The organism is Mesorhizobium xinjiangense (assembly GCF_009749525.1).
GTDB classification, from domain to species: domain Bacteria; phylum Pseudomonadota; class Alphaproteobacteria; order Rhizobiales; family Rhizobiaceae; genus Mangrovimarina; species Mangrovimarina xinjiangensis.
This window is the reverse complement of the sequence record NZ_WOAC01000014.1, coordinates 1-110,670: the sequence shown is the minus strand read 5'-3', so window position 1 is coordinate 110,670 and position 110,670 is coordinate 1. Positions and strand designations below refer to the sequence as shown.

Here is a 110,670-nt window from a genome sequence, read left to right as displayed (position 1 = left end):
CCGCGCGGACCGAAATCATAGGCGAGATAGCGCACGCTCGCTTCGAGCGCGGCCTTGGCGACACCCATGACGTTGTAGTTCGGCATGATGCGTTCCGAGCCGGCATAGGTGAGGGTGAGCATGGACGAACCCTCGCCCATCATTGCGGCCGCCCGGCGCGCCACTTCCGTGAACGAGAAGCAGGAGATGACCATCGTGCGCACGAAATTGTCGCGCGTCGTGTCGGCATAAAGGCCCTTGAGCTCGTTCTTGTCGGAAAAGCCGATTGCGTGAACGATGAAATCGAGGCCGCCCCACTCGTTGCCGAGCGTTTCGAAGACCGAATCGATCGATGCGCCATCCTCGACGTCACACGGCAGGATCAGCTTCGCGCCGACCTTGTCGGCAAGCGGCTTGACGCGCCGGCCGAATGCCTCGCCCTGATAGGTGAAGGCAAGGTCGGCGCCGTGCCCGGCAAGCGCCTTGGCGATCCCCCAGGCAATAGAATGGTCGTTGGCGACACCCATAACCAGGCCGCGCTTGCCCTGCATAATCGCTGTCATGGCCGGGGTTCCTAGGCAGAATATCTCTGGAAGACGAGCGTGGCGTTGGTACCGCCAAAGCCGAAGGAGTTCGACAGGACCGTGTCGATCTTCGCATCGTCGATGCGCTGGCGCACGATCGGGGCGCCTTCGAATTCGGGGTCCAGCTTCTCGATATGAGCGCTTTCACCGATGAAGCCAGCCTGCATCATCAGGATCGAGTAGATCGATTCCTGCACCCCGGCACCGCCCAGCGAGTGGCCGGTGAGCGATTTGGTCGAGGCGATATGCGGCATGTCCTCGCCGAAGACTTCACGGATCGCGGCAATTTCGCGCGAATCGCCGACGGGCGTCGACGTGCCGTGCGTGTTGACGTAGTCGACCTTGCCCTCGACGTTGGAGAGCGCCTGGCGCATGCAGCGCACCGCGCCTTCGCCCGAAGGCTGCACCATGTCGAAACCATCCGATGTCGCGCCGTAGCCGGTGATCTCGGCATAGATCTTGGCGCCGCGTGCCTTGGCGTGCTCCAGTTCCTCGAGCACCAGAACGCCGGCGCCGCCGGCGATCACGAACCCGTCACGGTCGACGTCATAGGCGCGCGAAGCCACGCTCGCCCGGTCGTTGTACTTGGACGACATGGCGCCCATGGCGTCGAACAGGTTCGACATCGTCCAGTCGAGATCCTCATGGCCGCCGGCAAAGACCATGTCCTGCTTGCCCCACTGGATCATCTCCGCCGCATTGCCGATGCAGTGCGCCGACGTCGAGCAGGCCGACGAGATGGAATAGTTGACGCCATGGATCTTGAACCAGGTGGCGAGCGTCGCCGATGCGGTCGAGGACATGGCCTTGGGCACAGCGAACGGCCCGATGCGCTTGGGGCTCTTGTTCTTGATGGTCGTTTCGGCGGCTTCCACGATGGTGCGGGTGGACGGGCCGCCCGAACCCATGATGATGCCGGTGCGTTCGTTGGTGACGTCGCTCTGCTCGAGGCCGGCATCGGCGATCGCCTGCTCCATGGCGATGTGGTTCCAGGCGCCTCCCTTCGACAGAAAGCGCAGCGCGCGCCGGTCGACATGCTCGGCCGGGTCGAGCGTCGGCGCGCCCCAGACCTGGCAGCGGAAGCCGTGTTCGGCGAATTCCTCGGAGAAAGTGATGCCGGATTTGGCTTCGCGCAGCGAAGCCTCGACTTCATCGGCATTGTTGCCGATCGAGGACACGATACCCAGTCCGGTGACGACGACGCGTCTCATGTGGCTCTCCTTGGAGGCTGGAGGCAGGATGCCCGTATGTGAATCCGGTTCATGCTTCCTGTTTGGACAAACCGACCTTCAGGTCGGTGGCCTGATAGATGGGTTCTCCGTCGGCCTTCAACCAGCCGTCGGCGATCCCCAGCACGAGCCGCCCGCGCATGATGCGCTTGAAATCGACGCCGTATTCGACCTTCTTGACGTCCGGCGTGACCATGCCCTTGAACTTGACCTCGCCCGTCGACAGCGCCATGCCCTTGCCGGGCAGGCCGAGCCAGCCGAGGAAGAAGCCTGTCATCTGCCACAGCGCATCAAGCCCGAGACAGCCGGGCATGACCGGATTGCCGATGAAATGGCAGGGGAAGAACCAGAGATCCGGCTTGATGTCGAATTCGGCCCGGATGAAGCCCTTGCCGAATTCTCCGCCTTCCTCGCTCACCTCGGTGATGCGGTCGAACATCAGCATTGGCGGGGCCGGCAATTGGGCATTGCCGGGGCCGAACAGGTCTCCCCTGGCGCATGCGAGAAGCTCTTCATACCCGAAGCTGGATTTTCTGTCCGACATTGAATCCTTCCCGCTCGTCCCCGTCGGCACTCTGCCGATCTTTGTCGATTGCATCACTAGCACGGACGGCTGGCAGCCGAAAACCGATGCCTGCGCTTATCGTGATGCGGGGCACGGGTCAATGTGGTGCTATTGATCTGCAATTGCCGACGGAATATATGCTGTGGAGGGGATTGCTGCATCGGCGTTGATATGCACCGCGATGTGCGTGCGCCCATCGGATATTGGAACGGGACCATATGCAGGAACGGATCGACGAAACGGAAGTGACCGCCAAGGTGCGGTCGGCCGGCTTGCGTCCGACGCGGCAGCGCGTGGCGCTGGCCGGCCTGCTGTTTGCCAAGGGCGACCGTCATCTCGCGGCAGAAGAACTGCACGAAGAGGCACTGGCGGCCGGCTTCCCGGTTTCGCTCGCCACCGTTTACAACACGCTGCACCAGTTCACCGAAGCGGGCATGCTGCGCATTGTCGCGGTGGAGGGTGCCAAGACCTATTTCGACACCAACACGTCGGACCATCACCATTTCTATATCGAGAGTGACAACACCCTGCTCGATATCGCCGGCGGACCGGTCACGGTGACCAACCTCCCGGAACCGCCGGAAGGCATGGAAATCGCCAATATCGACATCGTGGTGCGGCTGCGGCACAAGCGCGGCTGAAACATGCGGCCGCGGCGGATCAGTCGGTGATCCGCTCATCCGGATAGGCGCCCCAGATCTGTGTCTGGCCGATCCAGCCCTCATGGCCGTCGAAGCGCATCTCGCACCAACTCCCGTTGCAGGCACTGATCGTGCCCAGCGTGCCGGGTTGCAGCACCGCCACGACGCGCGCTCCCTCGTCGGGTTCTTGGAGCAGATTGATCACCGTATCCTTGTCGCGGTTCCAGGGTGTGACGAGGCCGGTCCGCCGGCCCGATAGCAGCGACTGGTTGATCCACCCTTCGGTGCCTTCCGAATCGCGCACCCGGCGCCAGTTGCCGTATTCCTGGATGATCTCCATCGGCAGGCCGGACTTCATATACATCCAGTCCACCGAATAGGAGCGGCCCGGACCGACGCGCAGGTTGGCCCGGCTCGCCTTGAGGCTGACGAATCGTGGCAGCGGCAGGCCGCTCGGTCCACGCGTAACCGTCTGCGCCACGGCTTTGCCGTCGAAGCCGGAAAGTGTGGGCAGCGTGGCGACGGCAAGCCCCACGAGCGCGGCGCTGACAATCAGGCGAAGCGACACGTAGCGAGACAATTGCATTCCTCTTTCCATGAGGCGCGCCCGGGAAGGGACTGGCGCGCAGACCTGTTTTTCTTTGTCATTGCCCGGACCTGTTGGTACACAGGAGCCGGGCTGATACGGCTTTCGACTATCGCCTGTCTTGGTTAAAGAGGTCTCAACAGGACCCGGACGCGAGGAAACGATGGCGGGCAGAAAAAAACCTTTGGTGGTCATCACGCGGAAGCTGCCGGATCCCGTCGAAACCCGCATGCGCGAGCTTTTCGACACCCGGCTGAACATCGACGACAAGCCGCTGACCCAGCCCGAGCTTGTTGCTTCGGTCAAGGAGGCCGAGGTTCTCGTGCCGACCATCACCGACCGCATAGATGCCGCGCTGATCGCCCAGGCCGGTCCGCAGCTCAAGCTGATCGCCAATTTCGGCAACGGGGTCGACCATATCGACGTCGAGGCCGCTTCCGAGAAGGGAATAGCCGTCACCAATACGCCGAACGTCCTGACCGAGGACACGGCCGACATGACGATGGGCCTTATCCTGACCGTCCCGCGCCGCCTCATAGAGGGCGCCAACATACTGGGCGCCGACGGCAAGTGGAACGGCTGGTCGCCGACTTGGATGCTCGGGCACCGCATCTGGGGCAAGCGTCTCGGGATTGTCGGCATGGGGCGCATCGGCACGGCCGTGGCCCGCCGCGCCAAGGCCTTCGGCTTGTCGATCCACTATCACAACCGCAACCGCGTCATGCCGGACATCGAAGACGAGTTGGAGGCGACCTATTGGGAAAGCCTCGACCAGATGCTCGCCCGCATGGACATCATCTCGGTCAACTGTCCCTCGACGCCGGCCACGTTCCATCTGCTTTCGGCGCGCCGTCTCGCGCTGATGCAGCCGACGTCCTACATCGTCAATACTGCGCGCGGCGAGATCATCGACGAGAAGGCGCTGATCGAGATGGTCGAGGCGGGCAAGCTGGCCGGCGCCGGGCTCGATGTCTTCGAGCACGAACCGGCCGTCAATCCGAAGCTGGTGAAGCTCGCCGCCAAGGGAAAGATCGTGCTCCTGCCCCATATGGGCTCGGCCACCATCGAGGGCCGCATCGACATGGGCGACAAGGTGCTCATCAACATTCGCACCTTCTTCGACGGGCACCGCCCGCCCGACCGCGTGTTGCCGAACAGGCTGTAACCGGCCTCAGATAGCGTCTGCCAGGATTTCGAAGGAACGCAGGCGCTTGGCGTGATCGAATATCTGCGCCGTCACCATCAGCTCGTCGGCCCCGGTGCGCGCGGCAAATGCCTCGACGCCGCGCCGCACCGTCTCGGGCGATCCGACCACGGCGCAGGACAGCGCCTGGTCGAGCACTGCCTTGGCCATCGGCTCCAGCCCCGCCTCGAAATTCTCCACCGGCGCGGGCAGTTTGCCGGGCCGGCCGCTGCGCAAATTTACAAAAGCCTGTTGCAGGGACGAGAAGAGATAGCGTGCCTCTTCGTCCGTTTCCGCCGCAATGACGTTGAGGCCGAGCATCACATAGGGCTTGTCGAGATGTTCCGACGGTTCGAACCGTTCGCGGTAGATGCGCACGGCGTTCTCCAGTTCGCCCGGCGCGAAATGCGAGGCGAAGGCGTAGGGCAGACCGAGCGCTGCGGCCAGTTGCGCCCCGAACAGGCTCGACCCGAGCATCCACACCGGAACGTCCAGGCCGGCGCCCGGCACCGCGCGCACGCGCTGGCCTTCCTGCGGTTCGCGGAAATAGGACATCAGCTCCACGACGTCCTGCGGAAAGGAATCGACGTCCGAATTCATGTTGCGGCGCAGGGCGCGGGCCGTCGCCATGTCGGTTCCGGGCGCCCGGCCAAGCCCGAGGTCGATGCGGCCGGGATGGAGCGCCGCCAGCGTGCCGAAGGCTTCGGCCACCATCAGGGGCGCGTGATTGGGCAGCATGATGCCGCCCGCGCCGACGCGGATCGTCGAAGTGCCGCCGGCCACGTGGCCGATGACGACCGCGGTGGCGGCGCTGGCGATGCCGGGCATGTTGTGGTGTTCGGCCAGCCAGTAGCGCCTGTAGCCCCAGCGCTCGGCATGCTGCGCCAGATCAAGCGTGTTCTTCAACGACTGGGCGACATCGGTGCCTTCGGCAACGGGCGAAAGATCGAGGACTGAAATCGGTATCATCGCCGCCATGTAGGTTCAGCTTTTGCGAGAGCCAAGGCAGGGATACTTCAAAAGAATTGAAGATGACGCCGCGCCAGCCTCAGAACGGCAGCTTGAATCCGGGTGGGATCGGCAGGCCGGCCGTCAGGTCCTTGCTCTTTTCCTGCATCAGCGCCTCGATCTTGGCCTTGGCGTCGTTGTGCGCGGCGAGGATCAAGTCCTCGAGAATCTCGATTTCCTCTTCCTTGAAAAGCGACGGGTCGACCTTCAAGGACTTCATCTCGCCCTTGCCCGACAGCGTCACGCTGACCAGCCCGCCGCCGGCCTGACCGGTGGCCTCGAGACTGGCGACCTCTTCCTGCATGGCCTCGAACTTGGCCTGCATTTCCTTGGCCTTTCCCATCAGGCCCATCAGATCTTTCATCTCGCTATCCTCGCGGTCTGTTCAAAGTTCGTCGTCATCATCGTCAATGTCGCCGTCGTCGGCAATGTCCGCCGGGTTCAACTCATCCTCGGCCTCGAAGATGCGCACATCGGTAATGCGGGCGCCTGGAAAGCGCGCCAGCACCGCCGCCACCGTCGGATCGGCCTTGGCGTCGACGATGGCGCTCTCGCGCCGGTTATCCTCGATCTCGGCCAGGGTCTCGCCGCCCGGTTCGCGCGACAGGGATACGAACCAGTTGCGCCCGCTCCAGCTCTTCAGCCGCGTCGTCAGATCGTTGAGCAGCGTCTTCGGCGCGTCCTCGGTAAGGCTCACCTCGAGCAATCCGGGCTCGATGCGCACCAGGCGCACGCAACGCTTGAGCTGGACCTTGAAGGCCATGTCGCGATTGGCGTCGGCAAGGGCTGCGACGTCCTCCAGCGAGGCGATCGGCACTTGTGGCTCTTCCGGCTGCGGCGGCGGTTCCGGCGCGGCGACCGGCGACGGCGCGGCGGCCGGCGACGGCTCGACCAGACGCATGGCCGGGGCATTGCCGTTGCCCGAGGATACGACGTGCCGGTTCGCCACCGCGGTCGCACCTGCGCCGCCGCCAGCGCCGCCATTGCCTGGCGCGCCGACCGGAGCGGGGTCCGGCCGCGGGACGTCGGCAGCCACCCGGTCGCCGCTTTCGAGCGATTTCAGCGCCTCGTCGAGCGTCGGCAGATCGGCCGCATGCGCGATGCGGATAAGCACCATCTCGCCGGCGCTCACCGGCCGGTGTGCGTTCTGGACCTCCGAAATGCCCTTGAGCAGCATCTGCCAGGCGCGCGAGAGCACGCGCACGGAGAGCTTGCCGGCGAATTCCTCGCCGCGTCGGCGTTCCTCCTCGGTCAGGGAAGCGTCGTGCGCGGCATCGGGAACGAAGCGGATGCGGGTGACGAGGTGGTTGAATTCGGCAAGGTCGGTCAGCACGACCGCCGGATCGGCGCCGGCGTCGTATTGCGAGCGGTATTCGGCCAGCGCGGCAGCGACATTGCCGCTCATGAGATGCTCGAACAGGTCGACCACGCGCGCGCGGTCGGCAAGCCCGAGCATGGAGCGCACCGTTTCGGCGGTGACCTTGCCGGCGCTGTGGGCGATCGCCTGGTCGAAGATCGACTGCGCATCGCGCATCGAGCCTTCGGCCGCCCGGGCCACCATGGCGAGCGCTTCGTCCTCGGCCGCGATGTTTTCCAGGCCGGCGATGCGCTTGAGATCCTCGGCAATCACGGTCGCATCGATGCGGCGAAGGTCGAAACGCTGGCAGCGCGACAGGATGGTGATAGGCACCTTGCGGATCTCGGTCGTGGCGAAGATGAACTTCACATGCGGCGGCGGTTCTTCCAGCGTCTTCAACATGGCGTTGAAGGCGCCGCCGGACAGCATGTGCACCTCGTCGATGATGTAGACCTTGTAGCGCGCCGCAACCGGCGCATAGCGCACCTGCTCGAGCAGTTCGCGCATATTGTCGACGCCGGTATGCGAGGCGGCGTCCATCTCGATCACGTCGACATGGCGGCCTTCCATGATCGCCCGGCAGTGCTCGCCCTCCACGGTGAGGTCGATCGTCGGCTGGTCGATCTCCGCCGTCCTGTAATTCAAAGCTCGTGCGAGAATGCGGGCCGTGGTCGTCTTGCCGACGCCGCGCACGCCGGTGAGCATCCAGGCCTGGGCGATCCGTCCGGCGGCAAACGCATTAGTCAGCGTGCGCACCATCGGCTCCTGGCCGATGAGTTCGGAGAAATTGGTCGGCCGGTACTTGCGCGCCAGAACGCGATAGGCGCCGTCCGTTTTCGACCTGTCGGCTGTGCCGGCCTCGCTCATGGCTCGAATGTCGCTCCGTCTTGCAAGACTCGTTTCCACAGAGCCGGAACTCTTGCGCGGGGAACGCCGGCCGTCAATGCGGGGGCGGGGAAAGAGGTGGGAGGCTGGCACGATGACCCGTGCCGTGGCTCGTTAGGGCTGCTTCCTTCCGGATCTGACCCGGTTGGCGAGTGGCTCGTCCACCACCAACCTCCCGATCCCCATATCGTCAATTGGCGCGGCAAATGCAAGAGCCGTTGCGGGATTCGGCTGCGCGCGGCGATCACGTCCTCGCGCGCCGCAGCACGAAAGTCTTGCGGCGACAGGCGCCTCAATCTAGCTTCTCATTACGAACGGGAACACGTGCATGCTCAAAGGGCAGAAAAGAGGCTTCGAGCTCGACAAGGTCCTGCATGCCGACAGCATGCCGGTCATGTGGCTCGGCTTGTGCGAGCTCAGGGTCATGGACGATTGCCGCTGGCCCTGGCTGCTGCTTGTCCCGCAACGCCCGGGCGTGGAGGAAATGCACGAACTCACCCCGCTCGATCAGACCATGCTGACTTTCGAGAGCACAATGGTCGCCCAGGCGTTGAAGCAGGTCACCGGCTGCACCAAGATCAACATCGGCGCGCTGGGCAACATGGTCCGCCAGCTCCATGTGCATGTGATCGCGCGTTCGGAAGGCGATCCGAACTGGCCGGGCCCGGTCTGGGGGCATGGCGTGCGCCGGCCCTATCGCCGCGAAGATATCCATCAGTTTGCCGAAGCCGTGCGTCAGGCGATGTAGGCAATATTCATCCGGGAGAATTCATGCCGTTTCGCCTTTTCGACGCGCCGCCGCGCGAGCCGAGCCAATTCGTCGGGTTTGCCGGCAACGAGATCGAGAGCCTGTCGGAGAAGCGCGAAGACGACGGTGTGACAAAGGCGCTCGCCGATCCCGCGGCGCGGCTGATGCTCATGCGTGGCGGCCGCGCCTATCTCAGGCACGGCACGGACGGTTTGCAGCCGTGGCACGACATCGCGCAGGCGAAGGAATTGTCGGCAAAGCTGAAACATGCCGTGCTTATGGGCTGGAATGCGGCGGGCGCGCCGGTGCTGGGCGCGCCAGCCGGCATCGAACCGGAGGCTCTGCCCGATACGATCAAGGCGATCGACTACCGCTCGGTCTTTATCCAGGGCCTGTTGTCGGTGGCCGATCTCGGCGCGCTGGCGCAGGCCGCATCGCTTCTCGCCTGGCACTCCAGCCACCGCTTCTGTTCGCGCTGCGGCAATCCGAGCGAGATGCGCGCCGCCGGCTGCAAGCGCGTCTGCCCGAACTGCCAGGCCCAGCACTTCCCGCGCACCGATCCCGTGGCGATCATGCTGGCGGTGCGTGCCGATGCCTGCGTTCTCGGCCGCAGCCCGCATTTCCAGCCGAACATGTATTCCTGTCTCGCCGGCTTCATCGAGCCCGGCGAGACGATCGAGAACGCGGTCAGGCGCGAGACTTTCGAGGAGTCCGGCCTGCGCATTGGCCGCGTCGTCTACCATGCCAGCCAGCCCTGGCCGTTCCCGCATTCGCTGATGATCGGCTGCTTCGGCGAGGCGCTCGACCGCGACATACGACGCGACGAGGATGAGTTGGAGGATTGCCGCTGGTTCCCCCGCGAGGAGGTTCGCGCCATGCTGTCGGGGACGCATCGCGACGGCCTTGCCGTCCCCCCGCCGGGGGCCATCGCGCACCACCTGATCAAGGCCTGGGCCGAAAGCGATTCGTGAGACGGCCGCGGCGATTCAGGTCGTTGCGGGGGATTGGAGTGGCAGCGAATAGAGGCTGACCGGCTCGGACTTGCCGCGCAGTTCGAACGTCCGCGGCCGGCAGTCGGGATAGGCGTCTGCGACCGCCTCAAAGGCGGAGGGGCTGACGAGGATTTCGCCGGACGCCGCGAGCGCCTGGATGCGGTCGGCTCTGTTGACAGGATCGCCGAGCACGGTGAAATCGATGAAATCCTCGCCGCCGACATTGCCGACAAAGGCGACGCCGGCGTCGATCCCGACACCGACCGGCAGCAACGGCTCGCCGTTGCCATAGCCCAGCTTCTCGAGCAGGCGTATTCCGCCCCGGATGGCGGCCTGCTTGAAATCGGGGCCGGCAAAGCCTGGGATGAAGAAGGCCATCACCTCGTCGCCTATCAGCTTGTCGACCGTCGCATCATGGCGGACCAGCACGTCGGTCGCCGTGGCGTAAAAGCGGTTGAGTGCCTCCGCATAGGCGGTCGGTCCCAGCCTTTCGGCAAGAGCGGTGGAGTTGCGGATATCGGCGAAAAGGATCGCGGTCTCGATCTCGGCGCCGCCCAGCGGCATGTCCTCGCAGCATGCGGCGCAGATGCGCGGGTTCTTCCTTGACGGGCGAAATCCCGCCATGCGGCAAACATAACCGCCGGCACCGCCGAAGGGATTGTTGCAGATCTTGCAGCGCGGCGGGCCGGGCAGGTGCCGCATGCAGCGCTGGAGGAACTTCAGGCGCGGGTGGCCCTTCGTCAGGACTTCGCGCCACTGCTCCTGCGTATCCGCATTTGCTCCCGGGGGCTTATTCATGGCCGCTACCTTGGCCGAAGCGTAGCACAACGGGACGCGGGTGTCCCTTTTTGAAGCGATCGGTCAGCCTTGGCCGGCGAAGGGGCCATCGGCGGCCGGCCGGTGCGGCATGGATGCGGCAACCCGCTCGCGGTAGATGACATAAAGCCCCGCGCCCATCGTGATCGCGATGCCGAGCGCGGCCAGGCCGTCGGGCAGGTCGTGGAAGATCAGCCATCCGAAAAAGGTGGCAAAGGGAATTTCGAGATACTGCATCGGCGCCAGCGTCGCCGAGGGCGCGAAGCGCAGCGACCAGGTCATGAGCAGGTGGGCGAAGGTTCCCATGATGCCGATCGCTGCCAGGAGAAAGGCGTCGCGCGGCTGCGGCCGGATCATCCCGAGGGCCGGTATGTCGCTGCCGAACGTCAAGATAGCCAGGGCGGCAAGGCCGGCCGTCGCCATCATGCCGCTGATCGTCTGCAGCACCATCGGCTCGCATTCCTTGGCCACCTGCCGGCTGACGAGCATGTAGAAGGCGAAGGAAAGCGCGACGAGCAGGGGCAGCAGCGCCGGCCAGCCGACTTCGACGAAGCTCGGCTGAATGACCAGAAGGGTGCCGATGAAGCCGACCGCGCAGGCTGCCAGGCGACGGGGCCCGACCTCCTCTTGCAGCACGAAATGCCCCAGAAGCAGCATGATGAAGGGCATGACGAAGGCGATCGCCGTGGCATCGGCGAGCGGCAGATAACGCAGCGCGGCGAAGAGCGAGCCGATGCCGGCAATGTGCAGCAGCGTGCGGATCGCCGTCAGCTTGAGCACGCGCGGCGTCACCCGCAGGCTATGGCCGCCCCACCGGATGAACGGCAGAAGAAGGACCGACTGCGCGGCAAAGCGCACGAGCAGAAGCTGCAGCAACGGAATCGTGTCGCCAAGGATCTTGGCAATGGAATCGCCCAGCGGCGCCATCGCGCAGAACCCAACCATGAGGAGAATGCCGAGAAGCGGGCGGTCGGCCGTCATGTGGCTTTGGTCCGGTCCAAATCAGTCTTCTTCCTCGCTCTGCGTCTCGCGGAAGGGATGCTGCTCGTAGACGCCGAGAATGCGCACCTCGCGCGAGAAGAACTGCAGCTCTTCGAGCGCCAGCGCGACATTGCGGTCTTCCGGGTGACCCTCGACATCGGCGTAAAACAGCGAGGAGAAGAACTTGCCGCCGAGCTGGTAGCTTTCCAGCTTGGTCATGTTGACGCCGGTCGTGGCGAAGCCGCCCATGGCCTTGTAGAGAGCGGCCGGCACGTTGCGCACGCGGAAGATGAAGGTCGTCATCATCTTCTTGTCGGGATCATGGCGTGGCGCCCATTGCTTCGTCTTCGACAAGACCACGAAGCGGGTCACGTTGTTGTCGGTGTCCTCGACATTCTCGGCGACGATATCCAGGCCGTAAAGCTTGGCCGCCAGCCGTGGCGCAAGCGCTGCGTTGGCCGGTTCGCCGTCCTCGGCGACGAGGCGCGCCGCGCCCGCCGTGTCGCCGGCGACCATCGGCTTCCAGCGGTGGCGGCGGATGACCTTGCGGCACTGGCCGAGCGCGTGGATGTGGCTGTAGACGGCCTTGATGTCGTCAAGCTCGGTGCCGGGCAGCACCATCAGCTGAAAATGGATCGGCAGGAAATATTCGCCGACGATGTGCAGGCGCGATTCGGGAAGCAGATGGTGGATATCGGCGACGCGACCGGCGATGGTGTTCTCGATCGGGATCATCGCCAGATCGGCCTTGCCGGTTTCCACGGCATTGAACGCATCCTCGAAGGTCGGGCAGGGCAGGGGCTCCATGTCGGGAAACATGTCGCGGCAGGCCGTGTCGGAATTGGCTCCCGGCTCGCCCTGAAAGGCAATCTTGTTGGTCCCTGATGTCATGTCTGCTCAGCCATTTTCGGTGGATGCGATGATTTGGCGCGCGCGCTCGAGGTCTTCCGCCGTGTCGACGCCGAGCGGCGCGGTGCGCACCAGTTGCACGTCGATGCGCATGCCCGCTTCGAGCGCACGCAACTGTTCCAGCCGCTCGCGCAGTTCCAGCGGCGACGGCTTGAGCGCAACGAAACGCTTCAGCGCGGCTCGGCGATAGGCATAAAGCCCGATGTGGTGGTAAAGCGGGCCATCGCCCCAGGGCGCGGTGGCGCGGGTGAAATAGAGCGCCCGCAGACGGCCGGGGCCGATCGGCGAGCCGACGATCTTGACCACGTTGGGATTGGTCTTTTCCTCCTCGCGCTCGATCTCGACACCCAGTGTCGCAATGTCGGTGGAGGGATCGTCGAACGGTTCCAGCGCGGCGGCGATCAATTGCGGGTCGATCGTCGGCAGATCGCCCTGAACATTGACCACGACATCGGCCTGGCCTTCCGGATCGACAAGCTCCAGCGCCTCGTGGATGCGGTCGGACCCCGACTGATGGTCGTCGCGCGTCATGATCGCCTCGTGACCCGCCGCGGTGACGGCGTCGTGTACCTCGGCGCTGTCTGTGGCCACCACGACGCGCCCCAGCCCACTCGCCGCCGCGCGGTCGGCGACATGCACGATCATCGGTTTGCCGGCGATATCGGCCAATGGCTTGCCCGGCAGGCGCTGCGAGGCCATGCGGGCCGGAATGAGGATCAGATTGGACATGGGCCGTCGTAAATCGAGGTCGGGCAGGTGGCAAAAGGTCTCACTAGGAAAGGCCCTTATATGTGTTGCAACCCAGAAGCAAAAGACCTAGCTTCCGCGCGATTTTACCGGCCGCGGCCGGCGGGACCACAGGCATGCCGGAGGGGCCGGCAGTCTTCAGGAGCTATCGGAGCAAATGGATTCCTTCGAACTGAACAAGCTGCTCGGCGGGCTGCTCGGCGCGGCCTTCGTCGTCTTCTCGATCGGCATCGTGTCGGACTCGATATTCGCCAGCCCGGCGCCCGAAAAGCCGGGCTTCGAGGTCGTCGCCGCCGAGCCGGAGGAAGGTGGCGCCGCGGATGAGGGGCCGTCGGTCGAACCCATTGCGGTTCGTCTGGCCTCGGCCGACGCGTCGGCCGGCGAAGCCGTGTTCAAGAAATGCGTGGCCTGTCACACCGCCGAAAATGGCGGCGCCAACAAGGTCGGCCCCAATCTGTGGAATATCGTCAACCGCCCGATCGCCTCGCATGAAGGGTTTTCCTATTCCGGGGGGATGACGGAGTTCTCCGAAGACCATTCCGTGCACTGGGATTACGAGCATCTCGACCATTTCCTGGAAGGCCCGAGGAATTATGTGAAGGGCACGGCGATGGCCTTTGCCGGCGTCAAGCGGCCCGAGGAACGGGCCAATCTGATCGCCTATCTGCGCACGCTCTCCGACGACCCCGCGCCGTTGCCTGAGGTCGAGGAGCCGGAGGCGGCCGAGGCGGCCACCGGGGAAGACCCGGCCGCGGCCCAGGAAGCGGCACCAGAGGGCGAACAGCCTGCCGCCGAAGAGCCGGCGGCGAACGGAGATGACGCATCGACCGATGCGCCCGCCGAGACGCAGGAAACGGCGCCCGAGGCCGAAGAGCCCGCCGCTCAGTGACGAAATTGTAATCTGTTCTCCACGAAAAAGCCGGGTTCAGCCCGGCTTTTTCTTGTTAGGGTCACGAGTGGCACAGCGATTCTGACTTTTGTCCTCCCAATTTCCCGGACAATTGTCACATTCGCTCCAATGGGAAAGCCTCACAGGGTTTTCAGCCGTCATTCGCGGGCTACATTGGAAATGAGAACGAAGGGGAGCAATAATGGACGTGCACATGGCGGCTCGCGCGGTGCGCCTGACGATGGCGGCGCTGCTTTTGTCCTGCTCCGCTGCGGCGGCGGAAGAGTGGCGCTCCACAAGCTCGCTGATCGGCGAGTCCAGGTACGGCGACGATTTCCAGCATTACGACTACGTCAAACCCGATGCGCCGAAGGGCGGAACGCTCAATTCGGTCTCTTCGGGCACCTTCGACAGTTTCAATCCCTTCATCGTGCGCGGTACGGCGGCTGCCGGTCTCAACTTCTTCGGCGGCTTCCTCTGGGACACGCTGATGCAGCAATCGACCGACGAGCCCGGCACCAGCCACCCGCTGATTGCCGAGGCCTTCACCCATCCCGACGACTATTCCTCCGCGACATACCGCCTCAATTCCAAGGCGCGCTGGCATGACGGCGAGCCGATTTCGGCCGAAGACGTCGTGTGGTCCTTCGATGTGCTCAAGGAGACCAGCCCCAACTTCAACCGCTATTTCTCCAGCGTCACCGAGGCCAAGGCGATTTCGCAGCGCGAGATCCTGTTCACGTTCGACCAGACCGGCAACCGCGAGCTGCCGCATATCATCGGCGACTTGCCGGTCCTGCCGAAGCATTGGTGGACGGGCACGGACGCAAATGGCAAGACGCGCGACATCACCCGGCCGACGCTTGAAAAGCCGCTCGGCTCGGGCCCCTACCGCATTGCCAGCTTCCGGCCCGGCTCGGAGATCGTCTGGGAACGGGTGGAGGATTATTGGGCGGCCGACCTGCCGGTCAATGTCGGGCGTTACAATTTCGATCGGCGCAAATACATCTACATCCAGGACGAGAACGCCGAATGGCAGGCCTTCACCAAGGGTGGGCTGGAAGACATCCGCCCGGAGAACAGCTCGCGGCGATGGTCGGTCGAGTACGACTTCCCGGCCTTCGAGGAAGGCGACGTCGTCAAGCGCGAATTCCCGACCGAATCGGGCGAACCGATGCAGGCTTTCGTCCTCAATCTGCGCCGCCCGCAGTTCCAGGACCGCAAGGTGCGCCAGGCGCTGACCGTGGCGTTCGACTTCGAGAGCATGAATCGCAATCTGTTCTATGGTCAGAACACGCGCACGGACAGCTATTTCGAGGGCGGCGAGCTTGCCTCCTCCGGCCTGCCGCAGGGCAAGGAACTGGAGATCCTGGAGCAATATCGCGACCAGTTGCCGCCGGAAATGTTCACGGAAGAGTTCAAGCTGCCGGTCTACGATTCGCCGCAGACCGAGCGCCAACATCTGCGCCGCGCGGTGAAACTGTTCGCCGAGGCCGGCTGGGTCATCAAGAATGGCCGGATGGTCAATGAGGAGACGGGCAAGCAGTTTGCCTTCACCATTCTCGGACGCGGACCGACCGACGAGACGATCTCTGGGGCCTTCATCGCCACGCTGCGCAAGCTCGGCATCGATGCGTCGCTGCGCATCGTCGACACCTCGCAATATATCAACCGCGTGCGCGGCTTCGAGTTCGACGTGATCACCGGCCAGTTCGCCCAGTCGGCGTCGCCGGGCAACGAGCAGCGCGAGTTCTGGGGCTCGCAGGCCGCCGACGTGCAGGGTTCGCGCAATCTCGCCGGCATCAAGAACCCGGTCGTCGACGCGCTTGTCGAACGCGTCATCTATGCCGAGGATCGCGACGACCTGATCGCCGCCACCCGGGCGATCGATCGGGTGCTGTTGTGGAATTTCTATGTCGTGCCCCAGTGGCACCGCTCGGAGCTGTGGCTTGCCTACTGGAACAAGTTCGGCTTACCGGAAAAGCAGCCCGCCTATGTCGGCGTGGACATCGATTCCTGGTGGATCGACCCGGAAAGGGAGGCCGCGCTTGCGGCCAAATACAGGAGCCAGAACTGACCTTGCTTCGATCGACGATCAATGGTCTCACGCGCCGGCGGTTCCTGGCCCTTTTCGGCGGTGCGCTCGCCGCTTCTGTCGTGCCCGCGAGGGGGTTCGCCGGCGTTGAAACAGGCAAGCCCCTGCACGGTCTGTCCGCCTTCGGCGACCTGAAATACGGCCCCGACTTCACTCATTTCGACTATGCCAGCCCGGAGGCGCCGAAGGGCGGGACATTCAACTTCATGCCGCCGAACTGGGTCTTCAACCAGAACCCGCTGACCTTCAACACGCTCAACACCTTTGCCCGGCGCGGCGACGCGCCGCAGCGCATGGAAATGTGCTTCGACAGCCTGATGGTCCGGGCGATTGACGAACCCGACGCCATTTACGGGCTGCTCGCCGAGAGCGTGACGATCGGTGACGACGGCAAGAGCTATGTCTTCCGCTTGCGATCCGAGGCGCGTTTCCACGACGGCACGCCGGTGACGGCCGCCGACGTCGCCTTCACCTATCTGACCTTCAAGGACAAAGGCCATGCCAGCCTCGTGATCGCCCTGCGCGAGCTCGAGGATGCCGTGGCGCAGGACGAACGGAACGTGCGGCTCGTCTTCACGGGCGAGCATTCGCAACGCTCCATTCTCAGCGTTGCGACGCTGCCGATCGTGTCGAAGGCGTTCTATTCCGAGCATCCCTTCGACAGCTCGCAGCTCGAGCCGCCGCTCGGCTCCGGACCCTACAAGGTCGGGCGCTTCGCGGCAGGGCGCTACATCGAGTATGACCGGGTCGAGGATTATTGGGCCCGCGACCTTCCGGTCAATCGCGGACTTTACAATTTCGGGCGCATCCGCATCGAATTCTATCGCGAACGCCAGGCCGCCTTCGAAGCCTTCAAGAAGGGCAATGTTCTCTATCGCCAGGAATTCACCTCGCGGGTCTGGGCGACCGGATACGACTTCCCGGCGATCCGGGACGGCAAGGTGGTCAAGCGCGAATTTCCGGCCGAGAAGAGCCCGATCATGCAGGCCTGGGCGCTCAATCAGCGCCGTTCGCGCTTCGCCGATTCCCGCGTGCGGCACGCGATCAGCCTGTGCTTCGACTTCGAATGGACCCGGCAGAATCTTTTCTACGGCGCCTATGAGCGCTCGCAATCGACCTTCGAGCGTTCGCCTTACATGGCCGAGGGTATGCCGTCGCCCGAGGAACTGGCGCTCCTGGAAAAATTCCGCGGCCGAATCCCCGACGAAGCGTTCGGCGAAGCCGTCACCATGGAGGTCTCGGACGGCTCCGGCCGTGACCGCAAGCTGCTCGGCAAGGCGGCCCGCCTTTTGACGGAAGCCGGCTGGACGCGCCGGGACGGCCTGCTGCGCAACGAAGCCGGCGAGGTCATGGCGGTGGAGATCCTGGTTCAGGACCAGGTTTTCGTGCGCGCCAACACGCCCTTTGTCGAGAATATGCGGGCCATCGGCATCGACGCCTCGATCCGGCTTGTCGATGCGGCACAATTCCAGGCGCGCCAGCTTGATTTCGACTTCGACATGGTCGGGATGGCGGCGGCCTTTGCCGCCACGCCGACCGGCGAATCGCTGTCCAATCTGTTTCATTCGCGCGCCGCCGAGATTTCCGGCTCGCGCAACTTTCCCGGAACCAGCGACCCGGCCGTCGACGCGCTGATCGAGATTGCCGCCCAGGCCGGAGACCGCTCCACATTCACCACCGCCATGCGGGCGCTCGACCGGGTCTTGCGCGCGCGGCGCGACTGGATTCCAAATTGGCATGCGGCGAATCACCGGGCCGCTTTCTGGGACATGTTCGGCTTCAAGGAACCGAAGCCGGATTACGGCTTTCCGGTGGAAGCGCTTTGGTGGGCCGATCTTGAGAAGGCGAAGGCAATTGGCAAGGGTTGAGAACGCCACGACCGGGGCCTTCATCTGATGGGCGCCTATATCCTCAGACGCCTGTTGTTGATGATCCCGACGCTGTTCGGCATCATGGCGATCTCTTTTGCCGTGATTCAGTTCGCGCCGGGCGGTCCGGTCGAGCAGGTGATCGCCAAGGTCACCGGCCAGGCCGGAGACGCCACCGACCGCATTTCCGGAGCCGGCGGGGACGTCGGCAACCAGAGCTTCGATACGGGCGGGGAGTACTCGTCCAAATATCGCGGGGCGCAGGGTCTCGACCCCGAATTCATCAAACAACTCGAGGAGCAGTTCGGCTTCGACAAGCCGCCGCTCGAGCGCTTCTTCAAGATGATCTGGGACTATGCCCGGTTCGATTTCGGCGAGAGCTTCTTCCGCGACATCTCGGTCGTCGACCTGATCGTTGAAAAGATGCCGGTGTCGATCTCTCTCGGCCTGTGGATTACATTTCTTTCCTACCTGATCTCGATCCCGCTCGGCATTCGCAAGGCGGTCAAGGACGGATCGGCCTTCGACATCTGGACGAGCGGCATCGTCATCGTCGGCTATGCGATTCCGGGATTCCTATTCGCCATCCTGTTGATGGTGCTGTTTGCCGGCGGCTCGTTCTACGACTGGTTCCCGTTGCGCGGCCTGGTCTCCGACAACTGGCACGAACTGTCCTGGCCCGCGAGGATCGTCGACTATCTGTGGCACATAACGCTGCCCCTGACTGCCATGGTGATGTCGGCCTTTGCCACGACGACGCTCTTGACCAAGAACTCCTTCCTCGACGAGATCCGCAAGCAATATGTGACGACCGCGCGGGCCAAGGGGCTGACCGAGCGGCAGGTGCTCTACGGTCACGTGTTCCGCAACGCGATGCTGATCATCATCGCCGGCTTTCCCGGTGCCTTCATCTCGGCCTTCTTCACCGGCTCGCTGCTGATCGAGAACATCTTCTCGCTCGACGGGCTCGGCCTGCTCGGCTTCCGCTCGGTGCTTGATCGCGACTATCCCGTGGTCTTCGCCAATCTCTATATATTCTCGCTGATCGGCCTGTTCGTCAGCCTTCTCGCCGACCTCACCTATACCTGGATCGACCCGCGCATCGACTTCGAACGGAGGGACGTGTGATGGAACGGGTCGCCGCCCCAACCGTTCCGCAGGCCGGAGCGCGGCCACGCCGGCCGTGGATCTCACCGCTGAACCAGCGACGCTGGCAGAACTTCAAGGCCAACCGGCGCGGCTACTGGTCGCTCTGGATCTTCCTGGTGCTCTTCGTCCTGTCGCTCGGTGCCGAGTTCATCGCCAACGACAAGCCGATCATCGCCTCCTACAAGGGCGAGATCCTGTTTCCGGTGCTGGTCGACTATCCGGAAGAAAAGTTCGGCGGCTTCCTCGCCGTCACCGATTACCGCGATCCGGTGATCCACGAGGAGATCGAAGCCAATGGTTGGCTGGTCTGGCCGCCGATCCGCTACTCCTACCGCACCGTCAACAACGAGATTCCCGAGGCCGCGCCCGCCAGGCCGTCATGGATGTATGACCGCGAGACGCGCTGCAACCGCTATCCCCTTGGCGTCGAGGATCCCGGCTGCACGCTCGGCAATTGGAACTGGCTGGGTACGGACGACCAGACGCGCGACGTGGCTGCCCGCGTCATCTACGGCTTCCGCATATCGGTGCTGTTCGGCCTGGCGCTGACCCTCTTTTCCGCCATCATCGGCGTGGCGGCCGGCGCGGTGCAGGGCTATTTCGGCGGCTGGACCGATCTCCTCTTCCAGCGCTTCATCGAGATCTGGTCGTCCATTCCCGTGCTCTACCTGATCCTGATCATTGCCGCCGTTCTGCCGCCCGGATTCTGGATCCTGCTTGGCATCATGCTGCTGTTTTCCTGGGTCGCCTTTGTCGGCGTGGTGCGGGCGGAGTTCCTGCGCGCACGCAATTTCGAATATGTCAACGCCGCCCGGGCGCTCGGCGTATCGAACCTGACGATCATGTTCCGCCACCTCCTGCCCAACGCCATGGTGGCCACGCTCACCTTCCTGCCTTTCATCTTGAACGGGTCGATCACGACACTGACGTCGCTCGATTTCCTCGGCTTCGGCCTGCCGCCGGGTTCCGCGTCGCTGGGCGAACTCCTGAGGCAGGGCCAGCAGAACCTGAATGCGCCGTGGCTCGGCATCTCCGGCTTCATTGTCATCTCGCTCATGCTGTCGCTGCTGATCTTCATCGGCGAGGCCACGCGCGACGCCTTCGATCCGCGGAAGACGTTCCGGTGAGCTTGCACAAATGGTATAATATGGCCAAGTTTCTACCATGGAGGTTGTCATGGGCATGAACATCAAGAACCCCAGGGTCGAACAGTTGGCCAAGGATCTGGCGGCTGAAACGGGTGAGACAATGACCTCGGCGATCCAGGGCGCTTTGGAGGAGAAGATCGAGCGGTTGAGGCGTGAGCGGGACGTGGCCGAAAAGATGAGGCAGGTCGATGAAATACTCGCCAGGATACCGCCACCGCCACCAGGTGTAACAAGCGATCATTCCGACCTGTACGACGAATGGGGACTGCCAAAGTGATCGTCGACGCATCGGCTCTGCTGGCCATTTTGTTGGACGAACCGGAGCGCAAGCATTTCCGGGCGGTGATCGCACGATCATCGCCAGTGGAGATATCGCCGGTGAACTACCTCGAAGTGTGTCTGCGCATAGACCGCGGCTCCATGCCGGAAGCTTCCGAAATGCTTGAGCCGTTGATGGGCAAGCTCGGGATGGGAATCGCAACTGTGGGCCCGGAGCAGGCCCAGCTCGCCCGCGGGGCGTTCAAGAAGTTCGGCAAGGGCAACCACAAGGCCAGGCTCAATCTCGGCGATTGCTTCGCCTATGCGCTGGCCAAGGCGCGTGGCGAGCCGCTCCTGTTCAAGGGCGACGATTTCCGCCACACCGATGTCGAGGCTGCGCTTTGAAGTGGCGCGTGGAAATGTCTACTATGCAGGAAGCATCGGAACCGCAGGTTCGAGACCATGAACAAGATCGTCCTTGAGCACTACCCCGCTTCGAAGCTGCCGGAAGAACTGCGTGGCGACATAGCGTCGGATGCGTCGGTGAAGATCACCATCGAGGAAGAAGCGCTGCGCCCTCCGATGACCCGCGAAGAGCTTCTGAAGTCCCTGCGTGATGCGCGCGCCAATGCGCGCGGCGTGACGATGGAAGAAGCGGTCGATCGCATACGCGAGTTGCGCGACGAGTGGGATTATTGATGGGGTCCATTCGACGCCTTTACCTGGATACCAACATATTCATTGAGCTTGGCGAAGGCCGGAATGAACGGCAGCGGCATGCTGCCGCAACCGCGGCGAATCTGAAAACTATGGCTCCTACAACCGATATGCTTGAAGCAATCCTGGAAAGTCGGCCCTAATGGAAGCCCCTCTCCTATCCGTACGCGATCTGTCCGTCGCCTTTACCCAAGGCGGGGCGGAGAACCTTGCCGTCGACCGCGTCTCCTTCGACATCGCCCCGGGCGAGACGGTGGCGCTCGTCGGCGAGTCGGGCTCCGGCAAGTCGGTCACCGCGCTTTCGGTGCTCAAGCTTCTCTCCTATCCGTCGGCCAGCCATCCCTCCGGTGAGATCCTGTTTAACGGGCACGACCTTCTTGCCGCCGGCGAGGCCGAGCTCAGGCGCGTGCGCGGCAGCAAGATCACCATGATCTTCCAGGAGCCGATGACGTCGCTCAATCCGCTGCACACGATCGAGCAGCAGATCGGCGAGATCCTGAAGGTGCATCAGGGCATGGGCGAAGCCCGGGCGCGCGAGCGCACGCTTGAACTGCTCGAAGAGGTCGGAATCCGCGATGCCGAAAAGAGGCTCGGCGCCTATCCGCACCAATTGTCCGGCGGCCAGCGCCAGCGTGTCATGATCGCCATGGCGCTGGCCAACGAGCCGTCGCTGCTGATCGCCGACGAGCCGACCACGGCGCTCGACGTCACGGTGCAGGCGCAGATCCTGGAACTGCTCGACCGGCTCAAGGCCAGGAACGACATGTCGGTGCTCTTCATCACCCACGATCTGGGCATCGTGCGGCGCATTGCCGACCGTGTCTGCGTGATGACGAAGGGCAAGATCGTCGAGCACGGCCCGACGGGCGAAATATTCGACAATCCGCAGCACGACTACACGCGCCACCTGCTCGCCGCCGAACCGAAAGGCCAGCCGCCGGCAGCCGACCCGGATGCCGAGAGCGTCATGACCGGCAGCGACGTCAAGGTCTGGTTCCCGATCAAGAAGGGCTTCTTTCGCCGTGTGGTGGACCACGTCAAGGCCGTCGACGGGATCGACGCGACGGTGCGGGCAGGGCAGACGCTGGGTATCGTCGGCGAGTCGGGATCGGGCAAGACGACGCTCGGCCTGGCGCTCTGCCGCATGATCGCCTCGAAAGGCCAGATCGATTTCCGCGGCCAATCCATCGACCGTCTCTCCCTTTCCCAGATGCGTCCCTTGCGCCGCGAGATCCAGATCGTCTTCCAGGACCCGTTCGGCTCGCTCAGCCCCCGCATGTCGGTGACCGAGATCATCGAGGAAGGCTTGCGCATTCACGAGCCGAAGCTGTCGCCAGACGAGCGTGACGACCGCGTTGTCGCAGTGTTGCAGGAAGTCGGCCTCGATCCCGAGACACGGTACCGCTATCCGCACGAATTTTCCGGCGGCCAGCGCCAGCGCATCGCGATTGCCCGGGCCATGGTGCTCAAGCCGAAATTCGTCATGCTCGACGAGCCCACCTCGGCATTGGACATGAGCGTGCAGGCGCAGGTGGTCGACCTGCTGCGTGATCTGCAAAAAAAGCACAATCTGGCCTATCTGTTCATCAGCCATGACTTGAAGGTAGTGCGCGCGCTTGCCAACGAGGTCGTCGTCATGCGCAATGGCAAGGTGATGGAATTCGGTCCCTGCCAGCAGATCTTCGAAGAGCCGCGGACCGACTATACCAGGGCGCTCATTGCCGCGGCGTTCGACATCGAGGCGGCGCCGGCGGGCGTCGTCAGCCAATAGAATTGAGACCGGGGGGAAAAGCCGAAGCCATGACCGACAAGCCCAAGGGACGCATTCTGCTTTCCATCACCGGCTTCAATCCGCGCCGCTGGCACGAATTGCTGTCGGCGCGGCGCGACGTCGTGCTCGAGCCGGACGGTCCGGCCGACCCGTCGATCGAATATGCGGTGGTGTGGAAGCAGCGGCCGAACCTGCTGGCGACGCTGCCCAATCTGAAGGCGATCTTCTCGATCGGCGCCGGTGTCGATCACCTGTTCGCCGATCCGGGCTTGCCGGACGTTCCCATCGTCAGGGTCGTGGCCGAGAACCTGACGCAGTACATGGTGGAATATGTCTGCTGGCGGGTGCTCGACCATCACCGGCAGGGCGCACTCTATCGCGCGCAGCAGAAGCGCAAGGTTTGGCATGAGCCGCCCCAGGCGCCTGCCGATCAGGTCTCGGTCGGGATCATGGGCCTCGGCCAGCTCGGCGGCGCGGCGGCAAATGCGCTGATCGCCCTTGGTTATCGGGTCAATGGCTGGACGCGCACCCCGAAGACGGTGGATGGCGTCACCACCTTCAGCGGCAATGACGGCCTTTCAGACTTCCTGGCTGCGACGGACATTCTCGTCGTGCTCCTGCCGCTGACCCCGGGCACGACCGGCATCGTCGACTATGCGCTCCTGTCGAAGCTCAGGCGCGACAATGCGATCGGCGGCGCTGTGCTGATCAATGCCGGGCGCGGCAAGCTGCAAAAGGATGCCGACATCGTGCGCGCGCTCGACGACGGAATGTTGAAGGAAGCGAGCCTCGACGTCTTCGAGACCGAGCCTTTGCCCAGGACCAGCGCGATCTGGACGCATCCCAAGGTGTTCGTCACGCCGCATGCCGCGGCGACGTCCGATCCCGCCCATCTGGCCCCGCCGATGCTCGACCAGATGGACGCCTTCGACCGTGGCGAGCCGCTGCGCAATCTCGTCGACCGCAAGGCCGGCTATTGAGCGAATTCACGGCCGGCGGAATCCTGTCGGTTCCGCGTAGACGCGCCTGATCCGCGCGACGGCTTCGGCCAGCGGTTCCTTCACCACCATCATCTGGTGGCCCGAGGCGTGGATCATCTGCCCCGGCGCGCAGACGATGCCGACATGGCCCTTCCAGAAGACGAGATCGCCGCGCCGCAGGCCGGCATGATCGCCGCCCGGCTCGACCGGCGTGCCGATCGTTTCGGCCTGCATGTCGGAATCACGCAGCACCACGCGTCCGGCCATGCGCATGGCAAGCTGGATCAGGCCGGAGCAATCGAGCCCGAAACCGCTCGTGCCGCCCCACAGATAGGGCGTGTGCCCGAACATCTCCGCCACCGTCACGAAATCGGGCAACCACTCATCGATCGCCAGCAGGTGCGCTGCGATCAGCGCTTCGCCCGAGGCAAGCAGCGCATAATGCGTGCCGCGCGTTTCGGCATGGCCGACAACACGAACGCGCGAGCCCATCGACAAGGTCCGCGTCGCCGGCGCCTTCAACTCGGGACCGGGATAGGCGAATGTACGCGGCACGACCACATGATGGGTCGGCCCGGCGTCCGGTTCGGCCAGGTCGGAGGACCGGACATAACCGACATAATCGTCTTCGACCGCTTGTACCCAAGCAGTGTCCCCGCCCGTCTCGAACAGCAGAACCGGATCACCGAACACGAGCTGGCTGTTGACCCCGGAGTCCGCCGCCGGCCCGGCCCTCATGTCGGCGGCCGGTACGGCAATGCGCATCGGACGGCCTTCCACGAAGCGCCCGGCTTCCACCCGGCGCTGCAGGCGGATATCGGCAAGGTCCGGCCGGTAGGCGTGCAATCTGGGATCCAGGGATGTCAAAGCGGCAGGCCTCTTGCTTTCTCCACAATCGCATCGCCGAAACGTTCCACAAAGAGGGCCCCTTCGACGGTGCGTCTGACAAGAACATTGCGCTTGTCGCGCTGATCGCGATGGCGCGAAACCAGCTTCATCGCTCCCATCGTGTCGAGCGCGCGGGTGATGACCGGCTTGGTGACGTTCAACCGCGCGGCCAGACCACGCACCGTATGAGGCGGCGGATCCAGATAGATCGTCAGAAGGATCGCCGCCTGGCGCATTGTGAGGTCCGGGCGCTGGTCGTTGATTTCGGCCAGGGCCACATTCTGCCACAGCCGCAGGGCCTGGACGGGACGCAGTGTGATCGACATGATCGCCATCCCCGGCAATGGTCGTTTCGGTCCCGTATCATTCAATCGCGAAACGTCTTGCCTGGCAAGCCGGTCAGCCGGCAAAGCGCTCGGCGATCAGGCGTTCGAGCGCCCGGATGCCCTGCGCCTCTCCGCCGGTGAGCGCGTGCGCACGGTCCGCAGGGTTCCAGCCATAGATGTCGAAATGGACCCACGCGGCGGTCCGCTCGACGAAGCGCTGCAGGAACAGGGCGGCCGTCACCGAGCCGGCGAAGCCGTCGGCGGTGACGTTGTTGAGATCGGCCACCTTGGAGGAAAGCCTGGCATCGTAGGGCTTCCATAGCGGCATGCGCCACAGAGGGTCGGCCTGCGAGCCCGATGCCGTCATGATCTTGGCGGCGAGCGCCTCGTCGTCGGTGTAAAAAGGCGACACATCGGGCCCCAGCGCCACGCGGGCCGCGCCGGTCAGCGTCGCCATGTCGATCAGCAATTGCGGCGCCTCCTCGTCGGCCAGGGCCAGCGCGTCGGCGAGCACGAGCCGGCCCTCGGCATCGGTATTGCCCACCTCGACCGTAAGCCCCTTGCGGCTTTGCAGCACGTCGCCGGGCCGGAAAGCGTTGCCGGCAATGGCGTTCTCGACCGCGGGGATAAGAACCCGCAGGCGCAGTTTGAGCCCGGCCGCCATGATCATCGAGGCAAGCCCGAGGACGTTTGCCGCCCCGCCCATATCCTTCTTCATCAACAGCATGCCGCTGGCCGGCTTGATGTCGAGCCCGCCGGTATCGAAGCACACGCCCTTGCCGACGAGCGTGACCCTGGGCGCATCGGCCGGGCCCCATGTCAGGTCGATCAGCCGTGGCGCCTCGGTACCGGCCCGCCCGACGGCATGGATCATAGGAAAATTCTGTTGCAGAAGCTGATCGCCCGAAACGACGTTCACCTCGGCCCCATGCGCGTCGGCGAGGTCGCGCACGGCCTGTTCGAGCGCGGCCGGCCCGAGATCGTTGGTCGGAGTGTTGATGAGATCGCGCGTCAGATAAACGCCGTCGGCGACGCGGCCGACGCGGGCGAGGTCGGCACCGTCCGGCAAGGCGAAGCGCAGGCCCTTTGCGCCATTCTTCTTGTAGTGGTCGAAGCGGTAGGCGCCCATCAGAAGGCCGAGCGCGGCAAGATGCGGATTGTCCGGCGCGTCGGCGAAATGCCAGTCGCCCTCCGGCAGCGACCGCGCCAGCGCGCCGGTTGCCAGCGGCGCGAAGCCCTCTGCACCCTCGATGCCGAAGAGCACGCCGCCGAGGCGCCCCGATTGGTCCGGATAGACAAGCGTCTCGCCGGCCCTGCCTGAAAAGCCGTTGTCCTGCGCCCAGGCGAGAATCTCGGGTGGTAGGCCCTTTTCCGCCAGCGTTCCCTTCTCGACCAGATGGACGGGGCGCGAGCCCTCGGCCTCCGTGGCGGTCAGTTCGATCGGCTTTGTCGGCACTTTCAACTCCTGGTGTCGAAACCTTGCGGACTTAACGGTCCGTTAGGGTTAACGGATTATTTCTCCAAACCGGCGGTAATCCAAATCAGGCACGTTGCACTGGCGGAGAAGGGGCATGTTGACCAATCGGGGGATGAACGCAACCGGCAAACGGTTGGCGACGACGGCGATCGCCATGGCGTTGGCGGCGGCGATATCGGGCTGCGCCAAGGACAGGATGACGACGGGGTCGATCAGCCGGTCCAGCCCCATGCAACTGGATCAGATGTCGAGCCGGGAACTCGACAGGGCGGCCGACAAGCTCGGACACCGATACACCAGAGATCCTTCGAACAAGCCGGTTGCGCTCAGCTATGCCAACGTGCTGCAGATGAACGGGCGCACCGACCAGTCGCTGGCCGTCATGCGAAAGCTTGCGATCGACCATCCCAAGGACCGGGAAGTGCTGGCCGCCTACGGCAAGGCGCTGGCGGCATCCGGCGAACTCGAGCCGGCGCTCGATTCGATCCGCCGCGCCCAGACGCCGGAATATCCCGACTGGAAACTGATGTCGGCGGAGGCGGCGATCCTCGACCAGATCGGCGAGGCGGCCGAGGCGCGCGACCTCTACCGCCGGGCGCTCGAATTGAAACCCGACGAGCCCTCGATCCTGTCCAATCTGGGCATGTCCTATCTCCTCGAAGGCGATCTGAAGACGGCCGAGACCCATATGCGCAAGGCGGCCGCGCTGCCCGGCGCCGACAGCCGGGTGCGCCAGAACCTGGCGCTCGTCGTCGGCCTGCAAGGCCGCTTCGACGAGGCCGAGCGTATCGCGACGAAAGAGCTTCCACCCGACCAGGCCAAGGCGAATGTCGCCTATCTGCGCTCCATGCTCGCTCAGCAAAACAGCTGGAACCAGCTCAAGGACGAAGACAAGCGGAAGAACAAGGGGGGCTGAAGCGGCCTCCCGAATGGGGCCTATCGAGCGGCTTCACCTGCGGGCGTATTTGCGAAAATTGCCACGGCGGCGGCCACCAGTGCCGTGTTGTCGGGCGCCACGGCTCCATCAGCCAGATGCTTGCCATCTTCCAGGCCGACCCGCGTCGACCAGCGCCGCTCACGCGCCAATTCGACGAAGGGCCAAACGGTCGCGTCGAAACCGTGCAGCAGGACCGGCCGGCGCATGCCGGCGCGCTCGAGAACGGCAGCAATCCCGTCAGTGATCTCGTAGGCTGGCTCGAGCGCCTGCTCTTCGATCTCGATCAGGATGCGCAGCACCCGGTCACGATCGTCCAGCTTCACGAGGCGCTCGGCATCCGCGACCGACGCCAGGCCGGCCTCGATGCCCACGCCACGTTGGCGCAGAACGTTCATCACGCCGGGCGCGTCGGGTTCGGCGAGGTTGACGGAGGCGTAGTCGGGCAGCTCACGCCACCCGGCTATGGCCTCGCGGGTCCGCGCCTCGTCCGCCTCGATCCATGCTCCGGTCGACACGCCGATCAGGGTTCCCGGACAGGCCCGACGCAGGGCCGGCATCGTTTCGTCGACGGCCGCCAGGCTTTCTCTGCCGTCGGAAGCGCGGGGATGAAGGTGCAATTCGGCCGCGCCGGCTGCGACACAGGCTGCGCCGTCGCGCGCCAGATCGGCGACGGTCAATGGAAGCTGCGGGTGAAAACCGCGCTGACGCGCGCCGTTCAAACAGGCCTGGACAATCATGTGTGCTCCCAACCGTGTTGACCGCCGGCTACACTACGCGCACTTGTCCGATGCGCAACCGGCCGCAATTGGGTGGGAGGCCATGGGTCCGCTCTCGAGCCATCCGTCGTCTAAAGCAGACGCGAATTTTTGCGCGGGCACAAACCACCATCGTCGTTACGCACCGAGGCGTGGCAACCAACATACAGGTCGCCATGCCCTACTCCATATCGAACGGCTGATTTTCAGTCGCGGATGTCGAAGCGCGAGACCTTGCCATCCTGCAGGCGGAAGATGTGTGTGATCGTCTTGTCCTTCAGTCCGTGCGTTTGACCTTCGAGGGACCTGCCTTCGAGATCTCGGACGGACTGTTGAACCTCTGCGAGAATTGAGCCGTCCGCTGCCTTGCTGAAACTCACCGGCTCGACATGCGGACTGACGATCGTCCATTGACGCGTCCAGTACTCCCTGACTGCCTCGCAGCCATGAACATGGCCGCCATCCATGCCGTTTGCCCAAGCCACGTCATCAGTGAGAACAGCCACAACGCCGTCAATGTCCCGCGCGTTAAAGCAGTCATACATGCGCTTCACGAGCGCGATTTCGCTGTCCATTACAGTTCGTCCTTTCAGCATTTTCAGGAACGCGGCTTGCTGCCGTTGCGAGCCGCGGCCCCGCGTTGTATTGTCACCTATGTATCAATATAGGCACCTATGCAAGAGGAATGGGATGGAACTGGACGTGTTGTCGACGCCGGGGCACCTGATCAGCCTGGCCGCGCGAGGCTTTGCGCGCCTGAGCGAAGCAAGGCTCAAACCCTTGGGCTTTGGTGTCGGCTACCTGCCGGCTCTGATGGCGCTGAAGAACGGTCGGGCGGAGACGCAACGGGACCTGGCCCGGTTCGTCAGGATCGAGCAGCCCTCCATGGCGCAGATGATGGTTCGGATGGAGAGAGACGGGCTGATCCGGCGATCCACCGATCCGGCGGATGGCCGCAGCAGCCGCATTTCCTTGACGGACGTTGCGCTTGCACGTCTGCCCGATGCTTGTGCCGCCTTGTTCCAAGGCAACCGCGAAGCACTCGACGGTTTCTCGGACGAGGAGGCGACGCAATTCGTCGCCTTGCTCGATCGCCTGATTGCAAATCTCGATCGGCTCGGAGGCGCAGGATCGGCGGTGAAAAATCAGGATTCAATCCGCCTTGGCAACGTGAGCGGAATGTAAGTCAACGTCAGCTTTTTGGCGGGCGCATCGTGCGCTTCTATGGCTTGATCGAAGGTCGGATATCGCCGCTCCTGCTGGACCGCGCGGAGATGGTTACGGCGTGTCGGTGCCGAAGGCGGGTCAGGCGCGCCGCAGCGCCAGCCATGTCCACCAGACGCCCGCCGCGCGGTTCGCCGCCTGGACGGAATCGGTTTCCATCCGGCGCACGAGATCGAAGCCCGCGTTCGCGGCAAGTCCGATCGTGTCGTCCGCCTGCAGCGGATAGGCCGGCCGGTCCTTTGCGCCCGGGCCATGACGCAGGGACATGACGAGCAGGCCGCCGCGTCGGGTAGTCGAAGCGACAGCGGCCATTGCAATGTGGCGCTCCTCCTCTTCCAGGTGGTGCCAGACGCCGTTCAGCAAGACGACGTCGAACGGGCCGCGAGGGCGCAGCCGCGAGAGCGCGGGCAGACGATCGTCCAGCCATTCGATCCCCGGCTCGGGATGCAGGTCCATGCCGGCCCGGCGCAATTCTGCCACCGGCTCCACCGCCACCACTTGGTGGCCCTGCTGCGCCAGCCATGCTGCATCGCGCCCGGTTCCGGCGCCGATGTCGGCAATCCACGATGGCCGGTCGGGCAGGAGATCGCTCACATGGCGCAGGAGCTCGGCCGATGAAAAGCGCTCGAAGCGCGGGATCAATTCGCCGCACGAGGCCGCATAGCCGCTCAGCACCTCATCCTGCATGCCGGCCTCCGCTCAGCGCAGTGTCATCGCAGTATGGCGGCCAGCTTTTGAGATTCCGCGGGCGGAAACAAGGGAGCAGCCATTAGCGCGCCGTGCGTCCATTTGGACGCACAATGGACGCTCTAACTCTTTGAATCTATGCATGATGGGCAAGGAGGGCGTGCATTGGCAGTTCGTCAGAACAGGCCTTTCTGGGAGACCGAAATGATCGCCGGTCCCATGATGACGCCAAACAGCACGGGCAGGAAGAACACGATCATCGGCACGGTGAGCTTGGGCGGCAGGGCGGCCGCCTTCTTTTCCGCCTCGTTCATGCGCATGTCCCGGCTTTCCTGGGCCAGAACGCGCAATGCGTGGGCGATCGGCGTGCCGTAACGTTCGGCCTGGATCAGCGCCTGGGTGATGCTCTTGACCGATTCCAGCCCCGTGCGGTTGGCCAGGTTCTCGTAGGCCTGGCGGCGTTCCTGCAGGAAGGCGAGCTCGGCATTGGTCAATACCAGTTCCTCGGCCAGTTCAACCGATTGCGTTCCGATCTCGTCGGCGACGCGGCGAAAGGCGGCTTCGATGGACATCCCCGATTCGACGCAGATCAGCGTCAGGTCGAGGGCGTCCGGCCATGCCCGCTGGATCGACTGCTTGCGCTTGCTCGCCCGGTTGGAAACGTAGAAGATCGGCGCGTAGAAGCCGGCATAGGCGCAGATGACGCAGGCGAAGATCTGCAGAAAGAGCGGCCGGTCGGCCAGACCGCCCAGGACGAAGATGTAGACCGCGCCGCCGGCAAAGCCGACCACCGGCAGAAGCAGTCGGAAAAACAGGAAGCGCGTCAGCGGGTTCTGGCCGCGAAAGCCGGCCATGCGCAGCTTGGCCATCGTCGCCTCGTCGGCCAGCGCGCGGCGCAGGTCGAGCTTGTCGACGATGTTGCGCATCCTGCCCGCATCCTGATGACGCAGGCCCTTGCGCTTGTTGGCCTCGGCGGCGAGACGGACGCGCTGCCTGGCGCGCAGTTCCTCGCGTTCCAGCGCCACCGACCTCATGCGCGCCTTCAACTCGTTGCCGCTCAGCGCCGGCATAAGGGTGAACGCCGTCGCGAAGACCGCGACAGCCACGAGTATGGCGATCAGGAAAGCGGGATCGAACAGCGCCTTGACGATCTGGTCGGTCATGAGTTCCGGTCCCGTTTCCCGTCAGATTTCGAAATTGATCATGTTGCGCATCACGAAGATGCCGACGCACATCCAGATGGCCGACACGCCCAGGATGATGTGGCCGGTGCTCGTGGTGAACAGCGGCACGAGATAGTTCGGGCTGGTGACAGAGACGAGCACGGCGACGATGAAGGGCAGAGCGCCGATGATCGCCGCCGAGGACTTGGCCTCCATCGAGATCGCCTGGATCTTCGCCTTCATTTTCCGGCGGTCGCGCAGCACGCGCGAGAGATTGCCAAGCGCCTCGGAGAGATTGCCGCCGGCCTGCGACTGGATCTGGATGACGATGCCGAAGAAGCCGGCCTCTGGACACGGCGTCGTCTCCTGCATGCGCATGCAGGCCTCCGGGATCGAGATGCCGAGCTGCTGGCTCTCGACGATGCGGCGGAACTCGCCGCGCACCGGCTCGCGCGCCTCGCTGGCGATCAGGCGCACGCTGTCATTGAGCGGCAGGCCCGACTTCACCGAACGCACGATGACATCGAGCGCGTTGGGCAGTTCATCCAGAAATGCGGTGATCCGGCGCTTGCGCAGGAAGATGACGGTCCAGCGCGGCAGGCCGAGCCCGCCGACCACCAGGGCCCCCGGAACGGCCCAGAGCGGCGCACCGGCAATCAGGGCGACGACCGCCAGCGCAAGTCCGCAGATCGCCGAGTAGAGATAGAAGCGGCCGACGGTCACGGACAATCCGGCCTGTTTGAGCATCAGCTTCAACGGTGGCTTCCGGATGTGCTGGTCCTTGGATTTCTGGCGCTCGTCTAGTTCCTTGAGCGAATCCTGCACGGCCTTGCGGCGCTTGGCGACCTCGGTGACGCGATCGCGCGCGGCCTTGACCACCGTGCGGTCCGTCTCCGCCTTCTTGATGCTGTCGAGGCGCCGGTCGGTGGTTCGTTCGTCCTCGATGCGATTGAACATGACGGCGTAGGCCGCCGCCCCGGCGCTGACGCCGGCAAGCACGAAGATGAGGATGATGGTCGGATCGATCCCGAACATGCGACTTAGCCCTCCCGATCAGCCGGCCTGCCGTTCCATCGTTTCAAGCGCGTTGGCCAGCCGGGCCTCCTCGCCATAGTAGCGCGCACGGTCCCAGAAGGCCGGGCGGCCGATGCCCGTCGACACGTGTTCGCCGATGATCTTGCCGCCCTGGTCCTCGCCCTGCATGTTGTAGACGACGAGATCCTGCGTCACGATAACATCGCCTTCCATGCCGATGACCTCGGTAACGTGGGTGATGCGGCGCGTGCCGTCGCGCAGGCGCGCCGCCTGGATGATGACGTCGATGGATCCGACAATGATCTCGCGCACCGTCTTCTGCGGCAGCTGGAAGCCGCCCATGGCAATCATCGATTCCATGCGGTTCAGGCATTCGCGCGGGCTGTTGGAGTGGATCGTTCCCATCGAGCCGTCATGGCCGGTGTTCATCGCCTGCAAGAGGTCGAAGACCTCGGGGCCACGCACCTCGCCGACGATGATGCGTTCGGGACGCATGCGCAGACAGTTCTTGACCAGGTCGCGCATGGTGATTTCGCCTTCGCCCTCAAGGTTGGGCGGGCGCGTCTCCAGCCGCACCACATGCGGCTGCTGCAGTTGCAGCTCGGCGGAGTCCTCGCAGGTGATGACGCGCTCGTCGCGGTCGATATAGTTCGTCAGGCAGTTGAGCAGCGTCGTCTTGCCGGAGCCGGTGCCGCCGGAGATGACGACGTTGCAGCGCACGCGGCCGATGATCTTCAGGACTTCCGCGCCGGCCGGCGAGATGGACCCATATTTGACGAGCTGATCGAGCGTCAGCTTGTCCTTTTTGAACTTGCGGATGGTGAGCGCCGTGCCGTCGATGGCGAGCGGCGGCGCGATGACGTTGACGCGCGATCCGTCAGGCAGGCGCGCGTCGCAGATCGGGCTCGATTCATCGACACGGCGACCGACCTGGGAGACGATGCGCTGGCAGATGTTCAAGAGCTGCTGGTTGTCGCGGAATCGAACGGCGGTGTTCTCGACCTTGCCGTCGACCTCGATATAGACCTTCCTGGCGCCATTGACCATGATGTCGGCGATCTCGTCGCGCGCCAGAAGCGGCTCCAGCGGACCGTAGCCCAGCACGTCGTTGCAGATGTCCTCGAGCAGTTCCTCCTGCTCGGAGATCGACATGACGAGATTCTTGATCGCGATGATATCGTTGACGATATCGCGGATTTCCTCGCGTGCGCTGTCCGGCTCGAGCTTGGCCAGCTGCGACAGGTCGATGCTGTCGATGAGCGCGGTGAAGACCTGGCTTTTGGTGTCGTAATAGCTGTCGCCGCGCTCACGCGTGCTTTTCCTGGGCTCGGCCGCCAGCGGCGGCGCATCGACGCTGGGGCGCATCACGGGCGCATCCGACGGCCCGGCCGGAGCGGAAGCGCCAGACATGACGGCCGGCTCCGCCGACGACGCGCCGGGCGTGGGCGCCGGCGCGGCTGCGAGGTCGGAACCGTCGCTGCCGTTCCTGGCAATTGTTTCGCTGCCTCTTCGTCCAAACATGTTTCACGCCTCGGTCGTTCGTTGCCGCCGCCGCTCGAAGCGGGGCTATCCCTTGCGTTGCAGCTTGCCGAGCAGGCCGGCCAGGCCCGGCTTCGCCTTGGGCTTGATCTCGCTGCGACCCGTCAGGATGTGCGCGATGTCGCTCACCGTCCTGGTGATCGCGTGCTGGGCGTCCATCTCGCCGAGCATGCGCCCGTTGTTGGATGCGTTGCCGAACAATTGCGGTTCGAAGGGAATGACCGCGATCGGATCGAGCCCCAGCGGCTCGGCAAATTCTTCCGGCGAGATTTCGGGACGTTTCGGCACGCCTGCCTGGTTGATGACGAGCCGCGGCGCGGCGTCATTGGGGCGCAGCTTGGCGAGCGTGTCGAGCAGGTTCTTGGTGTTGCGCAGATTGGCCAGCTCGGGCGTCGCGGTGATGATGATCTCGTCGGCCTGGGTCAGCGTGCTGCGCGTCCAGCCATTCCACAGGTGCGGAATGTCGAGCACCAGCAAAGGCGCGGTGCGCTGCACCGTCTCGATGATCTGGCCGAAAGCGTCGGCATCGAAATCATAAGTTCGCTCGAGCGTCGAGGGTGCCGCCAGCAGCGACAGCCGTTCGGCGCATTGCGCGAGCAGCCTGTCGAGATAGACCTCGTCGAGGCGTTCCGGCGAATAGACCGCTTCGGCGATGCCTTGCGCCGGGTCCTGGTCGAAATTGATGTTGGCGGTGCCGAACGGCAGATCGAGATCGGCCATGACGACCTCGGATTCGAAGGCACAGGACATCGCCCAGGCGACATTGTGCGCCAGGGTGGACGACCCCACGCCGCCCTTGGCGCCGATGAAGGCGAAGGACCGGCCGAGCGGTTCGGCGCCTGGATCAACGAAAATCTGCGCGACGGTGCCTACCACGTCGGCCAGCGAAACCGGTGCCACGACATATTCGGACACGCCCGATTTCACGAGCTCGCGGTAGAGCCAGACGTCGTTGTAATGCCCGATGACGACGACCTTGGTGGATGGGTCGCAGACATTGGCCAGCCGGTCGAGCGCGTCGAGCAACCGCTTTGGCTCGGCGCGCGATTCCAGCACGATGAGATTGGGCGTGGGCGCCTGGCCGTAATAGTCGAGCGCCGCCTCGATGCCGCCCAACTGCACCTTCAGATGCGTCTTGGCCATGCGCCGGTCGCCGCCCGCCCGCTCGATCAGCTTGGCCACCGCCTCAGTCTCGCAAAAGGCCTGGATGGAGATGCGCGGGATCGGCCGGATGTCGTTCAACTCCACATCGCGGGCCGGCGCCATCTCCTGCGCCGGCATTTCGTGCTCCGGCAGTTCCGTGTCATAGGCAAGATTGCTCATGTCATTCCTCTCCGGCGATCAGAAATCGACTTCGCGGTTGCCGCGGACATAGTCGGCAACTCCGCGTTCTTCATATTCGCGGATTGCGTCGACGCGGTTGGCGGCGTCGATTTCCGTTTGTTCACGCGGGCCGATGAGATCGGCCGGGTTGGCGATCTGCGCGGCCAGGTTGTTCTGGTAGGAACAGCCGAAATTGGCGTAGTGCTTGTTTTCGCCATTGCCGAGAATGTCGTCGGGCCAACGCCCGCACGGTCCCGTCGTGGCCTGCATGCGGCCATAGGCGACGCGGATCGGTGCTTCGGCCTGCGGCGACCCCGCCTTGTAGGCCAGCGTGACGATGCGGCCGCCGGGAACGCCCTTGACCTGCATGCGCGCCGCGAGGTCGCGGGCAACGCGGCTGGCGGCAGCGGAATTGGCCGTGTCGCTCGGCACCATGATGCGGACCAGCGATCCCGAGCGCCTGTCATAATTGGCCATGAAACCGTCGAGCGCCACCTTCTGCACCGGCGTCATCGTGTGGTCGCTCGATGCAACCGGCAGGTCGATGACCTCATCCTTTTCGGTGATGACGATCGGATGGTTGGTGCGATAGTCGTCGGGCACCGCCCCGACGACGACGGAATCGGTCCGCGTGCATCCGGCCATGACGGCGAATGCCATGATTGCCGTGGCGGTTCCGCCGATGCGCAGACCCGCGGCCCAGGCGTGGCGACCCTGAAACAAAGCTTTGCTCATAACCCCCGCTCCCAAGCTCACTTGTAGATGAAGCCGACGACGCCGTGATAGCGGCCCTTCGGCAGATCGGTTTTCATGGTGCCGTAAACGCGGTTGACGCGGCCGAGGAACATGCCCGCGCCGTCGCTGGCGGCGTTGAAATTGTCATCTGGCTTGGCAAGCCGGTTGCGCGCCACCGGCCGTGACAGATAGGGCGTCACGATGATGACCAGCTCGGTCTCGTTGCGCACGAAGTCGCGGCTGCGGAACAGCGTGCCGAGCACCGGCAGCTTTCGCAGGCCGGGAAAGCCGTTGATGACCTGGCGGACATCGTCGCGCACCAGGCCGGCGATCATCATCGAGCCGCCCGATGGCAGCTCGACCGTCGTGTCGGCGAGCCGCTTGCGGATGGACAATGCATTCATGCCCGGCGTGCGCACACCCGTCGACAAGGAAACCGAAGCCTCATTGGTCGGCTCGGAGACTTGCGTCCTGATTTTCAGACTTATGCGCCCGGGAGAAAGAACCACCGGCTGGAACTCCAGCCCGATGCCGTATTCGAGCTTCTCGACCTCGTAGACCAGTTGATCGCTCTGGCCCTTGGTCACGTCGCCCTGCTCGACCGTTTGCCCGGTGACGAGATTGAACTCGCCGCCAACCTTGAAGGTCGCCTTCTCGCCGGAAACGGCGGTCAGGTTGGGTTCGGCGAGCGTCTTCATGACACCGGCCTGCTCCATGGCGTTGAGGTAGCCATCGAGAGCCGACGTCCCGAGCGAAAGCGCAGAAGCCGACATCGGCTTGCCGAGACCCATGACGTTGTCGCTTATGGCGCCCCAGCTTATGCCGTTATTGTCGCCGCCGGCGATCAGGTTGACGCCGAGCTGCTTCATGACGTTGCGGCTGACCTCGGCGACCGTCACCTTGAGCGTGACCTGGTCCTCGCCGATGATCTTGAGCAGATTGATGATGGCGCTCTTCTGGCGCGCGCCGTCCGGATTGTTGATGGCGACCTCGCCACCCCAGCCGCCGGCGCCGCCTGGTGAGGCCGCCGTGATCGCGTATTGGCCGGTCGTGGCCTCGCCGCCTGTGACGAATGCCTCGGCGAGCTGTCCCGCCCGCATCGCGTCGAGCGGCGTCTCGGCCGTGCCTGTGAGGACGACATTGTCGTTCAACAGCTCGACCTGGATGTCGGAATTCGGCACGAAGCGTTCCAGATAGTCCTCGAGCCCGGCCACGTCGCGCTCGATCTGCAGGTCGAGGCTCGCGATCTGCTCGCCATTCGGACCGAAGACGAAGACATTGGTCTCGCCGACCTGCTTTCCGAAAAGGTAGATGCGCCGTGCGGTTCGTGTCACGGCGTCGGCCACGGCCGGGTTCGCCACGAGAATGTCGTAGGCGTCCTGCGGCAGATCGACGACGATCGACTTGTTGAGCCCGAGCTTGATGCGCTGGCTGCCGGCCGTGGCGGCATCGACCGTCAGGTCGCTGGCCCGTGCCGGCCCGTGGGTCAGGCAGGTGTCGATCACGGTCGTGAATGCCGTTGCCGCCAGAAGCGTTGCGGCCAGTCGCGACAGATGCACGGAGCGCGCGGGCGCCCCGTCCTTTTTGTAATGCGGATTCATTTGCGCGCTCCCACCTCTGAGACTTCGCCGAACTTGATGAGGCGGACCGTTCCCGGCCGCCCGGCGCCGCTCACCAGATAGTCGGCGCCGACACCGACGACTTCCTGGGCATCGTTGACCGAGCGCAGAGCGAGCGTGAGCCGGTCGGCCATCTCCTGCGCAACGGTGATGATTTCTCCCTGCCGGGGCGTCAGCTCCAGGGTGGCGGTCTGGCCGACTTTCACCTTCTGGCCGTTCTCGTCTTCCTGAATCGTCTGGTCGATCGCCAGAACCTTGATGTTCTTCAGGATCGTTTCGGTGACGAAACCGTTTCCGCCTTCCGTATCGTCGCGCCGTGTCATGACGACGTCGACGAAATCGTTGGGAAGAATGAAGCCGCCAGCGGATGTGTCGGCCGATATCCTTGTCGCGACGGCTCGTTTGCCGGCCGGCAGAACGGAGGACATGAAGCTCTGTCCTTCGCCGACCAGCTTGGAGCGGCGCAGCGGCTCGCCCTTGTACATGGCGTAGCGCGCGACCGAGTGGCCGAGCAGTTCCTTGGCTTCGGGCTCCATGTCCCGTGTGATGAAGCCATTGCTCACCGCGTCGCGCGGCCATGCCTGCCAGCGCAGTTGCCCGTCGATCGGGCTTCCGATCGGAACATCCTGCCAGACGACGAGCACGTCGGCCGTTTCGATTGCCGGTTCGCTCGGTCCGACCGACGCGACGACGGTCGGGGTGGATACCATGTTCTTGGCGACGAGACCTGCGCCTATCGCCGCGGCGGCTGCCACGCCCAATACAATTAGCCGTGAGGTGTTCATAGAAAGTGCCCCATGCCCTGTCCCAATCACTTGCCCGGGTTGAAGATGGAGCGGCAATCGTCAAATTAAGGTTAACGCGATACTTATCGTCGTACTTAATCTTTAGTTGAATATCGCGCGGCCCCTCAGACAGCCGTCAGCCGCTCCATCGCCCAGCCCATCAGCGGGGAGGCCGGGAAGGCCAGCAGACCGCCGGCGCCAAGCGCGATGCCGTAGGGAATGCCGACGGACGCGTCGGCCAGATGCTGGGTAAAGATCGAGCGTCCGGCAAAGATGGCCAGCGGGGAGTTGCGAAACAGCAAGAGCCCCAGCGTCAGCGCTCCACCCAGCATCGTTGCCGTGAACAGGTAGTCCACAAGGGCCATTCCCGGTCCCATCCACAGCGCCGAGGCGGCCATCAGCTTGGCATCGCCGCCGCCCATGACGTTCAGCGCAAACAGCGTGAAGGTGAAGGCGAGGACGGCCGCCATAACGAGGAAATGCAGCCCGTAAGCCTCCCATGGCATCCCGGTCATGGGGGCGATCAGCGCAAAACCCGCCACCAGAAGCAGGGATACGCGATTCTGGATCGTCATCGACATGAGATCCGAGACGGCCGCAAAGACCATGCAGAACGGAAAGATGACGAAAATGGCTGCCTCGATCATAATTCCCCCTTCGGGGTCGGGCCCCGCTACCTTGTCGGCCCGCCCGCCGGAACGTCCCGCGCAATGCTGCCGAATGAACGAAGTCTAGCGGGGGGCACTTTCGGCGGGCTTAATATAAAGCCTTACCCATTTGATAACGGGCATTGCGGGAGCGCCGCAGTTGCGCGTCCCCCGCCTGGCTGCCGGCGTTCCCTTGCCTTAACCGAAGATTCACCATTGCGCTGCATCGTCGCGACCGGGTTCAAAGCGGGGGTCGGAAATGGCATATCGGCACATCGGCATTCTCAAACAGGCGGGACTTGCGGCCTTGGCCGCATCGGTTATGGCGTTTCATTCGCTGCCGGCATCCGCCGAGGCCGGCATCAAGCTGATGATGAACGAGGCCAAGATCGTCAAGCTTGCCCGACCGGCCGATACGGTGGTCGTCGGCAATCCCGAGATCGCCGACGCCGCGGTGCAGGATGCCAGCACCATCGTGCTCACCGGCAAGGGTTTCGGCGCAACCAATCTCGTGGTGCTTGATATCGACGGTCAGCCGGTGGTCGACGAGCAGGTCTTCGTCGCCCGCCAGGACGCTCGCTCGGTGCGCATCTACCGGCGCGACATGGTGCAGACACTGTCGTGCACGCCCTATTGCGAAAGCTCCTACAAGAGCGAAGCCGAGCGGCTGTCCGAAGCGGAATTGAACGCTCGATAGGCATTTGCACGCGGTGTGGTCCGCCCGGCCGCCCTCATCGGTTCGGTTGCGGCACAGTTAACGCCACCGCCTCGATTTGAGCCGTTTTCGCAACCGGACTTCAAACTCCGCCGGCTATCGTCGCCGCGTCAAAACATTGGGGGTTTGGCGCGATGGTCATGATGGCCAGTAAGAATACCGGCATCGAAGAAGCCGCCGGCGGCCGCCACCGGCGCCGTCGCGGCTTCCTGCGCAATCGCGACGGCGTGGTGGCGATCGAGTTTGCCGTGCTCGTCCTACCTTTTTCGTTGCTGATCTTTGCCGTCCTGGAAAGCTGCATATCCTTCGTCGGTCAGCAGATCCTGACGAACGCCACCGACGAGGTAGCGCGTTTCGTGCGCACCGGGCAGGTGCGGGCCGAGGATCTGGACCAGGACGTGTTGGAGAAGCTCATCTGCGACCGGCTCGATCTTCTGGTGGCGAGCGGCTGCGATGGGCTGGATGTCGATCTGCGCACGCATGCGAGTTACGCGGCCGCGGCCGCCACGGGTTACAAGATCGACAACGGTGAGATCGTTCTGACAATCAACGGCAATGTCGACCCCGAAGGCTTCAAGGTCGAGGCCGGCGATTCCGAAGATCGCAACATGCTGCGGGTCTTTTATCGCTGGCCGGTCATGACCGATTTTCTGCGCGAAACCATGTCGAATCTGAGTGACGGCAAGACGCTGCATTTCGCCACCGTCACCTGGAAGAACGAAAGGTTCGAAAATTGACCGGCCGGGGCGCTAGAGCAATTCCAGGAGAAGTGGAAGCCGGTTCTCCGCCCGGAATTGCGTCAAATCAAAAGGTCAGGTCGGTTCATCGATTCAGTGAAGCGATGGACCGATCCGGGAGGGGGAACGCCGTCATGGCGACGATGCGATCTTGGGCCGGGGGGATGCGCATGCGACTGCACGGCGCGATCAACGACAGGCGCGGTGTGGCGGCGGTCGAGTTCGCGCTCCTGCTGCCGGTCATGCTGGTGCTCTACTTCGGCACCATGGAATTTTCGCAGGCGATCGAAACCCACAAGAAGGCATCGCGCGTCGGCGCAATGGTGTCCGATCTCGTCGGTCAGCTGAACAAGGCCACAAGGGGTGAGCTCGATGCGATCATGGAAATCGGCGAAGTGACGTTGCTGCCCTATAACAGGTCGCGCCCATCGATCTATATCACGGCGATCGACATCTCCGACGACGACATGCCCAAGGCCACCGTCGCCTGGTCGCGCAAGATGGAGGACGGCGCAACGTCCCGCTACCTGCCGGAAGACCAGGAAATCACCGACGTGCCCGCGGCATTGAACGTGCGCAATTCCTTCCTCATCCGCGTCGAATCCGACCTGACCTACCAGCCGATCCTGACCTGGAACGAAGGCTCTCCAGAGTCGATCGGCCTGACGTCCCTCTTCGACAGCATCGAGATGCACGAGGACTATCACGTCAGGCCGCGCATGACGCAGCGCATCATGTGCGAGGACTGCTGACCCGGAATCCGTTCATACGGTGAATTGCCAACCGCGCCGCCGCGGCCTATGTGTGGGCGAAATGGTCTGAATGGGGCGGCGGAAGCTTCGCATGGCGCGCGCATTTCTCTTCGTGCTCGATTCCCTTGGCGTCGGCGGTGCGCCGGACGCGCCCAGTTTTGGCGACGCGGGCTCGGATACGCTTGGCCACATCGCTGCCGCTGTGGCCCGCGGCGCGGCGGACCGGCCCGGACTGCGCGCCGGCCCGCTCGATCTTCCCAACATGATGCGTCTCGGGCTTGGCGAGGCCGCCGCCCTGGCGACGGGACGACACCCGGAGGCGATGGAGCGCGTGAAACCCGTCGGTTTCTTCGGCGCAGCCCAGGAGGTCTCCAGCGGCAAGGACACGCCGTCGGGCCATTGGGAGATCGCCGGCGTTCCGGCCACGTTCGATTGGGGCTATTTCCCCGACACCGTGCCGACCTTTCCCACCGAACTCACGCAAGCGATCATCCGCGAGGCGAAACTGCCGGGCATCCTGGGCGACCGCCACGCTTCCGGCACCGACATCATTCGCGAACTGGGCGAGGAGCACGTGCTGACCGGCAAGCCGATCTGCTACACCTCGGCGGACTCGGTGTTCCAGATCGCCGCGCATGAAGAGCATTTCGGCTTGGAGCGGCTTTACGATCTTTGCGCGATCGTTCGCCGCCTGATCGACCCGCTCAACATCGGGCGCGTCATCGCGCGGCCCTTCGTCGGCGCGACGTCGGCCGATTTCGAGCGCACCGCCAATCGCAGGGACTACGCCGTTCCTCCGGTGGAGCCGACCGTGCTCGACCGTCTGGTGGCGGCCGGCGGCAAGGTGATCGGGATCGGCAAGATCGGCGATATATTCGCCCATCAGGGCATCAGCGAGGTGCGCAAGGCGGCCGGCAACATGGCGCTGTTCGACGCCGCGCTCGGCGCCATGGACGATGTGGGCGACAATACGCTGGTCTTCGCCAATTTCGTCGATTTCGACACGCTCTACGGACATCGCCGGGACGTGGCGGGCTATGCCGCCGCTCTGGAAGCTTTCGACCGGCGCCTGCCGGAAGCGCTTTCGCGGCTGCGCGAAGGCGACATGATCGTTCTGACGGCCGATCACGGATGCGATCCCACCTGGAGGGGAACCGACCATACGCGCGAGCAGGTGCCGGTCATCGGCACGGGGCCGGGGCTTGCCGCAGGGCCGATCGGCGTGAGGACGACATACGCCGATATCGGCGAGACGGTCGCGCAGCATCTCGGGCTGGCGCCGGGCCGGCACGGCACGTCGTTTCTGGGCCGGGTTGTCGCCGATGCCTGAACTGCCGGAAGTGGAAACTGTCCGGCGCGGCCTGCAGCCGGTCCTCGAGGGCGCCAGGATCGTGTCGGTCGATCAGCGGCGGCCAGATCTGCGTTTTCCCTTTCCGCCGGATTTCGCCGCCCGGCTCGCCGGCCGCACGGTGACCAGCCTGTCGCGCCGGGCCAAATATCTCGTCGTCCATCTCGACGACGATCAGGCCCTGATCAGCCATCTCGGCATGTCCGGTTCATGGCGCATCGAGCGCGACGATGAAGCCGCAACACCCGGCTCGTTTCACCATGAGCGCTCGAAGGCGGCTGCACACGACCATGTGGTGCTGCATCTGCTGCATCCAGCGAGCGGCGCGGCCAGCATCGTCTACAACGACCCGCGCCGCTTCGGCTTCATGCTCCTGGCCGGTCCGGGCGAGCTTGCCGAGCATCCGCTGATGCGCCGGCTCGGCATAGAGCCGACCGGCAACGCGCTCGACGGTCCGCTCCTGTCCGGGATGCTCGCCGGACGGCGCGGACCGCTCAAGGGCGCACTTCTCGACCAGAAACTGATCGCCGGCCTCGGCAATATCTATGTCTGCGAGGCCCTGTGGCGGGCCGGCCTTTCGCCGGCGCGCAAGGCGGGCACGCTTTCGGGACGGCGCGGCAAGGCGCCGGCGCGCGCGGCGGCCCTGGCCGGCGCGATCCGCGACGTCATTGCCGAAGCGGTCGAGGCGGGCGGCTCCTCGCTGCGCGACTATATGCAGGCCGACGGTTCGCTGGGCTATTTCCAGCACCGCTTCAGCGTTTACGATCGCGAGAATGAACCATGCGCCGCACCGGGCTGCACCGGTATCGTCAGGCGCATCGTCCAATCGGGACGGTCCACTTTCTATTGCCCCTTCTGTCAGGGGTAGGTTAATGCGGGTCGGCACACGAACGCACCCCGCCGGAGGAGATATTCATGGCCTATGAAACCATCATCGTCGAAACCCGCGGCAAGGTCGGCCTGGTGACGCTCAATCGTCCCAAGGCGCTCAACGCGCTCAACACGACTGTCATGAAGGAAGTCGTGGCGGCGATGGAGGCTTTTGGCGCCGACGCGGCGATCGGCGCCATCGTGCTGACAGGCTCCGAAAAGGCTTTTGCCGCCGGCGCCGACATCAAGCAGATGCAGCCGCTCACCTATAGCGACGCCTTCATGACCGACTTCTTCGCCGGCTGGGAAGCCATGACCCGGGTGCGCAAGCCGATCATCGCCGCGGTTGCCGGTTACGCGCTCGGCGGCGGATGCGAGTTGGCGATGATGTGCGATTTCATCATCGCCGCCGACAATGCGAAATTCGGCCAGCCGGAGATCACGCTCGGCGTCATGCCCGGCATGGGCGGGTCGCAGCGCCTGACCCGCTTCGTCGGCAAGTCCAAGGCCATGGACATGTGCCTGACCGGCCGCATGATGGACGCCGAGGAAGCCGAGCGCTGCGGGCTGGTATCGCGCGTCGTGCCGCTCGACGACCTTATCGAGGAAACGTTGAAGGCGGCGTCCAAGATCGCAGGGTTCTCGCTGCCGGCGGTGATGATGGCCAAGGAGGCCGTCAACCGGTCCTACGAGACCACCCTTTCCGAGGGTCTGCGTTTCGAGCGCCGCGTGTTTCACTCCATGTTCGCCCTCGACGACCAGAAGGAAGGCATGACCGCCTTCGTCGAGAAGCGCTCGCCCAATTTCCGCAATCGCTGAGCCCTTTGGCGGTCGTCGCGGAATTGGAACGCAAATGGCGCGGATACCGTGCGATTCCGGCGTTGACGCGGCCGAAAAGCTGCACTATAAGCCGCACCGACTGAGGCGGCCCAATTCGGCCGCCCGATTGTTTTCGTGCCCGCCGGTCTCCGGAGAGTGGCACCGATAGTCTGGACAACGAGAGAGGCATCATGGCCAACACCCGCTCGGCCAAAAAGGCTACGCGTAAAATCGCCCGTCGTACGGCGGTCAACAAGAACCGCCGCTCACGCGTGCGCACCTTCGTCCGTAAGGTCGAAGAAGCGTTGGCCGTTGGCGACAAGGCCGCTGCGGAGACCGCCCTGCGCGATGCGCAGCCCGAATTGATGCGCGCGGCCTCCAAGGGCGTTCTTCACAAGAACACCGCATCGCGCAAGGTTTCGCGCCTCGCACAGCGCGTGAAGACCCTGAGCGCCTGAACGACCTCTCTTCGGCGGCGGCTCGCTGCCGTTTACACATGTTAACGAACCCGGCGCTCCGCCGGGTTTTTTGTTTGCCTCCAAAGGGTTGCCGCAGGTGCTAAAAACGCACCCTTTGATTGTTTGCCGGCGATCGGAATACGGCCGCGCAGCTGCCTTGTACAACAATGTCTGCGCATAAATGCACCGTGCCGAAAAGCCCATTTGTTTCAGTCTGTTGCAAAACCTTATCCACAGCCAGTCCCCAGACGGGGCGGGCCCGTAGTGGGCAAGGTCTGTCAAGCAGTTTTTTTTGATTTTTTTATATAGCCGGGCACTGAAACGCACCTTTCGCGAAAAGGGTTTGAATCAAAACAGTTTACCGCGCGGGAAGAGCCTCATTAACCAAGTCTTAACGATCCCGTGGGCCTTCGACATTAAGATTCTCTTACGTACGGGCCTTGCTCTTTGCTCCCCGATTTTTGTAGTCTCCAACCGTCGGAAGGGACTGGGCCTCACGGCCTTTATACCGAGAAAATGTGAGCCGTCTGCAACGCGGAGCGATTCCGTGGGCGCACTTTCTTTGCCTTTCGATGACGGCGGGTCACCGCTGTGTTCAAGGTCGAAAACGTTGGGGGTATGCGTCGTCGTTTAGCCGGTGCGTAACGTTTTTGACCGATGTGCGATAGCGTTCGGGTCCGCCCTGGACCTTGTTTGGGGGCTTGCCGGCCGGTTGGGTCGGGACAAAGGGCGGGTATTGTTTAAATCGGCAGTGATGCCGCAACACAAAGATAGGGCGCTCGCGGCGTGCATAGCGGCGGGTGACAGGAAATATTTGTCATGAAGAGGAAGGCAGAGATGCACGGCGGCGTAGATGCAGATACCGGCAAGGAACTCGTTTTCGTTCATGGCGATAGCGCCGGCATTGAGCCGTCGGACGCTGTTGGGACCGGTGCAGTTTTCGAGCGCGTCAAGGTGCAGCTCAAGGCCCGCCTCGGCAGCGACGTCTATTCGAGCTGGTTCGGGCGCATGAAGCTCGCCGAGGCGTCGAAGGGCGTCGTTCGGCTTTCCGTGCCCACTGCCTTCCTGCGTTCGTGGATCAACAGCCACTATCTCGATCTCATCGGCGAGATGTGGCGCAACGAGGATCCTGGGCTTCTCAAGCTCGAGGTCATCTTCCGCAGCGCCACCCGGAACCACCGCGCCCACAGCGCGGCCGAGGAGCCCGTGCAGCGTCCGGCGGTGCGCGTCACGCAGTCTGCCCTTTCCTCCTCCACCGCCGGGGCCCGCAAGGCGCATGCGCCGCGCGCGCCCTCCCACCAGGTCGACGGGGCCGCCCGCCAATGCGTGCTCGGCTCGCCGCTCGATCCGCGCTACACCTTCGATTCCTTCATCGAGGGCGCGTCGAACCGTGTCGCCTTTGCCGCCGCGCGCACGGTTGCCGAAAGCGCTTCGACGTCGGTGCGCTTCAATCCGCTTTACATCCATGCTTCCGTTGGCTTGGGAAAAACCCATCTGCTGCAGGCCATCGCCGCGGAATCGCTGCGCCACAAGCCAGGCTCGCGCGTGGTCTATCTGACGGCCGAATATTTTATGTGGCGTTTCGCCACCGCCATCCGCGACAACAGCGCCCTGACACTGAAGGAGCAGCTGCGCGACATCGATCTTCTCGTCATCGACGATATGCAGTTCCTGCAGGGAAAGACGATCCAGAACGAGTTCTGCCACCTGATCAACATGCTGCTCGACAGCGCCAAGCAGGTTGTGGTCGCGGCCGATCGGCCGGCCGGAGAACTGGAATCGCTGGAACCGCGCGTGCGTTCGCGCCTGCAGGGCGGGGTTTCGCTGGAAATGGTGGCGCCGGACTATTCCATGCGGCTCGGCATGCTCGAGCAGCGCCTTGTCTCGGCGCGCCAGGAAGACCAATCGCTGACCATCCCGCAGGAAATCCTGGAACACGTCGCGCAAACGGTCACCGGCAGCGGCCGCGAGTTGGAAGGCGCCTTCAACCAGCTCCTGTTCCGCCAGTCCTTCGAGCCGCAGATTTCGATCGAGCGCATCGACGAGCTTCTCGGCCATATGTACAAGGCCGGCGAGCCCAAGCGCGTGCGCATCGAGGACATCCAGCGCGTGGTGGCACGTCACTACAATGTGTCCAAGACCGAGCTCTTGTCGAACCGGCGCACCCGCACCATCGTCAAGCCGCGCCAGGTGGCGATGTATCTGTCAAAAATCATGACGCCGCGCTCGCTGCCGGAGATCGGTCGCCGTTTCGGCGGGCGCGACCACACCACCGTGCTCCATGCCGTGCGCAAGATCGAGGATCTCTCCACCAACGACAACACCCTGGCCCAGGAAATCGAGCTTCTGCGCCGCCTGATCAACGACCAGGCCTGAGGCGGAGGGCCGTGCGGCCGGCATCGGCCGCACTTATCCCCGAAGAAAGCCCGCCCATGGCCGTTCGACCAGTGCGCGGGCTTGCCTTCGGCTCCATTTTCCTGTCATTTTGAAACATTCCCGGCCCGCCATCGGGCCGTTGTCGTCTGTGCTTCTTCCGCGAAGCAATCCAATGAATGAGACCTCAAACGTCATGCGCGTCACCCTCAAACGATCCAATCTCCTGAAGTCGCTCAATCACGTGCATCGTGTCGTTGAACGGCGCAACACGATCCCGATCCTGTCCAACGTGCTGTTGAAGGCCGAAGGGGCGGTGTTGGAACTGAAAGCGACCGATCTCGACCTGGAGGTGACGGAGGCGGCGGCCGCACAGATCGAGCAGGCCGGCGCAACGACCGTGCCGGCGCATCTGCTCTACGAGATTGTGCGCAAGCTGCCCGACGGGGCGGAGGTGATGCTGAAGATGGACGAGGACGGCAACGCGGTGTCGGTCATTTCGGGCCGCTCCAGTTTCCGCCTGCAGTGCCTGCCGCAATCCGATTTCCCGGAACTGTCGGCCGGCTCCTTCTCGCATATGTTCCGCCTCGACGCCGAGGCGCTGAAAGGGTTGATCGACAAGACGCAGTTCGCGATCTCCACCGAAGAGACGCGCTATTATCTCAACGGCATCTACCTGCACACGATCGAAGGAGATGGCGATCTGAAGCTGCGCTCGGTGGCGACCGACGGGCACCGCCTGGCGCGCGCCGAAGTCGAGGCCCCGGCCGGCTCGGAGGGCATGCCCGGCATCATCGTTCCGCGCAAGACGGTCAACGAACTGCAAAAGCTGGTCGACCAGCCCGACATCAAGGTCGCGGTGGAACTGTCCGACACCAAGATACGCTTTACCGTCGGCAGTGTCGTTTTGACCTCGAAGCTGATCGACGGCACCTTCCCCGACTATCAGCGCGTGATCCCGACCGGCAACGACAAGAAGCTCATCATCGACCGGCAGAGCTTTGCCGCCGCGGTCGATCGCGTCTCCACCATCTCGTCCGAGCGCGGGCGCGCGGTCAAGCTTTCGATCGCCGAAGGACAGGTGACGCTGACTGTCAACAATCCGGATTCGGGCAGCGCGGTGGAGGAAATTCCCGCCGACTACGAGGCCGACCCGATCGAGATCGGCTTCAACGCCAAATATCTGCTCGACGTTTCGAGCCAGCTTTCCGGCTCCGAGGCCCGCTTCATGTTGGCCGATGCGGGTTCGCCGACCCTGATCTACGACATGGCGGATGAAAACGCGCTCTATGTCCTCATGCCGATGCGTGTCTGAGCGAGGTGGCTGACGGAGGATCGGCAGGCAATGCAATGTCTCCGCCGCAGGTATCGATAAGCAAGCTCACGCTGACGGGTTTTCGCAATTACGCCCATCTTTCGTCGGAACTCCTGCCGGGCCTGGTGGTGCTGACCGGCGAGAATGGCGCCGGCAAGACCAATCTCCTGGAGGCGATCTCCTTCCTGACGCCGGGCCGCGGCCTGCGCCGCGCCGCCTATGGCGAGGTCGCCAAGGAGGGCACGGCCGGCGGCTTCGCCGTCCATGCGAGGATCGAGACCCCCGACGGTGAACACGAGATCGGCAGCGGGGCCGGCGGTTCGCCGGGCGGCGAGGCCGACAGCGGCCGCAAGGTGCGCATCGACGGCACGAGCGCGCGTTCGGCCGAGGAACTGCTCGACTATCTGCGTGTCATGTGGCTGACGCCGGCGATGGACGGGCTGTTCACCGGCCCGGCAGCCGATCGCCGACGCTTTCTGGATCGTCTGGTGCTGACCATCGACCCGGCGCATGGGCGCCGCTCGCTCGATTTCGAACGGACCATGCGAAGCCGTAATCGAATGCTGACCGACAATGTGCGCGATGACAACTGGTTCGCCGCCATCGAGACCCAGATGGCCGAAACCGGCGCGGCCGTTGCCGCGGCGCGCCGCGAGATGGTGCGCCTGCTCGGCGCCAAGATCGAGCTCATCGCGGACGACGCGCCCTTTCCAAAGGCCGATATCGCGATGTCGGGCTTTCTGGAGGATATGATCTGCCAACAGCCGGCGGTCGAGGTGGAAGAGTTCTATCGCTCCCACCTGGCGCGAAATCGCGAGCGCGACCGTGCCGCTGGGAGGGCCCTTGACGGGCCGCATCGCTCAGACCTTGTGGTGCGCCACCGGCCGAAGGCCATGGCGGCCGAATTCTGCTCCACCGGCGAGCAGAAGGCCTTGCTGGTCGGGCTCGTCATTTCGCATGCCAGGCTGACCGGCGAGCTTGCCGGCATGGCGCCTGTGCTGCTTCTTGACGAAATTGCGGCCCATTTCGACCGCAGCCGGCGGGAGGCCCTGTTCGGCATACTTGAAGAGTTGAATGCGCAGGTTTTCATGACGGGCACCGAGGCGGCGCTGTTTGAGGACCTGCGCGGCCGCGCGCAGTTTTTCACCGTCGCCAACGGCACGGTGACGCCGGACGATGCAGACTGAGAACGCGCCGCGACGGCCGTGCCGCCAATTGCGCTGCGCCCACGACGCGTTATGATCGCGCCATGAACACCACACCTTCTGCTCCGCTGAGCGACGAAGAGCTGGAGCGCTATGCGCGCCATATCGTGCTGCCGGAGATCGGCGGCGCGGGCCAGCAGAAGCTCAAGCGCGCCCGCGTGCTGGTGATCGGTGCCGGCGGGCTCGGCGCGCCGCTCCTGCAATATCTGGCCGCGGCCGGCGTCGGTACGCTCGGCATAGTCGACGACGACACGGTGGCGCTCTCCAACCTGCAGCGCCAGGTGATCCATGACACGCAGGCCGCCGGCAAGCCGAAGACCGAGAGCGCGGCGCAGTCGATCGCCCGCATCAATCCGCATGTGCGCGTCGAGCCGCATGCGCTTCGCCTGACGACCGGCAATGTCGCCGAGCTCGTCTCGGCTTATGACGTGGTCGCCGACGGCTCGGACAATTTCGACACGCGCTACGCCGTGGCGGACGCCTGTGCGACGGCAGAAAAACCGCTCGTCACGGCGGCTGTCGGCCGCTTCGACGGCTCGCTGACGGTCCTGATGCCGTTTGCCGCGGACAAGGACGGGCAGCTCAATCCGGGCTACCGCGATCTTTTCCCCGAACCGCCGCCGACCGGTCTCGTGCCGACTTGCGCCGAGGCCGGAATCGTCGGGGCGCTGACGGGGGTCATGGGAACGCTGCAGGCGATGGAGGTGATCAAGCTTATCACCGGCATCGGCGATCCGCTGATCGGGCGGCTGCTGCTTTATGACGGGCTTGGAGCGCGTTTCGACACCATGCGCTATTCGGCCCGCCGCGCGGCCGCGGAGTAGAGCCTTGCCGCTTGAGTTGAGCGAGGAGGAGCGTGCCACGGCGGCCGGCGAGCATGGCGCGGGCGCGGCCATGGCCATGCGGATCGTCGCCGAGAGCGCGCGGCTTCTGGGTGCGCCGCGGCTGATTTCGATCGCCTCGGCTCATATCGACGGGGCGCTTTATCACGGCGATTCGGGAACGCTGTTTGCCGAGCGATTGGTCGATGGCGGCGCGAAGGTGGCGGTGCGCGCGACGCTCAATGTCGGCGCGCTCGATCTCGCCGGCGGCTGCCGGGTGCGGCTGGAGGAGCCGCAACGTGCCATGGCGCGCCGCATGATGCACGCCTACAGGGCCATGGGTTGCGAACCGACCTGGACCTGCGCGCCCTATCAGGCCGGCCACCGACCGGCATTCGGCAGCGACGTTGCATGGGGCGAATCCAACGCCGTCGTGTTCTGCAACTCGGTCCTGGGCGCGCGGACGAACCGTTATGGCGATTTCCTCGACATTGCCTGCGCGATCGCGGGATGTGCGCCCTATACCGGGCTGCACCGTCCGCGAAACCGCCGTGCGGAGGTCGTCTTCGACGTCTCGCACCTGCCGGCGGAATTCCTGGCAAGCGAGATCGCCTGGCCCGTTCTGGGCAGCCTTTTCGGCCGCGAGATCGGCGATGGTGTGGGTGTTGTCACCGGCATTGCCGCCCATCCAGGCGAGGACGCGTTGAAAGCCTTCGGCGCGGCCGCCGCTTCGGCCGGTGCGGTCGGCCTGTTCCACATTGCCGGGGTCACGCCCGAAGCACCCGACGTGGCGGCCGCCGGCGGCGGTATGACACCGAAGCACACGATCACGGTCACACCGCAAATGGTTGCCGACGCGCAGCGCCGCCTGTCGACCGCCAATGCACCGGATCGCATCGATGCCGTCGCCGTCGGCAGCCCGCATCTCTCGCTGGACGAGGTCGCGCGCCTGGAAGAACTCGTTGCCGGGCGGCGCTTGCGCGTGCCGCTCTATGCCTGCACCGGGCGGCACGTGCTGGAGACGATTGATCGCGATGGCAGGCGCAAGCTGCTGGAGGCGTGCGGTGTGACCATCGTTGCCGACACCTGTGTCGTCGTCACCCCGATCATGGCCGAACTGCCGTCGGGCGTGCTGATGACCAACTCCGGCAAGTTCGCCCATTATGCGCCGGGCAATACCGGCTATGACGTGCTTTACGGCTCGCTCGCCGATTGCGTGGAAAGCGCGGTTTCGGGGCGGCCGCAATTCGGCGCCGCAACCGAGGCAGTGGGCCGATGAAGGGCGACGTGCTTGTTGCCGCTGCGGCATCCGGCGGACCCGCGCTCGTGCTCGACCGGCCGATCAGTTTCTGGGGCGGGGTCGATGCGCGCACCGGACGCATCGCCGATGTGCGCCATCCTCAGCATGGCCAGTCGGTCACTGGCACGGTGCTCTTCGTCCCAGCGACCATCGGTTCGTCGTCGGCCTCGGCCGTGCTGATGGAACTCGTCCACCGCGACCTTGCGCCGGCGGCGATCGTGCTGCACGAGCCGGACGCGATCCTGCTCCTCGGTCTCATCGTGGCGCGCGAGATGGGTTGGCCCATTCCCCCTGCGGTAAAGCTCGACCGCCGTTTTCACGCTCGGTTTCGCGGGCAGCACGTCAGCATCGATAACGAAGGCGCCATCGATGCGCCGGTGTTCAGCAGCGCCCGCGACGCATGATGGTGAAGTTGTTCGCGCGTGCCTGGCAGGCATTGCCGAAAGTGCGGCGCTGATTGCCTCTCCTGGCGCAGACCGGCGAATACTCCATTGTGCAGGCGACGGGACGGCCTGCAGAGCCACCTCCACCGGCGCGGCAGGCGCCCCGATGGTCGACACGATAGCCGGCAGAACGGGCCAGGCAGGCATTGGAAAACGTGCGTGTTCTGCCGCCGCGCTGGCCGCAGACGGGCGCATGTTCGCGCGTGCACACGGCGGGACTGCCGCTGCTGCTGGCACCGCAAGGACCGCGACGATTGACACGATAGCCCGCGGCGCGTGCCGTGCAGGCGTTGGCGAAAGTGCGGCGGGTGTTGCCGCGCTGGCCGCAGACTGGCGCATATTCGCGTGTGCAGGCCACGGGCGGTCGCGGGCCGACGCCCGGCCGCGATGGGCGAGGTTCATCGACAACGACCGTGCAGGCGGCCAGTATGGCGGTGGCCGCCAGCGCGAAGGCTCCGATCCAAAAACGGAAACTCTTGAGATTGTTCATGGAATTTCCTCTCGCGACCTCGGTTCCGGTGTCCTTGGTTGCAGAGGTTGCCCGATTGCGCGCGCCATGTCATCTGCAATGCGCGCGGCCGGGCATACGGAAATGCGCGCGGCCGGGCATACGGACTGGCAAGGTTCATTTCAGGGCCCGGACCAACCCGGCGTCGGGAAAGCAGGTCGGCGCCATGCCGTTCCTTGCCTGCCAGTCGCCGATCGAGCGCCGGGTCTTGAAGCCGGCCAGGCCGTCGGCGCCGCCGACGTCGTAGCCCTGCCGTTCGAGGCCGCGCTGCATGGCGGCGATGTCGGAGCGATGGAGCCGGTCGACCTTGTTCCAGGCGCCGATGAAGCGGCGGTCGCCATAGGTGATCCGGTCGGCGCCGTGGCCGACGAACAGCGCATAGAGATCGCTCTCGTTGTATTCCTTCAGCACGTAGAAGTTCGGCGTGACGATGAAGGCCGGGCCGTAGCGTCCGGCCGGCATCATCAGAAAGCCTTCGCCGCGCGCCTCATGGGCCGGAAACGGTTTGCCGCCGACGCGTGCAATCCCCATCGCCGCCCATTGCGAAATCCGCTTGCCCTGGTCGGGACCTTCAAGCGCGCAGGAGACATTGGCCGGGACGGTGACCTCGAAACCCCAATCGCGGCCTTTGACCCAGCCATGCGCGTGCAGATAATTGGCGATCGAGCCCAGCGTGTCGGGCACCGAATTCCAGATGTCGGCGCGTCCGTCGCCGTCCATGTCGACGGCGTGTTCGAGATAGGAGGTTGGCAGGAACTGCGGCTGGCCGAGCGCGCCGGCCCAGGAGCTTTTCATGGCGCGCGGTGCGATCCGGTTGCGTTCGGCCATGACGAGAGCGGCGAGCACTTCCCGGGTGAACATCGCCTTGCGGGTCGACAGAAAGGCCTTCGTGGCGAGCACCTCGAAGGCGTCATGCGGAATTTTCGCGCGGCCGAAGGCGGATTCGCGCCCCCAGATGGCGAGCACGATGCCGGCCGGCACGCCGAAACGGCGTTCAATCGCTGCCAGCGTGTCGGCATATTGGCGGGCCCTGCTGCGCCCGCCATCGGTGACGCCGCGCACGACGTTCTCGGAAAAATAGGCGGCGGGCGCGCGGAATTCCGCCTGGTGCTGCTTTTCCGGTGTCGAGGATTCGCGGCCCGGAAGCACGAGGTCCGGTAGCTTGAGGTTCGGCGTCACGCCGTCGAAGGCGGCCTCGAAGGTCGTGCGCGACACGCCGTTGGACTGCGCGCCCGGCCACAGATCGGATTCGAGCCAGGAGCGGAACTGCGCGTCGATGGAGGCGGCGTGGGCGGGAAGGAGGAAGACAATGAGGAAGAGAAGTGCGCATAGGACGGCATGAAGAGGTTTGCCGATCATGCGGCGATAATTGCGGATTGGTACACCCCCCTGTGGCCTGCCGGCCATCTTTCCCCCATTGCGGAGGAGATGGCCGACAGGCCAGAGGGAGGTACGAAAGTACGCGGATTTCTCTGTCATCTGCGCAGACACTCCTCCTTCGCAGATCCCCTCAAAACGCCGTGCGCGATCTGAGCGCCGCCGACAGCGTGCCTTCGTCCAGATAGTCGAGTTCGCCGCCGACGGGTACGCCATGGGCAAGCCGGGTGACCTTGACGTCCAGCCCGTCGAGCTGGTCGGTGATGTAGTGGGCCGTCGTCTGACCCTCGACGGTCGCGTTGACGGCGATGATCAACTCACCGACGCCACCGGCCGCGACGCGGTCGATCAGGGCCTTGATGTTGAGTTCCTCCGGGCCGATACCGTCGAGCGGCGAGAGCGTGCCGCCCAGCACGTGGTAGCGCGCATTCATTGCCCCGGCGCGCTCCAGTGCCCAGAGATCGGCGACATCCTCGACGACGATGATGGTCGCGCCATCGCGCCGCGGATCGGTGCAGATGGTGCAGGGATCGGCGGTATCGACATTGCCGCAGGTCGAGCACACGCGCACCTTCTCGACAGCCTCATCCATCGCCGCGGCCAGCGGCGCGAGCAGCTGTTCCTTCTTATTGATGAGGTGCAGCGCGGCGCGGCGCGCCGAGCGCGGGCCGAGCCCGGGCACCTTGGCCAGGAGTTGGATGAGGTGTTCGATCTCGGGACCGGCGATTCTCTTCGACATACCGGATATCTAGTGCAATTCCAGGAGAAGTGGAAACCGGTTCTCCGTGCGGAATTGCACTGCGGGAGGAATCAATTCCAGGAGAAGTGGAAACCGGATCAATCCTCGCCGTCGACGACGCGAAGGCGCAGCGAGCCGGTGCGCGATTCGGCAACGCGCTCAGCGTCCTTCTTCGGTTCCGGTCCGTCGGCATCACTCTCGCCGCCGCCGAATTCCAGCGCCTCGATCTTCTGGCTGCGCTTGCTGATCTTGTCGGATGAGGTGAGGATGAGGTCGATATCCTTGTTGGCCTGGATGAAATGCGTCTGCAGCTTGCGCACGCGATCGTCGAGCCGGCCGACATCCTCCATCAGACGGATCACCTCGCCCTGGATCAGGTGTGCCTGCTCGCGCATGCGCGCATCCTTCAGCACCGCCTGGATGACCTGGATCGACAGCATGAGCAGCGACGGCGAGACGATGACGATGCGCGAGCGGTGCGCCTTTTGCACCAGCGCCTCGAAGTCCTCGTGGATGCCGGCGAAGATCGATTCCGACGGCACGAACATGAAGGCGGTATCCTGGGTCTCGCCGGTTATCAGATATTTGTCGGCGATCGCCCGGATATGCACCTCGATGTCGCGGCGGAAGGACTGTACCGCCTGCTTGTGCGCCTCGGCATTGTCGTTTTCGGCCGCCTGGCGCATGGCATTCCAGGATTCCAGCGGAAACTTGGCGTCGATGACCAGCGACGGGGTGTCGTTCGGCATGCGCACAAGGCAGTCGGGCCGGGTGCCGTTCGACAGCGTTGCCTGGAATTCATAGGCGCCGTGCGGCAGGCCGTCGGCGACGATCGTTTCCATGCGCGACTGGCCGAAGGCACCGCGCGTCTGCTTGTTGGAAAGGATATGCTGCAGCTGCACCACCTGGCCGGCGAGCGACTGGATGTTCGATTGCGCCGTATCGATGACGGCAAGGCGTTCCTGCAGCTTCGTCAGGCTCTCATGGGTCGATTTCGTCTGCTCGCTCATCGTCTGGCCGATGCGGCCGGTCATGGCGTCGAGCCGTTCCGAAATCGACTTGTTGAGCTCGCTCTGGCGCGAGCCGAATACCTCGGCGATCGACGCCATGCGCCCCTGCATCTCGGCCTGCGTGCGCGTGATCTCGGCCATGCGCGCTTCGGCCTCGCGGGCGTGCTCGGCCGCTTCGGCGGCGGCCGCGGCCCGCGCACGCGCCGCGTTGCGCAGGGCCGCGCCGAGCGCGATCAGCAGCAGCACGACGACGGCGGCGCCGAGTGCCAGCACATGGCCGAGCGTGACGGACGTGGCGCCGAGGCGGAAAAGCGGTTCGGACAGGATGGGTGCAAGCGCGTTCATTCGCCAAGCCTATCCGATTCGCACGTGCGACATAAGATCAAAACGAGAACAGATTGCAGCGTCGCCATTGACGGCGTTCGCGCCAGCCACTAACTGAACGCCATGGCCATCAAACCGCTCATCATCCTTCCCGATCCCGTGCTGCGCCAGGTTTCCAAGCCGGTGGAGCGCGTCGACGATTCGGTGCGCAAATTCGCCGACGACATGCTGGAAACCATGTATGACGCGCCGGGCATAGGGCTTGCGGCGATCCAGGTCGGCGAGCCGCTGCGCATGCTGGTGATCGACATCTCGAAGGATGACGAGGATCATGCGCCGCAGGTCTTCATCAATCCGGAGATCGTGGCGAGCTCGGACGAGCGCGCCGTCTACGAGGAGGGCTGCCTGTCGATCCCGGACTATTATGCCGAGGTCGAGCGTCCGGCATCGGTGACCGTGCGCTATCTGGACAGGCAAGGTGCGCAGAAGGAGGTGGCTGCCGACGGCTTGCTCGCCACCTGCCTGCAGCACGAGATCGATCACCTGAATGGAGTCCTGTTCATCGACCATATTTCGCGTCTGAAGCGCGACATGGTGGTCAAGAAGTTCAGGAAGCTCGCCCGCGAAAACGCACCCAGCCGCATGGTGGGGTAGATCCGCCACCTTGTCCAATGCCGCGCGAAGAATTATGATATCACTGATATCAAGATGAGGTGACGTGCGATGGGCGATATGCTGATCCGAAACATTTCCGATGCATTACGCGCCGACATCGAAAACCTTGCCCGCAAGAACGGGCAATCGGTGACCGAGACTGCGCGGGAGATCATGCGCATCGGTGTCGATGCCGCGATGCGCCGCAACGCGGAATTCATCGAGATGCCGCCTGGCCAGAAGTTGCTGTGCCTGGCAAAAGGTGCATCCGAGAGCGACGCGGAATTCGACGAATTCAGGCAGATCATGGACGGGATCCGGCACGGAGCGGACCGTCCGTTGCCTGAATTCAAATGATCGTCCTCGACACCAACATCGTTTCCGAGCCGATGGCCAAACAGCCTGCGGCGCAAGTGCTGGCGTGGCTGGATCGGCAGAGCCCTGCTTCGCTCTATTTGACGGCGCCCGGCATTGCGGAAATGTATGCGGGCGCGCGAGAATTTGTCCGTCGCACCGGTTCCCAGCGCTACCTTGCGCCGCTGGAAAGGATTGTCGAAGCCTATTCGGAACGTATTCTCGATTTCGGCCGCCGAGATGCCGTCCTGTTCGGTCAGGTCGTCGAGCGCCGGAACGCGATAGGTCGCCCCATCCTAACCATGGACACAATGATTGCCGCCATCTGCCTGCGCCATGACGCAACCCTTGCCACGCGCAATATCCGCGATTTCGAAGGGCTTGACCTGAAGCTTGTAAACCCGTTTGAAGCGGATGTCTGAGCGCCTGCCGATCGGGCCGGTTTCGCTGCACACTGGACCCTGAAACGCCATGCCCCTTCGCGTCATCTTCATGGGAACGCCGGATTTTTCCGTTCCGACCCTCAATGCGATTGCCCAAGCGGGCCACGAGATTGCGGCCGTCTACACGCAGCCGCCGCGCGCGGCCGGACGGCGCGGGCTGGAGGTGAAGAAATCGCCGGTCCACGCCGCCGCCGAGGCGTTGGAACTGGATGTGCGCACGCCGGTATCGCTCAAGGGCGAGGCCGAGCAGGCGGCGTTCCGCGCGCTTGGCGCCGACGTCGCCGTTGTGGTCGCCTACGGCCTCCTGCTTCCAGAGCCGATCCTGGAAGGCACGCGGCTCGGCGCCTATAACGGCCATGCCTCCGCGCTGCCGCGCTGGCGCGGCGCGGCGCCCATCCAGCGCGCCGTCATGGCCGGCGACCGCGAAACGGCGATGATGGTCATGAAGATGGAGCAAGGGCTCGACACCGGCCCGGTGGCGCTTTCTCACACGATCGCGATCGGCCCCGACATGACGGCGGGCGAATTGCACGACGCAATGATGCAGGCCGGCGCGGCGTTGATGGTCGAGGCATTGGCGCGGCTGGAACAGGGCGAACTCGACCTTGCTCCGCAGGTCGAAGACGGCGTGACCTATGCGAATAAGATCGACAAGGGCGAAACGCGCATCGATTGGTCGCGCCCGGCGGCCGAGGTCCACAACCATATCCGCGGCCTGTCGCCTTTCCCGGGCGCCTGGTGCGAGGCGACGATTGCCGGCAAGCCGGAACGGATCAAGGTGCTGAGGTCCGTCCTGTCCGATCTACAGGGCGAACCGGGCAGGGTGACCGACGATCATCTTGCGGTTGCCTGCGGCGACGGCGCGGTGCGGCTTGTCGAATTGCAGCGCGCCGGCGGCAAGCCGCTCGAAGTCGCGGATTTTCTGCGCGGAACGCGAATTGCCGCCGGGGACCGGCTCGCGTGAACGACTTCGCCATCAGGCCGGCGCTGGCCGCCGACCGCGACGCGATCTTCCAGGTCGAGGCGGCTGCCTTCGGCCGGCGCGACGAGGCGGAACTGGTCGAGCAAATCGTTGCGGATGGTGACGCGGTGCTGGAACTGGTCGCCCTGGCGGGGGATGTCGTCATCGGTCACATCCTTTTCTCGCGCCTTACGGTCGAAGGAAGCGGTGAACCCTTTGCCGCGGTTGCCCTGGCGCCTCTTGCGGTCGTCCCGGATCATCAGGGCAGGGGCGTGGGCGGCGCGCTCATCGGCGAGGCGCATCGCATTTTGCCGGCATCGGGCGAGCGTTTGAGCATCGTCCTCGGGGACCCTGGCTATTACGGCCGCTTCGGCTATGACCGCGCCCGCGCCACCGGATTTGACAGCTATCAAGGCGATGCGCTGCAGGCGCTGGCCTGGGGCGACGCGCCGACCGAGGGCCGGCTTGTCTATCCGCGCGCCTTCGGCGAATGATGAGCCTCATGCAGCGCTACCGCATCGACATCGAATATGACGGAACGGCCTATTCGGGCTGGCAGCGTCAGGCCGGCCAGCATTCCGTGCAGGCGGCGATCGAGCAGGCGATCCTCGGCTTTTGCGGCGAGGACATCACGTTGCGCGGCGCCGGGCGCACCGATGCCGGCGTCCATGCAACCGGCCAGGTGGCGCATTTCGACCTGGAAAAGGATTGGCCAGGCAAAACGGTGCGCAACGCGATCAATGCCCATCTGCAGATGGCCGGCGAACAGGTCGCAATCCTGCAGGCGGACATGGTTCCAGCCGACTTCGATGCCCGCTTCAGCGCGACGGCGCGGCATTATCTCTACCGCATCGTCAACCGCCGGGCGCCCTTGGCGCTGGAGCGCGAGCGCGCCTGGCAGGTCGCGAGGCCGCTCGATGCGCGGGCCATGCACGATGCCGCGCAAATGCTTGTCGGCCGGCACGACTTCACCACCTTCCGGTCGGTGCAGTGCCAGGCCAAGAGCCCGCTGCGCACGCTCGATCGGCTGGACGTGACCGCGAAGGGCGAGCTGATCGAGATCCGCGCCTCGGCGCGTTCCTTCCTGCACAATCAGGTGCGCTCCATGGTCGGCACCCTGAAGCGGGTCGGCGAAGGCGCATGGGAACCCGAGGACGTGCGCGCCGCGCTTGAGGCGCGCGACCGCAAGGCTTGCGGTCCGGTCGCCCCGCCCGACGGGCTCTACCTGGTGCGCGTCGACTACCCGGGGACCTGACGCGGCAACCCGCCGCTCTCAACAGCCCCGTCCTGCGCCCAGGTCGGCTTCGGCCAATCCTTCGTCACGCCCGGCTGGGCCGGCCGCTCCAGATAGGTCGACAACACCACATAGCTGCGCGTCGCCTTCACCCCTGGCGTATCGTAGAGCCGGGCGAGCAGATGCTCCAGCGCATGGGTGTTTTCCGTGCGCACCTTCAACAGCATGCAGGTGTCGCCGGCGACCGAGTGTATCTCCTCGACCTCCGGGTGCTCCTGGATCGCCATCAGCGCCGGCGTCTTGCCCCAGCCGGTCGTATCGACATGGACGAAGGCGAGGAGCGTCTTGCCGGTCGCTTCCGGGTCGATCAGTGCCGCGACGCGCTTGATGGCGCCAGAGCGCCGCAGCCGCTTGACGCGCTCATGGGCGGCCGGCGGCGAAAGGCCGACGCGCTCGCCCAGTTCGGCATAGCTCGCCGTCGCATCCTCCACCAGAACGCCTAACAGCTTTCGGTCCATGGGATCGAGTTCGCGGGAGTCGGAGCGCTTCCGCCGAACGCCATCTGTTTTTTGATTCATTTGGAAAAACCCTGTTGAAGCGGAATTTCATTCAGTCATTCTGCCAATATGTCGAACATCAGTCAAAGAGTTTCAGGCCGCCTGCCGGTCCGGCCCGCCATCCCGCCTATGGCTTATCTGCTGACCGCCTGCATCGCGGCGATCGGCTCCAACTCGCTGGTTCTCGGTCCGATTGCCCCGGAAGTGGCACGTTCGTACGGCGCCAGCGTGCCCTCCGTCATGTCGGCGGCCGGCGCTTTCGGGCTGGGCACGGCGGCCGGCGCGCTCGCACTCGCCCGCCATATCGATCGGTTCGGCGCCCGGCTCATGCTGCAGGCGGCGTTGCTCGTCCTGGCGGTTGGCTTGATGGCAAGCGCCCTGTCGCCCTCCGTGCCCGCTCTGACGGCGGCCCAGCTTGTCACCGGGCTTGCCGCCGGTGTTGCCCTGCCGGCGATCTATACGCTGGCCGCGGCCATTGCGCCGGCGGGCCGCGAGAGCGAGACGATCGGCGTGGTGCTCACCGGCTGGACGCTGAGCATGGTCGTCGGCGTCTCGCTTTCGGCCGTGCTGGCGGATTATCTCGACTGGCGTGCCGTCTATGGCTTCGTGGCCGCGTTCGCTCTTGCGGCGCTGGCCGCGCTGTTCCGGTCGGACCTGCGCGATCACCCGGCGCCGCATTCGGCGCCAAATCCCTTCGGCGCGCTCAACGTGGCCGGCGTCAAACCGCTTCTGATCGCCTGCGGTGCCTTCATGGCGTCGTTTTACGGCGTCTACGGCTATCTCGGTGACCATCTGAACACCGCACTCGGCCGTCCGGTCAGCGCCAGCGGGCTGGCCACGCTCGCCTATGGCCTGGGATTCGGTTGCGCGGTCTTTCTCGACGGCGCCATCGACCGTCACGGCGCAAAGCGCGTGATGCCGGTGGCCTTTCTGGCCGTGGGGGCGATCTATGCCGTCATGGCGCTGGCCGCCGGCAGCTATCTTCTGCTGGTCGCGGTCGTCTTTGTGTGGGGACTGGCCAATCATTGCGGCCTGAATGCACTCATCATGCGCCTGACGGCACTCGATCCGGCACGCCGTGGTGCCATCATGGGGCTCAACAGCGGCGTAACCTATCTGGCGCTGTTTGCCGGAACGACCGGGTTCGGGCCGCTATATGCAGCATACGGTATTCGCGCTCCGGCTCTCGTGGCCGTGGTGTTGATGCTGCTGGCCGTCTTTGTCGGGCGCTTCGCACAATCGAAGCGCTGAGCCGCCTATTGCGCAGCGATACCGAACATGTCCTGCATCAGGAACTGGATGAACAGGCCGCCGATCACCAGGCCGGCAAGAACGCCGGCGGCAAAGGCCCCGCCTTTTGCCAGAGCGATGTTGAGCAGGCGCCAGGTCAGAAAGATCGTCAGCAGATAGACGACGAGCGACAGGAGCACCGCGATGTCGAGCGCGTCCGGCCACAAGGCGAGAACGATGATCGGCGGCAGTGCGATCCAGACGAGGATCGCCGACGACCAGTTGATCGAAACGACGCAATGGACGATGCGGTCGCCGAAGCCGGCACGCGGACCGATGAGCATCAGGGCGATCAGCGGCAGGACCCATACGCACAGGTCGATCAGCCCCAGCCGCAGCATCAGCGAGAATGTGCCTTCGTCGGGGCCGGACAGGTCGTTGCCGAGCGTGATCCAGCGAAGGAGCAGCGCCGGCAGCGCCAGGACAATGGCGAAGAAGGATGTCCAGAACCCGTCGGCCGAGATATCGAGCAGGCTCAGCCCCTCGTTCCGTCCCATCATCATGCGCCAGACACCGGTGAGATAGCGCTGGATGTCTTCGGCGGGCGGCATGGCGTTCAGCTCCGGGCGAACCAGTCGGCGATGAAGCGCTGGTAGATCTGAGTCAGCGTTTCGAGATCCTCGAGCGCGACGCGCTCGTCGACCATGTGCATGGTCTGGCCGACGAGGCCGAATTCGACCACCGGACAGTAGTCCTTGATGAAGCGCGCGTCCGACGTGCCACCGGATGTCGACAGCGTCGGCCGGTGCCCGGTGACGGCCTCGACCGATGCGCCGAGCACGCCGGTGAGCTGATCGTCGCGCGTCAGGAAGACGGGACTCGGGCGGTCGCGCCAGGCAATCTCGTAGTTGACGGGCTGGTCGCGACCAGGCCTCAAGCGGTCATCGGCGGCGGCGCGCTCGAGCCTGTTCGTGATCTCCGCCTGCAGGGTCTCGGCGGTCCATGTGTCGTTGAAACGCACATTGAAGGCGGCCGTTGCCCTGGCGGGAATGACGTTGACGGCGCTGTTGGCGACATCCATCGTCGTGACTTCGAGATTGGTCGGCTGAAAATTCTCCGTGCCGTCGTCGAAAGGCGGGGTGAGCAGCGCGTCGACGAGCATGACGAGGCCGCGCACCGGATTGTCGGCGAGATGCGGATAGGCGGCATGGCCCTGGACGCCGTTGACGGTGATCGTGCCCGACAGTGAGCCGCGCCGGCCGATCTTGATCATGTCGCCGAGCTTTTGCGGGTTCGTCGGTTCGCCGACGATGGCCGCATCCCAGCTTTCGCCCTTTTTCGCCGCCCATTCGAGCAGCTTCACCGTGCCGTTGATCGACGGGCCTTCCTCGTCGCCGGTGATCAGGAGCGAAATCGAGCCCTCCGGGCGACCATTTTCCGTGACATGACGCGCCACGGCGGCGACGAAGCAGGCTATACCGCCCTTCATGTCGACGGCACCGCGGCCGAACAGGTAGCCGCCGGCGGTCTCGGCGCCAAAGGGCGGGTGGCTCCAATCGGCCGCATCGCCCGGCGGAACAACGTCGGTATGCCCGGCGAACATCAGGTGGCGGCCGTCCCGGCCGAGACGCGCATAGAGATTTTCCACGTCGGCCGTGCCGGCTTCGCTGAAAACCGGGCGCTCGACCGAAAAGCCGAGCGGGGCGAGCATCTCGGCAAGCGCCGCAAGCGCGCCGCCTTCCTCGGGCGTGACGGACGGGCAGCGGATCAGTGTCTTGAGGTTTTCGGCGGGATCGGTCTGCAAGGTCATGGACGGATGGTTATCCGAACCGGCATTGCCTGTCACGTGGGGTTATCGCGCCGGATGTTGGACCAGATTGCCGGATTTTCCCGCTATGCAGGCTCGTTGGTGTGCTCGCCATAGCGGTTGGGGGCCTTGTCGCCGGGAATCAGGCACAGCGCGACGAAGGCGATGTATGAGAGGAACGGCACGAAAAGTGAGAGTGCCAGCGCGCCCGGCTTGTCGAAATCGTGCAGCCGCTTCACGCTGAGCGCGAAGATCGAATAGACGCAGATCACCCCGATGGTGATGAAGGCGAAGGCCCACATGCCGCCTTCCTGGCTTGCCTCCGGCGCCAGGGTGAAGCGGTAGAGCAGGAAGGCGGGGACGAGATTGGCCAGCAGCCCGCCCAACAGATAGGCCGCCCGGCTGATGCGGCCGGACAGTCTGAAAAACAGCCAGGTGTAGTGTTGCAGGTTCAAATCAGTCCCTGAGAAGTTCGTTGATCGAGGTCTTGGAGCGGGTCTTTTCATCGACGCGCTTGACGATGACGGCGCAGTAGAGGCTGGGACCCGGCGTGCCGTCGGGCAGGGCCTTGCCGGGCATCGTTCCGGCGACGACGACCGAATAGGGCGGCACCTCTCCGTAAGAAACCTGACCGGTCGTGCGGTCGACGATCTTGGTCGATTTGCCGATGAAGACGCCCATGCCGAGCACCGATCCCTCGCGCACGATGCACCCCTCGACCACCTCGGACCGCGCGCCGATGAAGCAATTGTCCTCGATGATGGTCGGTCCGGCCTGCATCGGCTCCAGAACGCCGCCGATGCCGACGCCGCCCGAAAGGTGCACGTTCTCGCCGATCTGGGCGCAGGAGCCGACGGTCGCCCAGGTGTCGACCATGGTTCCCTTGCCGACATGGGCGCCGAGATTGACGAAGGACGGCAACAGGACCACGCCCGGTGCGACATAGGCGGAGCGGCGCACCACGCAATTGGGCACGGCGCGGAAGCCCGCCTTCTCGAACGCGTCGGCGTCCCAGCCGTCGAATTTGGAGGGCACCTTGTCCCACCAAGAGGCTTCGCCCGGTCCGCCTTTGACGATCTCCATCGGGTTGAGGCGGAATGACAGAAGAACGGCCTTCTTCAGCCACTGGTTCACCGTCCACTGGCCGTCGCCGCCGCGTTCGGCAACGCGCACTTGGCCACTGTCGAGCAGTTGCAGCGACGCTTCCACCGCGTCGCGCACATCGCCGCGCGTTTCCGTGCTGATGCCGTCACGTTCGTCGAACGCCTTGTCGATCGTCCTTTCAAGCGCCGCGAGGTCGTGATTCGACATGGGATGTGCTCCGTTACACCTGCTGTTGATGGGGGCGCCCTAGCGCGGGCTGGTCAAATTCGCGCGGAACCTATTTCATGGTCTTCAAACGGTCAATCGCGCGCGGTGCCGCGGAAGCACGCGCGCACTGGTGAAAAGAGGATCACATGAGCTCAAGGCGAGATACGAGTTGGACGCCCCTGCCGCATTCGGACGAGGATCGGCAGCGCGCGCGCAGCGTGCCCGACACCGAGCAGACGCGCGCCCCGGCCTACCGGCTGGCCTGGGACGACGAGGACTTCCTGACGCGTCGCGAGCTGCGGCCGGTGCGCCTGCAACTGGAACTGCTCAAACCGGAAATGATTCTGGCTGAACGCGGCATCCGCTCCACCGTCATCCTGTTCGGCGGGTCGCGCATTCCCGAGCCGGATACCGAGGCATGGGCGGCCAAGAACGAGGTCCAGAAGAAGAATCTCGAAGCCAACAGCCGCTATTACGACGAGGCGCGCGAATTCGCCCGCATCTGCTCGCAGCATTCCGCCACGTCCTATCACCGCGAATTCGTCGTCGTCACCGGCGGCGGTCCGGGCGTCATGGAGGCGGGCAACCGCGGCGCCGCCGATGTCGGCGCGCCGTCGATCGGCCTCAACATCGTCCTGCCGCACGAGCAGGCGCCCAACCGCTTTGTGACGCCGGAACTGTGCTTCAATTTCCACTATTTCGCCATTCGCAAGATGCATTTCATGATGCGCGCCAAGGCGGTGGCCATCTTTCCCGGCGGCTTCGGCACGATGGACGAACTGTTCGAGACGCTGACGCTTATTCAGACGGGGCGCATGGAGCATGTGCCGGTGATCCTGTTCGGCCGCGAATTCTGGAACCGCGCCGTCGATATCGACTTTCTGGCCGAGCAGGGCACGATTTCGCCCGCCGATCCGGAACTGATCACCATTGTCGACACCGCGGACGAAGCCTGGGCCGAGATCGAGCGCTTCTACAAGGACGGGCCACGCGGACGCCGTGGCGGCGTGGACGAGTGATCTTGCCGCACCGCCGGCGGCTGGCGGGGCTGGCGCGCCGCGTGTAGAAGTCGTCGCATGAGCCCATCGACACAACGATCCTGTTTCCTGGCGAGACTGAGGCGCGACCGCGCCCTGTTCGCGCTTGTCGGCATGATCGTCATGCTGGCCGGATTGCTGCAGCCATTTGCCGAGGCGCGGGCTGCGGGTTCGGACAATGCCTGGGTCATCTGCACCACATTCGGTGTCGTCAAGGCCGATCCGGCCGGTGATGCCGAGCCGCTCGCCGGTGCGGCCGACGACTGTCCCTTGTGCATCGCCGGCCATCATTGCGGATCCGTGCCCCTGCGAACGGCCGTACCGGCGGCGGGGATCGCGTGGGAGCCGCTGCTCCTGCCGGCGTTCCTGTCGTGGCGCCGGCGCAGCGCACCCGTCCTCCACGCGCCCTTGGGCGCACCGCCTCCGGCGATCCGCGCACCGCCCGTCCAGCTCTGATTCGGCAAGCTGCCGCCCAATGGGCGGCGACGACTGAAATCGGACGCTGAAAGGATCAATCACATGCGCCGACATCTTCTTGAACTTGCCGCGGCGAGCGCGCTGACGGCATTCTCCATTGCAACCGCCTTCGCCCATGCCAGCCTCGAGACGCCGACGGCTCCGGCGGGCAGCTACAAGGCCGTGATGCGCATTCCCCATGGCTGCGATGGCCAGGCCACTCACACGGTTCGCATCGATATTCCGGAGGGCTTTGTCGGGGTGAAGCCGATGCCCAAGTCCGGCTGGACGATCGACATCGAAAAGGGCGACTATGCCCGCAGCTACGACCTGCATGGCGAACGGGTTTCCTCCGGGGTCAAGGCGGTCATCTGGTCCGGCGGCGCGTTGCCCGACCAGCATTACGACGAGTTCGTCGTGCGCGGCACGCTGGCAGGGGTCGAAAAGGGCCAAAAGCTCTATTTCGACACGCTGCAGCGTTGCGCCGGCGCCGAAGTCGCCTGGACCGGGCATCCGGCCGACGGCCAGGACCCGCATTCGCTCGACCATCCGGCTCCGATGGTGACGATCGCCGAGAGGACGGCGGATGGCCACGGCCACGCGCATGGCGCTGCTGCGGACGACATGCCCGTCGTCGCGGGCGACCTGGAGATATCGGCCGCATGGGCCAAGGCGATGCTGCCGGGCCAGCCGGCCGGCGGCGGCTATCTGACCATCACCAATACGGGCGATGAGCCGGACCGCTTGACCGCTGTGACCTCTCCGGCGGCCGGCGCGGTCGAGGTGCACAAGATGGAGGTCGTCGACGACGTCATGACCATGCGGCCCGTCGACGGCGGGCTGGAAATCCCGGCCGGCGGCACGGTGGAGCTCAAGCCCGGCGGCATGCACCTGATGTTCATGCAGGTCGCCGAGCCGTTCCGGGATGGCGGCAGGGTTCCCGTCACGCTCGACTTCGAAAAGGCCGGCAAGGTCGAGCTGACCTTGCCTGTCACCAGGGCCGGCGGAGCGATGGACCATTCCAGCCACTGAATGGGAGCCGGGCGGATGATCGCATAAGCCCCCTCCACCGCGCGAAGCGTGGTGGAGGGGGAATGCGCCTTGCCTGCCCGCGTGTCAGGCCGATGACGGGTTTCCGCCCGCCGCCGGCTTGATCGCCCCCAGGAAGCCGGCGAGATCGTCGGTCACGTAGTCGACATCGTCCTCGAATTCGGGGTCGCGCTCCCAGATTTCCGAAAAGGTCGGCTCGAAATTGCGCGGCACGATCAGAACCGTCGTCATGCCGAGCGCCTTGGGCACGGCGAGATTGCGCGCCAGGTCCTCGAGCATCACCGCATTCGGTCCGGCCACGCGGTGCAGCGCGGTGAATTTGTCATAGGTCTCTCGCGCCGGCTTGGGCACGAGACCGGCGGCCACAATGTCGAATATATCGTCGAAATGGTCGAGAATACCGAGCTGGCCGGCCGTGCGCTCGGCATGGCCACGGTCACCATTGGTGAAGATGAACTTGCGCCCCGGCAGGGTGCGGATCGCTGCGCCGAGGTCCGGATCGGGCGCCAGGTGCGAATAGTCGATGTCGTGCACCTTCTGCAGGAAATCGTCCGGATCGATGCCGTAGCGGGTCATCAGCCCGTTCAGCGTCGTGCCGTAGTCCTTGTAGAGCTCCTTCTGCAGCCGGCGCGCCTCATCGCGCGGCAATTGCAGCAGCTTCGAGACATAGGCTGTCATCTTCACGTCGATCTGGGCAAACAGGTTCGAGTGATGCGGATAGAGCGTGTTGTCGAGGTCGAACACCCAGTCGGTGACGGCGGCGAATCGTGAGGGATCGGGCAGAACTGTCATACCTGCTTGTCGCGCCGTATGGCGGCGACTGCAAGGGACGGATCTGCTCGTGATCGAAATCGGCGTGCCGTCCGCCCGGCTTCCGCGCCATCCGGTAACCAGGCCGCACTGCGCCGCTGACCCATTGCCACGCGGTGGCCGATGTGGATAAGGGGCGTTGAGATCGGGGACAGGCATGGAATTGTGGATCGCAATCACCGTCGCCGCGGCATTCCTGCAGAATGTGCGTTCGGCGATGCAGAAGCACCTCAAGGGGGTCATGGGCACGACGGGCGCCACCTTCGTGCGCTTCGGCTTCGGTGTGCCCTTTGCGCTGGCCTTCGTCTTCGGCCTCAATCGGATCGCCGGCTACGAACTGCCGCCGGTCAACGCGGCCTTCCTGGCCTGGATGATCGTCGGCGGGCTCGGCCAGATCGCGGCGACCTTCCTGCTCGTCTACCTGTTCTCGTTTCGCAATTTCGCCGTCGGAACGGCCTATTCGCGCACCGAGCCGGCACAGGCCGCGCTCTTCGGCCTCATCTTTCTGGGCGAGAAGGTGACTGCCGGCGTGCTGGCGGCGATCGCCGTCAGCGTCTTCGGCGTCATGCTGATCTCGGTCGCCCACACGCAGCTTAGCTGGCGTTCGCTGTTCTCCTCGCTGATCAGCCGCAACGCGCTGATCGGCCTCGCATCGGGCACGCTGTTCGGCGTCGCCGCGGTCGCATACCGCGCCGCCTCCCTGGCGCTGGGCGGGCCGAATTTCATGATGCAGGCGGCCGTCACGCTGGCCTGCGTCATCGTCTTCCAGACGCTGGTCATGGGTGTCTGGATGGTCTGGAAGGATCGCGCCGAGATCGGCCGCATCGCGGGCGCCTGGAAGCCGTCGCTCGTCGTCGGGCTGGCCGGCGCCTGCGCTTCGTTCGGCTGGTTCATGGCCATGACCTTGCAGCAGGCGGCGATCGTCAAGGCGCTGGCGCAGGTCGAGATGATCTTCACCTTCGCCTCATCGGTCTTCTTCTTTCGCGAGAAGATCAACGCCATGGAGGTGGCCGGCTGCCTGCTGATCGTCGGCGGTATCCTGATGCTGCTCATTGTGGGGTGAGGCGCTGCAGGGCCTCATCGCCGAAACTGCGCATTGCGTCACGCAGCGTCCGGCATATGCGGCTTCACCGTCATGTCGAGCCCAAGGGCGCGCGCAACCTTCAAGATCGTCGCGAATTCCGGTCGCCCTTCGCCGCTCAACGCCTTGTAAAGCGACGTGCGGCTCATCCCCGTTTCCTCGGCCAGACGGCTCATGCTCCGGGCTCTGGCGACGGTGCCCAGGGCCTTGAGTATGAAGGCCGGGTCATTCGTCGCGAAAGCCTCCTCAAGATAGGCGGCGATCGCTTCATCGTCTTCGAGAAACTCTGCGCTGTCGTAGGGCGCACTTTCGAACGTCATGGCTCCGACTCCTTCCATTCGCGCGCGGAGCTTTCTCATCCGAACGCCGTCACGGCATGATGAGCGTGCCGGCGCCATGCTCGGTGAACAGTTCGAGCAGCACCGCATGCGGCGTCTTGCCGTTGAGGATGACCACGCCCTCCACGCCGCGCTCGATCGCCTCGATGCAGGTCTCGACCTTGGGGATCATGCCGCCTGAGATCGTTCCGTCGTTGATCAGCGCCCTGGCCTCGGCGACCGTCAGCTCGTCGATCAGTTTCTTGTCCTTGTCGAGCACGCCCGGCACGTCGGTCAGGAACAGGAGGCGCGAGGCGCCAAGCGCGCCGGCGATGGCGCCGGCAAAGGTGTCGGCATTGATGTTGTAGGTGTGGCCGTCGCGGCCGGGCGCCACCGGCGCGATCACCGGGATCATCTCGGAGCGCGCGAGCAGATCGAGCAGCGTGCGGTCGACCTCGACAGGCTCGCCGACGAAGCCGAGATCGAGCACCCGCTCGATGTTGGAATCGGGGTCCTTGACGGTCTTGTGCGCCTTTTCGGCAAAGACCATGTTGCCGTCCTTGCCGCACAGCCCGATCGCCCATTCGCCCTGCGCATTGATGAGCGCCACGATCTCCTTGTTGATCGAACCGGCCAGCACCATTTCGACGATCTCGACCGTCTGGCGGTCGGTGACGCGCAGTCCGCCCTCGAACTTGGATTCGATGCCCACATTCTTCAGCATGGCGGCGATTTGCGGCCCCCCGCCATGCACCACGATCGGGTTGACGCCCGACTGCTTCAAGAGCGCGATGTCGCGTGCGAAGGCCGTGCCGAGGGCTTCGTCGCCCATGGCGTGGCCGCCATATTTCACGACCACCGTCTTGTGCTCGTAGCGCTGCATGTAGGGCAGGGCTGCCGAAAGCAGCCTTGCCTGTTCTTCGGCGGTGGCGGCGGTCTCGCTCGTCATCGAATGGGTATCCCCGACGCTGGCATTGATCGGCGAAGTCTTAGCCGGAATGCCGGCACGGGGCAATTGGCTTGGCCGGGCCGGCATGGGCACCGCCCGTGCTTAGAGCATGTCCCGCTCAAACGGAATCGTTTGAGCGAAAGGTACATGCTCCAGCATATTGATCTGGCGCGCATATCTTTGCTTCAAACGTTTCCGTTTGAAGCGAACGCGTGCTAGCCAAAGGCGTGTGACATCACGAAGGCGGTGAGGAAGCCGGCCGCGGTGATCAGGCCGGCGGCATCGTGCGCCTCGTCGAAGGCTTCCGGAATCATGGTGTCGGCGATCATGGCAAGCATGGCGCCGGCCGCCACGCCCTGCGCGATGGCGACATATTCGGGCGCCGCCCCGTCGAACAGGATGAAGCCGGCAAGCGAGCCTATGCCGCACAGGAGCGCAATGCCGGTCCATAGACCGAACACGTAGGTTTTCGACAGGCCGGCCTTCTTCAGGCCGACCGCGCTCGACATGCCTTCGGGGACGTTTGACAGAAATACCGCCGCCACGATCGGCAGCGAGACGCCGTTGCCTTCGAGCAGGCTGAGGCCGATGACCATCGATTCGGGAATGCCGTCGAAGACCGAGCCGAGCGCGATGGCAAGTGCGGCGGTCGTGGCGGGCGCGGCGGCCTTCGACGAGCGCTTGCGCCCGTGTGCGCCGCGCCGGGCCAGCGCCAGGGCGCCGGCGGTGAAGGCGATCGCGCCGAGAGCGAAGCCGATCGCCGCCGGCCCGATCCCCCCGATCCGCAGCGCCTCGTCCATCAGCTCGAAGGCGATCGCAGACACCAGCACGCCGGAACCGAAAGCCATGACGCCAGCGGTCACGCGGGCGCCCGGTCCTGCGAACCAGCCGAACGCCGCGCCGATCAGCAGGGAACTTCCGGCCAGCAGCCCCCACAGAAGGGACGGGACGAGTTCCATCATTGTTTCCTCCGCGCCTGGGATGCCCTTTGTGCGTCAGTCACTTGAAGCGGCGCATCGCGCCTTGTGAATATCGATTCGATTTTCCGGGCGCCTGCGTCCGCGCGAAAATGCGCGATCCGGGATTGATTGTCACCCTTGGTTGCGTCCGTGGCCTTTTGTGTCGGAGCGCTTGCGGCCGGCTCATGCGGAGGACGTAGGGAGTAGGTTCGCCGCAGGGCCGATACCACCATTGCCGTTCTTGCCGAAGAATGCCGATCGCTGGGACAGTGCGAGGCAGAACGTGCTGACTATGAGCTTCGGCGATTGCCAATGACAATGGAACTCTACGAAAACCATCCGCCCAGACGCAGCCTTAGAGCGCTCCTCGCATTGCGCCCGAACCGGCTATTGAACGCCCGCACGGACGTTGGAGAAGGTGGGATGCTGCCGGCGCGCGCCACCGGCCCCGTCGAAATGCAGGCTGCCGACGGCGCAGGCGCACAGGCGCAGGTGCTTCCCGGCAGCGGCGCGCCCGTGCGTCCGATCGGCGGTTGGTCCAAGCGGGCGCTGGATCTCGTCGTTGCGTCCTGCGCCCTGCTTGCCGCGGCGCCGATCATGCTGGTCGTGGCCCTCATAATCCGGTGCACGGCCGGTGGGCCGGTCTTCTATTCGCATCGCCGCATCGGGTTCGATGGTCGCCCGTTCTATTGCCACAAGTTCAGAACCATGGCGCGTGATGCCGATCGTGCCCTTCAAGACTATCTTGAGCGCAATCCGGAGGCCGCCCGCGAATGGGAGGAGAACAGGAAGCTCGCACACGATCCACGCATCACGCTGCTGGGCACCATGCTACGCAAATCGAGCATCGACGAGCTGCCGCAATTGCTCAATATCCTGCGCGGCGACATGAGCTGTGTCGGCCCGAGACCGATCGTTGCCGATGAACTCGAACTCTACGGGGCGTGCGCCCGCGACTATCTCAGTGTCCGGCCCGGTCTCACGGGATTGTGGCAGGTTACCGGCCGCTCCAGAACGGACTACGACAGCCGTGTCTTTCTCGACAGCCATTATGTGCGCAACTGGTCGATCTCGTCCGATCTGATCATCCTGGCGCGGACCGTGATTGCCGTGATGCGCTTTGACGACGCTGCCTGAGCGCCATGGAGCGACGCCTTACCGACCGTTCCTCTGGTCCCTGCGTCTCCACAGGATCGCGATCAGAAGGCCGGCCAGATAGGCCAGTTGCAGCGTGATCACAAGAAGCAGCCCGGAAAGCAGACCACGCGTCTGAGGTGTGTCGTCGACGCCATATATCAAGGTAGCGGCGATGAAGATGATCGCCGTCGCGGCCAGCAGCGCGGGGGCGCGAAATCGAAACCCGAGAAGCAGCCCGACGACAGCGACCGCGACGTGGCTCCAATGCACGGGTATTCTCCTCAGGCCATGCGCCCCGCCAGCCGGAAGCAGACCAGAAACGCCCGCATTTGTGAAGTGATGTGAATCCCATCCGTGCATCCGCGGGGCGGTTTGGGGCAGAGGTGTCGTGTTTTCGCACCAAGTTCGCACCGCGCGGAAGGACGGCGAGTGGCAAGCTCAACGCACCGCCGGGGGTATGCTCTCCATAGATGCGGAAGCTCCAGCGAGCGGATCGTCATCGGCCGATATCGGACCGGGCACGATCTGCAAGTAATCGTCCGTCTCGAAGGAAAGCGGGATTTCCACCTTCACCGTATCGCCGGGCATCACTGCGGTGGATTCCTCGGCTTCAATCTCGGTCGGCCCGTCCCCGGTCTGCCGAACGATGACATAGCGTGGCTCGGCACGCTCCGCGCGGGCACGGCGTGCCAGAAGGCGCGGCGCGGTGATTTCGGAATCGTGGAGCAGCATCTGCGCCGTCTGGCTCTTGCGGATGGCATCGTTGAGCTGCGTTTCGGTTTCGCGCAGCTGCACGGTGACCTCGTTGGCGTGATTGTTGTGCAGTTCGAGGATGGAGATGTCGGTGCGGCTGAGGTCCTGGCGGGCCCGCAAGAGCGCGGTTTCCGCCGACAGGCGCCCGCTCTGCGTCTCCACCAGGGCCCGCTCGAGCGACATCTCGCGGTTGGCCCCGGCATAACCCTTTTCGACGAGGCTCGAAACGCCAGAGAGCTCCTTCTGCATGATCTCGACCTGTCGGTCATGGAAGCTCACCTGCCGTTTGAGCGATTCGATTTCCTTCTCCAGAAAGTCCTTGAGCTCTTCGAGGGCACGCGACTGTGTCGACAGGCCCTGACGGCGTGCATCGAACACCGAACGCTCCTGTTCCATCATGATCGCGACGGTCCGGTCGTCCTGGCGCGAAATCAGTTCGGGCGGAAAGGTGATGCTTTCGGCGCCCTCCAGTTCCGCCTCCAGGCGCGCCTTGCGCGCCATCAGGCTGACCCGCGAAAGCGCCAGCAGACCGACGTCGCCGCGACCGCTGATGATCTCGCGCTCCAGGCGCACCGTATCCTGCTCGCTCCTGCGCAGCCCCTTGGCAATGGTCAGCGCCTGCAGCACGGTGAGACCCGGCCGATAGGGAAACTCGCCCGGATCAGTGACGTCGCCGACGATGTAGAAGGGCCGGAACTCCACGACTTCGACCGCGACGTCGGGCTCGCGTCCCAGACCCATCGAGACCATCAACTGGCTGCTGATGGCGTCGCCGAGCTCGCCCGGTGTTACCCCGGCCGCCCGGATTTCTCCCGCAAAGGGCAACGACAAGGTGCCATCGGCCGCGATCGCGAATTCGTCGTTGAGCGCGCCCCACTCGAAGATCACGTCCTTCGAGGCGCGCCACTCGTAGATCTTCAAGCGCACCTTGTCTTGCGCTCCGAGCAGATATTCGCCGGCGAACCCGCTTGCCGGGGCCGACAGGGCCATGCCGAGGGCAATGGCCGCGGCGGTCGCGAGCAGGCGGCCGCCCGGGCGCAGGCGCGATGGCCCGGCTGCATCTTTGCGGCTCAATTCATGCGCTGTGTTCCGGTTCAAATTCATGATCGCTCCGCCGCCTCAGATCTTCAGTATGTATTCGGGTTCGATCCGCCCCGTCAGCACATGGGCCAGCGCCAGCAGATTGCCGGAAAGCCGCCCTCGCCGATCGACAAAGGGCTCCGGCCGCAGGCTGCGCACGACATTGGCCGCCAGGTTGCGCCCGAGAAGCGGCAGCGCAAAACTGGCCGGCACGGACCCCTTGCGGATCAGATAGAGCGGATTGACGACCTGTGAGTAGCCAAAGCGCCTGCCGCTCACCCGTCCGGATTTCACGCCCAGATGCACCCCGCGCAGATCGGTCAGGCAGACGACGCGCCCGCGTGCGCGCAACTGGCTGGTGAAGTCGATATCCTCCTGCCAGCCATACAGCACCAGCCGCTCGTCGAACCGCAGATCGCCGACGAGTCGGCTGCGGATCGACATGTTGCAGCCATAGGCGCCGACATGATCGACCACGCGGGGCGTCTGGGGGCCGGTGGCGCAGGCTTCCAGCGCCTCCAGGGCCTCGGCCCAGTCGAGCCCGGCATTGCAGGCGCCGTCCTTGACCACGTGGCCCATGACGACGGCGAAATCGTCGTTCAGCGCGAATGCCCGTTCGACCCGTTCCAGATAGTCGTCGGACGGCACGAAATCGTCGTCGAAGAATGTGACGATGTCGAACCGGTCGAGCGCCTGGGCAAGGGCGGTATTGCGCTGGGCGCACAGGCCCTTTCTGCCGAAGACGGCGGAAACCGGAAAGGCGGTCGCCGCCGGCTGGTCGACATGCGCCGCATCGGGCGCCGAAAGGATGACCGCATCCGGCAGCCGGCTTTGCCCTTCCAGATGCGCCAGGAGGCGCCTCACCTGTGCGCTGCGTCCGAGCGTCGGAATGATTACGGCCAATCTCATGCTTACCCCAGGCGGCGCCTTCATGCGGTCTCGAGGATCGCATTTCAGTCCGCAGACTAGCCGGAGGCGGGCGAAATTCAGCCTGCATATAAGTGGGCGGTCGGCCGGCAAGGCTCCCAAGTCCGGTGGTGCCGGGCGTAGGAGCGTGGCCCGGCGGTGGTAGCCTCATACGCGTTTGGGCTTAGGTCATCCTCTGCCTTGCCGTTTGCATCCCCCTTCGGACAGCTTGCCGCGTCCGGTAGCGCGCTTCCACACTTGCCGGCAAATGGGAACGCCGAGAGCCCCGAATCGTCGACGCTCCCGACACCACAAACGGATCCGGATCATCATGCGGCACGAACGCCCCTCCGAACTTGCGACCGTCACCTATCTGAAGGAACGCGAACGGCTGCGGCCGATCGAGCCGACGCCGCACGCCTTGCCGAGCGACGCCCGGATCGCAGTGGTCCACGACTGGTGCCCGAACTTCCGCGGCGGCGAACGCGTCCTGGCGCGCATCTGCCGCCAGTTTCCCAATGCCGAAGTCTTCACGCTTTTCGATTTCCTGCCCGAGGCGGTGAAGGAGGAATATTTCCGCGACGTCGCGTTTCACACCTCGATGGCCGACCGGCTGCCGATGATCGAGAAGTATTACCGCTCGCTGTTCTTTCTCTGCCCCTTTCTTATCGAGCAGTTCGACGTGACGGATTACGACGCGGTCATTTCATCCTCGGCCGCCTTTGCCCGCGGGGTCATTACGCGGCCGGACCAGCCGCATCTGTGCTACGTCCATAGCCCCGCCCGCTATGCCTGGGACGAGCAGTTCTCCTATCTCAGGCAGGGCGGGCTGGGTTTCGGCCCGAAAGGCATGCTCTACCGATACATGCTGCACCGCCTGCGCGCCTGGGACACGCGCACCGCGCACGGCCCTGATCTGATGCTGGCCAATTCGAGCTATGTGCGCGCGCGCATCCGCCATATCTACGGGCGCGATTCGGACGTGGTCTATCCGCCGGTGGCGCTCGACGAACTGGACTATGCCGGCGACAAGGACGACTATTACGTCTGCGCGTCCTTCCTCGCACCCTACAAGCGCACCGACCTCGTCATCCAGGCCTTCAACGAAATGCCGTCACGGCGCCTGGTGATCGTCGGCGAGGGCCAGCAGTCGAAGGCGCTGCGGTCGATGGCGGGGCCGAACGTCACATTTGCCGGCTATCTCGCGCGCGAGGATTATGTGCGCACCGTTGCCGAAGCCCGGGCGATGGTGTTCGCCGGCTGCGAGGATTTCGGCATCGCGCTTGCCGAGGCGCAGGGTTGCGGCACGCCGCTCATCGCGTTCGGTCGCGGCGGGGCGGTGGACATCGTGCGCCCGCTCGGCGCCTGCGAGGATCCAACCGGGGTGCTGTTTGCCCGTCAGACGGCCCAGGCGCTGACGCAGGCGGTGGAGCAGTTCGAGGAACGATCCGGCGAGATCACGCCGCTGGCCTGCCGGGCCAATGCCGGGCGCTTTTCCGAGGAGCGTTTCGACCGCTCGATCGTCCAGGCCCTCGATGACGTGAGCGCGCCGAGTTTTCAGATGTAGGGTTCGTTTCCAGCATTTGCATTCAGGCGACCTGAACGACGGTCCGCTCGTCGGCTCGAGGCGTCGCCACGCCGTTCGCCGCGGCCATTGCCTGCAGATAGCGCTCCGCCGTTTCGTGCCAGCGAAAGCGCATCGTCCGCGCCCGCCCGCGCGCGATCATCTCGAGGCGCAGCTTGGGCGAGCCATGCAATTGCACGAACCGCTCGAACCAGTGATCGGCACTGTCCGGGGGAGCGTAGAGTGCCGCGTCGCCGCAGATCTCCGGCAGGCTGGTGCGGCCGGAAACGACGACCGGGCAGCCCATCGCCATGGCCTCCAGCGGTGGCAGGCCGAAACCTTCGGCAAAGGACGGGAAGGCCAGGCACATGCAATCGTGAAGGAGCGCGGCAAGCTCGGAGTCGGAGAGGCGACCGAGCCAGTCGACATTGTCGGCCTCCGTGCCCCGGCCGGCATCCCTGAAGACGCGCCGGTCGCCTCCGCCGACGACGGCGACCCGCAATCCGACGCCGGCGAGCCGTTCGGCCATGTCGATGATGAGACCGGTATTCTTGTGCGGCACCGTACTGCCGATCACCACGATCGTGTTGGGTCCGGCCGCCTTGCGCGTTGCCGGCGAATGCATCGCCCGCCAGCGTGTCGCATGCTCGTGCCCGTTGGGCGCGACGAAGAGCTTTTCGGGCGGGCAGATCCCTGCGCGCACGAGCTCTTCCTTGGAATGGTGCGATACGGTCGAGACGGCATGGACCCGTCGTCCCAGCGCCGGCTGCAGGAGCCGGTAAAAGGCGCGGAACGGCAACGAATAGCTTTGCGGGAAGACCCGTGTGTTGACGTCGTGGATGCACAGGATCTGCTTGCGGTGGGAGAGCGGTCCGGTGTTGCACAGGCTGATCAACCCGTCCGGCGTGAGGCGGGGCAGGACTGCCTGCTCCCAGGCCTGGCCGCTCAGTCGCCCGACCGTGCGCGGGCGGATCGCCGTCAGTCCGACGGGTATTGCCGCGTCGGGCGGCAGAAGGAGTTCGATCTCCAGATCACGTGCCTTGGCCGGATCTTCGGCAAGCAGCCTGTCCAGGGCGCAGACGACCTCATAGGCGTAGCGTTGAACGCCCGTGATGGGCTGGGCGAGGAAGCGGCCGTTGATTGTCCAGTGCCGTGTCATCGTGACCTCCCGAAGCAACCTGATCCGGCCCGGCCGGCCTTTCGCGGACAAGACGCAATGCACGGGCGATAGACGGTCGGCGGGCCGGACACGGTACTGTGCCTGCGCTCGCGAAGGCGGTCACTTTGGCCATTGGGACATGACAGGGGGTGCCGGCCGGGCAATGTCCTGCCCCCGCATCATCCGGATGTCGCGCCGGGGCGTAGGCGGCTACGCCCATCGTGTAGCGCACGCCGGCGGGCGCGAGATGCTAGCCTGTGCAGTGACGATCCGCCTGGCGACGGGCGGTGCGCAGCAAGGGGCAGTCGGGTTCGAAGGATCGCTGAATGTCGATCAGCCTTGGTGAGATGGAAGCCGCCCGGCAGGCGGACGGCGGTCGGGCGGATATGCTGACGATGCCGCCGGATCAGGCGCGCGTCGGAGCCGCCGCCCCGCGCTCCGGCGGCGCGCGGCGCTGGACCATCAACGGGGATTTCATGAGCCTGCGGCCGACGGGCGTCGCCCGCTATGCGCGCGAGGTCACGCTCGCCCTCGATGCCTTGCTCGGCGAGGGGCACCCGCTTGCGCGCGATCTCGATCTCGACATCGTTGCGCCGAAACAGGGCGCCGATCCGCTTGCGCTCAGCGCGCTCAAGACGCGCATCGTGCCTGAATTCGCCCGCCCGCGCCTGCCGCAATTCTGGGTGCAGGCGCAATTGCCCCGGCATGTGCCGGGCGGCCTCCTGAGCTTCTGCAACCTCGCGCCGGTGACGGTGCGCCGGCACATCGTGTGCATCCACGATCTGCACACCCGGCTGATGCCGGAGAGCTACGGCATCTTCTTCCGCCTGGCGCATCGCCTCATCCTGCCTGCCCTCGGCCGCCGCGCGGCCCACATCACCACCGTGTCGCAGCTCTCGCGCAATCATCTGGGCGCCTTCGGCGTGGCGCCGGGGCACAAGGTGTCCGTGACCTACAATGGCAGCGACCACGTGGCGCGCTGGGACCCGAACCGTTCGCACCTGGCTGCCGCGCCGCGGCGCCCTTACGTCTTCTGCCTCGGCCAGGGCCAGAAATACAAGAACCTCGACCTGCTCGTTCGCCTGGCGCCGCTTCTCGATCTCGTGGGCCTCGACATCTGGATGGCCGGCGACGTTGAGGAAAGGCGCATCCTTCAGCACGTTTGTCCAAAGCCTGCCAATCTGCATGTCCTGGGCCGCATCAGCGACGACGACCTCGCCGCCGCGCTCGCAGGCGCCCTGTGCTTCCTGTTTCCCTCGCGCATCGAGGGCTTCGGCCTGCCGGCAATCGAGGCGATGGCCGTCGGATGCCCGGTGGTCGCATCGAGCGCACCCTGCCTGCCGGAAGTCTGCGGCGACGGTGCGCTTTATGCCGACCCGGACGACCTGGTCGGCTGGGCCGAAGCGGTTTCGCGTCTTTGTGAACAACCGGATCTGAGACAGCGTGTGGCCGATGCGGGCCGTCGCCGGGCACAGCGCTATTCCTGGCGCCGGATCGCCGAGACCTATCTTCAGCTCATGGCCGAAGTGGACGGCATGGTGACCGGTTCGGCCCATGTGAGGGGAGCGGCCTGATGGCAAGCGTCGACGTCGTCATTCCCTGTTACAATTACGGCCGCTATCTGGGCGAATGCGTGGCGAGCGTTCTTTGCCAGGAGGGCGTCGATCTGCGCGTTCTCATCATCGACAATGCGTCCAAGGACGACAGCCTCGCCATCGCGCAGTCGCTGGCGGCGCGCGACGCGCGGATCGAGGTCATCGCGCATGCCAAGAACATGGGCGCCACCTTCAGCTACAACGAAGGCATCGACTGGGCGGCGTCGGACTATCTGCTCATTCTCGACGCCGACGACATGCTGGCACCCGGCGCCCTGGCGCGGGCCACCACGGTGCTGGACGAGAACCCGCGGGTGAGCTTTACGCACGGCATCGAGGCGCGGCTCGAAGGCAATGCGGGGGAGTTCCGTTTGCCGCCAGACCCGCCGGGCCCCACCGTAGTGCTTCGCAGCGGCATGGACCATGTGCGCGACCTGTGCCGGACGCCGGTCAACAGCATCGGCGCCAACACGGTTGTCCGGCGCACGGCGGTGCAGAAAAAGATCGGACATTACCGCGCGGCGTTGCCCTATACCGACGATCTGGAAATGTGGCTCAGGCTTGCGACCGCTGGCGATGTCGCATGCATTCGCACCGTGCAGGCAGTCCGCCGCTATCATAACGATCGCCATTCGGTGAGCTATCAGGCGGTGCAACTGCGTGATTTTCGCGAGCGGGAACGTGCTTTCGAGAGTTTTTTCGACCACGAAGGCGCTGCGATCGCGGAGGCGCATGCCCTGCTCGCGCAAGCCCGGCATGGTCTCGGCGAGCATGCCTACTGGTCGGCCCTGTCGCATCTGGCGCGCGGGCACGGCCGCATCGGGCTCGGGCTTCTGCGCCTTTCGCATCACTGGCGTCCGTGGGCGGCGTTGCTGCCGCCGGTTCAGTGGCTGTTGCGCATGGACCGTCCATTCGACCGGGGGTGGACGATTCTCGGCGACGCGCTGCGGCTGAGACGTCGGCCCGCCCATCGCTCCGACGAGCCGTCAGAGGGTCGCCGCAACCAATGGGCCGCGTGATGGCCGGTGTCGACGTCGTCATCCCCTGCTACCGGCACGGCCGGTTCCTGCGGTCCTGCGTGGACAGCATCATGTCGCAAGGGATCGACACCCTGCGTATCCTCATCGTCGACAATGCCTCGGACGACGGCAGTGCGGACGTGGCGCGGCGGCTGGCGCGCGAGGAGGAGCGCATTCATCTCATTCTGCGCGAGGCCAATCTGGGCCCGCACGCCTCCTTCAATGAAGGCGTGGACTGGGCCTCGGCGCCTTACATGATGATCCTGTGCGCCGACGACCTGCTGGCCCCCGGCGCCCTTGTCTCCATGCTGTCGGTGATGGAGGCGAATACCGATGTCGTCTTCGCCTATGGCAACGATGTTCACTGGGACGGGGAGGGACCGTATCCGGTCGAGGAGCGGCAAGCGCCGGCGCCGTGGACCATTGGCACGGGCCGCGACTTCATCCTCGAGACATGCCGCATGCCCGAACGCTACATCGCGGCCGGCATGGTGCTGGTGCGCACCTGCGCCCACAAGAATGCAGGTCACTATCGCACCACGCTGCCGCACACGGATGATCTCGAAATGCTGCTGCGCCTCGCTCTTCTGGGGCGGGTGGCCCGCACGCCGACGGTCGTCGGCGTAAAGCGCATGCATGGCGACAACCGGACGAACGCCTTCCTGTCTCGCGACCTGGTCGAGCGTGTGGCAGCGCTCGAAAGCTTCTTCGGTCAAGAGGGCGGGAGGCTCGAGGATGCCGATGTCCTGTTGCGGCTGGGCCGCCGGCGTATTGCCGAGCGTGCCTATTGGAGCGGTGCAAAGCAATTGTCGCGCGGCCGCAAGAGCGGTCTGCAACTCATCAAGCTCGCCCTCGGCCTGGCGCCTGGATTGTCGCTCGTGCCGCCGCTTGGTTATCTGGCCCGCACGGAAAGGCCGCTCATGCGCAGCGTGTTCCGGGGGTAAGGCGGCACTCACGCCATGCCGGCCAGCCGCGGCAGATGGCTGCGCAGCCCGGACAAGGTCGTCACGATCTCGTCGAACAGCGCATGTCCGGTCAACCATAGCCCGCACATCCAGCCCGCCGCGGCGAACACACCGGCCGTCACGGCCATGTGGATCGGCATGTCGAAGCCTGCGCCGGCGGCGACCACGGCGAGCGGCCCGGCCAGGGCCGCCACCGTCACCACGCCACTGCGCCACACTGCGGCGGCGATCTCCGACCACGCGATACGGACATGGCGGCGCACGAAGGAGAGCGAGACGAACGCCTGGAACGGCATGACGATCATCAGGCTCCAGGCAACCGCCTGCAGCCCGTAGAACGAGGCCGCCACCAGAATGCCGGCGGAAACCGGACAGACGATGAGTGCGCGCAGGAAGATATCGCGCACCGCGCCCAGCGAGACCAGAACGGGATAGTTCAGCTCGAAGCTGAAGGAAAAGAGCGAAGCGATGGCGACGATCTGGACAAGGGGGGCGGCAGCACCCCACTGGTCGCCGAACAGGATGTCGACCGCCGGATAGGCAAGAACCGCCAGAACGGTGAGGGCGGGCCATTGCAACGCCGTTATCAGCCCCAGCGCCTTCAGATAAGGCTGCTTGAGGCTGCGCCCTTGCCGCGTCTCGACCGAGAAGGCCGGCAGGATGACCGACATGGCGCCCCCGAGGAAGGCCTTGTCGGGCAACTGGCAGATCATCAGGCTGCGATTGTAGAGCGCGGCCGCATCGAGCGACAGCACCCGCCCGAGTAGCAGATAGGGCAGGGCTTCATAGGCCTTGTAGAGCATGTTGGTCGCCCCGTTATAGCCGCCAAAGGTCAACATGTCGCGCCAGTGATCGAAGAGCGGCCGGTACATCCAGACCTGCCGTTTCAACGCGATCGCCAGGAGGCCGGTCGTCAACGCGCTGCAAAGCCACGCCCAGGCGAAACTCATATAGCTGAAGCCGAGAAGCGCCAGCGTTACCGTGACCACGGCCGCCACGGCGGCGCCCGACATGTTGATGATCGCCACGGCTCCGAATGCCATGTCGCGCCTCAGCAGCGTCAATATGGGAGCGGCGATCAGCTCGATGAAAAGGCTGAGCGAAATGACGCGCAGATAGGCAACCAGTCTTTCCTCGTCATATATGCCGGCCAGGGCCGGCGCCGTCGCCGCCAGCGCAATGCTGATCATGGAGATCAGGACCAGCATGACCGTGAAGGCGCTGCGCACATCCTCGCGGGTCAGGTCGTGGCGCTGGATGAGGTAATTGGCGCTGGCGAACTCGCGCGCCGACATGGCGATGCCGACGATCGCCATGCCGACGACCGATACGCCGATCTCGCCCGGCGTCAGGATGCGCGAGACGATCGCCACCGTCACGAAGTTGGCGACGAGCGCGAAATAGCGATCCCCCGTACTCAGGAACAGCGCGCGCTTGACGTCGGACATATGTCGGGCTCCGGATGTTTGACGGACGGCAAGCCCGCGTCGAAGTTCGTCCGACAGTTTCCGCCGTATGGCGGTTCGCGTCAGCCGGACCAATCAGGTGAGAAACGCCCTTCAAAAGGTGTAGCTGTAAGCCCTTTCTCGTCAGAAAGGCAGGATTTGCCGCGCTGCGTGACGCCGCTAGCCTGAAGCCTCGTGAAAGAAAGGTAGGGGCGACACAATGATCAAACGTCTTGTCCTGGCATTGGCCTGTCTTGCCGGCGCGGTGGGGCTGGCGCGCGCGGAAATCGCATGGGGCGTCAACGGCCATCCCTTCACCGCCTATCCGGGCATCGATTTCGAACGTCAGCTCGACTATGTGCGCGATCTCGGCATGACATCCTACCGGGTCAATATTTCCGATGCCGGTCAGGCCGAAGCGCTTGCCTCGCTCGTCGAGGCGGGCAAGGCGCGCCGCGTCGCGATCCTGCCAGTCATCACGCCGGGAAACGTCGACCTCGACAAGGATGACCCCGACGCGCTCTACCGGAAAGCCTATGACCTTGCCCACTCGCTCGCGTCCCGGTTCAAGGACGATATCCGCGTGTGGGAACTGGGCAACGAGATGGAGAACCACGCCATCATCCAGCCCTGCGAGACGCGCGACGACGGCAGCCAGTATCCTTGCGAATGGGGACCGGCGGGCGGGACCGAGGCGTCCCATTACTACGGGCCGCGCTGGGTGAAGGTGAGCGCGGTGCTGAAAGGGCTTTCCGACGGCGTGGAAGCGGCCGACCCCGAAATCCGCAAGGCGATGGGCACCGCCGGTTGGGGGCATGTCGGCGCCTTCGAGCGCATGCAGGCCGACGGCATCGACTGGGACATCTCCGTCTGGCACATCTATGGCGAAGATCCGGAATGGGCCTTCAAGACGATCGCCGGCTACGGCCGTCCGATCTGGGTGACCGAGTTCAACAATCCCCTCGGCAGCCAGCGCAGCGCCCGCCAGCAGGAGGTCGGGCTGAAGGGGATCATGACCCGCCTGCGCAGGCTGCAGTCCGAATACGATGTGGAAGCCGCCCATATCTACGAGCTGCTCGACGAGCCCTATTGGGCGCCGGGACCGGAGGCGCAGATGGGCCTCGTGGAAATGACGGCCAAGCCGGATGGCGGCTGGCGGCTCGGCGAGCCCAAGCCGGCCTATCTAGCCGTGCGCGAGCTGATCCGTGGCGGACGGCCCCTGCCGGATCCCGCGGCCGAGCGTCTATGCGACCTGGACGCGCGGGATGACGGGGCGTCGATGCATGCCCTCCGGGCGCGTTACGTCCATTGCCTCGTCCTGGGGCGCGCGGACGAGGAAAACGGCCTGGCCGAGTTGGCAGCGGCATTCGAGAGCGGCCATGCCGAGGCGGGAGGCGCGATCGTCGAACTGATGCGCTCGGCCGAGTTCGCCGAACGCTACGCGCCCTTCGGCCTGACCCATCGCGCCTATGTCAGCTTCCTCTATCGTCTGCTGCTCGACCGCAACGTCGATGCGTACGGCTTCGACACCTATGGGCGCGAACTCGACGCCGGCAACATGACGCGCTTCGGCGTGGCCTTGAGCATTGTCCGCTCGAGCGAGTTCGAAAGCAGGCATCCCGTGCTCTTCCAGAAGACGGCGGCGGCACAAACTGCCGACGCGGTCGAAGCGGAATAGGCGGCCGGAGATGGCGCGTACAACCGCCAGGCCGCTTATGGCGGCAACCGTGCTGTCGATTGTCCTGGCGATGTTGTCGGCCGGACAGGCGGCGGCATGCGGCTACCGCAACGCCGATGGTGAGCGCATGTTTCCTCTCCGCGCAGCGCCGGATGGACGCTATCTGGAAGACGCCGCCGGCCGGCCCTTCTTCATGCATGGCGACACGGCCTGGTCGCTGATTGCCGAGCTGCCGCGCGAGGAAGTCGATCTCTACCTCGAGGACCGCCGGGAGCGCGGTTTCAACACGATCCTGGTCAATCTGCTCGAACACCGGTTTGCGAGCAATGCGCCGGCCAATGCCTATGGCATCCGGCCGTTCGAGACACCTGGCGATTATGCACGACCGAGCGAGCCCTATTTCGAGCACGCCGACTGGGTCCTTCGCCGGGCCTGCGAACTCGGTTTCCTGGTCCTTCTCACGCCGTCCTATGTCGGCAATGGCGGGGGTCCGGAAGGGTGGTATGCCGAGATGGCCCGTGCCGGCATCCAGACGCTGAACGCCTATGGCCGCTTTCTCGGCGAGCGCTACAAGGATCTCGACAATATCGTCTGGGTTCATGGCGGCGATTACGACCCGCCGAACAAGAACCTCGTCCGCACCATCGCCTACGGCATTCGCGAGGCGGACACGGACGCCCTGCACACCTCACACGGCTCTCCCGGTAGCGCCGCCCTCGACTATTGGCGCGGCGAACCCTGGCTGGCGATCAACAATGCCTACACCTACGGCCCGGTCTATCGCGAAGCGCTGAGGCAATATGCCGATCCCTCGGCAATGCCGTTCTTCCTGATGGAGAGCGCCTATGAAAACGAGCACGACGCCGGCGAACATCGCATCCGCGTGCAGGCCTATCAGGCGGTTCTTTCGGGTGCGTTCGGCCATCTCTTCGGCAACAATCCGATCTGGCACTTCAGCGGGCCCGGCATCTACGACGCGCCGGTGACGTGGCAGCAGGCCCTTTCCGGTCGCGGCTCGCAAAGCATGGAGCAACTGCACCGGCTGATCTCGTCGCTCGAATGGTGGCGTCTGCAACCCGACGTCGATGGTGAACTTCTGGTCGGCGGCAGGGGTGCTGAGGACTCGCGCGCCGTGGCCGCGCGCGCCGGCGACGGCTCCTTCGCGCTCGCCTATCTGCCGTCGCAGCGCACGGTGGAATTGGATCTTGCCCGACTGGCTGGCCCGCTGGTCGCGGCGCGCTGGCATGACCCCTCCGGCGATCGGGTGATGACGGTCGAGGGCTCGCCATTCTCGCGCGGTCGTCGGACCTTCGAGCCGCCCGCGACCAACTTTGCCGGATATGGCGACTGGGTATTGGAACTGACTTCTGTGGACGAAGTGAACAAAAGCCAATGAATGCACGTCACGAAATTGCCAGTCCGCGTATCGAGCCCGGCCTGGACGGGTCGGCCGCTCAAACCTCCTGGTATTCGACCAATAAACGATGGGGATTGCGCCGCCGTCGGCCGCAGAAAATCGCCCTGTTCGGATTGTTCGGCTGCGGCAATCTCGGCAATGACGGCTCGCTGGAAGCCATGCTGGACTTTTTGCGGCGGGAACGGCCGGAGGCCGAGATCGTGTGCATTTGCGACCAGCCGGAGGTCGTCGCGGATGGCTTTGCACTCGATACGCGGCCGATCAGCCTGTCGCGCCATCTGACGGGCTTTGCGCGCAAGCTCGACCGTCTGATGCTGCGCATCCCCGGCAAGATTTGCGACGTCGCGCTTTCCTTTCGGCATCTGCGCAATGTCGATGCGATGGTCGTTCCTGGCACCGGGATCCTCGATGACTTCGGCGAAAGACCGCACGGCATGCCGCTCGACATCTTTACCTGGTTCCTGACCGCCCGGCTGCTCGGCGTGAAAACCGGCATGGTGAGCATCGGCGCCGGCCCCATCAGGCATCCGTTGAGCCGGCGGCTGATGATGGGTGCTGCGCGTCTGGCGCATTACCGCTCCTACAGGGACGCGATCTCGAAGGAATTCATGGAAAAGCTCGGCTTCGATACGAGCCGGGACCGGGTCTATCCCGACATCGCGTTCAATCTCGATTCGCCCTCGGCACATTCCCGAGCCAAGGCCCCTGACGAACCTCTGACCGTCGGGGTCGGCGTGATGAGCTATTATGGCTGGTACGGATTCGAGGCGGGCGGGCCGGATATATTTGCCGGCTATCTTAAAAAGATCACGCGCTTCATCGTCCATCTTCTGGATGAGGGCCATGACGTGCGCCTTCTGACCGGCGAGGATGGCGACTGGACGGCGGTCGATGCCGTTCGCGATGCGGTCGACAAGGCGCGGCCCGACATGGCGGACGGTCGCGTGGTGGCCGATCCATGCGGCTCGCTGAACGAGCTCATGGAACAGATCGTCCGCACCGACATCGTCGTCGCCACGCGCTTCCACAACATCGTCTGCGCGCTCAAGACCGGAAAGCCGGCGATCTCGCTGGGCTATGCGCTGAAGAACGACGTGCTAATGGCCGAGATGGGCATGGGCGATTACTGCCACCACGTCGAACAGTTCGACGTCGATGAGCTGATCGCCCAGTTTGCCCGAATCGTGGCCCGTCGCGGTGAGCACGAAAAGACGATCGCCGAGAGCAACCGGGCGTTCAGGCAGGCGCTGGAGCGCCAGGACGCAGAGCTTCTGGCGCGTCTTGTGTAGCCAGAGCATGTCCCGCTCAACGGAATCGTTTGAGCGAAAGGTATATGTTCCGGCATATTGATCTGGCGCGCATATCTTTGCTTCAAGCGTTTCCGTTTGAAGCAATAGCGCGCTAGCAAGGCTCCACGACCGGCAGGCGTCCGCCGATCCAGGCGGTGGCCTCCTCGATGGATCGGAAGATCCTGTGGCAGCCGCTCAAGCGGCCGAAGCCCGTTTCAAGAAACCACTGGCCATCGGTGGAATACTCTTCCTCGTCCACCCTGGTCAGGACGGCGACCAGCTGGTCGGATTTGAGAACCAGAACCCCGGCCTCGCCCCCCTTGACCGTCGCCACACGAATTTCCTGAAGCGCCAAATCCCCATCCGCCCGGCTTTCGGCCGAGTGTTCGTTCCCCATTGCAGCCCCCAGTCAAATGCTTTTTCTTGTTTTTGCGTCGCCACGCCCCAACGTGATTTGTCGATCAATATAAGTATATACTAAGATATACAGATATCAACCATAACAACCCACCTAGCCCGATCGCACGGTGACTGCAATACATAATTCCAGGATCGAAATAAATGCGGTGGATGAAGGTCGCACGCCTGTTCGCGCTATCTTCAAAGCAGCCGCGCCTTGCGCAGGATGAAGGCCTCTGCGTGATGCTCTGGTGCCCGGCACTCCATGCCGCGCAGGCGCGAAAGCCCTTCGAATGTCGCCCGGTCGAACCAGTCCTTTGAGCGCTGGGTGCCGAAATGGCGCTCCAGGAGAGCGATCTTGCGCTCCAGCACCTCTCGGCTCAGCGGCATGTACATGTTCGGCTGACCGAGGTCGCCATCCCATTTCGGGATCTCGTATTCGAGGATCAACTGGTCGCGAAAGATGTTCCAGGTGAGTTGATTGACTTCCCGGTGGTCCTGGTGCGCGTCATGGCGTGCATGGGTGAATATGACGTCCGGCGTCGTGCGCTTTCTCAGTTCCACAAGCCATGCCTTGATCGCGCTGCGTTGATCGGGGAAGTCGCTGTCGGTGAAATCCGCAACCTCCACCTTGCCTTCATGGGCGCCTTCCAAAAAGGCGTAGGCCGAGGCGCGCGCTTCGTTCGTGCGTTCGCCGGCGGCACTCAGCACGCACCAGTGAACGTCGAGCCGCACGCCGGCCTCGATCAGGCTGATGATCGTTCCGCCGGCGCCGATCTCTATGTCGTCGGAATGCGCGCCGAGGCACAGGATCGAAAGCCTGTCGCCGCTGCGCGCGAGCCCGAGGCTCTTCATGACGCCGCCTTGATGACGTTGCGCCGGGCGATCTCGGCCGAGACGCGCCTGTTCCAGGGCATATCACCCTTTTCCACCATGTCCTGCAGCGCCTGCCAGTCCCTCAGCGTGTCCATCGACCGCCAGAAACCGTCATGCTTGTAGGCCATGAGCATGTCGTCCTCGATCAGCCGCGCGAACGGCTCGAGCACGAATTCCTCGCCCTCGCGCATATAGTCGAAGACCTCCGGGCGAAGGACGAAGTAGCCGCCATTGATCCAGATGTCGGACCGGTCCGAACTCCTGAACTCGCGCACCTTGCCGTCCTCGGCGATGTCGGCGAGGTGATAGGTCAGCGGCGGGCGCACGGCGAGGAAGCAGGCGAGTTTGCCGCTTGCCTCGAACTTGGCGATCATGTCGTCGAGGTCGACGTCGGTCAGCCCGTCGCTGTAATTGGCAAGGAACATCTTCTCGTTCCTGACATGGTCCTTCACCGCCCACAGGCGCTCGCCGATATTGCGCCAGATCCCGGTGTCGATCAGCGCAACGCGCCAGTCCTGGGTGTCCGGGTCGAGCAGTTCGACTTCGCGTCCGCCGCCCGAGACGATGCAGTCGGCGAAGGTCTGGGGGCTGGTGTTGAGGAAATGATCCTTGACCACATTGGCCTTGTAGCCGAGGCACAGCACGAAGTCCTCATGCCCGTGATCGGCGTAATATTGCATCACATGGCGCATGATCGGCTGGTGGCCGAGCGGGATCATCGGCTTGGGGATGCTTTCGGAATATTCGCGGATGCGGGTTCCCATCCCGCCGCAAAACAGCACGACCTTCATTGTTGCAGCTCCGCTGGATCGATGATGGTGACGAATGGAATGGGGACGATGAACTTTGCGCCCCATGCCGCGACGTGATGCATCTGCTTGACGATCTCATCCTTCAGGTTCCACGGCAGGATGAGGATGTAGTCCGGCTTGTGGTCGTCGATCGCCTCGACCGGCCGGATCGGAATGCGCATGCCCGGCGTGTAGCGGCCGTGCTTGTAGGGATTGCGGTCGACCGTGAAGTCGAGGAAGTCCGTGCCGATGGCGCAATAGTTCAAAAGCGTGTTGCCCTTGCCGGGCGCGCCATATCCGCAGATGCGCTTGCCTTCGTTCTTGGCCGCGATGAGGAAGGACAGGAGATCGCGCTTGGCGCGCCGTGCCTTGAAGTCGAAGGAGGCGTAGGTGCCGATGTCGGTGAGACCGTGCAGCTTCTCGCGCTCGATCAGCTTGCCGACACGCTCGGTTGTCGCCCGTCCGCTTTCCTCATGCACCAGATAGACCCTGAGCGAGCCGCCATGGGTGGGGATCTCGTCGACATCCATCAGCCGCAGGCCGTGGCGGGCCGCCATTTTCTCGATGGTCAAGGCCGAGAAATAGGAGAAATGCTCGTGGTAGATCGTGTCGAACTGGTTTTCCGCGATCAGCCGCTCGATATGCGGAAATTCGAGCGTGATGACGCCTTCTGGCTTCAACAGGATCTTCATGCCGGCGACGAAGTCATTGAGGTCGGGCACCTGCGCCAGCACATTGTTGCCGATGATCAGGTCGGCCTGATTGCCCTCCTCGACCAACCTGTCGGCCAGCCGGACGCCGAAGAAGTCGACGCGGGTCGGAATGTCCTTGGCGATCGCCGCCTTGGCGACGTTGGCCGCCGGCTCGACGCCGAGCACCGGCACGCCGAGCGGCTTGAAATGCTGCAGCAGGTAGCCGTCATTGCTGGCCAGCTCGACCGCCAGGCTGTCGGGTCCCAGCTCCAGCCGTTCGGTGATGGCGGTGCAGTAGGCCTTGGCGTGCGCCACCCAGCTCGTCGAGTAGGAGGAGAAATAGGCGTACTCCTGGAAGATCGCCTCGGGGCTGACATATTCCTTCAGCTGCACGAGATAGCAGGTGTCGCAGACGAGGACGTGGAGCGGAAAATAGGGCTCCATTTCGTCGATCTGGTCGGGCTGCAGGAAGCTCTCGCAAGGCGGTGACATGCCGAGATCGACAAATGTGTGGCGCAGGTTGGCGCCGCACAGCCGGCAGCAGCTTGTCGCATGTGCCGGATGGGTATCGGCTACGAATTCGGCCGTTTGTATGTTCATTGCAAGCTCCAACGGGATGGCGGTCTCCGAACGAACGGACGGACCGTCGAGCTGAGTCATGGTCGCGCCGGTCGCGATGCCGCACTGCGCCGATGCCCAAGCTACGAGGAGCCTCGGGCGGGTTCGATTCGGCCATGCGATGAACGCGTTCATCCGATCGGGCAGGGGCCGGCCGGGCCCGCGCGCCGAAAGGCGAGGGGGGTGGGAAACGACGTCCTCACCCTGGTCGAACGTCGTGTGAAATGGGTCGGTCTTCCACCCAACGGGTGAAGGGCGCTAACACCGAGAGCGCCCTTTCGCGTCTCCAAGCAAACGCTGATAATTCACGCCCTGCCGACGCCGGAGGAGTGCCGGCGCGAGATGAAAAGGGGAAGGCCTTGCGGTTCACCAGGACAGGATTGCCCGGTGCGTGGCTCATCGACCAGGTCTCGTTCGAGGACGAGCGCGGTTCGTTCGCGCGCACCTTCTGCGAACGCGAGTTCGCCGAGCACGGCCTCGCCACCCGTTTCGTGCAGCACAGCCAATCGCACTCACTGCGCCGGGGGACTTTGCGCGGCATGCATTTCCAGAATGCGCCACATGAGGAGGTGAAACTCGTCTCCTGCATAGGCGGCACCATTTTCGACGTCATCATCGATCTTCGCGCGGACTCGGCCGCCTACGGTCAATGGGCCGGGTTCGAGCTGTCGGCCGACAACCGCCGCCAGCTCTACATTCCTGCCGGCTTCGCGCACGGGTTTCAGACCTTGAGCGACAATGCCACGGTTTTCTACCTCATCTCCGAATTCTATGCGCCCGAAGCTTCGACCGGCGTGCGCTACGACGACCCGGCATTCGACATCGCCTGGCCTCTCGAACCGGCGGTGATCTCGCAGAAGGATCGGGACTGGCCGCCGATAAAGGTCGTTTCGGAAGTGGAATAGACTGCTCTTTTATCGTCCGGAATAGGCGAGCAGCCCGTGTGCTTTGAGCAGTTGGGCCGTTTGCGCCAGCTCCTCGAACGGCAGCCCCGAGCGGTCGGCCATCGACAAGAGCGAATTGTCACCGTCGGCAAGATTGAGCACCCACAGCATCGCCATGGCGCTGGCGCCGGTGGATGTGTCGCCGCCGAGTGCGGCATAGAGGCCGCGCCGGCCGAGCTGCGGCTCGCCCTTGGGATGGAGATTGAGCGGCGTCCAATCCTCTTCGACAATATCGATGAGGTCCGTCACCATGCGCCGGGAGGACGCCAGGTGCTCCGGGCGGATGAAATCCAGATTGTCGGCCGAGGTGTGATATTCGGGGAAGGTGCCGAAGGCGCTGCGCTGGAAGAGCCCGACCGGCAGGTTGAAGCCCGGCGAGCAATATTGCCGTTCGTCATAGCCATAGGGCGAGAAGTCGAGCACGGTTCCGCCATGCCGGCTCACTACATGTGCCATGGCGCGGTCGATGAAGGCGTCGCCGCGCCGGCTGCGCTTGTAGGTCGGCCCGCCGCCATCGCCGACGCAGGAGACGATCAGCCCGTGATCGATCAGGTCGACCCTGTCCTCGTTGTGCGCCAGCCAGGTCAGGGCGCCGATCGTGCCGGGGGCGAAAAGGAAGCGGTAGCTGTAGCGGGTTTTGCGCGTGGCAAGCCCGGCTGCAAGAAAGGCGAGCAGGGCCAGGCCGGAGCAATTGTCGTTGGCGAGCGAAGGGTGACAGATATGCGCCGAGAAAAGGAATTCGCGTTCCGTCTCGCCGCGGTGAAGATACTCCCCATAGGTCAGGGTACCATCCTTCAGCTCGGAATCGATCTCGATCCGGTATTGCGCTTCGGTCAGTTCCGCGAGCCGCCGATGCGGCATGCAGAAGCCCCAGTTCTCCGCATAGTATGAGGTGCGATAGGGGATCAGGTCCGGCTGGTCCGGCAGGGTGTGGATGTGCGCGAGCAGGTCCTCGCGCGACACCGTTCCGCTGAACGGCCGGCTGTAGTTCAGCACATGCAGAGTGTGGTCGGCGAAATCGAGGACCGTGCGCCCCGCCATGTCCTTGATCGTCGCCGAACGGATGACCCATTCCTTCGGCACGGTCCAGTCGAAGACGGGCGTCCCCGAGGCCACGTCGCGCTGCTCGAGCGGCAGGTGCTCGCCGAGAATCGCCAGCGTGCGGCGTACGCCCTCGCCGGTGATGCTGCGGCAGATGGGATAAAGCCGCGACGCCAGATCGTAGATCGCCTGCCCGGCGTCGATATCCTCCGACGACGGGCGGTTTGCGGCGATGACAGCGGAATGGTTCATCGCGGCCGGCTCACTCCGCCGCCGGCGCCGTCACCGCGGCCGGCTCTTGCAGCCGCAGATCGTGGCCGATGCGACCATTGGCGATCGACTGCCTGATGTGGCTGATGCGCTGGTAGCGGGGCCCTTCGAACTCTTCCGGCGTCAGCCTCGAGCCGGAATAGGCGGCAAAGAGCTGCTCGGCGCCGGTGCGGGCGTCCCATTGCGGCGCGAAGCCGGGCAGCTGGCGCGCGATCTTGTCGAAGCTGACGCGGTAGGAGCGCTTGTCCGGTCCCGCGTCGGAGGCGAAATCGAGCCGGCAGTCGGGCACCACCGAGGCGACGATCTCGGCGATCTCACGGATGCGGTAATTGTGCTGCGTCTGACCGACATTGAAGGCCTCGTTGTGGATCGCCTCGCGCGGCGCGGTAAGTCCGGCGATGAAGGCGCGCGAGATGTCCTCGATATGCACGATCGGCCGCCACGGGCTGCCGTCGGATTTCAACAGGATCACGCCCTTGGTGACCGCCCATGCGACAAGATTGTTGAGCACGATGTCGAAGCGCAGGCGCGGCGACAGCCCGTAGGCCGTGGCCGGGCGGAAATAGACCGGCGAGAAGCTCGCATCGGCCAGTTCCGCGATGTCGCGTTCCGACATCACCTTCGACCAGCCATAGGCGGTGACCGGTTTCAACTCGCCCGTCTCGTCGATCATGTCGGCGTCCGACAGGCCGTAATTGCTGCAGGAGGAAGCGTAGAGGAAGCGGCCCACGCCGGCCGCCTTGGCCGCCCTTGCCAGGCGCACGCTTGCCCGGTGATTGATGTCGTAGGTGATCTCGGGATCGAGATTGCCGAGCGGGTCGTTCGACAGGGCCGCCAGGTGAATGACGGCGTCGAAGCCTTCCATGTCCCATTCGGTGACGTCGCGGATATCCTTGCGGATGCCGGGAACGTCCGCGATGCGGCCGCCGGCTTCATAGGTGCAGCGTTCGTAGAGGTCGCTGTCATAGCCGGTCACCTCGTGCCCCGCCTCGAGGAGCATCGGCACCATGACCGACCCGATATAGCCTTGATGTCCCGTCACCAGAACTTTCATTGCGCACCTCTTCTTTCCTCAGGCTGAAAATCCGCCCGATATTCGGGCGCGGCTGGCTGAGCCTATCCCGGCGCGAATGTCCGGCGCGAGAAGGCAAAAGGGAGGAGGAACAGCCGCTTCCTACGTCCTTGCCGTCCAATCCATCCCACTTTTGGTCAGGGGTGGGCGATGCCAGATCAATATGTTCTAGCGGCTGGCCGCCATGGCCGGTGTGGCGTCCGATTCCGGCGGTGTGTTGAAACGGCGATAGACGACCTGCGAGGGCCGGCCGACAAGATGCCGTTCCACCCCGTCCTCGAGTGCCCGCGCATAGACGGCGAGAGCCCCGTCGATCGCCTCTATGGTTCGCTCGATCGCCTCGTCGTCATGCGCATAGCTGACGACGAGGGAGGGCATCAGCACGCCGCGCCGGATCGTTTCCTGCAGGAACAGCGAGCGCAGCCCCTGCGAGGGCTTGCCGTCCTCGTCGAACGTCGTGAAGGCGAGGCAGCAGCCGCGCCCGACGGGCTTGACCAGATGGCCGATGCGGTGGCGTTCGGCCGCTTGCGACAGGCCCCGCCGCAGCGTCTCGCCCTGCCGGTAGAGATGTTCGATCACCGGTTCGTCGCGGTAGGTGCGCGTCGTGGCCATTGCCGCGGCCAGCGCATGGGTTTCGGCGCCATGCGTCGTCGACAGAAGGAAGACGCGCGGCCGGTCGGTATGGTCGAGGCCGCCGAGCCGCATATATTCGCGCTTTCCCGCAAGCGCGGAGACCGCAAATCCGTTGCCCAGCGCCTTGCCGAAGCAGGAAAGATCCGGGACGATGCCGTATTCGCGCTGCGCGCCGCCGCGGTGCCAACGAAACCCGGTGATCATCTCGTCGAGGATGAAGAGCGTGCCGTTTTGCCGGCACAATGTCTGCACCTCGTGCAGAAAGTCGTTCTCCGGCTCGTCGGCGCGCGCGGCTTCCATGATCAGGGCGGCGATCTGGCCCTGATGCGTCTCGAACATCTGCCGCACGCTGGCGATGTCGTTGTAGCGGAAGGTGACGGTGAGCCGCCTCGTCGCCTCGGGCACGCCGGCATTGACCGGGATGGTGCCGATGAACCAGTCGTCGGTCGAGAAAAACGGGTGGTCGGCACAGCAGGCGACGAGATCGCGCCCCGTATAGGCGCGGGCAAGCCGCACGGCGCCGGACGTGGCGTCGGAGCCGTCCTTGCAGAACTTGACCATCTCCGCGCCCTCGATCAGGTCGAGCAGGGTTTCGGCGCATTCGACCTCGATGCGCGCCGGGCGGGTGAAATTGCAGCCGTCCTTCAGTGCCTCGCGCACCGCATCCACAACGGGCCGATAGGCGTGGCCGAGCCCGACCGCGCGATTGCCCATGCCGTATTCGATATATTCGTTGCCGTCGACGTCCCACACACGACAGCCATGGCCGCGTTCGATGAAGCCGGGTGCCAGGACCGGGTACTGGTCGTCGCCCTTGGCATAGGTGTGGGCGCCGCCGGGAATGAGGTGATGGGCGCGCTGCTGCAGCAAGGCCGAGCGGGTGAAACGGAGATCGTGCGACATGAGGGCCATCCTTTGCCGGCAGTGTAGCGAAATGCCGAGCGAATGAATGTTGCCAATAAGGCCGATGTCGCATTGCACAATGGGCGTAGCCCTCGGCCACCCGATCGGCACTCCTGGCGGCAGGGGCACAAAATGGCCGCGCGGCGGAATGCCGAGCGGCCATTGCATCACGACGGTGCCTCGGGGTTTCAGTCGGCCCCGAGCGTCATGCCCGTTTCGGGCGGAAACAACTCGTTGATCTTGTAAGCCACTTCCGTTCGGTTGGTCGCCTTCAGCTTCTTCATGATGTTCCTGATGTGAACCTTGACCGTGCTCTCGCGCAGGTTCAGCTCGTAGGCGATGATCTTGTTCGCCTTGCCCTGGCGAAGGGCCTGAACGACCTCAGCCTGCCTGAGCGTGAACATGCTCGACAGCGGGCGGCTGTTGCGCTTGCCGGCATCGATGAGATGCCGCATGGCCATGACGCTGCTCGCCGGCACGAATATGCCGCCGGAAATGGCCAGCGCTATGGCCTCCACGCAGATCTCGATGCCGACCGATGTCGGGATGAAACCGCGCGCGCCGTGCTCCAGGGCCTTGAGGATCTGGGCCAGGTCATCGGTGTCGGACAGGATGACGACCGGTACGGAAGGAAATTGCGACGCCAGCAATTCGATCTGGTCCGTCACCGCGTCGTCCGAAACCGTCCGGCCGCCGAGGTTGAGCAGGATCGCACCCAGCGGCGGGCTGATATCCTCCTCCATCCTCCATTCTTCGATCGAGCCCACAGCCGCGACATGCATGTCGATATTGTGAGTGATGAGGGCCTGAGCCAGACATTCCCGGCCGAGCGCCCTGCCGTCGATGAGGAGCAGGCTGTGTTCGTGATCGCCCGCGCGATCCTCCCGACCGGTATTGGCTCCGGAATGCGTTAGACGGTTGTCTACGTTGCCGACAAATGCGTCGCTCAACGGTCTGCTATCATGATGTCCAAGCGAAAAGTCCATACTGATACCCGCCTTTCCATGTAGGCCGCTCTATGGCGGCCAAGATGGCCCCTTGTTTTCATTCAGTCTGTTGGTGCTTGCCCCCGTGCGATTTGACTGCGACATGCAAGTCGAGCCGTCTTTTTATTATCGTTGTGCTGTTCACCATCGCGAGCGAAAACACTCAAACAGAAGATTATAAGAAATCCCGGCCATTTCATTAACATAAGTTAACTGTTTGTAAAAATGACGTGACTTACCAATCGTCTGTTCTACTACTGGTTAATCCATTCGGCTTAGCCGCCCCCGCCCAGAGGCGATGGCTGGCGCGCCGCCCGATCTTTCGGACGCATGTAGAGCGCTCTGTCGCATGAATTGACGAATCGAATGCGCGGACGGCGCAGCCGCAAACGATCATCGGACTATGGAGTGTGTAGAACATGTCCCGCTCAAACGGAATCGTTTGAGCGAAAGGTACATGTTCCAACATATTGATCTGGCGCGCATATCTTTGCTTCAAACGTTCCGTTTGAAGCGAACGCGCGCTAGCCGAACCGCGGGTTAGAACTGGCGGACATACTGGCTGTCGAAACCGCACATGCCGATCAGCTTCTTGCGGTTGAGCAGTTCGACAAAGCCGTTGCGGAACACGAGGAGCTCACGTTCGCGCAGTTCGCGCAGGGTCCGGTTGACGTGGATCTTGGTGAGGCCCAGGGCGTCGGCCAGTTCATCCTGCGTCAGCGGACACTCATATCGATCCGGTGTGGCGGAGCCGAACTCGGCAAGACGGTCGGCAAGTTCGAGCAGAAGATGAGCCGTGCGCTCCAGGGCGCTGCGCCGCCCGATATTGACCAGATGCTCGACGACGATCGCGTTCTGCCTGGCGACGGCGCGAGAAAGGATACGGCCCAGGGCAGGCTTGTAGCTGAGTGCGCGGCCAAGCGTATGATGCGGAATCTCGAACACCGAAAGCGCCGTGATCGAGGAAAGGGAATTGCCGCGCGATCCGTCCCCGGCCTGGAGGCCGATAATATCGCTCGGCAAGGGCGTGTCTATGATCTGCCGCTCACCATTGGGCAGGTCGCGATGCACGCATCCCCATCCGGAGTGGATGATGAAGATGCGATGATCCGTATCGCCCTGCCGAGTGATGATCGTATGGGGGTCGTAAAGGGTCGCGGAGATGCTGAGCGAATCGAGGGCGCCAAGCTCTTCTTCGCTCAATGCCTCACCGAGAGGGGATGAGGAGATAAAATGTTTGAACCTGGTCGCGGTCATTCATCAAATGGATGTTTGTTTGTTCGAAAGGTTGAATATTATTGCAGGTGGTTATTTCCGTCCAATCGGGTGCCTATTGTGCGAATTCTTGGCGGCGTTCGAAAGCGTGCGCTGGTTGTTGAAATCCAGGCTTCCGCGGCGTGGGTCCCGGCCACTCCCTGGCTTTGCCCAAGGGTCCCGCAATGCCATGTGGCAAGGCCCGTCCGCACTTCGCTTGCGTCCTCCGCCTTATCTTACGTTGACGAATATTAGCACGGGCTTTCTGCCTCTGATGTGATGTGGGTCACAGAATGCGTGTTCATTGCCTGCCAAGCTGCGTTCCCGCCGGTGGCGTGGGAGTGTGAGCCCCATTTCGATCACGCCGGCGGCAGCGCCCCGCGCCCCGCTTTCCAGCGAGCGGGCCGACGCGGGGCGTTTCGCTGCGCGCGTTTGCTTCAAACGGAAACGTTTGAAGCAAAGTGAACCGCGCCAAATCAAATATGTTGGAGCATGTGCCTTTCGCTCAAACGATTCCGTTTGAGCGGGACATGCTCTATGCCGCGCCGTGCGGTGGTTCTCAAGCCGAGTTGATTTCGCCGTGAGCCCTTGCCCGACTATGTTCGCAAGACAAGGGAGATCAACAGCATGAAACGACGTGAGCTTCTTTTGGGTGCGGCCGGTCTCGGCGTCTTCGCGGGCGTTGCCGGACTGGCACCCCGAATGCTGCGGCCGGCGCGCTCCGCTGCGGCCGGCGAGGGCGATTTCGAGATCACGCGGACGAATGAGCAGTGGAAGGCACGGCTGACACCGGAGCAATATGCCGTGCTGCGCGAGGAGGCGACCGAGCGGGCGTTCACGAGCCCGCTCAATGAGGAAAAGCGAGAAGGGTTCTTTCATTGCGCCGGCTGCGACTTGCCGGTTTACTCTTCCGAGCACAAATATGATTCAGGCACCGGTTGGCCCAGCTTCTGGCAATCTCTTCCCGATGCCGTTGGAACGAAGCAGGACAGATCCTTCTTCATGACGCGCACCGAGTGCCACTGCCACCGTTGCGGCGGCCATCTCGGCCACATTTTCGACGACGGTCCGCCGCCGACGGGCAAGCGGCACTGCATCAACGGCGTGGCAATGGTATTCAGGCCGGCGGAGGCCACCAGCGGTTAGGCCGCATAGTCCTCCGCCTCAGTGCGTATTGACGCCTGTCGCCGTCTCGATGGCGGCACGCAACTCGTCCATGCCGGCGCCTTTTTCGGCCGACGTGGCGATGATCGCGGGGTAGGCTGCCGGACGCTTCTTGATCGTCTCCCGCGTTTCGCCGATCAGCAGTTCGACCGCCGGCGGCTTGATCTTGTCCGTCTTGGTGAGAACGATCTGATAGGACACGGCAGCCTTGTCGAGAAGGTCCATGACTTCGGCATCGTTCTTCTTGATGCCGTGCCGTGCGTCGATCAAAAGATAGACGCGCTTCAGCGTCACGCGGCCGCGCAGATAGTCGAAGACGAGTTTCGTCCAGTTGTCGACCATCGCCTTGGGCGCCTTGGCAAAGCCGTAGCCCGGCATGTCGACAAGCGCCAGAGGCGGCAGGTCGCCCGCCGCGCCGGAATAGCCATCGGGCACGAAATAGTTGAGCTCCTGCGTGCGGCCGGGCGTGTTCGAGGTGCGCGCCAGGCCCTTCTTGCCGACCAGTGCATTGATCAGCGATGACTTGCCGACATTGGAACGGCCGGCAAAGGCGATTTCCGGCGGCCCCTCGGGCGGCAGGAACTTCATCGACGGCACACCGCGGATGAAGACCCATGGCCGAAGAAAGGGAGACGCGCCGGACGAAGGGGCGTTCTTCACTGTTTTGGCGTTCACGTCGCTGCTTCCAGTCTGTCCAGATCCGTACCGGCAATGGCATCGGTATTGCGGGTCACCTTGTCAACCGGCCAGTTCCACCAGGCAATGGCCAGCAGCCGTTTCACCGTCGCCTCGTCGAAGCGCATGCGCACGACGCGTGCCGGGTTGCCCGCGACGATGGCATAGGGCGGCACGTCTTTGCCGACGACCGATTTGGCGGCGATGATGGCCCCGTCGCCGATGGTCACGCCGGGCATGATTGTCACCTCCATGCCGAGCCAGACGTCGTTGCCCAAGACGGTGTCGCCGCGAAATCCCGCGGCAAGCGATTGCGGATCGAACGCTTCCCGCCAACTGCCGCCGAATATGGAGAAGGGGAAGGTCGAGAAGCCACGCATATCGTGATTGGCGCCATTCATGATGAAGCGCGTATTGGCGGCAATGGCGCAATAGCGCCCGATGATCAGCCGGTCGCCGACGAAGTCGTAGTGATAGAGGACACAATGCTCCTCGAAGCGCTCGGGGCCTTCCGGATCATCGTAATAGCTGAAGTCGCCGGCAATGATTGTCGGTCGGGTGACAATGTTCTTGATGAAGCCGCAGCGCGTATGGCCGGGGATCGGATGAACGACATTGGGATCAGGTGCTTGCATGGGGGCATCCGGTGAAAACAGTGCGGAATGGAATTTTTCGTCATGTCCGCCCCGGCGTGCCGACGCCCGGAATCGCGGAACCCTGTCACCTGTTCATCGTAGCGTACCCCCGATTGCGACCGCCGCTTATAGAGGCAGTGCCTTGAAAGGTCGAGTCCGCGTGGAAGGAGCTATCGCAAAGCCAGGCAGAAGCAGGCGAGCGACGCCAGCCCGGCGACGGTGCGCACGTGGTTCCACGCCGTCCAGCGGACCAGGTAGTCGGACCACAGTTTCGCGCCTTCGGCGCTTGCCGCATCGACGCCGGCGAGCGCGTCGTTCATCGGCACATTGAAAATGACGGTGACGCCGAGGATGCCGGCAAGGTAGAGCACGCTGCCGGCGATCAGCCATCCGGTGCCTGTCGCGGCCCAACCGGCGAGGCCGGCGATGAGCAGTGCGATGCTAAGAAGCGCCGTGCCGAAAAAGGCCAGGAAGAAGACCGGGTTCTGGATCACGTCGTTGATCGCCTGCATGGCCGCGATGCCGCCCGGCGGCTGCAGACGGCCGAGCGCGCCCATCACCGAGGTCGAAAAGGCGAAGAACAGGCCGGCCATCAGGCCGGAGCCGAGGGCGGCAACCAAGGTCAGGACGTAGGCCAGGCGGTCGCTCATGTCGTGTCTCCTTGAACCGTTGTGGCGCCTCAGGCGCCAAGGGCCGTCTGCTGCACATCGTCCCAGACGCCTGTTTCGACCGTACGACGAACATAGTCGGAAAAATCGCGCGGCGGCCGGCCGAGCGCCTTTTCCACGCCGTCGCTGAGCGAGGCGTTGCGCCCGTCGAGGACTTCGGTGAGCAGCATCATCACGAGTTCGACCGTGTCCGGCGGAACCGCCTGCGCCCGCAGTGCCGCGGCATAGTCGGCCGCCTCGACGCGCCGATAGCGGACGTCGCGGCCGGATGCCCGCGCGATCTCGTCGACCGCCTGGGCGAAGGTCATCAGGCGCGGGCCGGTGACCTCGTAGAGCTGGCCGGTATGTCCGTCGCCGCTCAATGCGGCGGCCGCGATTTCGGCAATGTCGTCAACATCGATGAAGGGCTCGCGAACATCGCCCACCGGCAGGGCGACCTCGTCGGACAGTATCGCGTCGAGCAGGAAGCTTTCGGAAAAGTTCTGCGCGAACCAGCTTGCCCGGATGATCGTCCACTCGGCGCCTGAGTGGACCAAAGCCCGCTCGCTCGCCTGGGCTTCCGGCTCGCCGCGCCCCGACAGGAGCACCAGCCGGCGCACCCCCATCTGCACCGCGAGGCGGGCAAAGGTGTCGATCGCCTCGACCGCACCGGGGACGGCGAGATCGGGCTGATAGGTGATGTAGGCGGCGCGTGCCGCATCAAGCGCGCCGCGCCAGGTGGCGGCGTTGTTCCAGTCGAAGGCGGGTTCGGCCGCCCGCGATCCGATGCGCACCGCCTGGTCACGCTCGGCCAGGCGTTGGGCGACGCGGCGCCCCGTCTTTCCGGTGCCGCCGATGACGAGTACGGGTTTGGAATTGGAGTGCGAAGAGTGGCGTGTGGACATGACAACCTCCAGTGCAAAAAGATGAGGAAAGCTCACATTTGCAAATGTGATAAATCCTCATATTATGGAAGTCAAGTATCGATGCACGAAACCGGATGAAGGAAATGGGCGAGAACGGGCTTGGGACAATGACGCATTCGGTGTTGGCGGCACGCAGGATGCCGACGCAGAAGCGCAGCCGCGAGCGTGTCGAGCGCATGCTGTCGGCGGCCACAGCCTTGATCGAGAAGGCAGGCAGCGATGCGATGAAAATGAGCGAAGTCGCCGAGCGCGCCGGCGTTTCGATCGGCTCGCTCTACCAGTATTTCCCCGACAAGACGGCCATCATCGCCACGCTGGCCGAGCGGTACAACGCGATGAGCTGTCATTGCATCGGCCAAGGCCTTGCCGGCGTGCAAAGCATGGCCGCGTTGCGCGACGCCTTCTCGGACCTGATCGACACCTATTATGCGATGTTTCTGGCCGAGCCGGTGATGCGCGACATCTGGTCGGGCACCCAGGCCGACAAGGCTCTGTGCGCGATGGAACTCGAGCAGGGCCGCGTGCTCGGCAAGATGCTGGCCGACGTCGTTATCCGGTTGAAGCCCGCCGCCGAGGCCGACGACGTGGCGACGAAGGCCTTCCTGGTGATGCATCTCGGCGAGGCGACGATGCGCCTGGCGATCGCCACCGAACGCAAAGAGGGCCAGGCGATCGTCGACGCCTACAAGCAGATGGTGCTCGCCGACCTGCTGGCGGATTGAGGTTGGTCTTGGGACCGGTGCGGCAACGGTAAGCCGAATGCCCCTTGTCAGAACGGTGACATTCAGCTACGGCGTCGTCTGTTACGTAATAACGTAACAGAATCACCAACCACCTTCATTCAAAACCGGAAAAACAGAGGTCCAGGTAATGCAAACGGCGATCACCAAGTGCGTCGGCGCGCTGGCGATAGTTTCGACGCTGCTTCTTGCGGCGCAGGCACAAGCACAGGCAAACCAGAGCGCGAAGGATACTTCGGCGCACGATCATCATTCTCACGGCGACGACAAGGCGCATGAGCATTCTCACGGCTCCGACGACGCCATCTACAAGGGGCATTTCGAGGACAGCCAGATCGAAGCGCGCGCCCTGTCGGATTGGCAAGGCGACTGGCAATCCGTCTATCCCTATCTGGAGGATGGCACATTGGACCCCGTCATGGCGCAAAAGGCGGAGCATGGCGACAAGTCCGCCGAGGAATACCGCGCATACTACACGACGGGGTATCGCACGCAGGTCGATCGCATCGTCATCAGCGGCGACCGAGTCACGTTTCACGAGGATGGCGGCTTCGTCGAAGGCCGCTATGCTTCCGACGGGTACGAGATCCTGACATACGAGGCCGGCAACCGGGGCGTGCGCTACGTCTTCAAGAAGACCGAAGGCGACGACGAGGCGCCGGGCTTCATCCAGTTCAGCGATCACCGTATCGCGCCGGCGCAGGCCGATCACTACCACCTCTATTGGGGCAACGACCGTGCGGCCTTGCTGAAAGAGGTCACCAATTGGCCGACATATTATCCTTCGTCGCTCAGCGGGGATGAGATCGCCAGCGAGATGACGGCGCATTGATTCGCATCTGAACGCTGCGCCGTGGCCGCGCTCGACATGGGGCGCATAGGGCGCGCGGCGGACTGCTTCCGAAAAAAAGGCCCGCGCAAGGCGGGCCTTTTGACTTGGAATTGCTGCGGGCCCCTATTCGGCCGGTTTCGGCTTCTTCTTGAACAGGCCCACCAGATTGTCCCACAGCTCGATCTTGGCGCCCTGGCGTTTCATGATGACGCCCTGCTGGACGATCGACAGGAAGTTGTTCCACGCCCAGTAGATGACCAGACCGGCCGGGAAGGTCGCCAGCATGAAGGTGAAGACGACCGGCATCCAGGTGAAGATCATGGCCTGGGTGGGATCGGGCGGCGTCGGGTTCATGCGCATCTGCAGGAACATGGTGATGCCCATGATCAGCGGCCACACGCCGATCATCATGAAGGTCGGCACGTCATAGGGCAGGAGCCCGAACAGGTTGAAGACCGATGTCGGGTCCGGCGCGGCGAGATCCTGGATCCAGCCGAAAAACGGCGCGTGGCGCATCTCGATGGTGACGTAGAGCACCTTGTAGAGCGCGAAGAAGACCGGGATCTGGATCAGAACCGGCCAGCAGCCGGCGATCGGATTGATCTTCTCCTTCTTGTAGAGCTCCATCATGGCCTGCTGCTGCTTCATCTTGTCGTCCGCGTATTTCTCGCGGATCTCCAGCATGGCAGGCTGCATCTTCTTCATATTCGCCATCGACTTGTACGACTTGTTGGCGAGCGGGAAGAAGATGAGCTTGACGACGACGGTCGTGCCGAGGATCGCCAGGCCGAAATTGCCGAGCATCTTGTAGAGGAAGTCGATGAGATAGAACATCGGCTTGGTGATGAAATAGAACCAGCCCCAGTCGATCAGAAGGTCGAACTGGCGAATTTGCCGGTCGGTTTCATAGGCCTGGACCGTGCCGACTTCCTTGGCGCCGGCAAAGACCAGCGTTTCCGTCGTCGACGTCTGGCCGGGCTCGACCACGATCTGGTCGGTCACGAAATCCGACTGATAACGCGGCACGCCCTGGGAAGAAAAGCTGTAGCGCGGCTGGAATGGCTGCTTGGTCGAAGGCACCAGGGCCACGCCCCAGTACTTGTCGGTGATGCCGAGCCAGCCGTCGGTGGATTTGGACGGACTGATCTGCCCGTCCTCCTCGACGTCCGAATAGTCGATCTCCTGCAGGCCTTCCTCGCCGGTCACGCCGATCAGGCCTTCATGCAGCACGTAGATGCTCTGCGTGTCCGGCTTGTTGAAGCGCGTCACGCGGCCATAGGCGTTGAGCGCGACGGGGGCCTCGCCCGCGTTCGACACGCTGTCGGCGACCGTGAACATATAGTTGGAGTCGACTGCGATGGTCCGCGTGAAGGTCAGGCCCTTGTCGTTGGTGAAGCTAAGCTCGACAGGGCTCGCCGGCGTCAGGACCGGTTCGCCCTCGACCGTCCACACCGTGTCGGGTCCGGGCACTTCTCCCGCTGCTTCGTTGGCCGTGAAGCCAACCTCGGCGAAAAAGCCATTCTGCTGTCCGGCCGGGTTCAGAAGTTCGATATTGGGCGAATCCTTCTTGACCGTCACCCGGTAGTCCTTGAGCAGCAGGTCGTCGATGCGCCCGCCCCTCAGGTTGATCGAACCGGAAAGCCGCGGCGTTTCGATCTGCACCCGATCGGTGGCAGCGAGCGCCGCCTCGCGGTTGGCTGCCGCTGCCTGGGCGGTCGAACCGCCGGGCACCTGGCCGTTCGACGTCGCGGGGATCGAGGATGCATCGCCCTGCGACCCGCTGGCCTGCGGTGTCTGCGCATCCTGCTGCGCCGCCGCCTGCTCGGTCTCGACGCGCACGGTCTCGCGCTGCTCCTCGATGCGCGGGTTCACATAGAACACCTGCCACACCGTAAGTATGAGGATCGACAGCGCGATCGTTATGAAGAAATTACGATTATTTTCCATCTCGGACAGTTCCGCGGATGCGTCTGGAGAGTTCGGCCTGCAAGGCATCGAACCGGGCGGTCAATATTTCGCGACGGCCGACAATCACATAGTCCTTGCCAGGCGCCATGTCGACCGCGGCATGTGTGCGCACGGCTTCGCGCAGGCGCCGCCGGACTCGGTTGCGGACCACGGCGTTGCCCGTCTTCTTCGTGACTGTCAGGCCAAGGCGCGGCGGCTCGTTGTCGCCGCGATCGCGTACCTCAAGCAGAAAGAGGCGGCCGCGCCGCTTCTCGCCACGCTGGACCGCCAGAAATTCCGTGCGTTTGCGAAGGCGTCCGATCGGACGCGCGTCGCCAGGGCCGGCTGCAGGCAAGGGGTGGGCGATCCGTCTCAGGCCGACAGGCGCTTGCGGCCGCGATTGCGGCGAGCGGCGATCACGCTGCGGCCACCCTTGGTGGCCATGCGCGCGCGAAAACCATGGCGGCGCTTGCGGACAAGCTTGGACGGCTGATAGGTGCGCTTCATTTATTTAATACCGCGGCGTGCGGCCCTTCTTGGTTCTGTCTCTCGTGTGAGCAGGAGCTTTGCTCGATCGACCAAGGCGCAACAGCAATTGCGCCGGATCATCGATCCGAGCGTGCCGCGGCTTATACGGGCAAGGCCGGGCGGTGTCAATAATCGGCCCTTCGCGCGCATTCGCTTCAAACGATTCCGATTGAGCGGGAATTGTCTGGCGGTTTTCCGGGCTGACCGCCGGTGACTCACAAAAGGGTGAAGTGCAATCGATGCGGTCTCAAGACACGGTGAAATTGCGCAGCATGCCTTGCCGCGATGGCGCCATCACGTCATTTAGGTCGCCATGAACAACGCCAGGAGTGTAAGACGCTCAGTCACCAAACCGAGGACTCCAATGTCAAATTCGCTCCATTAGCGATGCGCGAGGAAACCGCCATGCCGAACGCCGGCGACAATGGAGCCCGCCGTTGGCGCCGCCATGCCCGCCTGCTGCCCGTGGTCATTCTGCTGGCCGGGCTTGCGTTCGCCTACGCGATGGGCTGGCACCACTATTTCTCCCTGGAGTATCTGGCACAACGCCAGACCGTCCTCGAGGCCCATGTGGCGGAGAATTTCTGGCGCGCACTGGCGGCTTTCTTCGTTCTTTACGTGCTCGCCGTCGCCTTTTCCTTTCCCGCCGCATCGGCGCTCACCGTCTTCGGCGGCTTTCTCTTCGGCTGGCTCATCGCCGGCGTCGTCGTTGCGATCGCCGCCACCATCGGTGCCGCTGCCGTCTATCTGGCCGCGCGCACGGCGCTGCACGACACGCTGGAACGAAGGGCCGCCGGGCGCACAGCACGCCTTGCCAGGGGACTACGCGAAGACGCTTTCGGCTACCTGCTGGTGTTGCGGCTCGCGCCGATCTTTCCCTTCTGGCTGGTCAATATCGCGCCGGCACTGTTCGGCGTGCCGCTGCGCACCTATGTCGCGGCGACCTTTATCGGCATCCTGCCCGGCACATTCGCCTATGCCTATCTGGGCGAGGGGGTGGGCAGCGTTCTGGCCGCCGCCAAGCGGTCGGGGCGCGACGTCCGGCTGGCCGATCTCGTGACGCCGGAGATCACGATCGCCCTTCTCCTGCTCGCGCTTGTTGCGGCGATCCCCACCATCATCAAGAAGATCAGGGCGGCAGCCGGCAAGGATGGCTGAACGCGTCGGCAACCGTTGCGAGGGATCGCCAGGAAAGCGGATGAGCAAAATCCTCACTCCCGACATTTGCGTCATCGGCGCCGGCTCCGGCGGGCTCACCGTGGCCGCGGCGGCCGCCGCCTTCGGCGTACCGGTCGTGCTGATCGAAAAAGGGGCGATGGGCGGCGATTGCCTGAACTATGGCTGCGTGCCGTCAAAGGCGATGATCGCGGCCGGCCGGCGGGCCCATTTCATGCGCAACGCCGCGCCTTTCGGTATCGCGTCGGTCGAGCCGGATATCGATTTCGCCCGGGTCAACAACCATGTCCACGACGTGATCGCGGCGATCGCGCCCAACGATTCGGTGGAGCGCTTCACCGCGCTCGGCGTCCATGTCATCAAGGCCGAGGCCCGCTTCAAGGATGCGCGCACCGTTGAGGCCGGCGATACCGAGGTGCGCGCGCGCCGTTTCGTTCTGGCGACGGGCTCGTCGCCCGCCGTGCCGCTCATCGAGGGCCTCGACAAGGTCGCCTATCTCACCAACGAATCCGTATTCGATCTGAAGCGCCTGCCGCGCCGTCTCCTCGTCATCGGCGGCGGGCCGGTGGGGCTGGAACTGGCCCAGGCGCACCGTCGGCTAGGGTCGCAGGTGACGGTCGTCGAAGCCGCCCGCGTGCTCGGCGCGGACGATCCCGAGCCTGCCGCCATCGTGGCCGAGCGGCTGCGCGGCGAGGGCATCGACATCCGTGAAAACACGCGCGTGCTGCGCGTGGCAAAACGGGGGCGCAGCGGTGTTCGCGTGCATGTCGAGAGCGACGGCGGTCCCGCTGCGGTGGACGGGACGCACCTTCTCGTGGCAACCGGCCGCGCCGCCAATACCGCCGGTCTCGGCCTGGACAAGGCCGGCATTGCCCACGATGCCAAGGGGATCAAGGTCACGACCGGGCTGAGGACGACCAACAAGCGCGTCTACGCGATCGGCGATGTCGTGGGCGGGCCGCAATTCACCCATGTGGCCGGCCACCACGCCGCGCTGGTCGTCAAGTCGCTCCTGTTTCGCCTGCCAGTGCGCGCGGACCGCCATCCCGTTCCCAGGGTCACCTTCACCGATCCGGAGCTCGCCCATGTCGGGCTCACCGAGGCCGAGGCGCTGCGCACCGGCAAGGTCTCTGTCCTGCGCTGGCCCTATGGAGAGAACGACCGCGCCCAGGCCGAACGGGCAACGACCGGTTTCATCAAGCTCCTTGCCGGCCGGCATGGGCGCATCATCGGCGTGACGATCGTCGGTGCGGGGGCGGGCGAGATGATCAATCTGTGGACCCTGGCGATGACGAGGAAGCTCGGGCTGAAGGATATGGTCTCCTATATCCCGCCATACCCGACCATGTCCGAAATTGGCAAACGGGCTGCCGTCACCTATTTTGCGGATATGGCCCGCAAGCCCCTCATACGGCGGGTCATCCGCTTGCTCCGCCGCCTCGGCTGAGAAACGGCGGGAGATGCCGAATGGGAAAAGATCGTGCCGGGCAGAGCTGGAAAAGCGCAGGCGATGACGGGTGAGGCGAACAATGGCGGCGATGGCCCGGCCGGCGGTGACGCGGGTCCGCCGCGCCCGTCCGGTGCGGTGCCCTGGATCAAGCGGCTGTCGACCAAGCTTCTGCTTCTGACCATCGCCTTCGTCATGATCGCCGAGGTGCTGATCTTCATCCCATCGATCGCGAATTTCCGCTTGCGCTGGCTGGAGGAGCGACTGGCGACGGCGGCCTCGGCCTCGGTCGTTCTGGTGCAGGGCGACCTCGCCAACCTGCCGCAGAAGCTGCAGAACGACGTGCTGATGGCCCTCGGCGCCAAGGCGGTGGCGGTGCGCGACGGGGGCGTGTCGCGCCTGCTGGTGGAATCGGAGATGCCGCCGAGCGTCGACGAACACATTGCGCCGGCCGAGGTCGGGCCGATCGAGGCAATTTCGGGAGCGCTCGACACGCTGTTTTATGGCGGCGACCGCATGCTGCGCGTCTACGGCAAGGTCGGCGACAGCATGATGGAATTCGAGCTCATCCTGCCCGATGCAAAGCTGCGCAACGCCATGCTGATCTATGCGCGCAATGTGGCGCTGCTTTCCCTCCTGATCTCGCTGATCACGGCCGGCCTCGTCTTTTTCGCCATTCACGCCATCATGATCCGGCCGATCCGCGAAATGCGCAACGCCATGGTCGCTTTCGCCGAGGAACCGGATGACCCCGCCCGCGTCATGAAACCGAAGCCGCGCAGCGACGAGCTTGGGGTCGCCGAACGCGAACTCGCCGTCATGCAGAGCGAGCTGCAGCGCACGCTCGGCGAGAAAAAGCACCTGGCCGACCTCGGTCTCGCCGTTTCCAAGATCAATCACGACATGCGCAACATCCTGGCCTCCGCCCAGTTGATTTCCGACCGGCTGAGCTCGGTGCCGGATCCCTCCGTGCAGCTCTTCGCACCCAAGCTGGTGCGCGCGCTCGACCGCGCTGTGGGCTACACGGAGAATGTGCTGGCTTATGGCCGCGCTCACGAGCCGCCGCCGGCACGGCGCATCGTGCGGCTGCACCGCCTCGTGGTGGATGTGCACGGACTGCTCGGCATCGATCCCGATACGGGTGTCGAGTTCGTCAACGCCGTTGCGCGCGAATTCGAGGTCGACGCCGATGCCGACCAGCTCTTCCGTGTGCTCATCAACCTGTCGCGCAACGCCGTGCAGGCCATGGCCGCCGACACCGAGAGCGCGGTGGTGCGCAGGCTGACGATCGGCGCCGAGCGCCAGGGCACCGTCGCCCGCATTCTGGTCGAGGATACGGGCCCCGGCCTGCCGCCGAAGGCGCGCGAGAACCTGTTTGCCGCTTTCCGCGGTGCGGCGCGCTCGGGCGGCACCGGGCTTGGCCTGGCGATCGCCCACGAGCTGGTGCGCGCTCATGGCGGGACGCTGGAGCTCGTGGAAAGCGTCGGCGGTCATACCGTCTTCGCGATCGCCATACCCGACCAGCCGGTGCGGCTCGACCAGGCGCGCAACGCGCAACGCATGGCGTGATCGGGGGGGGGCGGGCGCTTGCTCGGGGTTCCGCCTCGCGGCGAGGTGCAGTTGGTCCGGCAGCAAAGTTTTCCGTTTATGCGGCTTGCTTTTCGCGCCGACCTTCATTAGGTAGCAATTCCGTTCGCGGGACACGGCATCGCCGCCCGCCGATCGAAGGCGAAAGTGGGCATTTCGAAATGTCCTGTGCGCGCCCGTAGCTCAGCTGGATAGAGCACCAGACTACGAATCTGGGGGTCAGAGGTTCGAATCCTTTCGGGCGCGCCATTTCAGTACGGTCCGTTCCGGACACATTGGTTACAGTTTATATCGGAGACATGGGTAACACTTTCGGCCCGAAGGGGTTTTG

General features: G+C 64.3%; 114 protein-coding genes, 1 tRNA gene and 1 other RNA gene (1 of these 116 only partly in view). 56 read left to right on the top strand and 60 right to left on the bottom strand.

What is annotated here, in order from left to right:
* The 3 genes in view from fabI to fabA are tightly spaced (at most 49 nt apart) and all read right to left on the bottom strand, a layout consistent with a single transcriptional unit that may run on beyond the window.
* On the bottom strand, nt 1-542 hold the 5' portion of the coding sequence (gene fabI / locus GM909_RS16095) for an enoyl-ACP reductase FabI (RefSeq protein WP_157017611.1). Its footprint begins 265 nt before the window's first position; 542 of the gene's 807 nt are visible here — the first part of the coding sequence; the start codon lies at nt 540-542; its stop codon lies off the left edge, out of view.
* Nucleotides 543-553: 11 nt separating this feature from the next.
* A complete protein-coding gene (fabB, locus tag GM909_RS16090; protein WP_157017609.1) occupies nt 554-1,774 on the bottom strand; it encodes a beta-ketoacyl-ACP synthase I in 1,221 nt (406 codons plus the stop codon).
* A gap of 49 nt (nt 1,775-1,823) precedes the next feature.
* Nucleotides 1,824-2,336 carry a 3-hydroxyacyl-[acyl-carrier-protein] dehydratase FabA gene (gene fabA, locus GM909_RS16085; protein ID WP_157017607.1) on the bottom strand — a complete coding sequence of 171 codons (513 nt, stop codon included), beginning with the start codon at nt 2,334-2,336 and terminating at the stop codon, nt 1,824-1,826.
* Nucleotides 2,337-2,575: 239 nt separating this feature from the next.
* Between fabA and irrA the strand changes: the two genes are divergently transcribed.
* On the top strand, nt 2,576-2,998 hold the full coding sequence (irrA, locus tag GM909_RS16080) for an iron response transcriptional regulator IrrA (protein WP_157017605.1): 423 nt from the start codon (nt 2,576-2,578) through the stop codon (nt 2,996-2,998).
* Nucleotides 2,999-3,017: 19 nt separating this feature from the next.
* Here the strand turns inward: irrA and GM909_RS16075 are convergent, their stop codons facing one another.
* Nucleotides 3,018-3,578, bottom strand: a complete 561-nt coding sequence (locus GM909_RS16075) for an SH3 domain-containing protein (RefSeq protein WP_157017694.1) — start codon at nt 3,576-3,578, stop codon at nt 3,018-3,020.
* A gap of 169 nt (nt 3,579-3,747) precedes the next feature.
* Between GM909_RS16075 and GM909_RS16070 the strand changes: the two genes are divergently transcribed.
* Nucleotides 3,748-4,749: a 2-hydroxyacid dehydrogenase gene (locus GM909_RS16070; RefSeq protein WP_157017603.1), complete on the top strand. Its 1,002-nt coding sequence runs from the start codon at nt 3,748-3,750 to the stop codon at nt 4,747-4,749.
* Nucleotides 4,750-4,755: 6 nt separating this feature from the next.
* Here GM909_RS16070 and GM909_RS16065 read toward each other — a convergent pair whose 3' ends face one another.
* The 4 genes from GM909_RS16065 to ffs form a co-directional block, all read right to left on the bottom strand.
* Nucleotides 4,756-5,736, bottom strand: coding sequence for an LLM class flavin-dependent oxidoreductase (locus tag GM909_RS16065; RefSeq protein ID WP_157017692.1), 981 nt, complete (start codon nt 5,734-5,736; stop codon nt 4,756-4,758).
* 79 nt (nt 5,737-5,815) lie between these two features.
* Entirely contained in the window at nt 5,816-6,139 is a 324-nt protein-coding gene (locus GM909_RS16060; protein ID WP_157017601.1) for a YbaB/EbfC family nucleoid-associated protein, read from the bottom strand.
* A 21-nt stretch (nt 6,140-6,160) separates the two neighbouring features.
* A complete protein-coding gene (locus GM909_RS16055) occupies nt 6,161-7,999 on the bottom strand; it encodes a DNA polymerase III subunit gamma/tau (protein WP_157017599.1) in 1,839 nt (612 codons plus the stop codon).
* A gap of 96 nt (nt 8,000-8,095) precedes the next feature.
* Nucleotides 8,096-8,193, bottom strand: an RNA gene (gene ffs, locus GM909_RS16050) — signal recognition particle sRNA small type.
* A gap of 152 nt (nt 8,194-8,345) precedes the next feature.
* Here ffs and GM909_RS16045 point away from each other — a divergent pair.
* Entirely contained in the window at nt 8,346-8,765 is a 420-nt protein-coding gene (locus GM909_RS16045; RefSeq protein WP_157017597.1) for an HIT family protein, read from the top strand.
* Between the two features lie 23 nt (nt 8,766-8,788).
* Nucleotides 8,789-9,736 carry an NAD(+) diphosphatase gene (gene nudC, locus GM909_RS16040; RefSeq protein WP_157017595.1) on the top strand — a complete coding sequence of 316 codons (948 nt, stop codon included), beginning with the start codon at nt 8,789-8,791 and terminating at the stop codon, nt 9,734-9,736.
* Between the two features lie 15 nt (nt 9,737-9,751).
* Here nudC and GM909_RS16035 read toward each other — a convergent pair whose 3' ends face one another.
* The 4 genes from GM909_RS16035 to GM909_RS16020 form a co-directional block, all read right to left on the bottom strand.
* The gene (locus GM909_RS16035) at nt 9,752-10,555 is read right to left on the bottom strand and encodes an adenylate/guanylate cyclase domain-containing protein (RefSeq protein ID WP_157017593.1); all 804 of its coding nucleotides are present in this window, start codon (nt 10,553-10,555) and stop codon (nt 9,752-9,754) included.
* A gap of 63 nt (nt 10,556-10,618) precedes the next feature.
* The gene (locus GM909_RS16030) at nt 10,619-11,554 is read right to left on the bottom strand and encodes a DMT family transporter (protein WP_157017591.1); all 936 of its coding nucleotides are present in this window, start codon (nt 11,552-11,554) and stop codon (nt 10,619-10,621) included.
* 21 nt (nt 11,555-11,575) lie between these two features.
* Nucleotides 11,576-12,445: a prephenate dehydratase gene (locus GM909_RS16025; protein ID WP_157017589.1), complete on the bottom strand. Its 870-nt coding sequence runs from the start codon at nt 12,443-12,445 to the stop codon at nt 11,576-11,578.
* Between the two features lie 6 nt (nt 12,446-12,451).
* Nucleotides 12,452-13,192: a 3-deoxy-manno-octulosonate cytidylyltransferase gene (locus GM909_RS16020; RefSeq protein WP_157017587.1), complete on the bottom strand. Its 741-nt coding sequence runs from the start codon at nt 13,190-13,192 to the stop codon at nt 12,452-12,454.
* A gap of 175 nt (nt 13,193-13,367) precedes the next feature.
* Between GM909_RS16020 and GM909_RS16015 the strand changes: the two genes are divergently transcribed.
* The 10 genes from GM909_RS16015 (at nt 13,368) to GM909_RS15970 (ending at nt 24,085) form a co-directional block, all read left to right on the top strand.
* Complete coding sequence (locus GM909_RS16015) at nt 13,368-14,099, top strand: c-type cytochrome (protein ID WP_157017585.1); 732 nt, start codon at nt 13,368-13,370, stop codon at nt 14,097-14,099.
* 208 nt (nt 14,100-14,307) lie between these two features.
* On the top strand, nt 14,308-16,176 hold the full coding sequence (locus tag GM909_RS16010) for an extracellular solute-binding protein (RefSeq protein WP_407941308.1): 1,869 nt from the start codon (nt 14,308-14,310) through the stop codon (nt 16,174-16,176).
* The gene (locus tag GM909_RS16005; RefSeq protein ID WP_407941307.1) at nt 16,173-18,062 is read left to right on the top strand and encodes an extracellular solute-binding protein; all 1,890 of its coding nucleotides are present in this window, start codon (nt 16,173-16,175) and stop codon (nt 18,060-18,062) included. The genes GM909_RS16010 and GM909_RS16005 overlap by 4 nt, the downstream gene beginning before the upstream one ends.
* Before the next feature lie 27 nt (nt 18,063-18,089).
* The gene (locus GM909_RS16000; RefSeq protein ID WP_157017583.1) at nt 18,090-19,190 is read left to right on the top strand and encodes a microcin C ABC transporter permease YejB; all 1,101 of its coding nucleotides are present in this window, start codon (nt 18,090-18,092) and stop codon (nt 19,188-19,190) included.
* Nucleotides 19,190-20,338 carry an ABC transporter permease gene (locus GM909_RS15995; protein ID WP_157017581.1) on the top strand — a complete coding sequence of 383 codons (1,149 nt, stop codon included), beginning with the start codon at nt 19,190-19,192 and terminating at the stop codon, nt 20,336-20,338. The genes GM909_RS16000 and GM909_RS15995 overlap by 1 nt, the downstream gene beginning before the upstream one ends.
* A 49-nt stretch (nt 20,339-20,387) precedes the next feature.
* Nucleotides 20,388-20,636 carry a type II toxin-antitoxin system VapB family antitoxin gene (locus GM909_RS15990; RefSeq protein ID WP_198174285.1) on the top strand — a complete coding sequence of 83 codons (249 nt, stop codon included), beginning with the start codon at nt 20,388-20,390 and terminating at the stop codon, nt 20,634-20,636.
* Nucleotides 20,633-21,022, top strand: a complete 390-nt coding sequence (locus tag GM909_RS15985; RefSeq protein WP_157017577.1) for a type II toxin-antitoxin system VapC family toxin — start codon at nt 20,633-20,635, stop codon at nt 21,020-21,022. Before GM909_RS15990 ends, GM909_RS15985 begins: the two co-directional genes overlap by 4 nt.
* Before the next feature lie 57 nt (nt 21,023-21,079).
* Nucleotides 21,080-21,316: a hypothetical protein gene (locus tag GM909_RS15980; RefSeq protein WP_157017575.1), complete on the top strand. Its 237-nt coding sequence runs from the start codon at nt 21,080-21,082 to the stop codon at nt 21,314-21,316.
* Nucleotides 21,317-21,476: 160 nt separating this feature from the next.
* Nucleotides 21,477-23,105 (top strand): ABC transporter ATP-binding protein, encoded by a 1,629-nt coding sequence (locus GM909_RS15975; RefSeq protein ID WP_157017573.1) that lies wholly within the window; start codon nt 21,477-21,479, stop codon nt 23,103-23,105.
* A gap of 29 nt (nt 23,106-23,134) precedes the next feature.
* Nucleotides 23,135-24,085: a 2-hydroxyacid dehydrogenase gene (locus tag GM909_RS15970; protein WP_157017571.1), complete on the top strand. Its 951-nt coding sequence runs from the start codon at nt 23,135-23,137 to the stop codon at nt 24,083-24,085.
* Nucleotides 24,086-24,091: 6 nt separating this feature from the next.
* On the opposite strand, the gene GM909_RS15965 is transcribed toward GM909_RS15970, so the two are convergent.
* The 3 genes from GM909_RS15965 to GM909_RS15955 all read right to left on the bottom strand — a co-directional run bounded on the left by GM909_RS15965 (nt 24,092) and on the right by GM909_RS15955 (nt 26,755).
* The gene (locus GM909_RS15965; RefSeq protein WP_157017569.1) at nt 24,092-24,952 is read right to left on the bottom strand and encodes a C40 family peptidase; all 861 of its coding nucleotides are present in this window, start codon (nt 24,950-24,952) and stop codon (nt 24,092-24,094) included.
* A complete protein-coding gene (locus tag GM909_RS15960; RefSeq protein ID WP_157017567.1) occupies nt 24,949-25,299 on the bottom strand; it encodes a MarR family transcriptional regulator in 351 nt (116 codons plus the stop codon). The genes GM909_RS15965 and GM909_RS15960 overlap by 4 nt, the downstream gene beginning before the upstream one ends.
* A gap of 73 nt (nt 25,300-25,372) precedes the next feature.
* Entirely contained in the window at nt 25,373-26,755 is a 1,383-nt protein-coding gene (locus tag GM909_RS15955; RefSeq protein WP_157017565.1) for a leucyl aminopeptidase family protein, read from the bottom strand.
* Nucleotides 26,756-26,870: 115 nt separating this feature from the next.
* On the opposite strand from GM909_RS15955, the gene GM909_RS15950 reads away from it, so the two are divergent.
* Entirely contained in the window at nt 26,871-27,692 is an 822-nt protein-coding gene (locus GM909_RS15950; RefSeq protein ID WP_157017563.1) for a tetratricopeptide repeat protein, read from the top strand.
* 20 nt (nt 27,693-27,712) lie between these two features.
* Here GM909_RS15950 and GM909_RS15945 read toward each other — a convergent pair whose 3' ends face one another.
* Nucleotides 27,713-28,450 carry a 3-keto-5-aminohexanoate cleavage protein gene (locus tag GM909_RS15945; RefSeq protein ID WP_157017561.1) on the bottom strand — a complete coding sequence of 246 codons (738 nt, stop codon included), beginning with the start codon at nt 28,448-28,450 and terminating at the stop codon, nt 27,713-27,715.
* Nucleotides 28,451-28,674: 224 nt separating this feature from the next.
* Nucleotides 28,675-29,043, bottom strand: a complete 369-nt coding sequence (locus GM909_RS15940; RefSeq protein ID WP_157017559.1) for a nuclear transport factor 2 family protein — start codon at nt 29,041-29,043, stop codon at nt 28,675-28,677.
* A gap of 115 nt (nt 29,044-29,158) precedes the next feature.
* Here GM909_RS15940 and GM909_RS15935 point away from each other — a divergent pair, with 115 nt between their 5' ends.
* Nucleotides 29,159-29,653, top strand: coding sequence for a MarR family winged helix-turn-helix transcriptional regulator (locus tag GM909_RS15935; protein ID WP_157017557.1), 495 nt, complete (start codon nt 29,159-29,161; stop codon nt 29,651-29,653).
* Nucleotides 29,654-29,773: 120 nt separating this feature from the next.
* Here GM909_RS15935 and GM909_RS15930 read toward each other — a convergent pair whose 3' ends face one another.
* The 9 genes from GM909_RS15930 to GM909_RS15890 all read right to left on the bottom strand — a co-directional run bounded on the left by GM909_RS15930 (nt 29,774) and on the right by GM909_RS15890 (nt 39,225).
* Complete coding sequence (locus GM909_RS15930; RefSeq protein ID WP_157017555.1) at nt 29,774-30,379, bottom strand: class I SAM-dependent methyltransferase; 606 nt, start codon at nt 30,377-30,379, stop codon at nt 29,774-29,776.
* A gap of 176 nt (nt 30,380-30,555) precedes the next feature.
* Entirely contained in the window at nt 30,556-31,542 is a 987-nt protein-coding gene (locus GM909_RS15925) for a type II secretion system F family protein (protein WP_157017553.1), read from the bottom strand.
* A gap of 21 nt (nt 31,543-31,563) precedes the next feature.
* The gene (locus GM909_RS15920) at nt 31,564-32,577 is read right to left on the bottom strand and encodes a type II secretion system F family protein (protein ID WP_157017551.1); all 1,014 of its coding nucleotides are present in this window, start codon (nt 32,575-32,577) and stop codon (nt 31,564-31,566) included.
* Nucleotides 32,578-32,595: 18 nt separating this feature from the next.
* Entirely contained in the window at nt 32,596-34,098 is a 1,503-nt protein-coding gene (locus GM909_RS15915) for a CpaF family protein (protein ID WP_157017549.1), read from the bottom strand.
* A 45-nt stretch (nt 34,099-34,143) separates the two neighbouring features.
* Nucleotides 34,144-35,439, bottom strand: a complete 1,296-nt coding sequence (locus GM909_RS15910; RefSeq protein ID WP_157017547.1) for an AAA family ATPase — start codon at nt 35,437-35,439, stop codon at nt 34,144-34,146.
* An 18-nt stretch (nt 35,440-35,457) separates the two neighbouring features.
* Entirely contained in the window at nt 35,458-36,174 is a 717-nt protein-coding gene (locus tag GM909_RS15905; protein ID WP_157017545.1) for a CpaD family pilus assembly protein, read from the bottom strand.
* A gap of 17 nt (nt 36,175-36,191) precedes the next feature.
* On the bottom strand, nt 36,192-37,775 hold the full coding sequence (locus tag GM909_RS15900; RefSeq protein ID WP_157017543.1) for a type II and III secretion system protein family protein: 1,584 nt from the start codon (nt 37,773-37,775) through the stop codon (nt 36,192-36,194).
* The gene (gene cpaB, locus GM909_RS15895; RefSeq protein WP_157017541.1) at nt 37,772-38,578 is read right to left on the bottom strand and encodes a Flp pilus assembly protein CpaB; all 807 of its coding nucleotides are present in this window, start codon (nt 38,576-38,578) and stop codon (nt 37,772-37,774) included. Before cpaB ends, GM909_RS15900 begins: the two co-directional genes overlap by 4 nt.
* Nucleotides 38,579-38,703: 125 nt before the next feature.
* Nucleotides 38,704-39,225 (bottom strand): A24 family peptidase, encoded by a 522-nt coding sequence (locus tag GM909_RS15890; RefSeq protein WP_157017539.1) that lies wholly within the window; start codon nt 39,223-39,225, stop codon nt 38,704-38,706.
* A 259-nt stretch (nt 39,226-39,484) separates the two neighbouring features.
* Here GM909_RS15890 and GM909_RS15885 point away from each other — a divergent pair, with 259 nt between their 5' ends.
* The 13 genes from GM909_RS15885 to GM909_RS15825 all read left to right on the top strand — a co-directional run bounded on the left by GM909_RS15885 (nt 39,485) and on the right by GM909_RS15825 (nt 52,342).
* Nucleotides 39,485-39,922 carry a pilus assembly protein N-terminal domain-containing protein gene (locus GM909_RS15885; RefSeq protein ID WP_157017537.1) on the top strand — a complete coding sequence of 146 codons (438 nt, stop codon included), beginning with the start codon at nt 39,485-39,487 and terminating at the stop codon, nt 39,920-39,922.
* A 161-nt stretch (nt 39,923-40,083) separates the two neighbouring features.
* On the top strand, nt 40,084-40,677 hold the full coding sequence (locus GM909_RS15880) for a TadE/TadG family type IV pilus assembly protein (protein ID WP_157017535.1): 594 nt from the start codon (nt 40,084-40,086) through the stop codon (nt 40,675-40,677).
* 170 nt (nt 40,678-40,847) lie between these two features.
* Nucleotides 40,848-41,429 (top strand): TadE/TadG family type IV pilus assembly protein, encoded by a 582-nt coding sequence (locus GM909_RS15875; RefSeq protein WP_235911934.1) that lies wholly within the window; start codon nt 40,848-40,850, stop codon nt 41,427-41,429.
* Nucleotides 41,430-41,520: 91 nt separating this feature from the next.
* Nucleotides 41,521-42,759 carry a phosphopentomutase gene (locus GM909_RS15870; protein ID WP_157017533.1) on the top strand — a complete coding sequence of 413 codons (1,239 nt, stop codon included), beginning with the start codon at nt 41,521-41,523 and terminating at the stop codon, nt 42,757-42,759.
* Nucleotides 42,752-43,645 (top strand): bifunctional DNA-formamidopyrimidine glycosylase/DNA-(apurinic or apyrimidinic site) lyase, encoded by an 894-nt coding sequence (mutM, locus tag GM909_RS15865; protein WP_157017531.1) that lies wholly within the window; start codon nt 42,752-42,754, stop codon nt 43,643-43,645. Before GM909_RS15870 ends, mutM begins: the two co-directional genes overlap by 8 nt.
* Nucleotides 43,646-43,692: 47 nt before the next feature.
* Nucleotides 43,693-44,466: an enoyl-CoA hydratase gene (locus GM909_RS15860; protein ID WP_157017529.1), complete on the top strand. Its 774-nt coding sequence runs from the start codon at nt 43,693-43,695 to the stop codon at nt 44,464-44,466.
* Nucleotides 44,467-44,657: 191 nt separating this feature from the next.
* On the top strand, nt 44,658-44,924 hold the full coding sequence (gene rpsT / locus GM909_RS15855; protein WP_157017527.1) for a 30S ribosomal protein S20: 267 nt from the start codon (nt 44,658-44,660) through the stop codon (nt 44,922-44,924).
* An 819-nt stretch (nt 44,925-45,743) separates the two neighbouring features.
* Complete coding sequence (dnaA, locus tag GM909_RS15850) at nt 45,744-47,300, top strand: chromosomal replication initiator protein DnaA (protein WP_235911933.1); 1,557 nt, start codon at nt 45,744-45,746, stop codon at nt 47,298-47,300.
* Nucleotides 47,301-47,493: 193 nt separating this feature from the next.
* A complete protein-coding gene (dnaN, locus tag GM909_RS15845) occupies nt 47,494-48,612 on the top strand; it encodes a DNA polymerase III subunit beta (RefSeq protein ID WP_157017682.1) in 1,119 nt (372 codons plus the stop codon).
* 35 nt (nt 48,613-48,647) lie between these two features.
* Nucleotides 48,648-49,799, top strand: a complete 1,152-nt coding sequence (recF, locus tag GM909_RS15840) for a DNA replication/repair protein RecF (protein WP_157017525.1) — start codon at nt 48,648-48,650, stop codon at nt 49,797-49,799.
* Nucleotides 49,800-49,861: 62 nt separating this feature from the next.
* The gene (locus GM909_RS15835; protein ID WP_157017523.1) at nt 49,862-50,641 is read left to right on the top strand and encodes a molybdopterin-synthase adenylyltransferase MoeB; all 780 of its coding nucleotides are present in this window, start codon (nt 49,862-49,864) and stop codon (nt 50,639-50,641) included.
* Nucleotides 50,642-50,645: 4 nt separating this feature from the next.
* On the top strand, nt 50,646-51,917 hold the full coding sequence (locus GM909_RS15830; RefSeq protein WP_198174284.1) for an aconitase X: 1,272 nt from the start codon (nt 50,646-50,648) through the stop codon (nt 51,915-51,917).
* Nucleotides 51,914-52,342 (top strand): aconitase X swivel domain-containing protein, encoded by a 429-nt coding sequence (locus GM909_RS15825; RefSeq protein ID WP_157017519.1) that lies wholly within the window; start codon nt 51,914-51,916, stop codon nt 52,340-52,342. The genes GM909_RS15830 and GM909_RS15825 overlap by 4 nt, the downstream gene beginning before the upstream one ends.
* Here GM909_RS15825 and GM909_RS15820 read toward each other — a convergent pair.
* From GM909_RS15820 to GM909_RS15805, 4 genes are all read right to left on the bottom strand, one after another.
* Entirely contained in the window at nt 52,320-52,871 is a 552-nt protein-coding gene (locus GM909_RS15820; RefSeq protein WP_157017517.1) for a Kazal-type serine protease inhibitor domain-containing protein, read from the bottom strand. The genes GM909_RS15825 and GM909_RS15820 overlap by 23 nt on opposite strands.
* Before the next feature lie 135 nt (nt 52,872-53,006).
* On the bottom strand, nt 53,007-54,248 hold the full coding sequence (locus GM909_RS15815; RefSeq protein WP_235911932.1) for a lytic murein transglycosylase: 1,242 nt from the start codon (nt 54,246-54,248) through the stop codon (nt 53,007-53,009).
* A gap of 151 nt (nt 54,249-54,399) precedes the next feature.
* Entirely contained in the window at nt 54,400-55,005 is a 606-nt protein-coding gene (recR, locus tag GM909_RS15810) for a recombination mediator RecR (protein ID WP_157017513.1), read from the bottom strand.
* 98 nt (nt 55,006-55,103) lie between these two features.
* Nucleotides 55,104-56,360, bottom strand: a complete 1,257-nt coding sequence (locus tag GM909_RS15805; protein WP_157017511.1) for a DNA recombination protein RmuC — start codon at nt 56,358-56,360, stop codon at nt 55,104-55,106.
* 102 nt (nt 56,361-56,462) lie between these two features.
* Between GM909_RS15805 and def the strand changes: the two genes are divergently transcribed.
* The 6 genes from def to truA all read left to right on the top strand — a co-directional run bounded on the left by def (nt 56,463) and on the right by truA (nt 60,006).
* On the top strand, nt 56,463-56,993 hold the full coding sequence (def, locus tag GM909_RS15800) for a peptide deformylase (RefSeq protein ID WP_157017509.1): 531 nt from the start codon (nt 56,463-56,465) through the stop codon (nt 56,991-56,993).
* Nucleotides 56,994-57,062: 69 nt separating this feature from the next.
* The gene (locus GM909_RS15795) at nt 57,063-57,350 is read left to right on the top strand and encodes a hypothetical protein (protein ID WP_157017507.1); all 288 of its coding nucleotides are present in this window, start codon (nt 57,063-57,065) and stop codon (nt 57,348-57,350) included.
* A complete protein-coding gene (locus tag GM909_RS15790; protein ID WP_157017505.1) occupies nt 57,347-57,769 on the top strand; it encodes a type II toxin-antitoxin system VapC family toxin in 423 nt (140 codons plus the stop codon). Before GM909_RS15795 ends, GM909_RS15790 begins: the two co-directional genes overlap by 4 nt.
* A 49-nt stretch (nt 57,770-57,818) precedes the next feature.
* Nucleotides 57,819-58,754 carry a methionyl-tRNA formyltransferase gene (fmt, locus tag GM909_RS15785; protein WP_157017503.1) on the top strand — a complete coding sequence of 312 codons (936 nt, stop codon included), beginning with the start codon at nt 57,819-57,821 and terminating at the stop codon, nt 58,752-58,754.
* Nucleotides 58,751-59,245, top strand: a complete 495-nt coding sequence (locus tag GM909_RS15780) for a GNAT family N-acetyltransferase (protein ID WP_157017501.1) — start codon at nt 58,751-58,753, stop codon at nt 59,243-59,245. The genes fmt and GM909_RS15780 overlap by 4 nt, the downstream gene beginning before the upstream one ends.
* A gap of 8 nt (nt 59,246-59,253) precedes the next feature.
* On the top strand, nt 59,254-60,006 hold the full coding sequence (truA, locus tag GM909_RS15775) for a tRNA pseudouridine(38-40) synthase TruA (RefSeq protein ID WP_157017499.1): 753 nt from the start codon (nt 59,254-59,256) through the stop codon (nt 60,004-60,006).
* Here the strand turns inward: truA and GM909_RS15770 are convergent.
* Nucleotides 59,991-60,563: an Lrp/AsnC family transcriptional regulator gene (locus GM909_RS15770; RefSeq protein WP_157017497.1), complete on the bottom strand. Its 573-nt coding sequence runs from the start codon at nt 60,561-60,563 to the stop codon at nt 59,991-59,993. The genes truA and GM909_RS15770 overlap by 16 nt on opposite strands.
* A gap of 48 nt (nt 60,564-60,611) precedes the next feature.
* On the opposite strand from GM909_RS15770, the gene GM909_RS15765 reads away from it, so the two are divergent.
* Nucleotides 60,612-61,793, top strand: coding sequence for an MFS transporter (locus GM909_RS15765; RefSeq protein ID WP_157017495.1), 1,182 nt, complete (start codon nt 60,612-60,614; stop codon nt 61,791-61,793).
* A gap of 5 nt (nt 61,794-61,798) precedes the next feature.
* On the opposite strand, the gene GM909_RS15760 is transcribed toward GM909_RS15765, so the two are convergent.
* The 4 genes from GM909_RS15760 to dapD all read right to left on the bottom strand — a co-directional run bounded on the left by GM909_RS15760 (nt 61,799) and on the right by dapD (nt 64,890).
* Complete coding sequence (locus GM909_RS15760) at nt 61,799-62,383, bottom strand: transporter (RefSeq protein WP_157017493.1); 585 nt, start codon at nt 62,381-62,383, stop codon at nt 61,799-61,801.
* A gap of 5 nt (nt 62,384-62,388) precedes the next feature.
* Nucleotides 62,389-63,582: a succinyl-diaminopimelate desuccinylase gene (gene dapE / locus GM909_RS15755; RefSeq protein WP_157017491.1), complete on the bottom strand. Its 1,194-nt coding sequence runs from the start codon at nt 63,580-63,582 to the stop codon at nt 62,389-62,391.
* 83 nt (nt 63,583-63,665) lie between these two features.
* On the bottom strand, nt 63,666-64,034 hold the full coding sequence (locus GM909_RS15750) for a DUF805 domain-containing protein (RefSeq protein ID WP_235911931.1): 369 nt from the start codon (nt 64,032-64,034) through the stop codon (nt 63,666-63,668).
* Between the two features lies 1 nt (nt 64,035).
* Nucleotides 64,036-64,890, bottom strand: coding sequence for a 2,3,4,5-tetrahydropyridine-2,6-dicarboxylate N-succinyltransferase (dapD, locus tag GM909_RS15745; protein WP_157017488.1), 855 nt, complete (start codon nt 64,888-64,890; stop codon nt 64,036-64,038).
* 146 nt (nt 64,891-65,036) lie between these two features.
* Here dapD and GM909_RS15740 point away from each other — a divergent pair, with 146 nt between their 5' ends.
* Genes GM909_RS15740 through GM909_RS15730 form a run of 3 tightly spaced genes read left to right on the top strand, consistent with a single transcriptional unit; the run spans nt 65,037 to nt 67,415 of the window.
* Nucleotides 65,037-65,909 (top strand): LOG family protein, encoded by an 873-nt coding sequence (locus tag GM909_RS15740; protein ID WP_157017487.1) that lies wholly within the window; start codon nt 65,037-65,039, stop codon nt 65,907-65,909.
* A gap of 57 nt (nt 65,910-65,966) precedes the next feature.
* A complete protein-coding gene (locus GM909_RS15735; RefSeq protein WP_157017486.1) occupies nt 65,967-66,383 on the top strand; it encodes a hypothetical protein in 417 nt (138 codons plus the stop codon).
* A 54-nt stretch (nt 66,384-66,437) separates the two neighbouring features.
* A complete protein-coding gene (locus tag GM909_RS15730) occupies nt 66,438-67,415 on the top strand; it encodes a copper chaperone PCu(A)C (protein ID WP_407941306.1) in 978 nt (325 codons plus the stop codon).
* Nucleotides 67,416-67,499: 84 nt separating this feature from the next.
* On the opposite strand, the gene GM909_RS15725 is transcribed toward GM909_RS15730, so the two are convergent.
* The gene (locus GM909_RS15725) at nt 67,500-68,225 is read right to left on the bottom strand and encodes a pyrimidine 5'-nucleotidase (protein WP_157017484.1); all 726 of its coding nucleotides are present in this window, start codon (nt 68,223-68,225) and stop codon (nt 67,500-67,502) included.
* A gap of 175 nt (nt 68,226-68,400) precedes the next feature.
* Between GM909_RS15725 and GM909_RS15720 the strand changes: the two genes are divergently transcribed.
* Nucleotides 68,401-69,306: a DMT family transporter gene (locus GM909_RS15720; protein ID WP_157017483.1), complete on the top strand. Its 906-nt coding sequence runs from the start codon at nt 68,401-68,403 to the stop codon at nt 69,304-69,306.
* A 38-nt stretch (nt 69,307-69,344) separates the two neighbouring features.
* On the opposite strand, the gene GM909_RS15715 is transcribed toward GM909_RS15720, so the two are convergent.
* From GM909_RS15715 to GM909_RS15705, 3 genes are all read right to left on the bottom strand, one after another.
* Complete coding sequence (locus GM909_RS15715; RefSeq protein WP_157017481.1) at nt 69,345-69,644, bottom strand: addiction module antidote protein; 300 nt, start codon at nt 69,642-69,644, stop codon at nt 69,345-69,347.
* A 49-nt stretch (nt 69,645-69,693) separates the two neighbouring features.
* Complete coding sequence (gene argB / locus GM909_RS15710; RefSeq protein WP_157017479.1) at nt 69,694-70,590, bottom strand: acetylglutamate kinase; 897 nt, start codon at nt 70,588-70,590, stop codon at nt 69,694-69,696.
* Nucleotides 70,591-70,805: 215 nt separating this feature from the next.
* On the bottom strand, nt 70,806-71,552 hold the full coding sequence (locus tag GM909_RS15705) for a ZIP family metal transporter (RefSeq protein ID WP_157017477.1): 747 nt from the start codon (nt 71,550-71,552) through the stop codon (nt 70,806-70,808).
* Between the two features lie 420 nt (nt 71,553-71,972).
* Here GM909_RS15705 and GM909_RS15700 point away from each other — a divergent pair, with 420 nt between their 5' ends.
* Nucleotides 71,973-72,686: a sugar transferase gene (locus tag GM909_RS15700; RefSeq protein WP_407941303.1), complete on the top strand. Its 714-nt coding sequence runs from the start codon at nt 71,973-71,975 to the stop codon at nt 72,684-72,686.
* 18 nt (nt 72,687-72,704) lie between these two features.
* Here the strand turns inward: GM909_RS15700 and GM909_RS15695 are convergent, their stop codons facing one another.
* The 3 genes from GM909_RS15695 to GM909_RS15685 all read right to left on the bottom strand — a co-directional run bounded on the left by GM909_RS15695 (nt 72,705) and on the right by GM909_RS15685 (nt 75,428).
* A complete protein-coding gene (locus GM909_RS15695) occupies nt 72,705-72,956 on the bottom strand; it encodes a hypothetical protein (RefSeq protein WP_157017476.1) in 252 nt (83 codons plus the stop codon).
* 168 nt (nt 72,957-73,124) lie between these two features.
* Nucleotides 73,125-74,543, bottom strand: coding sequence for a polysaccharide biosynthesis/export family protein (locus GM909_RS15690; protein ID WP_157017474.1), 1,419 nt, complete (start codon nt 74,541-74,543; stop codon nt 73,125-73,127).
* Between the two features lie 15 nt (nt 74,544-74,558).
* Nucleotides 74,559-75,428, bottom strand: coding sequence for a glycosyltransferase family 2 protein (locus tag GM909_RS15685; protein WP_157017472.1), 870 nt, complete (start codon nt 75,426-75,428; stop codon nt 74,559-74,561).
* A 328-nt stretch (nt 75,429-75,756) separates the two neighbouring features.
* Here GM909_RS15685 and GM909_RS15680 point away from each other — a divergent pair, with 328 nt between their 5' ends.
* Complete coding sequence (locus GM909_RS15680; protein ID WP_157017470.1) at nt 75,757-76,992, top strand: glycosyltransferase; 1,236 nt, start codon at nt 75,757-75,759, stop codon at nt 76,990-76,992.
* A 22-nt stretch (nt 76,993-77,014) separates the two neighbouring features.
* On the opposite strand, the gene GM909_RS15675 is transcribed toward GM909_RS15680, so the two are convergent.
* Nucleotides 77,015-78,148: a glycosyltransferase family 4 protein gene (locus GM909_RS15675; RefSeq protein WP_157017468.1), complete on the bottom strand. Its 1,134-nt coding sequence runs from the start codon at nt 78,146-78,148 to the stop codon at nt 77,015-77,017.
* A 326-nt stretch (nt 78,149-78,474) separates the two neighbouring features.
* Between GM909_RS15675 and GM909_RS15670 the strand changes: the two genes are divergently transcribed.
* The 3 genes from GM909_RS15670 to GM909_RS15660 are packed head-to-tail and all read left to right on the top strand — an operon-like array spanning nt 78,475 to nt 81,706.
* A complete protein-coding gene (locus GM909_RS15670; protein WP_235911930.1) occupies nt 78,475-79,722 on the top strand; it encodes a glycosyltransferase family 4 protein in 1,248 nt (415 codons plus the stop codon).
* On the top strand, nt 79,722-80,762 hold the full coding sequence (locus GM909_RS15665) for a glycosyltransferase family 2 protein (protein WP_157017467.1): 1,041 nt from the start codon (nt 79,722-79,724) through the stop codon (nt 80,760-80,762). The genes GM909_RS15670 and GM909_RS15665 overlap by 1 nt, the downstream gene beginning before the upstream one ends.
* Nucleotides 80,750-81,706 carry a glycosyltransferase family 2 protein gene (locus tag GM909_RS15660; RefSeq protein WP_235911929.1) on the top strand — a complete coding sequence of 319 codons (957 nt, stop codon included), beginning with the start codon at nt 80,750-80,752 and terminating at the stop codon, nt 81,704-81,706. Before GM909_RS15665 ends, GM909_RS15660 begins: the two co-directional genes overlap by 13 nt.
* Before the next feature lie 8 nt (nt 81,707-81,714).
* Here the strand turns inward: GM909_RS15660 and GM909_RS15655 are convergent, their stop codons facing one another.
* Entirely contained in the window at nt 81,715-83,175 is a 1,461-nt protein-coding gene (locus tag GM909_RS15655) for an oligosaccharide flippase family protein (protein WP_157017465.1), read from the bottom strand.
* Between the two features lie 217 nt (nt 83,176-83,392).
* Between GM909_RS15655 and GM909_RS15650 the strand changes: the two genes are divergently transcribed.
* Genes GM909_RS15650 through GM909_RS15640 form a run of 3 tightly spaced genes read left to right on the top strand, consistent with a single transcriptional unit; the run spans nt 83,393 to nt 87,556 of the window.
* A complete protein-coding gene (locus GM909_RS15650) occupies nt 83,393-84,850 on the top strand; it encodes a DUF4214 domain-containing protein (RefSeq protein WP_157017464.1) in 1,458 nt (485 codons plus the stop codon).
* 10 nt (nt 84,851-84,860) lie between these two features.
* Nucleotides 84,861-86,246: an apiosidase-like domain-containing protein gene (locus GM909_RS15645; protein WP_235911928.1), complete on the top strand. Its 1,386-nt coding sequence runs from the start codon at nt 84,861-84,863 to the stop codon at nt 86,244-86,246.
* Nucleotides 86,243-87,556 carry a polysaccharide pyruvyl transferase family protein gene (locus GM909_RS15640; protein ID WP_157017463.1) on the top strand — a complete coding sequence of 438 codons (1,314 nt, stop codon included), beginning with the start codon at nt 86,243-86,245 and terminating at the stop codon, nt 87,554-87,556. The genes GM909_RS15645 and GM909_RS15640 overlap by 4 nt, the downstream gene beginning before the upstream one ends.
* Before the next feature lie 112 nt (nt 87,557-87,668).
* On the opposite strand, the gene GM909_RS15635 is transcribed toward GM909_RS15640, so the two are convergent.
* From GM909_RS15635 to GM909_RS15620, 4 genes are all read right to left on the bottom strand, one after another.
* On the bottom strand, nt 87,669-87,953 hold the full coding sequence (locus GM909_RS15635) for a hypothetical protein (protein ID WP_157017462.1): 285 nt from the start codon (nt 87,951-87,953) through the stop codon (nt 87,669-87,671).
* 203 nt (nt 87,954-88,156) lie between these two features.
* Complete coding sequence (locus tag GM909_RS15630) at nt 88,157-88,810, bottom strand: PIG-L deacetylase family protein (protein ID WP_157017460.1); 654 nt, start codon at nt 88,808-88,810, stop codon at nt 88,157-88,159.
* Nucleotides 88,807-89,622, bottom strand: a complete 816-nt coding sequence (locus tag GM909_RS15625; protein WP_157017458.1) for a sugar phosphate nucleotidyltransferase — start codon at nt 89,620-89,622, stop codon at nt 88,807-88,809. The genes GM909_RS15630 and GM909_RS15625 overlap by 4 nt, the downstream gene beginning before the upstream one ends.
* Nucleotides 89,619-90,914, bottom strand: a complete 1,296-nt coding sequence (locus GM909_RS15620) for a class I SAM-dependent methyltransferase (protein ID WP_157017456.1) — start codon at nt 90,912-90,914, stop codon at nt 89,619-89,621. The genes GM909_RS15625 and GM909_RS15620 overlap by 4 nt, the downstream gene beginning before the upstream one ends.
* 377 nt (nt 90,915-91,291) lie before the next feature.
* On the opposite strand from GM909_RS15620, the gene rfbC reads away from it, so the two are divergent.
* Nucleotides 91,292-91,837: a dTDP-4-dehydrorhamnose 3,5-epimerase gene (gene rfbC, locus GM909_RS15615; RefSeq protein WP_157017455.1), complete on the top strand. Its 546-nt coding sequence runs from the start codon at nt 91,292-91,294 to the stop codon at nt 91,835-91,837.
* A 9-nt stretch (nt 91,838-91,846) separates the two neighbouring features.
* Here the strand turns inward: rfbC and GM909_RS15610 are convergent, their stop codons facing one another.
* The 5 genes from GM909_RS15610 to GM909_RS15590 form a co-directional block, all read right to left on the bottom strand.
* Nucleotides 91,847-93,169 (bottom strand): DUF4910 domain-containing protein, encoded by a 1,323-nt coding sequence (locus GM909_RS15610; protein WP_157017454.1) that lies wholly within the window; start codon nt 93,167-93,169, stop codon nt 91,847-91,849.
* A gap of 10 nt (nt 93,170-93,179) precedes the next feature.
* The gene (locus tag GM909_RS15605; RefSeq protein ID WP_157017453.1) at nt 93,180-94,241 is read right to left on the bottom strand and encodes an NAD-dependent epimerase/dehydratase family protein; all 1,062 of its coding nucleotides are present in this window, start codon (nt 94,239-94,241) and stop codon (nt 93,180-93,182) included.
* A gap of 186 nt (nt 94,242-94,427) precedes the next feature.
* Nucleotides 94,428-95,795 (bottom strand): glutamate-1-semialdehyde 2,1-aminomutase, encoded by a 1,368-nt coding sequence (locus GM909_RS15600; protein WP_157017452.1) that lies wholly within the window; start codon nt 95,793-95,795, stop codon nt 94,428-94,430.
* Between the two features lie 188 nt (nt 95,796-95,983).
* Complete coding sequence (locus GM909_RS15595; protein WP_407941302.1) at nt 95,984-96,745, bottom strand: LuxR C-terminal-related transcriptional regulator; 762 nt, start codon at nt 96,743-96,745, stop codon at nt 95,984-95,986.
* A 576-nt stretch (nt 96,746-97,321) separates the two neighbouring features.
* Nucleotides 97,322-97,984 carry a Crp/Fnr family transcriptional regulator gene (locus tag GM909_RS15590; protein ID WP_235911927.1) on the bottom strand — a complete coding sequence of 221 codons (663 nt, stop codon included), beginning with the start codon at nt 97,982-97,984 and terminating at the stop codon, nt 97,322-97,324.
* Nucleotides 97,985-98,662: 678 nt separating this feature from the next.
* Here GM909_RS15590 and msrB point away from each other — a divergent pair.
* Nucleotides 98,663-99,181: a peptide-methionine (R)-S-oxide reductase MsrB gene (msrB, locus tag GM909_RS15585; protein ID WP_157017448.1), complete on the top strand. Its 519-nt coding sequence runs from the start codon at nt 98,663-98,665 to the stop codon at nt 99,179-99,181.
* A gap of 18 nt (nt 99,182-99,199) precedes the next feature.
* Here msrB and yihA read toward each other — a convergent pair whose 3' ends face one another.
* From yihA to GM909_RS15565, 4 genes are all read right to left on the bottom strand, one after another.
* Complete coding sequence (yihA, locus tag GM909_RS15580) at nt 99,200-99,874, bottom strand: ribosome biogenesis GTP-binding protein YihA/YsxC (protein WP_235911926.1); 675 nt, start codon at nt 99,872-99,874, stop codon at nt 99,200-99,202.
* Nucleotides 99,871-100,509 carry a CatB-related O-acetyltransferase gene (locus tag GM909_RS15575; protein WP_157017446.1) on the bottom strand — a complete coding sequence of 213 codons (639 nt, stop codon included), beginning with the start codon at nt 100,507-100,509 and terminating at the stop codon, nt 99,871-99,873. Before GM909_RS15575 ends, yihA begins: the two co-directional genes overlap by 4 nt.
* Nucleotides 100,510-100,679: 170 nt before the next feature.
* On the bottom strand, nt 100,680-101,159 hold the full coding sequence (locus tag GM909_RS15570) for an anthrone oxygenase family protein (RefSeq protein ID WP_157017444.1): 480 nt from the start codon (nt 101,157-101,159) through the stop codon (nt 100,680-100,682).
* A 29-nt stretch (nt 101,160-101,188) separates the two neighbouring features.
* Complete coding sequence (locus GM909_RS15565) at nt 101,189-102,061, bottom strand: Rossmann-fold NAD(P)-binding domain-containing protein (RefSeq protein WP_157017442.1); 873 nt, start codon at nt 102,059-102,061, stop codon at nt 101,189-101,191.
* A gap of 158 nt (nt 102,062-102,219) precedes the next feature.
* On the opposite strand from GM909_RS15565, the gene GM909_RS15560 reads away from it, so the two are divergent.
* Together GM909_RS15560 and GM909_RS15555 are read left to right on the top strand one after the other, a co-directional pair.
* Complete coding sequence (locus GM909_RS15560) at nt 102,220-102,804, top strand: TetR/AcrR family transcriptional regulator (protein ID WP_235911925.1); 585 nt, start codon at nt 102,220-102,222, stop codon at nt 102,802-102,804.
* 148 nt (nt 102,805-102,952) lie between these two features.
* The gene (locus GM909_RS15555) at nt 102,953-103,654 is read left to right on the top strand and encodes a ZinT family metal-binding protein (RefSeq protein ID WP_157017440.1); all 702 of its coding nucleotides are present in this window, start codon (nt 102,953-102,955) and stop codon (nt 103,652-103,654) included.
* Between the two features lie 123 nt (nt 103,655-103,777).
* Here GM909_RS15555 and yidC read toward each other — a convergent pair whose 3' ends face one another.
* The 3 genes from yidC to rpmH are packed head-to-tail and all read right to left on the bottom strand — an operon-like array spanning nt 103,778 to nt 106,108.
* The gene (gene yidC, locus GM909_RS15550) at nt 103,778-105,601 is read right to left on the bottom strand and encodes a membrane protein insertase YidC (RefSeq protein ID WP_157017438.1); all 1,824 of its coding nucleotides are present in this window, start codon (nt 105,599-105,601) and stop codon (nt 103,778-103,780) included.
* Nucleotides 105,591-105,956 carry a ribonuclease P protein component gene (rnpA, locus tag GM909_RS15545; protein WP_157017436.1) on the bottom strand — a complete coding sequence of 122 codons (366 nt, stop codon included), beginning with the start codon at nt 105,954-105,956 and terminating at the stop codon, nt 105,591-105,593. The genes yidC and rnpA overlap by 11 nt, the downstream gene beginning before the upstream one ends.
* Nucleotides 105,957-105,973: 17 nt before the next feature.
* Nucleotides 105,974-106,108: a 50S ribosomal protein L34 gene (gene rpmH, locus GM909_RS15540; RefSeq protein ID WP_144861350.1), complete on the bottom strand. Its 135-nt coding sequence runs from the start codon at nt 106,106-106,108 to the stop codon at nt 105,974-105,976.
* Between the two features lie 426 nt (nt 106,109-106,534).
* Between rpmH and GM909_RS15535 the strand changes: the two genes are divergently transcribed.
* From GM909_RS15535 to GM909_RS15520, 4 genes are all read left to right on the top strand, one after another.
* Nucleotides 106,535-107,287 carry a TVP38/TMEM64 family protein gene (locus GM909_RS15535; RefSeq protein WP_157017434.1) on the top strand — a complete coding sequence of 251 codons (753 nt, stop codon included), beginning with the start codon at nt 106,535-106,537 and terminating at the stop codon, nt 107,285-107,287.
* Between the two features lie 40 nt (nt 107,288-107,327).
* The gene (locus tag GM909_RS15530) at nt 107,328-108,752 is read left to right on the top strand and encodes a dihydrolipoyl dehydrogenase family protein (RefSeq protein WP_157017432.1); all 1,425 of its coding nucleotides are present in this window, start codon (nt 107,328-107,330) and stop codon (nt 108,750-108,752) included.
* A 63-nt stretch (nt 108,753-108,815) separates the two neighbouring features.
* Nucleotides 108,816-110,321, top strand: a complete 1,506-nt coding sequence (locus GM909_RS15525) for an ATP-binding protein (protein ID WP_157017670.1) — start codon at nt 108,816-108,818, stop codon at nt 110,319-110,321.
* 190 nt (nt 110,322-110,511) lie between these two features.
* Nucleotides 110,512-110,588: transfer RNA gene (locus tag GM909_RS15520), tRNA-Arg, on the top strand.
* The last annotated feature ends 82 nt before the right edge of the window (nt 110,589-110,670 follow it).

Excerpts from the sequence above, each read along its gene's own strand:
- fabB (WP_157017609.1), bottom strand. The coding sequence starts at position 1,774 with ATGAGACGCGTCGTCGTCACCGGACTGGGTATCGTGTCCTCGATCGGC.
- fabA (WP_157017607.1), bottom strand. The coding sequence starts at position 2,336 with ATGTCGGACAGAAAATCCAGCTTCGGGTATGAAGAGCTTCTCGCATGC.
- irrA (WP_157017605.1), top strand. The coding sequence starts at position 2,576 with ATGCAGGAACGGATCGACGAAACGGAAGTGACCGCCAAGGTGCGGTCG.
- GM909_RS16070 (WP_157017603.1), top strand. The coding sequence starts at position 3,748 with ATGGCGGGCAGAAAAAAACCTTTGGTGGTCATCACGCGGAAGCTGCCG.
- GM909_RS16065 (WP_157017692.1), bottom strand. The coding sequence starts at position 5,736 with ATGATACCGATTTCAGTCCTCGATCTTTCGCCCGTTGCCGAAGGCACC.
- GM909_RS16060 (WP_157017601.1), bottom strand. The coding sequence starts at position 6,139 with ATGAAAGATCTGATGGGCCTGATGGGAAAGGCCAAGGAAATGCAGGCC.
- GM909_RS16055 (WP_157017599.1), bottom strand. The coding sequence starts at position 7,999 with ATGAGCGAGGCCGGCACAGCCGACAGGTCGAAAACGGACGGCGCCTAT.
- GM909_RS16045 (WP_157017597.1), top strand. The coding sequence starts at position 8,346 with ATGCTCAAAGGGCAGAAAAGAGGCTTCGAGCTCGACAAGGTCCTGCAT.
- nudC (WP_157017595.1), top strand. The coding sequence starts at position 8,789 with ATGCCGTTTCGCCTTTTCGACGCGCCGCCGCGCGAGCCGAGCCAATTC.
- GM909_RS16035 (WP_157017593.1), bottom strand. The coding sequence starts at position 10,555 with ATGAATAAGCCCCCGGGAGCAAATGCGGATACGCAGGAGCAGTGGCGC.
- GM909_RS16030 (WP_157017591.1), bottom strand. The coding sequence starts at position 11,554 with ATGACGGCCGACCGCCCGCTTCTCGGCATTCTCCTCATGGTTGGGTTC.
- GM909_RS16025 (WP_157017589.1), bottom strand. The coding sequence starts at position 12,445 with ATGACATCAGGGACCAACAAGATTGCCTTTCAGGGCGAGCCGGGAGCC.
- GM909_RS16020 (WP_157017587.1), bottom strand. The coding sequence starts at position 13,192 with ATGTCCAATCTGATCCTCATTCCGGCCCGCATGGCCTCGCAGCGCCTG.
- GM909_RS16015 (WP_157017585.1), top strand. The coding sequence starts at position 13,368 with ATGGATTCCTTCGAACTGAACAAGCTGCTCGGCGGGCTGCTCGGCGCG.
- GM909_RS16000 (WP_157017583.1), top strand. The coding sequence starts at position 18,090 with ATGGGCGCCTATATCCTCAGACGCCTGTTGTTGATGATCCCGACGCTG.
- GM909_RS15995 (WP_157017581.1), top strand. The coding sequence starts at position 19,190 with ATGGAACGGGTCGCCGCCCCAACCGTTCCGCAGGCCGGAGCGCGGCCA.
- GM909_RS15990 (WP_198174285.1), top strand. The coding sequence starts at position 20,388 with ATGGGCATGAACATCAAGAACCCCAGGGTCGAACAGTTGGCCAAGGAT.
- GM909_RS15980 (WP_157017575.1), top strand. The coding sequence starts at position 21,080 with ATGAACAAGATCGTCCTTGAGCACTACCCCGCTTCGAAGCTGCCGGAA.
- GM909_RS15975 (WP_157017573.1), top strand. The coding sequence starts at position 21,477 with ATGGAAGCCCCTCTCCTATCCGTACGCGATCTGTCCGTCGCCTTTACC.
- GM909_RS15970 (WP_157017571.1), top strand. The coding sequence starts at position 23,135 with ATGACCGACAAGCCCAAGGGACGCATTCTGCTTTCCATCACCGGCTTC.
- GM909_RS15960 (WP_157017567.1), bottom strand. The coding sequence starts at position 25,299 with ATGTCGATCACACTGCGTCCCGTCCAGGCCCTGCGGCTGTGGCAGAAT.
- GM909_RS15950 (WP_157017563.1), top strand. The coding sequence starts at position 26,871 with ATGTTGACCAATCGGGGGATGAACGCAACCGGCAAACGGTTGGCGACG.
- GM909_RS15945 (WP_157017561.1), bottom strand. The coding sequence starts at position 28,450 with ATGATTGTCCAGGCCTGTTTGAACGGCGCGCGTCAGCGCGGTTTTCAC.
- GM909_RS15940 (WP_157017559.1), bottom strand. The coding sequence starts at position 29,043 with ATGGACAGCGAAATCGCGCTCGTGAAGCGCATGTATGACTGCTTTAAC.
- GM909_RS15935 (WP_157017557.1), top strand. The coding sequence starts at position 29,159 with ATGGAACTGGACGTGTTGTCGACGCCGGGGCACCTGATCAGCCTGGCC.
- GM909_RS15930 (WP_157017555.1), bottom strand. The coding sequence starts at position 30,379 with ATGCAGGATGAGGTGCTGAGCGGCTATGCGGCCTCGTGCGGCGAATTG.
- GM909_RS15925 (WP_157017553.1), bottom strand. The coding sequence starts at position 31,542 with ATGACCGACCAGATCGTCAAGGCGCTGTTCGATCCCGCTTTCCTGATC.
- GM909_RS15920 (WP_157017551.1), bottom strand. The coding sequence starts at position 32,577 with ATGTTCGGGATCGATCCGACCATCATCCTCATCTTCGTGCTTGCCGGC.
- GM909_RS15915 (WP_157017549.1), bottom strand. The coding sequence starts at position 34,098 with ATGTTTGGACGAAGAGGCAGCGAAACAATTGCCAGGAACGGCAGCGAC.
- GM909_RS15910 (WP_157017547.1), bottom strand. The coding sequence starts at position 35,439 with ATGAGCAATCTTGCCTATGACACGGAACTGCCGGAGCACGAAATGCCG.
- GM909_RS15905 (WP_157017545.1), bottom strand. The coding sequence starts at position 36,174 with ATGAGCAAAGCTTTGTTTCAGGGTCGCCACGCCTGGGCCGCGGGTCTG.
- GM909_RS15900 (WP_157017543.1), bottom strand. The coding sequence starts at position 37,775 with ATGAATCCGCATTACAAAAAGGACGGGGCGCCCGCGCGCTCCGTGCAT.
- cpaB (WP_157017541.1), bottom strand. The coding sequence starts at position 38,578 with ATGAACACCTCACGGCTAATTGTATTGGGCGTGGCAGCCGCCGCGGCG.
- GM909_RS15890 (WP_157017539.1), bottom strand. The coding sequence starts at position 39,225 with ATGATCGAGGCAGCCATTTTCGTCATCTTTCCGTTCTGCATGGTCTTT.
- GM909_RS15885 (WP_157017537.1), top strand. The coding sequence starts at position 39,485 with ATGGCATATCGGCACATCGGCATTCTCAAACAGGCGGGACTTGCGGCC.
- GM909_RS15880 (WP_157017535.1), top strand. The coding sequence starts at position 40,084 with ATGGCCAGTAAGAATACCGGCATCGAAGAAGCCGCCGGCGGCCGCCAC.
- GM909_RS15875 (WP_235911934.1), top strand. The coding sequence starts at position 40,848 with ATGCGACTGCACGGCGCGATCAACGACAGGCGCGGTGTGGCGGCGGTC.
- GM909_RS15870 (WP_157017533.1), top strand. The coding sequence starts at position 41,521 with ATGGCGCGCGCATTTCTCTTCGTGCTCGATTCCCTTGGCGTCGGCGGT.
- mutM (WP_157017531.1), top strand. The coding sequence starts at position 42,752 with ATGCCTGAACTGCCGGAAGTGGAAACTGTCCGGCGCGGCCTGCAGCCG.
- GM909_RS15860 (WP_157017529.1), top strand. The coding sequence starts at position 43,693 with ATGGCCTATGAAACCATCATCGTCGAAACCCGCGGCAAGGTCGGCCTG.
- rpsT (WP_157017527.1), top strand. The coding sequence starts at position 44,658 with ATGGCCAACACCCGCTCGGCCAAAAAGGCTACGCGTAAAATCGCCCGT.
- dnaA (WP_235911933.1), top strand. The coding sequence starts at position 45,744 with ATGAAGAGGAAGGCAGAGATGCACGGCGGCGTAGATGCAGATACCGGC.
- dnaN (WP_157017682.1), top strand. The coding sequence starts at position 47,494 with ATGCGCGTCACCCTCAAACGATCCAATCTCCTGAAGTCGCTCAATCAC.
- recF (WP_157017525.1), top strand. The coding sequence starts at position 48,648 with ATGTCTCCGCCGCAGGTATCGATAAGCAAGCTCACGCTGACGGGTTTT.
- GM909_RS15835 (WP_157017523.1), top strand. The coding sequence starts at position 49,862 with ATGAACACCACACCTTCTGCTCCGCTGAGCGACGAAGAGCTGGAGCGC.
- GM909_RS15825 (WP_157017519.1), top strand. The coding sequence starts at position 51,914 with ATGAAGGGCGACGTGCTTGTTGCCGCTGCGGCATCCGGCGGACCCGCG.
- GM909_RS15820 (WP_157017517.1), bottom strand. The coding sequence starts at position 52,871 with ATGAACAATCTCAAGAGTTTCCGTTTTTGGATCGGAGCCTTCGCGCTG.
- GM909_RS15815 (WP_235911932.1), bottom strand. The coding sequence starts at position 54,248 with ATGATCGGCAAACCTCTTCATGCCGTCCTATGCGCACTTCTCTTCCTC.
- recR (WP_157017513.1), bottom strand. The coding sequence starts at position 55,005 with ATGTCGAAGAGAATCGCCGGTCCCGAGATCGAACACCTCATCCAACTC.
- GM909_RS15805 (WP_157017511.1), bottom strand. The coding sequence starts at position 56,360 with ATGAACGCGCTTGCACCCATCCTGTCCGAACCGCTTTTCCGCCTCGGC.
- def (WP_157017509.1), top strand. The coding sequence starts at position 56,463 with ATGGCCATCAAACCGCTCATCATCCTTCCCGATCCCGTGCTGCGCCAG.
- GM909_RS15795 (WP_157017507.1), top strand. The coding sequence starts at position 57,063 with ATGGGCGATATGCTGATCCGAAACATTTCCGATGCATTACGCGCCGAC.
- GM909_RS15790 (WP_157017505.1), top strand. The coding sequence starts at position 57,347 with ATGATCGTCCTCGACACCAACATCGTTTCCGAGCCGATGGCCAAACAG.
- fmt (WP_157017503.1), top strand. The coding sequence starts at position 57,819 with ATGCCCCTTCGCGTCATCTTCATGGGAACGCCGGATTTTTCCGTTCCG.
- truA (WP_157017499.1), top strand. The coding sequence starts at position 59,254 with ATGCAGCGCTACCGCATCGACATCGAATATGACGGAACGGCCTATTCG.
- GM909_RS15770 (WP_157017497.1), bottom strand. The coding sequence starts at position 60,563 with ATGAATCAAAAAACAGATGGCGTTCGGCGGAAGCGCTCCGACTCCCGC.
- GM909_RS15765 (WP_157017495.1), top strand. The coding sequence starts at position 60,612 with ATGTCGAACATCAGTCAAAGAGTTTCAGGCCGCCTGCCGGTCCGGCCC.
- GM909_RS15760 (WP_157017493.1), bottom strand. The coding sequence starts at position 62,383 with ATGCCGCCCGCCGAAGACATCCAGCGCTATCTCACCGGTGTCTGGCGC.
- dapE (WP_157017491.1), bottom strand. The coding sequence starts at position 63,582 with ATGACCTTGCAGACCGATCCCGCCGAAAACCTCAAGACACTGATCCGC.
- dapD (WP_157017488.1), bottom strand. The coding sequence starts at position 64,890 with ATGTCGAATCACGACCTCGCGGCGCTTGAAAGGACGATCGACAAGGCG.
- GM909_RS15740 (WP_157017487.1), top strand. The coding sequence starts at position 65,037 with ATGAGCTCAAGGCGAGATACGAGTTGGACGCCCCTGCCGCATTCGGAC.
- GM909_RS15735 (WP_157017486.1), top strand. The coding sequence starts at position 65,967 with ATGAGCCCATCGACACAACGATCCTGTTTCCTGGCGAGACTGAGGCGC.
- GM909_RS15725 (WP_157017484.1), bottom strand. The coding sequence starts at position 68,225 with ATGACAGTTCTGCCCGATCCCTCACGATTCGCCGCCGTCACCGACTGG.
- GM909_RS15720 (WP_157017483.1), top strand. The coding sequence starts at position 68,401 with ATGGAATTGTGGATCGCAATCACCGTCGCCGCGGCATTCCTGCAGAAT.
- GM909_RS15715 (WP_157017481.1), bottom strand. The coding sequence starts at position 69,644 with ATGACGTTCGAAAGTGCGCCCTACGACAGCGCAGAGTTTCTCGAAGAC.
- argB (WP_157017479.1), bottom strand. The coding sequence starts at position 70,590 with ATGACGAGCGAGACCGCCGCCACCGCCGAAGAACAGGCAAGGCTGCTT.
- GM909_RS15705 (WP_157017477.1), bottom strand. The coding sequence starts at position 71,552 with ATGATGGAACTCGTCCCGTCCCTTCTGTGGGGGCTGCTGGCCGGAAGT.
- GM909_RS15700 (WP_407941303.1), top strand. The coding sequence starts at position 71,973 with ATGCTGCCGGCGCGCGCCACCGGCCCCGTCGAAATGCAGGCTGCCGAC.
- GM909_RS15690 (WP_157017474.1), bottom strand. The coding sequence starts at position 74,543 with ATGAATTTGAACCGGAACACAGCGCATGAATTGAGCCGCAAAGATGCA.
- GM909_RS15685 (WP_157017472.1), bottom strand. The coding sequence starts at position 75,428 with ATGAGATTGGCCGTAATCATTCCGACGCTCGGACGCAGCGCACAGGTG.
- GM909_RS15680 (WP_157017470.1), top strand. The coding sequence starts at position 75,757 with ATGCGGCACGAACGCCCCTCCGAACTTGCGACCGTCACCTATCTGAAG.
- GM909_RS15675 (WP_157017468.1), bottom strand. The coding sequence starts at position 78,148 with ATGACACGGCACTGGACAATCAACGGCCGCTTCCTCGCCCAGCCCATC.
- GM909_RS15670 (WP_235911930.1), top strand. The coding sequence starts at position 78,475 with ATGTCGATCAGCCTTGGTGAGATGGAAGCCGCCCGGCAGGCGGACGGC.
- GM909_RS15665 (WP_157017467.1), top strand. The coding sequence starts at position 79,722 with ATGGCAAGCGTCGACGTCGTCATTCCCTGTTACAATTACGGCCGCTAT.
- GM909_RS15660 (WP_235911929.1), top strand. The coding sequence starts at position 80,750 with ATGGGCCGCGTGATGGCCGGTGTCGACGTCGTCATCCCCTGCTACCGG.
- GM909_RS15655 (WP_157017465.1), bottom strand. The coding sequence starts at position 83,175 with ATGTCCGACGTCAAGCGCGCGCTGTTCCTGAGTACGGGGGATCGCTAT.
- GM909_RS15650 (WP_157017464.1), top strand. The coding sequence starts at position 83,393 with ATGATCAAACGTCTTGTCCTGGCATTGGCCTGTCTTGCCGGCGCGGTG.
- GM909_RS15645 (WP_235911928.1), top strand. The coding sequence starts at position 84,861 with ATGGCGCGTACAACCGCCAGGCCGCTTATGGCGGCAACCGTGCTGTCG.
- GM909_RS15640 (WP_157017463.1), top strand. The coding sequence starts at position 86,243 with ATGAATGCACGTCACGAAATTGCCAGTCCGCGTATCGAGCCCGGCCTG.
- GM909_RS15635 (WP_157017462.1), bottom strand. The coding sequence starts at position 87,953 with ATGGGGAACGAACACTCGGCCGAAAGCCGGGCGGATGGGGATTTGGCG.
- GM909_RS15630 (WP_157017460.1), bottom strand. The coding sequence starts at position 88,810 with ATGAAGAGCCTCGGGCTCGCGCGCAGCGGCGACAGGCTTTCGATCCTG.
- GM909_RS15625 (WP_157017458.1), bottom strand. The coding sequence starts at position 89,622 with ATGAAGGTCGTGCTGTTTTGCGGCGGGATGGGAACCCGCATCCGCGAA.
- GM909_RS15620 (WP_157017456.1), bottom strand. The coding sequence starts at position 90,914 with ATGAACATACAAACGGCCGAATTCGTAGCCGATACCCATCCGGCACAT.
- GM909_RS15610 (WP_157017454.1), bottom strand. The coding sequence starts at position 93,169 with ATGAACCATTCCGCTGTCATCGCCGCAAACCGCCCGTCGTCGGAGGAT.
- GM909_RS15605 (WP_157017453.1), bottom strand. The coding sequence starts at position 94,241 with ATGAAAGTTCTGGTGACGGGACATCAAGGCTATATCGGGTCGGTCATG.
- GM909_RS15600 (WP_157017452.1), bottom strand. The coding sequence starts at position 95,795 with ATGTCGCACGATCTCCGTTTCACCCGCTCGGCCTTGCTGCAGCAGCGC.
- msrB (WP_157017448.1), top strand. The coding sequence starts at position 98,663 with ATGAAACGACGTGAGCTTCTTTTGGGTGCGGCCGGTCTCGGCGTCTTC.
- GM909_RS15575 (WP_157017446.1), bottom strand. The coding sequence starts at position 100,509 with ATGCAAGCACCTGATCCCAATGTCGTTCATCCGATCCCCGGCCATACG.
- GM909_RS15570 (WP_157017444.1), bottom strand. The coding sequence starts at position 101,159 with ATGAGCGACCGCCTGGCCTACGTCCTGACCTTGGTTGCCGCCCTCGGC.
- GM909_RS15565 (WP_157017442.1), bottom strand. The coding sequence starts at position 102,061 with ATGTCCACACGCCACTCTTCGCACTCCAATTCCAAACCCGTACTCGTC.
- GM909_RS15560 (WP_235911925.1), top strand. The coding sequence starts at position 102,220 with ATGCCGACGCAGAAGCGCAGCCGCGAGCGTGTCGAGCGCATGCTGTCG.
- GM909_RS15555 (WP_157017440.1), top strand. The coding sequence starts at position 102,953 with ATGCAAACGGCGATCACCAAGTGCGTCGGCGCGCTGGCGATAGTTTCG.
- yidC (WP_157017438.1), bottom strand. The coding sequence starts at position 105,601 with ATGGAAAATAATCGTAATTTCTTCATAACGATCGCGCTGTCGATCCTC.
- rpmH (WP_144861350.1), bottom strand. The coding sequence starts at position 106,108 with ATGAAGCGCACCTATCAGCCGTCCAAGCTTGTCCGCAAGCGCCGCCAT.
- GM909_RS15535 (WP_157017434.1), top strand. The coding sequence starts at position 106,535 with ATGCCGAACGCCGGCGACAATGGAGCCCGCCGTTGGCGCCGCCATGCC.
- GM909_RS15530 (WP_157017432.1), top strand. The coding sequence starts at position 107,328 with ATGAGCAAAATCCTCACTCCCGACATTTGCGTCATCGGCGCCGGCTCC.
- GM909_RS15525 (WP_157017670.1), top strand. The coding sequence starts at position 108,816 with ATGACGGGTGAGGCGAACAATGGCGGCGATGGCCCGGCCGGCGGTGAC.